The 115,343-nt window shown below is 41.8% G+C and carries 95 protein-coding genes, 1 pseudogene and 2 riboswitches (2 of these 98 only partly in view); of the genes and pseudogenes, 29 read left to right on the top strand and 67 right to left on the bottom strand.

Features of this window, described 5'->3' with window-relative positions:
• Window positions 1-981, top strand: the 3' portion of a protein-coding gene (locus IEV27_RS09135) for a CapA family protein (protein WP_229735038.1). The gene continues 144 nt to the left of window position 1, outside the view; only the last 981 of its 1,125 coding nucleotides appear in the window; its start codon lies beyond the left edge, outside the window; its stop codon occupies window positions 979-981.
• 640 nt (window positions 982-1,621) lie between these two features.
• Here the strand turns inward: IEV27_RS09135 and IEV27_RS09130 are convergent.
• From IEV27_RS09130 to IEV27_RS09110, 5 genes are all read right to left on the bottom strand, one after another.
• Complete coding sequence (locus IEV27_RS09130; protein WP_188377153.1) at window positions 1,622-3,280, bottom strand: b(o/a)3-type cytochrome-c oxidase subunit 1; 1,659 nt, start codon at window positions 3,278-3,280, stop codon at window positions 1,622-1,624.
• Window positions 3,280-3,750, bottom strand: a complete 471-nt coding sequence (locus IEV27_RS09125) for a cytochrome c oxidase subunit II (RefSeq protein WP_188377152.1) — start codon at window positions 3,748-3,750, stop codon at window positions 3,280-3,282. The genes IEV27_RS09130 and IEV27_RS09125 overlap by 1 nt, the downstream gene beginning before the upstream one ends.
• Window positions 3,751-3,763: 13 nt before the next feature.
• Window positions 3,764-3,883: a cytochrome C oxidase subunit II gene (locus IEV27_RS09120; RefSeq protein ID WP_229735036.1), complete on the bottom strand. Its 120-nt coding sequence runs from the start codon at window positions 3,881-3,883 to the stop codon at window positions 3,764-3,766.
• Between the two features lie 135 nt (window positions 3,884-4,018).
• Window positions 4,019-5,350, bottom strand: coding sequence for a PAS domain-containing sensor histidine kinase (locus IEV27_RS09115; protein WP_229735034.1), 1,332 nt, complete (start codon window positions 5,348-5,350; stop codon window positions 4,019-4,021).
• Window positions 5,351-5,374: 24 nt separating this feature from the next.
• A complete protein-coding gene (locus IEV27_RS09110) occupies window positions 5,375-6,028 on the bottom strand; it encodes a response regulator (RefSeq protein ID WP_188377151.1) in 654 nt (217 codons plus the stop codon).
• Window positions 6,029-6,221: 193 nt separating this feature from the next.
• Here IEV27_RS09110 and IEV27_RS09105 point away from each other — a divergent pair, with 193 nt between their 5' ends.
• Window positions 6,222-6,539, top strand: a complete 318-nt coding sequence (locus IEV27_RS09105) for a winged helix-turn-helix transcriptional regulator (RefSeq protein WP_188377150.1) — start codon at window positions 6,222-6,224, stop codon at window positions 6,537-6,539.
• A gap of 850 nt (window positions 6,540-7,389) precedes the next feature.
• Here the strand turns inward: IEV27_RS09105 and IEV27_RS09100 are convergent.
• From IEV27_RS09100 to IEV27_RS09090, 3 genes are all read right to left on the bottom strand, one after another.
• Window positions 7,390-7,980: a hypothetical protein gene (locus IEV27_RS09100; RefSeq protein WP_188377149.1), complete on the bottom strand. Its 591-nt coding sequence runs from the start codon at window positions 7,978-7,980 to the stop codon at window positions 7,390-7,392.
• 9 nt (window positions 7,981-7,989) lie between these two features.
• Window positions 7,990-9,171 (bottom strand): ParM/StbA family protein, encoded by a 1,182-nt coding sequence (locus IEV27_RS09095; protein ID WP_188377148.1) that lies wholly within the window; start codon window positions 9,169-9,171, stop codon window positions 7,990-7,992.
• A gap of 375 nt (window positions 9,172-9,546) precedes the next feature.
• Window positions 9,547-10,734: a class I SAM-dependent rRNA methyltransferase gene (locus IEV27_RS09090; protein ID WP_188377147.1), complete on the bottom strand. Its 1,188-nt coding sequence runs from the start codon at window positions 10,732-10,734 to the stop codon at window positions 9,547-9,549.
• Window positions 10,735-10,898: 164 nt separating this feature from the next.
• Here IEV27_RS09090 and IEV27_RS09085 point away from each other — a divergent pair, with 164 nt between their 5' ends.
• On the top strand, window positions 10,899-11,912 hold the full coding sequence (locus IEV27_RS09085; protein WP_188377146.1) for an LLM class flavin-dependent oxidoreductase: 1,014 nt from the start codon (window positions 10,899-10,901) through the stop codon (window positions 11,910-11,912).
• 274 nt (window positions 11,913-12,186) lie between these two features.
• On the opposite strand, the gene IEV27_RS09080 is transcribed toward IEV27_RS09085, so the two are convergent.
• From IEV27_RS09080 to gltB, 4 genes are all read right to left on the bottom strand, one after another.
• A complete protein-coding gene (locus IEV27_RS09080) occupies window positions 12,187-13,536 on the bottom strand; it encodes a dipeptidase (protein ID WP_188377145.1) in 1,350 nt (449 codons plus the stop codon).
• A 296-nt stretch (window positions 13,537-13,832) separates the two neighbouring features.
• Complete coding sequence (locus IEV27_RS09075) at window positions 13,833-13,991, bottom strand: hypothetical protein (protein ID WP_188377144.1); 159 nt, start codon at window positions 13,989-13,991, stop codon at window positions 13,833-13,835.
• A 420-nt stretch (window positions 13,992-14,411) separates the two neighbouring features.
• Window positions 14,412-15,899: a glutamate synthase subunit beta gene (locus IEV27_RS09070; protein ID WP_188377143.1), complete on the bottom strand. Its 1,488-nt coding sequence runs from the start codon at window positions 15,897-15,899 to the stop codon at window positions 14,412-14,414.
• A gap of 21 nt (window positions 15,900-15,920) precedes the next feature.
• Window positions 15,921-20,498: a glutamate synthase large subunit gene (gene gltB / locus IEV27_RS09065; RefSeq protein WP_188377142.1), complete on the bottom strand. Its 4,578-nt coding sequence runs from the start codon at window positions 20,496-20,498 to the stop codon at window positions 15,921-15,923.
• Window positions 20,499-20,873: 375 nt separating this feature from the next.
• Between gltB and IEV27_RS09060 the strand changes: the two genes are divergently transcribed.
• Entirely contained in the window at window positions 20,874-21,956 is a 1,083-nt protein-coding gene (locus IEV27_RS09060; RefSeq protein WP_188377141.1) for a DmpA family aminopeptidase, read from the top strand.
• A 21-nt stretch (window positions 21,957-21,977) separates the two neighbouring features.
• On the opposite strand, the gene IEV27_RS09055 is transcribed toward IEV27_RS09060, so the two are convergent.
• Complete coding sequence (locus IEV27_RS09055) at window positions 21,978-23,618, bottom strand: high affinity choline transporter 1 (protein WP_373868085.1); 1,641 nt, start codon at window positions 23,616-23,618, stop codon at window positions 21,978-21,980.
• 104 nt (window positions 23,619-23,722) lie between these two features.
• Complete coding sequence (gene cudC / locus IEV27_RS09050) at window positions 23,723-24,283, bottom strand: choline uptake/conversion transcriptional regulator CudC (RefSeq protein WP_188377140.1); 561 nt, start codon at window positions 24,281-24,283, stop codon at window positions 23,723-23,725.
• Between the two features lie 446 nt (window positions 24,284-24,729).
• On the opposite strand from cudC, the gene IEV27_RS20080 reads away from it, so the two are divergent.
• Entirely contained in the window at window positions 24,730-24,867 is a 138-nt protein-coding gene (locus IEV27_RS20080) for an aldehyde dehydrogenase family protein (RefSeq protein WP_188377570.1), read from the top strand.
• Window positions 24,868-25,299: 432 nt separating this feature from the next.
• On the opposite strand, the gene IEV27_RS09040 is transcribed toward IEV27_RS20080, so the two are convergent.
• Genes IEV27_RS09040 through rpoN form a run of 3 tightly spaced genes read right to left on the bottom strand, consistent with a single transcriptional unit; the run spans window position 25,300 to window position 28,392 of the window.
• Window positions 25,300-26,175 (bottom strand): EamA family transporter, encoded by an 876-nt coding sequence (locus IEV27_RS09040; protein ID WP_245345377.1) that lies wholly within the window; start codon window positions 26,173-26,175, stop codon window positions 25,300-25,302.
• 22 nt (window positions 26,176-26,197) lie between these two features.
• Window positions 26,198-27,097, bottom strand: a complete 900-nt coding sequence (gene purU / locus IEV27_RS09035) for a formyltetrahydrofolate deformylase (RefSeq protein WP_188377139.1) — start codon at window positions 27,095-27,097, stop codon at window positions 26,198-26,200.
• Window positions 27,098-27,132: 35 nt separating this feature from the next.
• Window positions 27,133-28,392: an RNA polymerase factor sigma-54 gene (gene rpoN / locus IEV27_RS09030; RefSeq protein ID WP_188377138.1), complete on the bottom strand. Its 1,260-nt coding sequence runs from the start codon at window positions 28,390-28,392 to the stop codon at window positions 27,133-27,135.
• Between the two features lie 191 nt (window positions 28,393-28,583).
• Here rpoN and IEV27_RS09025 point away from each other — a divergent pair, with 191 nt between their 5' ends.
• Window positions 28,584-29,849, top strand: coding sequence for an NAD(P)/FAD-dependent oxidoreductase (locus IEV27_RS09025; RefSeq protein ID WP_188377137.1), 1,266 nt, complete (start codon window positions 28,584-28,586; stop codon window positions 29,847-29,849).
• 166 nt (window positions 29,850-30,015) lie between these two features.
• Here the strand turns inward: IEV27_RS09025 and IEV27_RS09020 are convergent, their stop codons facing one another.
• Window positions 30,016-32,025, bottom strand: a complete 2,010-nt coding sequence (locus tag IEV27_RS09020; RefSeq protein ID WP_188377136.1) for a sigma 54-interacting transcriptional regulator — start codon at window positions 32,023-32,025, stop codon at window positions 30,016-30,018.
• A gap of 148 nt (window positions 32,026-32,173) precedes the next feature.
• Here IEV27_RS09020 and yfcC point away from each other — a divergent pair, with 148 nt between their 5' ends.
• Entirely contained in the window at window positions 32,174-33,664 is a 1,491-nt protein-coding gene (gene yfcC / locus IEV27_RS09015; protein ID WP_188377135.1) for a putative basic amino acid antiporter YfcC, read from the top strand.
• 19 nt (window positions 33,665-33,683) lie between these two features.
• The gene (gene iadA / locus IEV27_RS09010; RefSeq protein WP_188377134.1) at window positions 33,684-34,859 is read left to right on the top strand and encodes a beta-aspartyl-peptidase; all 1,176 of its coding nucleotides are present in this window, start codon (window positions 33,684-33,686) and stop codon (window positions 34,857-34,859) included.
• A gap of 36 nt (window positions 34,860-34,895) precedes the next feature.
• On the opposite strand, the gene IEV27_RS09005 is transcribed toward iadA, so the two are convergent.
• The 15 genes and pseudogenes from IEV27_RS09005 to pgsB all read right to left on the bottom strand — a co-directional run bounded on the left by IEV27_RS09005 (window position 34,896) and on the right by pgsB (window position 55,246).
• On the bottom strand, window positions 34,896-36,806 hold the full coding sequence (locus tag IEV27_RS09005; protein ID WP_229735202.1) for a glycoside hydrolase family 13 protein: 1,911 nt from the start codon (window positions 36,804-36,806) through the stop codon (window positions 34,896-34,898).
• A gap of 30 nt (window positions 36,807-36,836) precedes the next feature.
• Window positions 36,837-39,275 (bottom strand): glycogen/starch/alpha-glucan phosphorylase, encoded by a 2,439-nt coding sequence (locus IEV27_RS09000; protein ID WP_188377132.1) that lies wholly within the window; start codon window positions 39,273-39,275, stop codon window positions 36,837-36,839.
• Window positions 39,276-39,296: 21 nt separating this feature from the next.
• Window positions 39,297-40,727: a glycogen synthase GlgA gene (gene glgA, locus IEV27_RS08995; protein ID WP_188377131.1), complete on the bottom strand. Its 1,431-nt coding sequence runs from the start codon at window positions 40,725-40,727 to the stop codon at window positions 39,297-39,299.
• Window positions 40,728-40,804: 77 nt separating this feature from the next.
• The gene (gene glgD / locus IEV27_RS08990) at window positions 40,805-41,911 is read right to left on the bottom strand and encodes a glucose-1-phosphate adenylyltransferase subunit GlgD (RefSeq protein WP_188377130.1); all 1,107 of its coding nucleotides are present in this window, start codon (window positions 41,909-41,911) and stop codon (window positions 40,805-40,807) included.
• Between the two features lie 11 nt (window positions 41,912-41,922).
• Window positions 41,923-43,086: a glucose-1-phosphate adenylyltransferase gene (locus tag IEV27_RS08985; RefSeq protein ID WP_188377129.1), complete on the bottom strand. Its 1,164-nt coding sequence runs from the start codon at window positions 43,084-43,086 to the stop codon at window positions 41,923-41,925.
• A complete protein-coding gene (gene glgB, locus IEV27_RS08980) occupies window positions 43,083-44,996 on the bottom strand; it encodes a 1,4-alpha-glucan branching protein GlgB (RefSeq protein WP_188377128.1) in 1,914 nt (637 codons plus the stop codon). The genes IEV27_RS08985 and glgB overlap by 4 nt, the downstream gene beginning before the upstream one ends.
• A gap of 216 nt (window positions 44,997-45,212) precedes the next feature.
• Window positions 45,213-46,061: a carbohydrate ABC transporter permease gene (locus IEV27_RS08975; RefSeq protein WP_188377127.1), complete on the bottom strand. Its 849-nt coding sequence runs from the start codon at window positions 46,059-46,061 to the stop codon at window positions 45,213-45,215.
• A 27-nt stretch (window positions 46,062-46,088) separates the two neighbouring features.
• Entirely contained in the window at window positions 46,089-46,982 is an 894-nt protein-coding gene (locus IEV27_RS08970) for a carbohydrate ABC transporter permease (protein WP_188377126.1), read from the bottom strand.
• Window positions 46,983-47,063: 81 nt separating this feature from the next.
• Window positions 47,064-48,407, bottom strand: a complete 1,344-nt coding sequence (locus tag IEV27_RS08965; protein WP_188377125.1) for an ABC transporter substrate-binding protein — start codon at window positions 48,405-48,407, stop codon at window positions 47,064-47,066.
• Between the two features lie 77 nt (window positions 48,408-48,484).
• On the bottom strand, window positions 48,485-49,396 hold the full coding sequence (murQ, locus tag IEV27_RS08960; protein ID WP_188377124.1) for an N-acetylmuramic acid 6-phosphate etherase: 912 nt from the start codon (window positions 49,394-49,396) through the stop codon (window positions 48,485-48,487).
• 540 nt (window positions 49,397-49,936) lie between these two features.
• Window positions 49,937-50,041 (bottom strand): annotated as a pseudogene (locus tag IEV27_RS08955) (transposase); the annotation flags it as partial.
• Window positions 50,042-50,397: 356 nt separating this feature from the next.
• The gene (locus IEV27_RS08950) at window positions 50,398-52,230 is read right to left on the bottom strand and encodes a gamma-glutamyltransferase family protein (RefSeq protein WP_188377123.1); all 1,833 of its coding nucleotides are present in this window, start codon (window positions 52,228-52,230) and stop codon (window positions 50,398-50,400) included.
• Window positions 52,227-53,483: a CapA family protein gene (locus tag IEV27_RS08945; RefSeq protein WP_188377122.1), complete on the bottom strand. Its 1,257-nt coding sequence runs from the start codon at window positions 53,481-53,483 to the stop codon at window positions 52,227-52,229. Before IEV27_RS08945 ends, IEV27_RS08950 begins: the two co-directional genes overlap by 4 nt.
• 12 nt (window positions 53,484-53,495) lie before the next feature.
• A complete protein-coding gene (pgsC, locus tag IEV27_RS08940) occupies window positions 53,496-53,945 on the bottom strand; it encodes a poly-gamma-glutamate biosynthesis protein PgsC (RefSeq protein ID WP_101842105.1) in 450 nt (149 codons plus the stop codon).
• Window positions 53,946-53,983: 38 nt separating this feature from the next.
• Entirely contained in the window at window positions 53,984-55,246 is a 1,263-nt protein-coding gene (gene pgsB, locus IEV27_RS08935) for a poly-gamma-glutamate synthase PgsB (protein ID WP_188377121.1), read from the bottom strand.
• A 192-nt stretch (window positions 55,247-55,438) separates the two neighbouring features.
• Here pgsB and IEV27_RS08930 point away from each other — a divergent pair, with 192 nt between their 5' ends.
• Window positions 55,439-55,798, top strand: a complete 360-nt coding sequence (locus IEV27_RS08930) for a DUF488 domain-containing protein (protein ID WP_188377120.1) — start codon at window positions 55,439-55,441, stop codon at window positions 55,796-55,798.
• A gap of 28 nt (window positions 55,799-55,826) precedes the next feature.
• Here IEV27_RS08930 and IEV27_RS08925 read toward each other — a convergent pair whose 3' ends face one another.
• The 3 genes from IEV27_RS08925 to IEV27_RS08915 all read right to left on the bottom strand — a co-directional run bounded on the left by IEV27_RS08925 (window position 55,827) and on the right by IEV27_RS08915 (window position 59,359).
• The gene (locus tag IEV27_RS08925) at window positions 55,827-57,239 is read right to left on the bottom strand and encodes a hypothetical protein (protein WP_188377119.1); all 1,413 of its coding nucleotides are present in this window, start codon (window positions 57,237-57,239) and stop codon (window positions 55,827-55,829) included.
• On the bottom strand, window positions 57,236-57,937 hold the full coding sequence (locus IEV27_RS08920) for an ABC transporter ATP-binding protein (protein WP_188377118.1): 702 nt from the start codon (window positions 57,935-57,937) through the stop codon (window positions 57,236-57,238). Before IEV27_RS08920 ends, IEV27_RS08925 begins: the two co-directional genes overlap by 4 nt.
• A gap of 120 nt (window positions 57,938-58,057) precedes the next feature.
• The gene (locus tag IEV27_RS08915; protein ID WP_188377117.1) at window positions 58,058-59,359 is read right to left on the bottom strand and encodes a globin-coupled sensor protein; all 1,302 of its coding nucleotides are present in this window, start codon (window positions 59,357-59,359) and stop codon (window positions 58,058-58,060) included.
• A gap of 145 nt (window positions 59,360-59,504) precedes the next feature.
• On the opposite strand from IEV27_RS08915, the gene IEV27_RS08910 reads away from it, so the two are divergent.
• Window positions 59,505-60,047, top strand: coding sequence for a flavodoxin family protein (locus IEV27_RS08910; protein WP_188377116.1), 543 nt, complete (start codon window positions 59,505-59,507; stop codon window positions 60,045-60,047).
• A 792-nt stretch (window positions 60,048-60,839) separates the two neighbouring features.
• Here IEV27_RS08910 and IEV27_RS08905 read toward each other — a convergent pair.
• Window positions 60,840-61,829 (bottom strand): phosphotransferase enzyme family protein, encoded by a 990-nt coding sequence (locus tag IEV27_RS08905; RefSeq protein WP_188377115.1) that lies wholly within the window; start codon window positions 61,827-61,829, stop codon window positions 60,840-60,842.
• Window positions 61,830-61,844: 15 nt separating this feature from the next.
• On the bottom strand, window positions 61,845-63,002 hold the full coding sequence (locus tag IEV27_RS08900) for a YecA family protein (protein WP_188377114.1): 1,158 nt from the start codon (window positions 63,000-63,002) through the stop codon (window positions 61,845-61,847).
• 460 nt (window positions 63,003-63,462) lie between these two features.
• On the opposite strand from IEV27_RS08900, the gene IEV27_RS08895 reads away from it, so the two are divergent.
• From IEV27_RS08895 to IEV27_RS08875, 5 genes are all read left to right on the top strand, one after another.
• Window positions 63,463-64,599, top strand: coding sequence for a S8 family peptidase (locus tag IEV27_RS08895; protein WP_373868084.1), 1,137 nt, complete (start codon window positions 63,463-63,465; stop codon window positions 64,597-64,599).
• A 57-nt stretch (window positions 64,600-64,656) separates the two neighbouring features.
• Window positions 64,657-64,830 carry a hypothetical protein gene (locus IEV27_RS08890; RefSeq protein ID WP_188377112.1) on the top strand — a complete coding sequence of 58 codons (174 nt, stop codon included), beginning with the start codon at window positions 64,657-64,659 and terminating at the stop codon, window positions 64,828-64,830.
• Between the two features lie 215 nt (window positions 64,831-65,045).
• Window positions 65,046-66,092, top strand: coding sequence for a Delta(5) desaturase DesA (desA, locus tag IEV27_RS08885; RefSeq protein WP_188377111.1), 1,047 nt, complete (start codon window positions 65,046-65,048; stop codon window positions 66,090-66,092).
• Window positions 66,093-66,186: 94 nt separating this feature from the next.
• Window positions 66,187-67,323, top strand: a complete 1,137-nt coding sequence (locus tag IEV27_RS08880; protein WP_188377110.1) for a sensor histidine kinase — start codon at window positions 66,187-66,189, stop codon at window positions 67,321-67,323.
• Window positions 67,320-67,919 carry a response regulator transcription factor gene (locus tag IEV27_RS08875; protein ID WP_188377109.1) on the top strand — a complete coding sequence of 200 codons (600 nt, stop codon included), beginning with the start codon at window positions 67,320-67,322 and terminating at the stop codon, window positions 67,917-67,919. The genes IEV27_RS08880 and IEV27_RS08875 overlap by 4 nt, the downstream gene beginning before the upstream one ends.
• A gap of 388 nt (window positions 67,920-68,307) precedes the next feature.
• Here IEV27_RS08875 and IEV27_RS08870 read toward each other — a convergent pair whose 3' ends face one another.
• From IEV27_RS08870 to IEV27_RS08855, 4 genes are all read right to left on the bottom strand, one after another.
• On the bottom strand, window positions 68,308-69,567 hold the full coding sequence (locus IEV27_RS08870) for a M48 family metallopeptidase (RefSeq protein WP_188377108.1): 1,260 nt from the start codon (window positions 69,565-69,567) through the stop codon (window positions 68,308-68,310).
• Window positions 69,568-70,157: 590 nt separating this feature from the next.
• Window positions 70,158-70,994, bottom strand: a complete 837-nt coding sequence (locus IEV27_RS08865; RefSeq protein WP_188377107.1) for a YihY/virulence factor BrkB family protein — start codon at window positions 70,992-70,994, stop codon at window positions 70,158-70,160.
• 106 nt (window positions 70,995-71,100) lie between these two features.
• Window positions 71,101-71,364 (bottom strand): DUF3006 domain-containing protein, encoded by a 264-nt coding sequence (locus IEV27_RS08860; protein WP_188377106.1) that lies wholly within the window; start codon window positions 71,362-71,364, stop codon window positions 71,101-71,103.
• A gap of 3 nt (window positions 71,365-71,367) precedes the next feature.
• Window positions 71,368-72,756: an MBL fold metallo-hydrolase gene (locus IEV27_RS08855; protein ID WP_229735029.1), complete on the bottom strand. Its 1,389-nt coding sequence runs from the start codon at window positions 72,754-72,756 to the stop codon at window positions 71,368-71,370.
• A gap of 476 nt (window positions 72,757-73,232) precedes the next feature.
• Between IEV27_RS08855 and IEV27_RS08850 the strand changes: the two genes are divergently transcribed.
• Window positions 73,233-76,019 (top strand): pullulanase, encoded by a 2,787-nt coding sequence (locus tag IEV27_RS08850; protein ID WP_188377105.1) that lies wholly within the window; start codon window positions 73,233-73,235, stop codon window positions 76,017-76,019.
• Window positions 76,020-76,709: 690 nt separating this feature from the next.
• On the opposite strand, the gene IEV27_RS08845 is transcribed toward IEV27_RS08850, so the two are convergent.
• Window positions 76,710-77,759 (bottom strand): homocysteine S-methyltransferase family protein, encoded by a 1,050-nt coding sequence (locus IEV27_RS08845; protein WP_188377104.1) that lies wholly within the window; start codon window positions 77,757-77,759, stop codon window positions 76,710-76,712.
• 90 nt (window positions 77,760-77,849) lie between these two features.
• A riboswitch (SAM riboswitch) is annotated at window positions 77,850-77,961 on the bottom strand.
• 113 nt (window positions 77,962-78,074) lie between these two features.
• On the opposite strand from IEV27_RS08845, the gene IEV27_RS08840 reads away from it, so the two are divergent.
• A complete protein-coding gene (locus IEV27_RS08840) occupies window positions 78,075-78,443 on the top strand; it encodes a DoxX family protein (protein WP_188377103.1) in 369 nt (122 codons plus the stop codon).
• Window positions 78,444-78,730: 287 nt separating this feature from the next.
• Here IEV27_RS08840 and IEV27_RS08835 read toward each other — a convergent pair whose 3' ends face one another.
• Window positions 78,731-79,903: a TraB/GumN family protein gene (locus IEV27_RS08835; protein WP_188377102.1), complete on the bottom strand. Its 1,173-nt coding sequence runs from the start codon at window positions 79,901-79,903 to the stop codon at window positions 78,731-78,733.
• 277 nt (window positions 79,904-80,180) lie between these two features.
• Between IEV27_RS08835 and IEV27_RS08830 the strand changes: the two genes are divergently transcribed.
• Window positions 80,181-80,456 (top strand): spore morphogenesis/germination protein YwcE, encoded by a 276-nt coding sequence (locus tag IEV27_RS08830; RefSeq protein WP_188377101.1) that lies wholly within the window; start codon window positions 80,181-80,183, stop codon window positions 80,454-80,456.
• Window positions 80,457-80,507: 51 nt separating this feature from the next.
• Here the strand turns inward: IEV27_RS08830 and IEV27_RS08825 are convergent, their stop codons facing one another.
• Genes IEV27_RS08825 through qoxA form a run of 5 tightly spaced genes read right to left on the bottom strand, consistent with a single transcriptional unit; the run spans window position 80,508 to window position 84,728 of the window.
• Window positions 80,508-80,753: a cytochrome C oxidase subunit IV family protein gene (locus IEV27_RS08825; RefSeq protein WP_188377100.1), complete on the bottom strand. Its 246-nt coding sequence runs from the start codon at window positions 80,751-80,753 to the stop codon at window positions 80,508-80,510.
• Between the two features lie 44 nt (window positions 80,754-80,797).
• Complete coding sequence (gene qoxD, locus IEV27_RS08820; RefSeq protein WP_188377099.1) at window positions 80,798-81,187, bottom strand: cytochrome aa3 quinol oxidase subunit IV; 390 nt, start codon at window positions 81,185-81,187, stop codon at window positions 80,798-80,800.
• A 1-nt stretch (window position 81,188) separates the two neighbouring features.
• Window positions 81,189-81,794, bottom strand: coding sequence for a cytochrome aa3 quinol oxidase subunit III (gene qoxC / locus IEV27_RS08815; RefSeq protein WP_188377098.1), 606 nt, complete (start codon window positions 81,792-81,794; stop codon window positions 81,189-81,191).
• 1 nt (window position 81,795) lies between these two features.
• Window positions 81,796-83,733 (bottom strand): cytochrome aa3 quinol oxidase subunit I, encoded by a 1,938-nt coding sequence (gene qoxB, locus IEV27_RS08810; protein WP_188377097.1) that lies wholly within the window; start codon window positions 83,731-83,733, stop codon window positions 81,796-81,798.
• Window positions 83,734-83,753: 20 nt separating this feature from the next.
• A complete protein-coding gene (gene qoxA, locus IEV27_RS08805) occupies window positions 83,754-84,728 on the bottom strand; it encodes a cytochrome aa3 quinol oxidase subunit II (protein ID WP_188377567.1) in 975 nt (324 codons plus the stop codon).
• A 412-nt stretch (window positions 84,729-85,140) separates the two neighbouring features.
• Window positions 85,141-85,319, top strand: a riboswitch (Lysine riboswitch).
• 129 nt (window positions 85,320-85,448) lie between these two features.
• On the opposite strand from qoxA, the gene dapA reads away from it, so the two are divergent.
• The 6 genes from dapA (at window position 85,449) to IEV27_RS08775 (ending at window position 94,032) form a co-directional block, all read left to right on the top strand.
• Window positions 85,449-86,336, top strand: coding sequence for a 4-hydroxy-tetrahydrodipicolinate synthase (dapA, locus tag IEV27_RS08800; protein ID WP_188377096.1), 888 nt, complete (start codon window positions 85,449-85,451; stop codon window positions 86,334-86,336).
• A 1,018-nt stretch (window positions 86,337-87,354) separates the two neighbouring features.
• Window positions 87,355-88,542 carry a M20 metallopeptidase family protein gene (locus IEV27_RS08795; RefSeq protein ID WP_188377095.1) on the top strand — a complete coding sequence of 396 codons (1,188 nt, stop codon included), beginning with the start codon at window positions 87,355-87,357 and terminating at the stop codon, window positions 88,540-88,542.
• 14 nt (window positions 88,543-88,556) lie between these two features.
• Window positions 88,557-89,864 carry an amidohydrolase gene (locus IEV27_RS08790; RefSeq protein WP_229735026.1) on the top strand — a complete coding sequence of 436 codons (1,308 nt, stop codon included), beginning with the start codon at window positions 88,557-88,559 and terminating at the stop codon, window positions 89,862-89,864.
• Window positions 89,851-91,110 (top strand): M20 family metallo-hydrolase, encoded by a 1,260-nt coding sequence (locus IEV27_RS08785; protein WP_188377094.1) that lies wholly within the window; start codon window positions 89,851-89,853, stop codon window positions 91,108-91,110. Before IEV27_RS08790 ends, IEV27_RS08785 begins: the two co-directional genes overlap by 14 nt.
• Window positions 91,107-92,411: a helix-turn-helix domain-containing protein gene (locus tag IEV27_RS08780; protein WP_188377093.1), complete on the top strand. Its 1,305-nt coding sequence runs from the start codon at window positions 91,107-91,109 to the stop codon at window positions 92,409-92,411. Before IEV27_RS08785 ends, IEV27_RS08780 begins: the two co-directional genes overlap by 4 nt.
• Before the next feature lie 97 nt (window positions 92,412-92,508).
• The gene (locus IEV27_RS08775) at window positions 92,509-94,032 is read left to right on the top strand and encodes an AbgT family transporter (protein ID WP_188377092.1); all 1,524 of its coding nucleotides are present in this window, start codon (window positions 92,509-92,511) and stop codon (window positions 94,030-94,032) included.
• 50 nt (window positions 94,033-94,082) lie between these two features.
• Here the strand turns inward: IEV27_RS08775 and IEV27_RS08770 are convergent, their stop codons facing one another.
• The gene (locus IEV27_RS08770; protein ID WP_188377091.1) at window positions 94,083-94,367 is read right to left on the bottom strand and encodes a hypothetical protein; all 285 of its coding nucleotides are present in this window, start codon (window positions 94,365-94,367) and stop codon (window positions 94,083-94,085) included.
• 153 nt (window positions 94,368-94,520) lie between these two features.
• On the opposite strand from IEV27_RS08770, the gene IEV27_RS08765 reads away from it, so the two are divergent.
• Window positions 94,521-94,991, top strand: a complete 471-nt coding sequence (locus IEV27_RS08765; protein ID WP_188377090.1) for a divergent PAP2 family protein — start codon at window positions 94,521-94,523, stop codon at window positions 94,989-94,991.
• A 557-nt stretch (window positions 94,992-95,548) separates the two neighbouring features.
• Here IEV27_RS08765 and IEV27_RS08760 read toward each other — a convergent pair.
• From IEV27_RS08760 to IEV27_RS08700, 13 genes are all read right to left on the bottom strand, one after another.
• Entirely contained in the window at window positions 95,549-96,622 is a 1,074-nt protein-coding gene (locus IEV27_RS08760) for a branched-chain amino acid aminotransferase (RefSeq protein ID WP_188377089.1), read from the bottom strand.
• Between the two features lie 295 nt (window positions 96,623-96,917).
• On the bottom strand, window positions 96,918-98,201 hold the full coding sequence (locus IEV27_RS08755) for a GntP family permease (protein ID WP_188377088.1): 1,284 nt from the start codon (window positions 98,199-98,201) through the stop codon (window positions 96,918-96,920).
• Window positions 98,202-98,228: 27 nt separating this feature from the next.
• Window positions 98,229-99,401, bottom strand: coding sequence for an acetyl-CoA C-acetyltransferase (locus IEV27_RS08750; RefSeq protein WP_188377087.1), 1,173 nt, complete (start codon window positions 99,399-99,401; stop codon window positions 98,229-98,231).
• 15 nt (window positions 99,402-99,416) lie between these two features.
• Entirely contained in the window at window positions 99,417-100,187 is a 771-nt protein-coding gene (locus IEV27_RS08745; RefSeq protein ID WP_188377086.1) for a 3-hydroxybutyrate dehydrogenase, read from the bottom strand.
• Between the two features lie 21 nt (window positions 100,188-100,208).
• Window positions 100,209-100,883: a 3-oxoacid CoA-transferase subunit B gene (locus IEV27_RS08740; protein WP_188377085.1), complete on the bottom strand. Its 675-nt coding sequence runs from the start codon at window positions 100,881-100,883 to the stop codon at window positions 100,209-100,211.
• Between the two features lie 18 nt (window positions 100,884-100,901).
• Window positions 100,902-101,597, bottom strand: a complete 696-nt coding sequence (locus tag IEV27_RS08735; RefSeq protein WP_188377565.1) for a CoA transferase subunit A — start codon at window positions 101,595-101,597, stop codon at window positions 100,902-100,904.
• Window positions 101,598-101,825: 228 nt separating this feature from the next.
• On the bottom strand, window positions 101,826-103,190 hold the full coding sequence (locus tag IEV27_RS08730) for a sigma-54 interaction domain-containing protein (RefSeq protein ID WP_188377084.1): 1,365 nt from the start codon (window positions 103,188-103,190) through the stop codon (window positions 101,826-101,828).
• 642 nt (window positions 103,191-103,832) lie between these two features.
• On the bottom strand, window positions 103,833-104,765 hold the full coding sequence (rbsB, locus tag IEV27_RS08725; protein WP_188377083.1) for a ribose ABC transporter substrate-binding protein RbsB: 933 nt from the start codon (window positions 104,763-104,765) through the stop codon (window positions 103,833-103,835).
• Window positions 104,766-104,789: 24 nt separating this feature from the next.
• A complete protein-coding gene (locus IEV27_RS08720; RefSeq protein ID WP_188377082.1) occupies window positions 104,790-105,725 on the bottom strand; it encodes an ABC transporter permease subunit in 936 nt (311 codons plus the stop codon).
• A 3-nt stretch (window positions 105,726-105,728) separates the two neighbouring features.
• Window positions 105,729-107,204 (bottom strand): sugar ABC transporter ATP-binding protein, encoded by a 1,476-nt coding sequence (locus tag IEV27_RS08715; RefSeq protein ID WP_188377564.1) that lies wholly within the window; start codon window positions 107,202-107,204, stop codon window positions 105,729-105,731.
• Window positions 107,205-107,245: 41 nt separating this feature from the next.
• Entirely contained in the window at window positions 107,246-107,641 is a 396-nt protein-coding gene (gene rbsD / locus IEV27_RS08710; RefSeq protein ID WP_188377081.1) for a D-ribose pyranase, read from the bottom strand.
• Complete coding sequence (gene rbsK, locus IEV27_RS08705) at window positions 107,638-108,534, bottom strand: ribokinase (protein WP_188377080.1); 897 nt, start codon at window positions 108,532-108,534, stop codon at window positions 107,638-107,640. Before rbsK ends, rbsD begins: the two co-directional genes overlap by 4 nt.
• The gene (locus IEV27_RS08700) at window positions 108,534-109,529 is read right to left on the bottom strand and encodes a LacI family DNA-binding transcriptional regulator (protein WP_188377079.1); all 996 of its coding nucleotides are present in this window, start codon (window positions 109,527-109,529) and stop codon (window positions 108,534-108,536) included. The genes rbsK and IEV27_RS08700 overlap by 1 nt, the downstream gene beginning before the upstream one ends.
• A gap of 232 nt (window positions 109,530-109,761) precedes the next feature.
• Between IEV27_RS08700 and IEV27_RS08695 the strand changes: the two genes are divergently transcribed.
• Window positions 109,762-109,971, top strand: coding sequence for a hypothetical protein (locus IEV27_RS08695; RefSeq protein ID WP_188377078.1), 210 nt, complete (start codon window positions 109,762-109,764; stop codon window positions 109,969-109,971).
• A 23-nt stretch (window positions 109,972-109,994) separates the two neighbouring features.
• A complete protein-coding gene (locus IEV27_RS08690) occupies window positions 109,995-110,264 on the top strand; it encodes a hypothetical protein (RefSeq protein WP_209488399.1) in 270 nt (89 codons plus the stop codon).
• Window positions 110,265-110,513: 249 nt separating this feature from the next.
• On the opposite strand, the gene IEV27_RS08685 is transcribed toward IEV27_RS08690, so the two are convergent.
• Window positions 110,514-110,768 (bottom strand): biotin/lipoyl attachment domain-containing protein, encoded by a 255-nt coding sequence (locus IEV27_RS08685; RefSeq protein WP_188377077.1) that lies wholly within the window; start codon window positions 110,766-110,768, stop codon window positions 110,514-110,516.
• A 530-nt stretch (window positions 110,769-111,298) separates the two neighbouring features.
• A complete protein-coding gene (locus tag IEV27_RS08680) occupies window positions 111,299-111,796 on the bottom strand; it encodes a cupin domain-containing protein (protein ID WP_188377076.1) in 498 nt (165 codons plus the stop codon).
• A 182-nt stretch (window positions 111,797-111,978) separates the two neighbouring features.
• On the opposite strand from IEV27_RS08680, the gene IEV27_RS08675 reads away from it, so the two are divergent.
• Window positions 111,979-113,649: an FAD-dependent oxidoreductase gene (locus tag IEV27_RS08675; protein ID WP_188377075.1), complete on the top strand. Its 1,671-nt coding sequence runs from the start codon at window positions 111,979-111,981 to the stop codon at window positions 113,647-113,649.
• 21 nt (window positions 113,650-113,670) lie between these two features.
• On the opposite strand, the gene IEV27_RS08670 is transcribed toward IEV27_RS08675, so the two are convergent.
• A complete protein-coding gene (locus IEV27_RS08670) occupies window positions 113,671-114,057 on the bottom strand; it encodes a nucleoside deaminase (protein WP_308808308.1) in 387 nt (128 codons plus the stop codon).
• Window positions 114,058-114,356: 299 nt separating this feature from the next.
• On the opposite strand from IEV27_RS08670, the gene IEV27_RS08665 reads away from it, so the two are divergent.
• The gene (locus tag IEV27_RS08665) at window positions 114,357-114,668 is read left to right on the top strand and encodes a hypothetical protein (RefSeq protein ID WP_188377074.1); all 312 of its coding nucleotides are present in this window, start codon (window positions 114,357-114,359) and stop codon (window positions 114,666-114,668) included.
• A gap of 407 nt (window positions 114,669-115,075) precedes the next feature.
• Here IEV27_RS08665 and IEV27_RS08660 read toward each other — a convergent pair whose 3' ends face one another.
• Window positions 115,076-115,343, bottom strand: partial view of a VOC family protein gene (locus IEV27_RS08660; RefSeq protein ID WP_188377073.1) — the 3' portion only. The gene runs 143 nt beyond the window's last position; the window shows 268 of its 411 coding nt (coding positions 144-411); the start codon falls outside the window, past its right edge; the stop codon is at window positions 115,076-115,078.

Here is a 115,343-nt window from a genome sequence, read left to right as displayed (position 1 = left end):
GTTTCCGCAGTAGGTGATATGTTGATTCATGACCGCGTTTACAATGACGCTAAATCTTCAGATGGCTTTAACTTTATGCCTATGCTAGAAAAAGTAAAACCATACTTAGAAGATACAACGATTACAATGGCTAACCAAGAAACAATGATAGGCGGAGAAAGCATAGGATTATCTAGCTATCCTTCTTTTAATACACCTCAAGAATTTGGTGATGCTTTAAAACAGCTTGGTGTTGATGTTGTCACCCTTGCTAATAACCACACGTTAGACAGAGGAGAAAAAGCAGTGCTGAGCGCTATTGAACACTGGGACTCACTCGATATGATGTATACTGGTGCTTTTAAAAATAAAGAGGATCAAAAGAAAACAAGGGTTTACGAAACAGAGGAGGGTATTGACGTCTCTTTTTTAAGTTATACATATGGCACAAATGGGATACCAGTGCCTAAAGGCAAATCTCACCTCGTAAACCTGATTAATAAAAAACAAATAAAAAATGAAGTGGAACAGGCAAATCGTGAAAGTGATGCTATTATTCTCAACCTCCATTTTGGAGATGAATATGAGCCGCTTCCTAATAAAGAACAAAAAGACTTAGCACAATTTGCTGCTGACCTTGGAGTAGACGTTGTAATTGGCCATCACCCCCATGTGCTGCAGCCTATTGAATGGGTAGAAGGTAAAGATGATCACAAAATGTTAGCAGTCTATTCCCTGGGAAATTTCTTCTCAGGGCAAAATGCTTTAGAGAAACGAATTGGGGGAGTTGTGAAGTTTGACTTTATTCGAAAAGAAGAAAAGATTTCTGTAGAGAACCCTCGATTTCTATTAACTTATGTAACTTCTGAAGGATCTCACGCTTACGAGGTCCTCCCTATGCACGAGTTAAATAATGATCTGCTGCCTGATTATAAAAATGTAATGGAAGAAAAGAAAGACCACCTTACGCAATGGATGCCAGAGCTTGAATTTGTGAAATAGAAAGAACGCCTTTAGAGGCGCTCCCAGCTTGTAGAGAAACCTCTTTTCTACAAGTTTTTTTCTTGCCTCCAGGAGCTACGGACCCTTCCCTTCCCGCGGACGAGCGCCCGAGCTTCCTCGCAAAACCCACGCTCGGGGATCTCGGCTCACTCGTTCTTCCGCAGGAGTGGAAGGGCCCTTGCTCCTTGGAGGTTCCTTAAGACAGAAAAAGACCCTTCTCCACCCGTCTCACTCTTGCCAGATGAGGGGCAAGCCTCGCTATTATGGAAACATAGCTATCATAAGGGCTTTCATTATACGTTGGTGCCGAAACACACATTATAATAAAAGGAACGGAAAAAGCGACGACTCCTGCGGGATGAGCAGACAGGAGAGGCCCCGGAGATCACAGATCGAGGAGACTTTCCGTCCTGCCCCGCGGAAAGCGGTGCATTTTCCTATTCCTTTTCAGAAGTCTCTAATGGAGGAACCATGATATACCGTGATCATCCAAACTTTATCGACAGCCTGAGAGCGCATTTAGTGGCGCTCTTTTTATTCGTCCGTTTGGAGGTCAACGATTATACTACTAACAATTGTTATTACGATTGCACAAGATACCGTAGCCGCAAAAATGAAAGACATTATGATCTCCTCCTTCCTACCATGTTTTAAACCCAGTGGAGCCATTTGGAGCATGTTGAATCATTTCGGCTAATGGTACGGTATAAGCAACGGCTATCAATACAATGGCTATGCCTATCCAAACTTTCCAATTCTCTAAAATTTTAGGTGTTCGTTCTTTATCACTAATGGCTATAGGGAATTCGACTTTAGAATTTTCATCAGCATATGGAGCAAACCACCAAAGCTGAATGACGATAAAAACGAGAAGGGAAGCTGACAAGAATAAAATTGAACCGCCGATAGCCATCGTAACGTGGTTGCTTACTAAACCTTCGAACCAGCCTTGCGCTTGTTCGTGATTGTAACCTGTGTAAGCCGTTCTTCGTGGAGCACCTAGCAAACCTAATAAGTGCTGAGCTGTACTCATTAACAACATACCTACAGCCCATGTTCCGACTTGAAGAAACGCTAGCTTTTGAAGAGATTTTGTAAACTTTCTACCGGATAAATAAGGAATAAGCCAGAAAGTTAGGCCAAAGAACGTCATCGCCACTGGGGTCCCCACTGTTATATGGAAGTGACCTACCACCCACAATGTATTGTGGATGACCTCATTGAGTTGAAAGCTAGCATTAATAATGCCGCCAGCTCCTCCAGGAATAAAGAAAAACATCGCAACAAATATAGAAGTAAAGCGTACATCTTTCCAAGGAAGTTTGGTCACCCAACCAAATAATCCTTTTCCACCGAGCTCTCTCCCTCTTAGTTCAAAGGTGGCAAATATTGAGAAAGCCGTCATCAAAGAAGGAATAATTACCATAAAAGTAAGTACAGTTTGCAAGAATTTCCAAAAACTAGCGATGCCCGGTTCTGTCAATTGATGGTGGAACCCTACAGGAATGGAGAATAAGATAAATAAGACAAACGACATACGAGCTAAAGAGTCACTGAATACTTTTCCTCCAATAATCTTTGGCACGATCACATACCAAGCGATATACGCCGGAAGCAGCCAAAAGTAGACGAGCGGGTGTCCAAAATACCAAAACAAGGATCGGCTAAGTTCCACGTTAATCCCGTCTACCCATCCTAAAGACCATGGGATAAATTGAAATAAAACCGTAGCCACTACACCCAAACAAGCAATAATCCATAAGATTAATGTCGCAATTGTCATAAAGGCAAAAAGCGGGCTTAACTCTCCTTTATTTGCTTTTCTCCAAACCCGGTAATGCCCGATTAACGCAAAGCTTTGAATCCACGTCCCAACTACAAACAACGCTAAGCCAATATAAAAGATCGGATGGGCCTGCAGAGGCGCATAAAATGTGTATAATACAGAAGCTTTCCCACTTACAATCATGATTACAGCTAAAAAGGTGCCTAAAGTCGTAACCCAAAATCCGATCCAGCTCCAAAGTACTACTTTGGATCCGAAACTTCCTAGAGTCCGACTCATACCTGCTTGAAAAAAGGCGAAGATGAAAAACGTGGTAAACACTAAAGCTAATAAAACTCCGTGCGCTGTTAACACTTGGTAGTAATCAAGCCACGAAGGCAGCTGTAACGCATCGTTTCTTATAAATACTTGTAAAAGACCACAAAGTGTTCCAATAATAAATGCAATATAGGCAAACCCTAAATTGTATTGAGTCACTTTCCGGTCTGGTTTAGGAATCCTGAACTGTTCCATTATTCAACCACCTCTATTTCTGTACTCATAAAATGGTGCCCATTTCCACAATACTCGTTACAGATAACCAGGTATGTGCCGGGTTGATCAAACGTGTAGGTTTTGTGGTTCACTTGTCCTGGTACTACCATCATGTTCACATTCGTATCGACAATCGTGAAGCTGTGAACTACATCTTCACTTGTAACAGTAAATGTCACCTCTTCATTAGCAGGTATCTTAATTTCTCCTGGGTTATAGCCAAAAGCTCGCCCTATCATCACCACTTCATATGAACCATCCTCCCGCTGATGTACCCCTGGATCATCAAATGGAGCGGTTTCATTTAATTTATCTGGATCCACTGTATGCTGGCCTCCAGCCGGAGTGTGTCCTTGCTGAAATGCACTCACACCCACCACTGATAAAAAGATAATAAGAGCAAATACTCCAAATGCAAGCCATATTTTCTCGAATTTATGTAAATGCATGAACCTCTCCCCCTTAGACTCTTGTCATATACAGGACAAAAATACTGACCCACATGACGATAATGACTCCTCCGATAAGCATGACACTTAGAAAAGTCCCCTTTAAATTTGGTTCGTTATCTTTTTTCATCATGATCTCCCCTCTTTTTTTCTTTATTTTTATTTTATATGCGAAGGGCACAAATGATTATTAGGGAATCCCCCCATCTTGATCGTTTTTTATCCCTAACTTCTTAAAATAAAAAAAGCCTGCGCAGATACGCAGACTTCAGCTTGTTGGTATTACAGCTATAATATTCGTTCCTTTACCTGGAGAGGAATCTATTTCAAGCTCTCCTCCGACAGCTCGTATGCGTTCCTCAATACTAAATAACCCCACTCCGTTGCTTCTGGCTTTTTCAGAAAACCCTATACCCTCATCCATAATATGAAGGTGAATGTGCCCTTTTTCTTGATTCATCCTAATAACAGCTTCATTAACCTCAGCATACTTGCGAATGTTTGTAAGGGCCTCTTGTACAATTCGATAGATAGAAGTCTCTATCTCATCTGAAAGCCGTTGTTTGATTGAGGTAGAGAGACTCACTTTAAGACCGCATGATTTTTCTAAACGATGGATAAAAGATCGAATAGCTGGGATAAGCCCTAATTCATCTAAAGCTGAAGGTCTTAACTCCCAAGATATATCCCTGACACTTTGAATAAGGTGGCTCATATCATCAATCATTTGATCCGTAAGAGGATTTTCGCTTTCCTGCTGCAATCGCTGTAAGCTTATGAACAAACTGTACAATTCTTGGCCTACGCCGTCATGTAACTCCCTAGAAAGCCTTCTCCGTTCCTCTTCTTGAATATTCATAAGTTTCGTCATCATCTTTTGAAGTTCATTTTCTATCCTTTTTCTTTCTGTGATCTCATTACGGATGGCTAAATATTGATAGGGTTTCCCTTTTTCATTTAGAAAAGGAACAATCGTTGTATCTACCCAATAATACTTTCCATCTTTTGTACGGTTTTTAATTTCTCCTTTCCACACTTTCCCCGTTCCGATAGTCCTCCATAGTTCCTTAAAAAATTCTTTTGAATGATAACCTGAATTTAAGATTCTATGGTCGGCCCCTACGAGCTCATCTTCCGTGTACTTTGATATCTCACAGAACTTTTTGTTCACATAACGAATGGTTCCTCTTTTATCAGTCACCGCCACAATAGAAGATTCGTCTAAGGCGTATTTAATGTCAATAATCTCTTTCAAATTTAAGTTATGTTGAATTTCATCTTTACTATCTTGATCTTTTAACATGATAAGATAGCCTTCATTCCAATTATGTATCGTCACCCATGTGGCTTTTGACGAATCAGAAGAAGGCGTCATCCATTGTTCAATGGTTTCTCCACTATTTATGTAAGCAAGGACCGACGGTTGTAGATCCGGTAACAGAGACGTCAGTTGGGTAGACTCTAGTTTCTCCGCAGATGCGATTTCACCTTTTAAAGAACCGCTTGCCTTTTCAATGATTCCCTCTTTGTTTACGAGCAATATAAGTTCGTTTGTTTGAAATCGTGCGGGATATGGATCCTTTCTAACAGAATTCCGCATGAGGAGGACCTCCTTCTTCTATCCTTAATTAGAATAACCTATTAATCCTTTTTTCCATGCATACTCAACAAGCTCGGGTCTTGTTTTCAAGTGCAATTTTTCCATTACATTCGCCTTATGAGCTTCTACAGTCTTCACACTAATTACAAGTTTTTCAGCGATATCCTTATTTCCATAGCCTTTGGCAATAAGTGAAAGCACTTCTCTTTCACGATCTGATAGCAGCGAGTAAGAATCTGCGCCTTCTCCTTTAACTTTTTCCATATACTCCTCTATTAAACGTTTTGTTGCCGAAGGATATAAATAAGCGTCCCCTTTGGCCACCTGACGAATAGCTTGAACTAATTCTTGATGAGGTGCGTTTTTAAGTATGCAGCCAGAGGCACCTAATTGAATAGCTCTAAATAGATATTCCTCGTCATCATGCATCGTTAGAATGAGCACTTGGGTAGAAGGGAAACTTTTTTTAATTTCTGATGTAGCAGAAAGTCCATCTTTACCGGGAGGCATTGATAAATCCATTAGCACTAATGTAGGATTGGTTTTCTCCACTACTCGGTAGGCCTCATTTCCCTCAGCCGCTTCTCCTACAACTTCAAAATCGTCATACGCACTTAACAACATACTGAGCCCCGAACGAACAACTGAATGGTCGTCTACTATAACAATTGATATCATAGTTTTTCCTCCTCTACCTCCACGGTGTTGATTATACTTTACATAATTATCATAAATAATAGAATTAGGGGATTCCCTTATCTTTGGAAAAGGAATCCACATAAAAAATCATGGTTACTAATTGTAAGTTAATATGTGTTTTTCATTTAATAACTTCCATATTCATGCTATATTAACCATAGGAGTGATTGCTATGAATAATTCCGTATGCCCTCGATTTGAGAAAGCTATTACTATATTAAGTCAACGGTGGACAGGTTTAATTATATATCAATTATTGGAAGGTAAACAGCGTTTCAAAAATATAGAATCATCTATCGGGATTAGTGGTAAAGTACTTTCGGATCGCCTTAAAGATTTAGAAAAAGAAGGGCTGGTCATTCGTGAAGTGTTTCCTGAAACCCCTGTACGAATTGAGTACTCCTTAACTGAAAAAGGAAAGTCTTTAAAACCAGTTATTGAGAGTATTCAAAACTGGTCGCATGATTGGGTTTCTATTGAAAATAATTAAAGTAAAGTCCTTACAATAAAAGTTTTTTTCATGTGAAAATTTCTTTCATCAGATAGAATAAAGGGTTTTAGGAAACGACTCCCTTTTCATGGGCGAATGGTGTGTCTCCTCAGGCTTATGCCTTGCGGGGTCACACCTTATTCGTATTTCCCAAAGAAGTTTCGCCGTTTCCTAAAACCCTTTAACGATATTGAACACTAGAAAAAACACTTACTAAAGCAGTGCATAGAAAGAGAGTTTATATCAGGGCATCCGTTCTACATTAGTTCACGAAAACCTATTTTGGTTAAAGGAACGGAAAAAGTGACAACTCCTTCAGCACTAGCAAACAGGAGAGGCCCTGCGAAAAGCGGCAGTTTTTCCTTTTTCTTTTTCTCCAGACAAAAATGAAGGTCTTTTTTTTGCATTTCCCGGGAAATACTAACATATTCATTTTTTTTAAGAAATAATTATAAAATTGTGGGAAATTATCCATAATATTAGATACACATAATCTTTTACAAAGGAAGCGAAAAAAGTGAAACCTTATTTATGTCCAAATTGTAAAACTAATCGATCAAGATTCAATAGAATTAAGCAGGTTGCAACATCTATTAAACTTGATCCTCGTTCTGGAGAAGTAATTTCTGAGTGTAACCCTGATCAGCTTGCCGTCTATCATGTTGACTATAGAGGTCCTGAATACAAAGTTCAGTGCGGAGCATGTGGTTCCATTGAAGATGAGCGTGCATTCTTAAGTTACGCTGAAAACAACCCGATGGCTTAGTCCGTCGATTTGGACAAACTCAGTCCGTCTTTTTGTTTTTATTGTTCTCCATTAAGAAACCCCAGTCAAGTGACTGGGGGACTTTTACTTATTCATACTGGACAAGAAATCCCCTAAAGGATCTTCCTCCTCTGGATCTTCCTTTTGAGATTCTTGCGAAGAGTGAATATCATCTTGCAAACTATCTAAACTTAGATCATCCAGGTCAAAATCACTGCTTGTTTCCATGGTTTCTTCGTTTTCTTCTTTTCTTTCAGCCACAGGTGCTGGGGATGATTCTTCAACAGAAGCGGCTGTTTCTTCCTGTAAATAAAGAGCTTCATCAATATTTACAGCATTACTATTAAGAGACGCAAGCAACGTCATCGCTCTAGTAGGATCACTTAGCAACTGATGGATTATGCTGCCCATTAAGGCTTCAGAATGCTCATGTTTTAACCAGTTTCGCTGTTCTTTCGTCAGTTGTCGAGGTAAAGGTATAGTGACTGTTTCTTTTTCTTTTGACAAAGACTGGCTAACTCCATCCATTACAAACTGTGCGATTTTACTTGAGAAATTCCGTCTCTCACGTTCTTTTAATGCAGTTAATTGTTTTAACAAATGATCAGGTGTATCCGAGGGGACACGAAATGTAATGGATTGCCCCCTTTCTACGCCTTTCTTGGAACTACTCATTCAATCACCTTACTTTGATGGTGCTTTTTCTTTTTTATCTTCTTTTTTATTTTGTACAGGTTCTGTTTTGCGAATATAGTCTGAAATTAATTTGTAGTAAGCATTAGCCATCATCCAAATGCTCTCGTTTTCATCTTCAAAGAAATCAATATTAAAGCCATCCAGCTTATTGTTGAGGGTTTTAATATATTCCTTCAGCACGGCTGAACCTCCACCAACAAAGTAGCAGATCTCTGACTGTGAATTCTTTTGCCATACATTTCTTAAGAATCGATATTGCTTTTTAGCCAACTCCAGTAAAATACGATCTGTGATGTCATGTACGCTAGTCCGGCTGCCTCTCACCATAATATGATGACGATCGTTTTTCCTCGTAATAATATCTACTACATCCCGACGGCTGTCTAACTCTACTCCATGCTTTGTTAAGATTTCATCTCTAATTTGTTCTAGTGACTCTGCTACCCCTAGATTAAAGCCCTGCGCTTTATCATCATCTACATTGCGGTTGCGAATGACAGCAATATCCGTAGAAAGCCCGCCAATGTCCTGAATAAGGATCTGTTTATCAATCAGGTCCTTGTTAATGATATTTAAATCATTATCCATAACCAGATTCACGTAAGCCGCGAAACCTTCCGGGTACACTTTAACTTCATCAAACTTAATATTTACTTTCATACCTTGATATTTAGGTGTAACTAGAAATTCTACTTGGTGCACTGATCCTAGAAGTTGTGAACGGTAGCCTACGTCTTTCCCTTCTTTCACTTCACGTAAAGGTAAGCCAGTACCCAGCGTGTAATTCGCTTCTACAACGCTGTTTTTTGAAGACTGAGCATCTTTACCCGCTACAGCATCTAACGCCAGAGAAGTAAATAACATGACTAACGTTTGATCTTCTTCTGATTTACTGCTTCCAGGATCAAGTTCAGTTGAATTATCACTTTTAGCTGCTAGATTACCCACACGATAAATCGCATTATTTTCCTGAAGTGCAGGAGAATGCACGCGAATATGTATGTTATCTAGAGGTTCTTTGTCATCAAGTTCTTCAATTCCTATAACAGGACGGTCTTCTAAATCACGCGCTACAACATTAGGTATATATAATTCAGATTCTAATTTCCCGAAATTTGCTTTCACTGCATCGTTCCCAACATCAACAGCAGCAATTCTTGATTTTGTCATTTAATAGCTCTCCTTTTAATAAAAGAATTTTGCTAGATTACTAGCTTACTATTAAACATATTAGATTGTATTAGAATAGTCAATGTGACTATTTTCGTGTTCGCATTCGTGTACAATAACTACATTTCCGCACACTTGTTTACATTTATGTACACATACCCATATACAAACTTGCGTTCATTTTCGTGTACATGTTTACGTAAATGTACACGAATTAGTTACAAATTGTTTACTTGTAATCGTAAATGTATACATGTATTCATAATTGCACACATAGAGGGCGGGTTATTAGTTGTTAATAATATCCATCGAAAAATCTGATAAAATATGTAAAAATAGCTAATAAAAAAAAGGCTGTTTTAAAAAACAGCCTTTTTAATGTTCCAGTTTAATGAATAAAACCTTTAAATAATTGCCTTCTTTGAACGAGGAAGTGGTTTTAAAATCTTTAGGTAAGGAAAATTCCTCTATAATTTTATATGAACGACGAGAATCTTTACAAGCTTGATCGACGAATGACTTAAATTTACGCATGTTAAACTTCGCGCAGTTCGTGGAAGCCACAATTGTTCCATTATTTTCAGTAATAGATATAGTATCCATTAAAAGAGATGTATAATCTTTCTCTGCTCTAAACGTTCTTTTCTTAGAGCGGGCAAAGCTTGGAGGATCTAATACCACTAAATCAAACAATAACCCTTTCCGATTGGCATACTTAAAGTAATTAAATACATCTTCTACAATAATATCATGAGCTTCGTAATCTATCCCGTTAAGGCTATAGTTTTCAATGGTTTTCGCGTAGCTTCGGTTTGCTAAATCCACACTCGTTGTATGTGCAGCGCCGCCTAAAGCAGAAAAGAGGGAGAAAGCGCCTGTATAAGAGAACGTATTCAATACTCTCTTCCCCTCAGAATATTGATCACGTATGGTCTTTCTCACTTCCCTTTGATCTAAGAAAACGCCAACCATTGCTCCTTCATTTAAATAAATAGCAAAATGAACTCCGTTTTCTTTTACAATAATAGGAAACGATCCCCTCTCCCCTGCTACAAACTCATCCTCTTCAATGTACTGACCCTGCTTGCCAAACCGCTTCTTCTCATAAATGGCTTTATATTGCACAAGATTCTTTAACGCTTCAAGTACGTATTCTTTAAAATGGTAGGCCCCTTCACTATACCAATTGATTAAGTAGTATTCATCAAAGAAGTCTATGGTCAGACCTCCAAAGCCATCTCCTTCTCCATTAAAAATACGAAATGCACTTGTATCTGGGTCATTATATAAAACCTTTCGGTATCCTATCGCTTTCTTTATTAACCGACAGATGAAGGTTTTGTCAATCTGAACAGACTGGTCATTCGTTAGAATCCACCCTACTCCCTTATTCTGAATTCCGTAATAACCTTTACCAATAAAACTGCCTTTCTCGTCGGTTATTTCAATAATTTCTCCCTCTTTAAGACTCTTATTTGCCTCAACCAGGGAAGACTTGTTAAGTAGCGGGTATCCTTTTCTAAATTTCTTTACCTTTTTATTTTTAATTTTAATTGTTTTCATGACGCTCTCCTGCTCTAAAGTAATTGTAGTACTATGTTAAAGTTAATCATTCTCTGTTGCAAGTTGAAGTAAAGATCGTTTTATAAGCAAATTCTTTTGAGTCCCGAAATATAATTGATACGATAAATTCGAATAAAAACCCATTAATAAAGGAAGATGATTAAATGTCTAACAAGCAGTTACATGATATAAACTATTCTGTGCTTGATTTAGCGCCTGTTATAGAGGGAGGCAGCCCCGCTCAATCTTTTAAAAATACGGTGGACCTTGCTCAGCATGTAGAAGAATGGGGATTTACGCGTTATTGGCTGGCTGAACATCATAATATGCCTTTTATCGCAAGCTCTGCCACATCGGTGGCCATAAGTCACGTAGCTCACCACACCTCTACTATAAGAGTCGGCTCAGGCGGAATTATGCTGCCAAATCATGCTCCCTTAGTTATTGCAGAGCAATTTGGAACCCTTGAGACGCTTTTCCCAGGTCGAATCGACTTAGGCCTTGGCCGCGCTCCAGGAACAGACCAGACGACAGCTCACGCCCTTAGACGGCACTTAGATAGTAATGCAGAAAACTTCCCAGCTATGCTCGAAGAACTTCGAGGTTACTTTAACCCTAGCCTGTCTACTGGTATCAGAAGCGTACATGCTATACCTGGGGAAGGTCTTACTATTCCCATCTGGTTGTTAGGATCCAGCGGTTTTAGTGCACAATTAGCCGGACAGCTTGGCTTACCCTTTTCATTTGCCAGTCATTTCTCACCAAATAATACCATGGGAGCTCTAGATCTATACAGAAGACATTTTGAACCTTCAGACACTCTTTCTGAGCCTCACGTCATGGTAGGAGTCAATGTTATTGCCGCAGATACTGATGAGGAAGCTGAACGTCTTGCCACCTCTCTATACCAGCAATTTTTAAACTTAGTACGTAATACGAATATGTTACTGCAGCCACCTGTAGAGAACATGGATGATATTTGGATGGAACATGAAAAACATGCCCTTCAACAGCAATTAGGCGCTTCTATTATAGGAGGACCAGAAAAAGTAAAACGTGAACTACAACAATTTTTAGATCGTACTCAAGCGGACGAAATGATGATTATTTCTCAAATTTACAATCATGAAGCCCGAGTGCGTTCCTATGAAATTGTAGCCGATTGTATGAAGAACTAAAACCAGCCAGTCATTACGGCTGGTTTTTTGTATGGGTTTAACATATAAATAAAGGGAAATTAGATATAAATGAAATAGACTTAAAAATGAACGCTGCTGTACCTCGTACTCATTAACTTAAGGAGGGAACTAATGATCGAGCTTGTTGGCACCTGTGCGAATTGCGGTAAAGCCGTATACTGTAAAGATGGTTTTTTAGACGGAGTGATAGATAAAAATCAACATCTCCTATGTAATCAATGTGCAGAAAAAGAGAGCCAATAGCGGCTCTCTTTTAAAAATCCTGAAGAAATTCACAAACCGTTTCTATCCCTTTCGTAAAGTTCTCAATATGAAAATGCTCATTTGGAGCATGTAAATTCTCTGAAGATAATCCGAACCCCATGAGAACCACAGGGGCCGCTAAGACCCGCGAGAACACTTCTACAATAGGAATTGATCCTCCTTCTTTAGGAAATAGAGGACGGACCTTGTATACACGCTCATAGGCTTCAGCAGCTTTTTGAATCATAAGATCTCTAGAATCCAATGACACAGGCTTAGCTTTGATCAGTTGATTTAATGTCACTTTGGAGCCTGCTGGTTTATAGTTTTGTACGTGCTGCTCTATACGATTATAAACGTCTTGAGGGTTCTGTTCTCCGACAAGTCGACAGCTTATTTTCGCATGGGCTTGACTAGGTACAATCGTTTTAATACCTTCGCCTTGAAAACCACCTTGTATTCCATTGATTTCTAGAGTAGGACGAATTCCGGTTCGCTCTTTAAAACTAAATCCTTCTTCCCCATAAAAGCTATCTAAGCCTAATTCCGCCTTCGTTGCTTCTTCATCAAATGGTATTTCGGATACTTCTTTTCGGAGTTCTTCCGTCACCTCTGGTACACCTTCATAAAAACCCTCAACTGCAATTCGCCCTTTTTCATCATGAAGGGAATCGAGGAGCTTAACTAAGCAATGGACAGCGTTGGGTACCCCTCCTCCATAAGAGCCGGAATGTAAATCTGTATTAGCCGTTTCCAATTCCAATTCTAGTGCTAGAGCTCCTCTTAACGATGTACAAATCGCCGGCTGCCCCTTTTCAATAAAAGAAGTATCTGAAATAAGTACAGCATCGGCTGCTAGCTTCTCTTCATGCTCATGAATAAATGGATCGAGGTTTGGACTAGCTACCTCTTCTTCTCCCTCAATGCAGAATTTTACGTTTACTGGAAGGCTGCCTTTCTCTTTTAATAAAAGCTCTACCGCTTTAATATGAATGTAGAGTTGGCCTTTGTCATCGGTTGCCCCACGCGCGAAAATTTTATCATCCTTAATAACAGGTTCAAAAGGGGGAGTCTCCCACAGCTCCAGGGGATCGGCAGGCTGTACATCATAATGTCCATAAATAAGTACAGTAGGTTTTCCAACCGCGTGCGTCCAATCAGCATAAACAATAGGATGACCTTTTGTTTCGATGATCTCTACGTGCTCCATTCCAGCACTTTTAAGCGCCTCGCCCAGCCACTCGGCACCTTTATTGACCTCACTCTTATACTCAGATAAAGCTGATATGCTTGGAATGCTAAGGAATTCCTTCAATTCATTCAAAAACTGCTCTTTATGTAAATCAACTTTCTCCTTCATGTGTACGCCTCCTGCTCCTTAGTTTCTTTAAGTATAACAAGTTTTTAAAATGGATGTGATTCATCTATGGTGTATCCATGACATACCAGCGATTATAGAACAAAGGCGCAAGCACCCTGGTAGACACGAAACGCATAAGCAAAACGGCCGGAGGAAGGTGACTTTCCCTTCCGCAGGGCGGATTGCTTATGACGCGAGTATCTGGGCGCTGGAGCTTGGAATTTTATCATTTCCTAGACAATAAAAAAGCTCTTTAGACAATGCTAAAGAGCTTTTCTAACCTATTCTATATGGAATCAGCCATGCTGATTTACTTCTAGGACAGGGGTAGCTTGGCTAGTGGGTTGAGCTAGTTTCTTTCTCTTTTTGCGAGCTGATTGAATATTTTCCACCGCTGCCATAACTAAAAACGTAAGTAATACAGTTAACGACAACATATAGAGAGATGTTAGCATTGGCTACACGCCCCTTTCTCGATAAAATCTTTGATAAATTAACAAATCCCTCTATATAATACCAAAAAATCTAATAAAGTAAATATAAATTTTATATTCTTTTAAATCCTATCATTTCCTCTAATATACACTCGTTATATCTTAACTTAAAATAAAAAAACTCATTGTCCTTAAAGGCAATGAGTTTCAAATATTATTATATTTATTATAGCAGTGATAGGATAAATCCAATTACTACAATCGCACCAATAATCATTAGAATCGTTCTAAGCACAAGACAACACCCTTTCTTTATTGTTTACAGTTTACATACCTTATTTATCAGCTATTGAAACGGAAATTATACAAATTCATTCATTTTACTCATATACTTTTTACCAGCCCACTAAAAAACCAGCCCTCACCGGACTGGTTTTTGGTTTATGGAAGTACAGTGGACCCCATTAAATATCGGTCACATTCTCGCGCGGCTTCTCTACCTTCGTTGATAGCCCATACGATCAAGCTCTGACCTCTGCGCATATCTCCGGCAGCAAAAACGCCCTCTACGTTTGTTTCATACTTTCCATATTCAGCATCTACGTTTGATCGTTCAGTTGTTTCTACTCCAAGCTTTTCGATAAGATCTTGCTCTGGACCGCTAAAACCAATAGCTAGTAAGACAAGATCCGCTTTCCAAACTTTTTCAGTGCCTGGAATCTCACGGCGTGAACGATTTCCTTTTTCATCGAAAATCAATTCAACGTTTACCGTATGAACTTCTTTGACACGTCCTTCTTCATCTCCAACAAAGCGTTTTGTCATAACTGCATAGGCACGAGGGTCGCGGCCCAGGTTAGCATCTGCTTCGTTATGACCGTATTCTACGCGGTGAACAATAGGATATTGAGGCCACGGATTCGTTAAGTCATCACGATCAGCGCCTTTTTTATCATAAATATCAAACTGGGTCAGGCTCTTACAGTTATGACGAACAGATGTAGCCAAACAGTCCGTCCCTGTATCTCCACCACCAATTACGATGACGTCACGCCCTTCAGCAGAGATATAATTCCCATCTTCATGACCTGAATCAAGAAGACTTTTTGTGTTGGAATGAAGGAAATCCATCGCATAGTGAATCCCTTTTAAGCTTCTGCCATCCGCTTCTATGTTACGGTGAACAGTTGCCCCTCCACATAAGATAACCGCATCGTATTCTTCACGAAGTCTTGAGACAGGATAGTGACGTCCTACTTCAGTGTTTGTAATGAATTTAATTCCTTCCTGTTCAAGGATATTCACTCTACGTTCGACCACTGAATAAGGTAATTTCATTTCTGGAATACCATACGTAAGCAAACCACCTACTCGGTCATTCCGTTCATATACAGTTACCCAGTGACCAGCTTTGTTTAATTGAGCTGCTGTTGCTAAACCTGCAGGACCAGAGCCTACTACAGCTACTTTTTTGCCTGTGCGAGACTTCGGTGGTTCTGGTTTAACCCAGCCATTTTCGAAGCCTTTTTCAATGATCGAGCGTTCCACTGTACGGATAGCGACAGGAGGCTCGTTAATTCCTAACACACATGCTCCCTCACATGGTGCAGGACATGCGAACCCTGTAAATTCAGGGAAGTTGTTCATCTCATGTTCTTTTTTCAATGCTTCTTTCCACTGACCGCGATAGACTAAGTCGTTCCATTCTGGAATTAAATGATATACAGGACAACCAGTAGTTGATCCGTTGATTTCCATCCCTGATTGACAAGTAGGAACGCCGCAGTCCATGCAGCGCGCCCCTTGTAATTGAGCTTCTTCATCAGTCAACGGAAGAGTATAGTCATCCCAATCTTTAGTACGCTCGGCAGGATCACGTTCTTTTTGTGATTGCCGATCGTATTCCATAAAACCTGTTGGCTTTCCCATTTGATCCCCTCCTGTTGATAATTAGGCTTTAACTGGTTCTTTTGTGCCTTCTTCAAAGGCTGTCATTTCAGCATCAAATTTATCTAAACCGCTCTCTCTAAGCACTTTAATACGTTGTTGCATTGTCAAGTACGTTTCAGGGATGACTCGTTTAAATTTAGGAAGCATCTCTTCCCATTCATTTAAAATACGCTGAGCTTTAGGACTCTTTGTATATTCAACATGCTGTTGAATCATTTCATAAAGCTCTGTAATTTCTCTATCCTCTTCTAACGCGTCAACATGAACAAGTTCTTTATTGATCTTTTGATCGAAGGTATTCGCTTCATCTAAGATATAAGCGACTCCACCAGACATACCAGCTGCAAAGTTACGTCCTGTTTCTCCCAGGACTACTACTTTACCACCTGTCATGTATTCACATCCGTGGTCACCTACACCTTCAACAACTACTTCTGCCCCACTATTACGTACACAGAAGCGTTCGCCTGCTAGTCCGTTCACATAAGCTCTACCATCAGAAGCACCGTAGAATGAAACGTTACCTACGATGGTGTTTTCTTCAGGAATAAACGTAGATTTACGGGATGGATGAACGATGATCTTACCACCTGAAAGTCCTTTTCCAACATAGTCATTGGCGTCTCCGATTAATCGAAGTGTCATTCCTTTCGGGATAAACGCACCAAAGCTCTGACCGGCTGAACCTTTAAAGGTAAGGCTGATTGTATCTTCATCTAATCCTTTCTCTCCGTAACGGCGAGTAACCTCGCTTCCGAGTATCGTGCCCGTAACACGGTGAATGTTTCGAATAGAACCTGTGCCTGTAACCTTTTCACCTTTTTCAAGGGCCTTCTTACACATTGGCAGAAGTTCTTCATTATCGATTGTTTTCTCTAAGCCGTGATCTTGTTTCTTCGTAGCATAACGTCCTACACCTTCTGCTACCTCAGGCTTGTAAAGTAGTGCAGACAAGTCGACCCCTTTTGCTTTCCAATGGTCAATGTCTTCATTCGTCTGCAGTACATCTGTACGGCCAATCATTTCATTGATTGTTCTGAAACCTAATTCAGCCATGATTTCTCTAGCCTCTTGAGCAACAAAACGCATAAAGTTTGCTACATGTTCTGGATCACCGGCATATTTCTTCCTAAGCTCAGGATCTTGAGTAGCAATACCCACAGGACAAGTATTCAAATGACAAACACGCATCATCACACACCCTAATACTACTAAAGGAGCTGTAGAGAATCCGTATTCTTCTGCACCTAATAACGTAGCGACAACAACGTCTCTACCTGTCATCATCTTCCCATCCGTTTCGACAACAATACGGTCACGCAGTCGGTTTAACAGCAGAGTCTGATGAGTTTCAGCAAGGCCGATTTCCCACGGAAGACCTGTGTGCTTCAAACTCGTTCTAGGTGCTGCACCTGTACCGCCATCGTACCCACTAATAAGCACCAGGTCTGCACGACCTTTAGCTACACCAGCAGCAATTGTCCCTACACCTACGGCCGATACAAGTTTCACACTAACTCGAGCACGTGGGTTGGCATTTTTCAAGTTATGAATTAACTCAGCCAAATCCTCGATTGAATAAATATCGTGGTGTGGTGGTGGCGAAATAAGCTCAACACCGGTTGTCGATCCACGCACCTCCGCAATCCATGGATAGACTTTCTTACCAGGAAGGTGTCCACCTTCTCCTGGTTTCGCCCCTTGTGCAATCTTAATCTGAATCTCATCAGCATTGACAAGATAATGACTTGTTACGCCAAAGCGTCCAGATGCTACCTGTTTTATAGAGCTGCGTCTGGAGTCTCCATTTTCGTCTGGAGTAAAACGGTCAGGGTCTTCCCCGCCTTCCCCAGTGTTACTGCGTCCGCCAACACGGTTCATAGCTACAGCAAGCGCCTCATGAGCCTCTTGACTGATCGAACCGTAGGACATAGCTCCTGTCTTGAATCTTTGGCAGATGTCTTCAACAGACTCTACTTCATCAATTGGAATCGAGTGCCGTTTCTTAAATGAGATGAGGCCGCGTAAGGACTGCAAGTTATTTGTTTCATCCGTCAGCATCTTAGAATACGACTGGAATAAGTTATAATCATTTGTCCGGCAAGCGTGCTGAAGTGTATGAATGGTTTTTGGATTATACTGATGATCTTCACCATTTGCTCGATACTGATAGTCGTCGCCGGCATCTAGTGTTTTCTCGCTCTTACGTTCATCTCCATAAGCATTTTCATGTCTCATAAGAACTTCTTTTTCAATCATATCCAGTTTTATGCCGCCTAATCGTGACGCCGTTCTAGTAAAGTAACGATCAATCACTTCTGGATGAATACCTACAGCTTCGAAAATTTGTGCCCCACGATAACTTTGAATCGTTGAAATTCCCATTTTCGAAAGGACTTTGATAACACCATCGGTAACGGCGTTTACAAATCGGTTAACCGCAACATCTAAGGAGTCAACGTCAAGGTCTTCCTTATCAATAAGGTCTTGAAGAGATTCGAAAGCTAAATACGGGTTAATTCCTTCTGCACCGTAACCGAGCAATGTTGCAAAATGGTGAACCTCGCGTGGTTCGCCAGACTCTAGAAGGATACTGACTTTTGTTCTCGTGCCTTGACGAATTAAATGGTGGTGCAAACCAGACACTGCAAGTAAGGCTGGGATTGCAGCATTCTGCTTATTCACTCCACGGTCAGAAAGAATCAACAAAGTGGTGCCTTTATTCACTTCTTCATCTGCTTTAGCAAATAGATCTTCCAAAGCCTGTTCCATTGAATTTTCTTTCGCTTCAAACAAGATCGATAGTGTCTGGGACTGAAAGCCTTCTAAGTTTTGCTGTCTTAATGCTTCTAATTGATCGTCGCGTAATACAGGACTTTTCAGTCGAATTTTTCTACAGCTATTCGGCTGAGGATCAACCAGGTTTCCTTCTGCTCCAATTGTCGTTTCCACCATTGTAATGATTTTTTCACGAATCGCGTCAATTGGCGGGTTCGTCACCTGTGCAAAGAGCTGTTTAAAGTAACTGTACAGCAGCTGCGGCTTCTTAGATAGAACAGCTAGTGGAGAATCATACCCCATTGACCCAACTGGATCTTTGCCGTCTGATACAAGCGGCTTCAAGATCTTGTTCAATTCCTCTGTTGTATAGCCAAATGCCAGCTGATGATCAATCAGGTTTTCTGCAGACTTCTCCTGTTGATTAGCAGGTGTTGGTAAATCCTCAAGATCCATCTTATATTCTTCAAGCCATTTTCCATAAGGCTCTTGATTCGCAATCTCAAGCTTAATGTCCTCATCCGGAATAATTTCTCCCTTTTCCAAGTCCACTAAGAGCATTTTCCCTGGGTGCAGACGATCTTTGTATAAAATGTCATCAGCAAAGATGTCCAAAGCCCCCACTTCTGAACCAAGCACAATCATGCCGTCTTTCGTAACATAATATCGCGCAGGACGCAGTCCATTACGGTCAAGGCATGCGCCAATCTGCTTCCCATCTGTGTAAGCTAGTGCAGCAGGACCATCCCATGGTTCCATTAGGCAGCTATGATATTCATAAAAGTCTTTCTTCTTCGGATGGATGGAAGCATCATTTGCCCAAGGTTCCGGCACCATCATCATGGCTGTGTGTGCTAGAGAACGACCGGATAAGTAGAGGAATTCAAAAGCGTTGTCAAACATAGAGGAGTCACTACCGTTGGAATCGATAACAGGTAAGAGCTTTTGTAAGTCTTCATCACTGAAATATTCAGATTCGCAAAGTTCTTGCCTTGCTCTCATCCAGTTCACATTACCTCTAAGTGTATTGAATTCTCCGTTGTGTATGGTAAATCTATTTGGGTGCGATCGTTTCCAGCTTGGAAATGTGTTTGTACTAAATCGGGAGTGCACTAACGCCAGTGCTGTTTTAAAGTCTGGGTGATTCAAGTCGATATAAAAAGAGTCCAGCTGTTCCGGTATAAGCATTCCTTTATAAACGATCGTGCTTGATGACAAACTGCTGATGTAGAAGTCATCATAGCCTTCCATTTTTGCTATTTCGATTTCTGCACGTTTACGAATGATATATAAACGGCGCTCAAGCTCCATTCGATCATTGATCCCTTGAGCCGGCGCAATAAAAGCCTGACGAATGAACGGTTTCGTTTTCTTTGCATCGTTCCCAACGAAGGAATCATTAATGGGAACTGTACGCCATCCTAGAAAGTTCTGCCCTTCTTCGGCTACAATTCTTTCAAAAACTTCCTTACAATGCATACGAGTTTCGTGGTCCTCTGGCAAGAAAACCATTGCTACACCATATTTACCTTCTGGAGGTAATTCGATGTCTTCTTTTTCACATTGTTTCTCGAAAAAGTAATGTGGGATTTGAGTTAGGATCCCTGCCCCGTCTCCAGTACTAACATCTGCTGCCTGGCCCCCACGGTGCTCGAGGTTACAAAGGATCGTAATGGCATTTTCAACAATGCTATGTGATTTTGTTCCATTAATATTAGCGAGCATTCCGATTCCACAAGCTTCATGTTCATTCTCAGGATGATACAATCCTTGAGGAATTGGATATCCATTTTTTTGCATAGTGGTTCCCCCTCATCTACTCATTCTTGAAGTCTGCAAGCAAAAGTGACAAAATTCTGTTTTTTTCAGTTTGATAACAGTATAGCATGAAGAAAAGCACTTTTCACGCTTAAACAGCGGTATTGTAGGGATTTACGATTTGTTTTCAGATAATTGAAATAATTTAAAATAGGCGGTAAATCCTTGCAATGAATGGAGTTTTCTGAAAGTGCAATTATAATGTAAGCGTAACCATTTTTTCTTGAAAAAAATTTAGATTGAAAGATTTTCTCACAATATTCTTCTTTAATTTTCCATTTTATGCACGGTATTCACCTTTTTTTGTATAACCTTACACTGTTATGCAAGAATGAAGAAAAGGAGGCAATTTACATAATGGAACGTACCGTTCGATTGAGAGACTATAAAATTAAAATTGGTCAAATGCAGACTGGAACCCAGAACTTAATTACCGATGTAAATGGAGTAACTGTAGGGCAAACCACGTTAAGTGAGGGCGATATACAAACTGGTGTCAGTGCGATTCTTCCTCACCGAAGGAACCTATTTAAGGAAAAAGTAATTGGATCCTGCCATGTAATTAATGGATTTGGAAAAACCATGGGGTCTATACAATTAGAGGAGCTAGGAACCATCGAAACTCCCATTATTCTTACAAACACACTTAGTGTGGGCGCAGCAGCCGATGCAGTGATCGACTATACGCTAAGAGCAAATGCAGACATCGGACGATCTACTGGAACAGTAAATCCTATTATTGGGGAATGTAATGACATGGTTTTAAACGATATTCGCAAGCAAGCCGTTAGGAAAGAACATATTTTAGCAGCTATTGAAAATGCATCATCGTCGTTTAAGGAGGGATCAGTCGGAGCGGGTACTGGTATGCTTTGTTACTCTCTTAAAGGAGGGGTTGGCTCATCCTCTCGACTTATTCAATTACCTCATGGAACCTATACAATAGGGGTTTACGTCGTGACGAACTTTGGCCACTTACAAGACCTAACCATCAACGGGAATCCTATTGGTCAAAAGTTAAACCATTTCCTGCAACAAGAGGAGGAAGCAGATAAAGGCTCCATTATGTTAGTGGCAGCTACAGATTTACCTGTTTCAGACCGCCAGTTAAAGCGAATCCTCAAGAGAAGTGTGATCGGTCTGTCTAGAACAGGGAGTATGATTTTAAATGGAAGCGGAGATATCGTAATTGGATTCTCTACCGCGACAACTATACCTCATGAAAAACCCGCTGACTTATTGCGCCTCGCCTATCTACACGAGGAAGAAATGGATGCAGCATTTAGAGCCATCGGAGAATCCGTTGAAGAAGCCATCTTAAATTCTCTGATTACCGCCGACCATATAATAGGAAGAAACCAAAACGAACGACCAACTCTATCCTATCTAATGAAGAAGTACAACATACAGCTTAATACGCAAAAAGATGCCAGCCCTTAAAGAGAGCTGGCATCTTTTATTTTAGTTTGAAGCCTCTTCTTTTTCTGATGGAAGAATTAAAGATTTAGGCTTACATTTGTTTTTTGTCAGTTCGGATACGATGAAAATAAATACAAAGGCGGCAATACAAGCTAATGTCCTAAATGGAAACAGAACAATACCTTCTGGATCGATCATCGGATACGGCAGAAAAGCCGGAAGACCTAATGCAGGCTCTCCGCCGCCTAAGCGAAGGAATAAAGCAACTGCAAATCCTGCAATGGACCCATATAAGTTAGCATTTTTATAAAACAGGGCCATTGTAAGCTGTGGAAATAAAATAGTATAAACTAAATCGGAAGCTAAATACCATAAAGTATAGACACTTTGTACATTCAGTGCAATAATCATCGCACCTACACCTACGATGATAATCGTACGTTTAATGACTTTTTTCAGCTTGTCCTGACTTGCTTTAGGATTAATCAATGGACGATAGATATTCCATGAAGCCATAGAAGATGCTGACAGGATTGATGAGTCCATAGAGGACATAACAGCTGCAGCTAAAGCTCCAAGTCCAATCGCTGATACAATCTCAGGTGTTAAGTAGCGTAAAACATGCGGTAAAACCACGGAAGCATTTTCAGGACTTGGCAGACCCATTCCTGCCCAGTCAATGTTATATCCTACAACACCGATAATGACAGCTGGAATCGCTGCGATAATACAAATGATACCAGCTGTAATGGATAGCCACATAGCCGTTTTCTCATTTTTAGCAGAAAGGACACGCTGGAAGTATACTTGCCATGCGATACCACCAAATATTAAGAGCAATGCATAATCAATCCAGTTCCAGTAATAATCGCCCCAGTCTGGATGATTCCAGCCGTCCAACGGTGGAAATAAATTAGCATAAGACCCCATTTCTACTGAGTAGTTACCCCACGCTGATTCTAATCCGCCTACGTGTCCAAGTGTAAATGGAATAACTAGAATGAGACCTATTAAAAGGACAGCCATTTGGAACACATCTGTATAGGCAACAGCCCACATTCCTCCTGCTACGGTATAAGCAATGGCAATAATACCTGATAAAATAATAGATGTAGTAAAATCAATATTTAATATAGTGCCAAAAGTGGTCCCTAAAGCGGTTAGAATAGCGGCACTCCAAAACATTTCTCCTAATAAAGCAGGGATATATAAAATCCCAGCCATGCGTTTACCAAAACGTTGATGCAGGGGATCAAGAATGGTCATAAATTCATAACGGCGCATTTTTCTGGCATAGAAAATCCCGCCAATTATTAAACTGAGGGCGTAACCCCAAGGGGCTTGAGCCCACACAAGTCCGTCGCTGTAAGTAAATTCTGCGGTTCCATTCACATAACCTCCGCCTACCCAAGTAGCGGCCATCGTGAACATTGCGACACCAAGGGGGATGCTGCGCTTGGCAACCATCATATCTGAGAGGGAATTGGATTTTTTTGTAGCGTAGAAGGCTCCAATATAATAAACGAGAGCGTAGAAAACAATCATTGCAATGAAGCCACCATAATGTATGTTTTCATTCGTAATAAAGATATAAATCATAAACAATGCGACTACTGTTCCTAGTATCAATGCTGTTGCATTCTTTTTAAAGAATGACTGACTTTGATTTGACTGTTCTGTCATCGACTTCACTCCTATTTTTCCTGTTGTTTTCTGAATATTCTGTAATTTATAGAAGGCGGACGTCTCCCTTAAAATAACCATTGGTTATTTTGGGAGAGGCGTATTTAATTTTTTTCTTCGTCTTCTATAGGGATAATCTCAAAAATTTCTCCACTTTCAATAGAGGCTACCATCTTCTGCAGCCAATGATAGTACGACTTAGACGCTTCCATTTGCCTGTAGGTTATAACTGCTTCTTCCCGCAAGTTCTCTTCTACATCAGGATCTTCGATAAGATCATGTAACTCTCTCTGTGCTTTTTGAATGGCATCTAAATTAATTTTTGCTTCCCTTAACCATTTCTTTGAAAAAAAGTTGGCAAAAAACTGAAAGAAGTCCTTCTCTGCCACGAAGGTTTGTCTTCGAGTACCTTTTCGAAAGGTTTGCTTCACTATATCATAGTCCTGCAATTTCTTAACTCCAGTACTCATGCTTGGTTTACTCATTCCGAGCTTTTCACGCATTTCATCCAGCGTCATATCTTTTTCAAAATACATGGTTCCATAAAGGTTCCCTGCACTACGAGTGACCCCGTATAAATCCATGGTTTCAGCAATTGAATCAATGACCAAAGACTTGGCTCTTTCTATTGAAGCTCTCGCCTGGTCTTCATGTTGGTTCGACATTTACGACCTCCTCCAAACCAATCTTATTAATTTCGTTAAATTTTTTCTTTACAAACTTATCTTAACGAATAATCTCAGTATGTCAAAAATCTAAAAAAATTAAAACCGCTCTAAAGCCTATAACGACATAGGCTTAACGTGAATTTATTTTTTTTTAGCTTTGACAATATTTTTTTTAGCTGATATCGTAAATTTTGTTAAAAACGTTAATTAATTTCTTAATAATGTGATCGTAAAAAGAGGTAAACATTTGAACCAGCAACAGAATGGCACACCACAACCACCCGCAGTATTAATAATCCGATTAAATTAAGAAATCACGGCAGAAGCAGCTAAAAAGGATAGCGAGATACTAATAACGCCATCCAATCTGCCCGCAACGTGTTCGGTTAAGGTGATCAGACCAATACCTCTGAATTTTCAGATGAACTAGTTAAGCAAGCCCCATCGAGCTTGGAAATCGGTTTGATGGAGATACACAAAGCGGTCCACTTATTTCTGCCGAGCATTGTGACAAAGTAGTAAATTATGTAGAAATTGGCCAAAAAGAAGGAGCATACAATTCACGTCCGAACGCACCTTAGCTCTGAGCTTTAAGAGGGATTTTTCTATTACCAACATTCTTTAAGGGATTTACTTGTGATATGAGAATCATTCAAGAAGAAGTAATTGACCCTGATCTAACAATAGAGAAGTTTTGGATGTATTAGCTTGTTGAGATTGCGGAAGCACCAAACCTTGCAGACCAAGGTGTACCAACAGATAAAAAAGCTATTGGTCGCTTGGCAGACACAGCTACGGGTGATCCGCAAACAATCTGTAACCCTCGTGGCAACAAGATTGAAGACTACAAGTGGATGTTTAAGCGCTGCTTCAATCAACCTTCTAAAACTTTATAATCTGATGTAAAAAGCCTCCCCCTTTTTATATAAAACAAATGCCCCGAACGATCAGCTCGGGGCATTTTGAACATTTCATATAATAGTAATTAAAACTTGTCGATATTTCCCGGGAAATTATGCAGCTTTTGAACTTATCGTTTTTTGAGGCACTGATAACACGGTTAATCCTCCTAAAATCAGGGCAATCCCCACCCACGATAAAAATGAAAACTCTTCACCTACTAAAAAGACACCTAAAACCGCTGCTGTTAAAGGTTCTGCTAAAGAAAGGGTTACGGCTGTTGACCCTTGTACTTGAACTAGCCCTCTAGAAAATAAGAGGTAAGCAACCCCCGTTGCCAATACGCCTAGATGAAGACTTACGATGATTCCATTCTCATTAAAAATCCAACTGCTGTCAAAAATGAACAATAAAGGAGAAAGCATAATCGCACTAGATAGAAAAACAATGGCCGCTACAGAAATCGAGGAATCAGATTTCACCAGTTTTTCGCTAAGTAATGTGTAGCCGGCAAACGACAGTCCTGCTCCCAGGGCAAACAAAGTGCCCAGAGGATCAATAACTACATCTTCACTATTCATGAATAACATCATACACCCCATAACGGAAAGGGCAGTTGCTACCCACCAGCGTATCGACTTTCTTCGTTTTCTCACAGCCCAGTCTATAGCTCCCGCCATAATCGGTGCGCTTCCTATGCCAACTACGGTTCCTATAGCTACTCCTGTCATACTGACCGCAGAAAAGAAAAATGGCTGATAACAAGCCATACAAATAGCTGCCAACAGCACATCTCTCAAGGATAATTTTTTAAATGAAAATTTTTTTAAGGCGGCAGCTGTTAAAGTTAAAAATGCACCTCCTACAGCTAATCTCATAGCGCCTACCGATATAGGGTGGCTATTCTGCAGAAAAGTCTGCGCAGTTCCTGTTGTCCCCCATAAAACAGCAGCTGATAAAACCATGAAGAAAGGAATATTCTTTATCAAACAACCACCCCGCCTACTTCATTTAAAAAACAATCGTTTTATTTTCATGAACAATTAATCGATCCTCTAAATCCCACTTCACTCCGCGAGCCAGTACAATTCTCTCAACCGAACGCCCCATTTTCTTAAGGTCATTCACACTATCTCTATGATCTACACGAACGATATCTTGTTCAATAATAGGTCCTTCATCTAAATCATTCGTTACATAATGAGACGTGGCCCCGATAAGCTTTACTCCACGATCGTAAGCTCTTTTGTGAGGGTTTGCCCCGATAAACGCAGGTAAAAATGAATGATGAATATTAATTATTTTAAAAGGATGCGCTGCAACAAAATCAGGCGTAAGAATCTGCATATAGCGTGCGAGCACAATCAAATCAATGTCGTAATCCTTTAGTAATTTAAGCTGCTTCTCCTCCACCTGCTTGCGAATATCTTTATTAGATGGAATATGAAAGAATGGTAACCCAAACGATTCTACTAACTCTTTACAATCTTCATGGTTACTAACGACCATTTTAATATCGGCAATTAAATCACCGCTTTGCCATTCAAGCAGTAGTTCACGTAAGCAGTGCAGCTCTTTGGAAACAAAAATAGCTGTTTTCTTAACATCATAGGCCCCTTTTAGTGACCATTCCATATCGAACGTATCAGCGATGGATCCAAAGTCATTTCTTAATTCTTCCTCTGCTTCAGGAAGTTTGGAAGATTCAAATTCAATTCTCATAAAAAACTTTCCATCCTGCGGATCAGTTGTATATTGGTTAGATTCGATAATATTTGCCTCATTCTTATGCAAAAACTGTGTGACAGAAGAGACAATACCCGGTTGATCCGGACACTTAATAAGTAAACGCCCTGTCTGTTTATTTTTTTCTTTATAAGCTTGGATTTGTTCTTTAGGATAAGATTTCATGGTGGTTCTCCTTTTCTCATGTGCCCTCGAAGGGCTTATGTTAATTTTCTTTTTGGTGAAGAAGGGATCTTTAATTCTTCACGGTATTTAGCCACCGTACGGCGAGATACCTCAATTTTATATCCACTTCTCAAGTCATCGGCTAGCCGTTGGTCTGATAACGGTTTGCGTTTATTTTCTTGAGTAATCTGCTGCTCAATAAGCTCTTTCACATACTGAGAGGATACCGTGTCCCCTCCATTTGTCTCAAGACTTGAGGTAAAAAATTGATCTAACCGAAAAAGGCCATAAGAACTTTTTACGTATTTATCAGCCACTGTACGACTGACCGTAGATTCATGCATCTCTACTTCTTCGGCTACCTTTTTTAATGTTAAAGGAGTAAAGGGCCCCTTCTCCTTTGCATCTAAGTATTCGGTTTGCTTATCAATAATAGCTTGGGCAACTTTCAGCATCGTCAGTTTACGTTTTTCTATGCTGCGTATTAGCCAAGTCGCTCGTTGAAAGCATTGCTTTAAAAATTCTTCCCCTTCTTTATCTACTTTTTGATTGTACGAAGTAATATATACACTCGGTTCGCCTTGCCTATTTAAAGATACGGTGTACGAACCATCGTTGTATTCCAAAGTAAAGTCAGGAACGATATAAGATTCACTCGAAGATAAAGGCAGCAACGGCCGCGGCTGAAGCGTCTTTACGTACTGGATAGAGGATTGAACGTCCTCAACCGAAACAGCTAATTTATCGGCGAGCTCTTGTAGATAACCAGCCGCTACTTCCGGCAGATGATGTTGAATAATCTTTTTTGTAACCTCATCGTTATGGTCACTCTCTTGTACCTGAAAAAGTAAAAACTCTTTAAAATCATAGCAGCCTACACCATTTGGTTCTAGTTTTTTCAACTGATGGCGTAATGGCTCAATTTTACTCATTTTTAAGTGAAAACGATCAGCCAGCTGTTCATCGCTATATGGTAAAAAGCCTTGATCATCCAAGGATTCAATCAACTCACTGAGATGACTGTAGTCTGAGGAGGTTAACGACAACATTTTTGCCTGTTCCAGCAAGGATTGTCTCCAATCCTTTGAAGCTTCTGGATAATCTTCAACCGTAAACTCTTGTGGGTCGGAGCCACCCCCTTGCCCCTCGAGCTCTAAGAGAGGATTCTCCATAGCTTGTTCTTTTATAAATTCAATCATGTCTTGATGAGAATATTGGAGCAAAGATATAGCTTGACGAAGCTCCTTAGTCATTTTCAACTGAGTGGTTTGCTTTTGATGTAAGCCAAGCTTCACTTCTTCCCTCCTCCACATAAGAGTTATTTTTATTTTCCTTGATATGACCGTATTTTTCAAGGATGATCCCATCTTTTTGCAAGGAACATCCCGACTCAGTAGAAGAAAACAAGTTTCTTCATAATAGATATGATGACAACATTGTACGCCTACCTTGTTATAATGAGGACATATGAAAATTTCCAACACAGATGCCTCGTGTAAGTATAAATAGAAAAGTTCTAAGGAAAGGTGGATGTCAACAAGTGAGTAATAAACCAAAGATTCTCGTCCTAGGTGCAGGCTATGCAGGGATGATGACAACCAAAAGGCTTTCTCAGCAGCTCAGACCTGATGAGGCTGATATCACGTTAGTGAACAAGCACAATTATCATTATTTAACGACGTGGCTGCATGAGGTGGCTGCAGGAACCGCAACGCCAAACAGTTCGAGAGTAATGATTAGTGATGTCATCAATACGAAGCGAGTACAGCTGCACTTTGATGCAGTTGTGGAGATTAAGAAAGATGAGCAGCGCGTGATTCTAGAGAACGGAGAACTCAGCTATGATTATTTGGTCATTGCTCTAGGTTTTGAAACAGCAACCTTTGGCATACCTGGCATTAAAGAACATGCACTGAAAATTGAGAATATCGATAGCAGCCGGCACATTCGTGACCACATTGAATTTCAATTTGCTCGTTACAGCAGCGGGGCTGAAACGAGTGAAGATGCTTTTAACATCTTAGTAGGCGGAGCTGGTTTTACAGGTATTGAATTTGTCGGAGAACTGGCAAAACGTGTGCCTGAACTATGTAAAGAGTACAATATTGATCGTAAGAAGGTTCGTATTATTAATGTAGAAGCAGCCCCTACTATATTGCCAGGTTTTGACGATGATTTAGTGGAATACGCCCAAAATTCATTAGAAGAGCGAGGCATTGAATTTAGGATCGGCGCGAAGATCCAAGAATGTACAGAGGATGGCTTTATCATTGGAGATGACCACGAGAAAGTTAATGCCGGCACCGTTGTATGGACGGGCGGCGTACAAGCAAATCCTGTTGTCAGCCAATCAGGCTTTGACATTATAAAAGGCAAAGTGACCGTAAATAACGACTTGCGGGTACCTAATCATGACAATATTTTCATCATTGGTGACTGCTCTTGGGTAATGGATAAAGAAAACGACCGTCCCTTCCCTGCCAATGCACAAAGCGCGATTCAAGAAGCAGAGACTTGCGCCACAAATATTAAAGCTCTTTTACGTAAAGAAGCTTTACAAGACTTCTCGTTTGATTATAAAGGAACCGTGGCTTCTCTTGGAGGAAGCGATGCGATGGGTACCATTTTTGATGATAAAAAGCTTTACGGTATGAAAGCCAAAGCTATGAAAAACGTTATCGATGACCGCTATTTATATTTAGTGGGCGGACCTAAGCTTGTTCTTAAAAAAGGGAAAGTGAAATTCTTTTAAATCTTGCAAGGAGGAGATTACCGTATGAAAAATTTCTTTTGGTTGGTGACATTGCTATCTATAAGTGCGACCGTTCTTTACACAGCGGTATGCCGTATATCAGAAGCCAACAGAGACTTTAGATAATCAAACAAAGTCAGCTCTTCTTTAAGCAGAGCTGACTTTGTTATTGCTGTAAAAACTCCTTGCCTGATTCAGTAATTTCAGTGCCCCCTCTCCCCCGCTTCACATGTACATAGCCATGTGATTCTAACTCTTTCAACACCTTCCTTACCTGCTGAACAGATAAAGGATAGTCGGTCGCTCGACTGTACTCGCTTATTTTTTGACGACTCGCACTTTCATAACCTTCATTCAGCTTTAAAAGGATGGTAAGTACACTAGTAAATTTCCGTTGATCAAGTACGCTTGGCTGAGAGGGTTGAAACTGGCTATCGGTAGTTTGAAAAAACGTTTGGCTCGGCAGATCAGCTTCTGTTATTTCTCTTCCCTCCCTTACGGTCATTAAGTAAGCAATCGTGTTCTTAAGTTCTCGAATATTTCCAGGCCATTGATAGTCTTTGAGCACTTTCATTAGACGAAGGTTCACTACTTGTTGACGCTCTCCATTTTCAATAAGAAATTGGTGAACGAGCGTAGGAATATCTTCTTTTCTCTTTCTTAATGACGGCACATGTAAAAAAAGAACTTTAAGGCGATGGTATAAGTCTTCTCTAAATTTTCCTTCCTCAATTAAATGCAAGAGGTCTTTATTCGTAGCCGCAATGACACGAACATCAATAGGGATATTTTTATTTCCTCCGATTTTACGAATTTCCATCTCTTGAATAACCCTAAGCAGCCTTGCCTGCAGTTTTAAACTAATATCACCGATTTCATCAAGAAAAATTGTGCCTCCATTTGCCTGTTCAAACAAACCTTTCTTTCCACCTCTTTTAGCACCTGTAAAGGCGCCTTCTTCGTATCCGAATAATTCACTTTCCAGCAAATCTTCCGGAAGTGCGCTGCAGTTCACTGCTAAAAAGGGCTCAAGCTTTAAACTGGAATGATTGTGAATCGCACTCGCGAATAATTCTTTACCTGTCCCGCTCTCCCCTTGTATGAGAACTGGTAATTCAGAAGCAGCAAGCTTTTTAGCAATCCGCTTTGTTTCTTTTAATTGCATACTTTCCCCAATGATGTCCTGAAAGTGGTATTTCGCAATGTAACCGGTTTTTGTTAGCTGTTGACGAGCCGCTCTTTCCATCGTAATCGTTTCATCCGTGTTTTTAAAAATCATAATGACACTATCGCTATCTTCCCATTGGAACCTGTAAACCATCACGTTATAGGTATTCATTGTAAAGTAGCGTCCTTCTTTTTGAGGCTGTGATAAGAACTGCAAGAGGTCTGGCTGCTTAAATAGTTGAGGAAGTGTTTTCCCTAACGCCTGGGAGGAAGATATACCCGTATACTCTTCCATAAACGGATTAAAAACAGTCACTTTACCACCAAGGTCTACTGCCATAATCCCATCATTCACACCATCTACTACTTGCTTTAGATGCTCATTTAATGTTTGCGTTTTTTGATGCATTTCCGATATTTTTTTACTTAATTCTATAATTTTACTTGTGTACCTGCTAGAAATAATACTTCCGAGTCTTTTTTGTAATTTAAAGTGATCGAGTACTTCGAACAAGGTGGTGATATCAATTAACCTTACTCCGATATCGACTACTTTTTCTATATTGCGAGGAATGAATGATACCTCGCCCGGAGTGACCGCTGTACGAATGTTTTTTCGATTTTCACTCGATTGAGACGAAACATAACGCAGGTGATTCATTCCTATCTTCTCTAGTGTATGAATGGTCTCTTTCGTCATTTCAGGAGTATCATTCACACATAAAACGGTTGTACGATAAGGAAGCTCAAAAAGGCGGTCGATGTGCTGATAATTAACGGTTCTTTGAGCCGTAATCGTCGGACATTTCGCATCCACAGCCTCGCCCGCTTCCTCTTCAACAAGCTTCGATGAATAAATAATCAAGTCATTATGAATGTTGTTGGGCAAAAATTCATCCACAGCAAAGCTTTCAATATCGATGAATTCCCCCAGAATCTCTTCTAATTGTTGATGAAGTGTATGTTTAGTCTCCAGCGTTCCTGCAATTAATGTTAAGCTGTTATGCATATTAGCACCTCTTTGGTTTTAATTATAACACCCAATTAGAACCCATTAAATAACGTAAACGCATAAAGACTTGAAATTTTCAGAAAATATACTTGGCATGGTTTTTGCATGTTATATAGTGAAGGATATGACTAGAGGAGGAGAAGGAATGAACAAGGAGAAAAAGAAATTTCAGATGCCACATACGTATGTCATTATATTTTTCGTCGTGTTGTTTGCTGCATTGCTTACGTATATTGTGCCAGCTGGAGTGTTTGAAACGGAAGACGTGTCGTACGATAATTCCGGAACGGAGGAAACTCGCACTGTTCTAGTTCCCGATAGTTTTAGTCTGGAAGAAGGGGGAAGCAGTGGAACGAGTTTATTTGAAGGCGGAGGCGGAGCCGGTCTCTTAAACTATGTGTTTGAAGGCTTAGTAAGCGGAGATAAATGGGGGTCCGCTGTTGGGGTTGTTGCCTTTATTATCATTATCGGAGGAGCCTTTGGTATTATAATGAAAACCAGAGCCATCGAAGAAGGCATTCTTTCTGTTATTGACCGCACAAAAGGAAAAGAAGTATTAATCATCCCTATTATGTTCTTTTTATTTTCTTTAGGTGGCGCGGTCTTTGGGATGGGAGAAGAAGCCATTGCTTTTGCCATGATTCTTGTTCCTCTCGTCATCGCGTTAGGCTATGACGCCATTACAGGAATTATGATTACGTACGTTGCTACACAAATTGGTTTCGCTACTTCATGGATGAACCCATTTGGTGTCGCCATCGCTCAAGGAGTATCGGATGTACCTGTATTGTCCGGTTCTCCATTCCGAATTATCATGTGGCTTGTGTTTACAGCCGTCGGAACATTCTACACTTGGAGGTACGCATCTCGTGTACGAAAAGACCCAACGCGTTCATTAGCTTATAAATCTGATCAATATTTCCGAGACGATTTTGAACAAAAAGATATAAAAGTAAATTTTAAAACAGGCCATATGCTTGTCATACTCACTGTTTTAGCTGGTGTTTCATGGATCATTTGGGGCGTTATTGAAAATGCTTATTATATTCCCGAAATTGCCAGCCAATTTTTCACGATTGGTTTAGCAGCCGGGATCATCGGGGTTATATTTAAATTAAATAATATGCGGGTGAATGATATTGCTGAAGGATTTGCTCAAGGGGCTAAGGATTTACTGCCTGCTGCGCTAGTCGTGGGAATGGCGAAAGGAATTGTCATTATCTTAGGCGGTGATGATCCGACCACTGCCTCCGTCTTAAACACCATTTTAAATTCTGCTGGTCAACTGTTTTCAGGGGTCCCTGAAATGGTCTCCGCATGGTTTATGTTCTTGTTCCAATCTATTTTTAATTTCTTTGTTGTTTCCGGTTCTGGACAAGCTGCACTCACCATGCCATTAATGGCACCACTTGCTGATATCGCTGGTGTTAGTCGACAAGTCGCCGTACTTGCTTTCCAATTAGGTGATGGATTAACAAATATCATTATTCCTACGTCCGCAGCTTTAATGGGAACGCTGGGTGCTGCCCGATTGGACTGGGGCCTATGGTTTAAATTTATTATTAAATTTCAGCTGATTTTGTTCGGATTAGCTTCCTTATTTGTCATAACAGCCGTACTTATTAATTTCAACTAAACAGAAGGAGGCATCATTCATGCTCACTTTGATAAAGAACACCACCGTTTACAGTCCTCATTACCTTGGAGTGAAGGATGTTCTCTTAACAGATCAACGAATTGCTAAAATTAGTGACCAGATCGACCTGCCTGCTCAGTATGAATGGATTAATATCATTGATGGCACTGATAAAATCTTAACTCCAGGATTTATTGACGGTCATGTGCACATCACGGGTGGAGGTGGAGAAGGAAGCTTTAAAACTCGCACCCCAGAACTCTCCTTAACGGACGCTACGACAAGTGGAGTCACTACAGTCGTTGGAGTCATCGGAACGGATGGCACTACTCGCACCATGACGAATTTAGTAGCGAAAGCGAAAGCTTTAAGGGAAGAAGGAATATCCTGCTATGCACACACAGGTTCCTATCAGATTCCTGTTCGGACATTGACCGGAAAGATCGAAGACGACCTTATGCTCATCGACCTCATCATTGGAGCAGGTGAGATCGCTATTGCCGATCACCGCTCCTCTCAGCCAACAGTTGATGAACTCGCTCGACTTGCTTCTCAAGCGAGAATCGGCGGCATGCTTTCAGGTAAAAAAGGTGTGGTGAATATCCATTTAGGAGACAGTCCCGACCACCTCTCCCTTATCGAAAAAGTGGTGGAACAATCTGATCTTCCAATCAGCCAGTTTTATCCGACTCACATCAACCGCAATCGGCTACTATTTGAAGCTGGAATTCATTACGCGAAGAATGGTGGATACGTTGATTTTACGACGAGTACGATTCCAAAGTTTTTAGAAGATGGGGAAGTGAAAAGCAGTCTAGCCGTTAAAGAAATGCTTGATGCTGGCGTTCCTATTGAGCAAATGACATTTACATCAGATGCTCAAGGTAGTTTACCTGATTTTAATGAAAAAGGAGAACTAATTGGATTAAAAGTAGGGCGTGTCCGTTCTCTTTATGAAGCATTTGTGGAAACGGTAAAGGTACAACGTGTCCCTCTAGAACAAGCCTTACAGGTGATCACCTCTAACCCCGCCCATGTTCTTGGGTTAACGGATAAAGGCGTAGTAGGAGAAGGAAAAGATGCCGACCTGGCACTCCTGGATCCTGATACGTTAGCGATTGATACCGTCATCGCCAACGGGCAAATCATGGTGCAGGAAGGTCATCCCATCGTAAAAGGTACGTTTGAATCATAAGAAAGGTCAGCTCCCTTAACGGGCGCTGACCTTTTATTAATGCATATGACGTAAAAGAAAACATTCAGAAGGCTGAACTTTTAATGTCAGCTGATCATTTTTTGTTTGAAAAATTCTCCGTTTATTATCTAGATGCTGCCACTTCCCTTTACGGGCTGGAATGCTAACTTCCACTTCTTCTTCAATGTTACGATTCATGAGAAAAATGATATGCTCGGCGTTTGCTTCATCTCCGAAATAATCAACTCCATTAGCGGTCCAGCGTTCAAAGGCAAATATATCCTCGTGCAATGCATGAGGCACCCAACTGCCTGTACGTAATGCTTTATGTTCTTTACGCCATGAGCCGATATTTTTATACCATGTCATAAGTTCATCTTCTTCTGCACCCCAAGGGTAAGGCTTACGGTTGTCAGGATCTTCTCCACCTGTCAGACCTGCCTCATCTCCATAATAAAGAGAAGGCACTCCCGGGAAAGCGTAAAGCCACAAACTAAGAGCTTTGACTTGCGCTTGAACAATTCCTGCCCTTTTTGCTGCATCTATATCTTCCGGCAAGAATTCATCAAGCATCGTTTTAATTCTCTCCACATCATGACTTGATAACATATTCATTAAGGCATAAAAGTATGGCTTCGGATAATGTTCACTTAAGGTCATTAAACGGCGGTTAACGTAATAAGCGTCTACTTCACCTTTCATAAAATGAAGCATAAGGTCTCGCAGAGGATAATTCATCACTGAATCAAGAACTCCGCCTAAAAAGTAGTCTCTCCTCTTGCCGTAAGCTGACTTATTTGAAGCATCTTCCCACACTTCTCCTAGTAACACACTCGATGGATCTTCTTTTTTTAATTGCTGATAGATTTGCTTAATGAGATCATCCGTCAGTTCATCAGCTACATCCAGGCGCCAATGGTTTAAACCTGACTTCTGCCACGTTTTAATCACACTGTCCTTATCATGGATCAAGAAATTCTGATAGCTTTTATCTTCTTTATTCAAGGTTGGCAGCGTTCCTACTCCCCACCACGCCTCATATTCATCTGGGTAATTATGAAACTGATACCACGAATAATACGGTGATTCCTTAGATTGATAGGCTCCAAGGGTGTCATATTCATCTCTTTGGTTAAAATATTTACTATTACTTCCCGTGTGACTGAATACTCCATCAAGCATGATTTCAATCCCACGATCCTTCGCTTCCTTAATCAAATATTCAAAATCTTCTTTTGTACCTAAAAGAGGATCAATTTTATGATAATCACCCGTATCATAGCGGTGATTACTTTCCGCTTCAAAAATCGGATTCAAATAGATAACCGTGACTCCAAGAGATTGAATATAATCCAGCTTCTTTGTGATTCCTTCCAGGTTTCCCCCAAAGAAATCCCACCGGACTACACCACCGTCTTCGTCCCTGATATAGTAAGGATCATTCTCCCAGTGAGTGTGCATCAAACTCGATTTCGGCGCTTTCTTTAAGTCGGGTTCGTCCTCCCGGTAGAAACGATCTGGAAAGATTTGATACATCGTCGCATGTTTCCACCATTTTGGTGTATCATAACGCTCATCATATACTGTAATTTGCCAGGAGGGGGGAACTTGCTCGTAAATAACCCCCTCTCCGCTCTCTTCAATGTTAACTCTTCCATAGTAATATGTTGTGTCTGTTGTAATAATTTCAAAGTAATACCAGACAAGCTGAGGCTCCTCCGGCATCTCTACAACCCCTTCAAAAGAATTGTACTGATGTTCCTCACTATATAAATCCATCACCTTCGTGTGCTCTTGATCCGATTTATCTAAGATGTAATGAAGAACAACGCGTGACACATCGAGTCGGCTGTGAACGTCGATCGTTAGTGTAACGTTAGAGCCCCGTGCTACAGCCCCAAAAGGCTCTCTATAATTTGTATCGAAACTGTTATGACAGATATCCATTTGTCTCACAAGAAGTCCTCCTTTTACGTCTTATTTCAGTATGCCAGTAGGTTGAATCTTCCAAATATCAGAGGCATATTCTTGAATGGTACGATCGCTAGAAAACTTACCTGAGCGTGCAATATTGATGAGGCTCTTCTTATTCCAGAGATTAACATCCTTATAATCTTTACCAATCCTAGCTTGCGTATCAATGTAACTGGCAAAATCCTTTAACACAAAATATTCATCATTAAATGTAATTAAATTATCATAGATATCCTGAAACTCCGTTTCCCCTTTTGAGAACGGGCTGTAATGTATGAGTTGATCAAGAGTATGCCTGACCCGATCATCTTGCTCATAAACTTGTCGCGAGGAGTAATGGCCGTTTTTATAGTATTCCAGTACTTCATCAGAGCTTAACCCAAACGTATAAATATGGTCATCTCCGACGAGCTCGTGAATTTCCACGTTTGCTCCATCCATCGTTCCTAAAGTAAGAGCTCCATTCATCATGAATTTCATATTACCTGTACCTGATGCCTCTTTACTAGCCGTAGAAATTTGTTCACTGATATTTGTAGCAGGAATAATCTTTTCAGCGAGAGATACAGAGTAGTTCGGCAGGAAGACCACCTTCATTTGATTATTAACAGCTGGATCATTGTTTACCACATCAGCTACGGTATGAATCAGCTTTATAACCTTTTTGGCAAAATGATAGCTCGGTGCAGCTTTCGCCCCAAAAATAAATGTACGCGGTGTCATTTTATAGCGGCGGTCGGTTTTTAATTGATTATATAAGTGCATAATGTGCAAAGCATTTAACAATTGCCGCTTATACCCATGCAGACGTTTAATTTGAACGTCAAAGATGGAGGCAGGGTCGATTTGTATACCTGCATACCCTTTGATAAAATCAGCTAGTTCTTCCTTCTTTTGCTGTTTAATCCCATTTAATTCTTTAAGAAAGGAACGATCACTTTTAAATTGCATCAGGTCTTCCAGTCGTTCAGGTTCTTGGATCCATTGATCTCCGATTGAATCTGTAATCAGCTTCGACAAAGGTTCGTTAGAATGCAACAGCCAGCGTCTATGTGTAATTCCATTTGTTTTATTATTGAACCGCTCAGGGAATGTATCGTAAAAAATTTTCATTTCCCGTTTCTTTAAAATATCCGTATGAAGCTTCGCAACTCCATTTATGCTATGACTCCCTACAATTGATAGGTGAGCCATTTTTACAAAGCCGTCCGCTACAATGGCAAGACTTGCGATGCGGTCAAAATCTCCTGGGTGTTTCTCCCACAGAGATTGACAAAACCTTTCGTTAATTTCATCTATAATCATATAAATGCGGGGGAGGAGTGATCGAACCAATCCTACCGGCCATGTCTCTAAAGCTTCACTTAGTGTGGTGTGATTCGTGTAGGAAACTGAAGCCTGCGTGATTTCCCATGCCTCTTCCCAGCCCAATCCATGGTCATCCATTAATATACGCATTAACTCAGGTATTACGAGGGCAGGGTGGGTATCGTTGATGTGTAAAGCAGCATGCTCTGGGAACGATGCCAAAGGTAGGTTTAACCGTTCAAAATTACGAACAGCACTCTGTACACCGGCAGAAACAAGAAAGTATTCTTGCTTTAAGCGGAGCCTTTTCCCATCCTCATGGGAGTCATCAGGGTATAGAAATTCTGAGATTTCTTCTAAAGAACGCTTATGCTCAAGAAAATTATTAAAATCATCATCTTTTGAAGCTTTTACTAGCGTATCATGATCTGTAGCTTCAGCTGACCAAAGCCTTAACGTATTGACAGTGTCATTGCCATAACCTACTACAGGCACGTCATATGGAATGGCGCGTACCTGCTCATAATGATCATGATGACATTCGAGGCGGCCGGCTTTGGTCCTTACCATATCTACCTCTCCACCAAACCGAACTTCCACTGCTTCATCCGGGCGGCGCACTTCCCAAACAAATTCTCTCGCCAACCAGCGGTCCGGCAGTTCAACTTGATAACCGTCAATTATTCTTTGATCAAACATCCCATATTTATAGCGAATGCCATACCCATGTCCAGCGTAACCAAGAGACGCCAGTGAATCCAGGAAACAGGCAGCCAAGCGGCCCAGTCCTCCATTTCCTAAACCAGCATCGTTTTCTTCTTCTTCTAACTCTGTTAAAGAAAAGCCAAGTTCCTCCAAACCTTCTTTTACTAGAGATAACAATTGCATGTTTAATAGATTGTTCCCTAGTAAACGTCCAATTAGAAATTCCATGGAGAAGTAATACACTTGCTTTTCTTTACTCTCCTCATACTGTCTCGCGGTTTTCAACCAATTTCGGTTCATTTCATCTTTTACCAGCGAACCAAGGGCACGATAAGCATCAACCTCTGAGGCTGATTCTACTTTCTTACCTAAATCGGTTTGCAGTCTCTCAGAAAACGCCTGCTTAAAATCTTCTTTATTGCTGAACATAGGGTGTCCTCCCCTTCGCGCCTACTCTAATGCTGCTTCATACAATTCACTGTAACGATTGGCGGAATATTTCCACGGATACTGACTTTTAGCCATATTTTTAACAAGCTGTTTCCAACACTCTGTATCTTGATAAAATGATATGGCACGGCGAATTGTGAACAACATATCGTGGGCATTATAGTTAGTAAATGTAAATCCGTTTCCTTCTCCTGTTTTCTCGTCAAATGATTGCACCGTATCGGCTAGACCACCTGTCTCGCGAACGATAGGAGCAGACAAGTAGCGAAGGGCTATAAGCTGACCGATACCACAAGGTTCAAAACGCGACGGCATTAAAAATAGATCGCTTGCTCCATAGATCTGACGAGATAAATCTTCACTAAACATGATATTCGCGGACAACTTATCCGGATACTTGGATTGTGCCCATTGGAGCATGTGTTCATACTCAGCTTCCCCTGTTCCTAGAACAACGATTTGAACATCCTCTTGATCTAGCAAATCCTCTAGGACTCTTCCAACTAGATCGAATCCCTTCTGTTCAACTAGACGGGAAACGATTCCAATCATTGGGACATCTTTACGTACAGGCAAGCCAAGCTTTTCTTGCAGCCACATTTTGTTTTGTGATTTTTTCAAAAGCGAGGTTCTAAAAGGAAAGGGCAAACTCTCATCCTTCATCGGGTTAAACGCTTGATTATCAATCCCGTTTACAATACCTGACAATTTGTCTGATCTTTCCCTAAGTACTCCATCTAGGTTTTCCCCATAATAAGGAGTTTGAATCTCATTTGCATAAGTTTTACTAACTGTTGTAATATGGTCAGCAAAATTAAGGGCACCTTTCATGAAATTGATGTTCCCGAAAAATTCTAACCCTCCTGTAGTCATCATATTCTCGTCGAAGCCAAGTAAATCATATAAAACGTCATCAGGATAAATTCCTTGATACTTTAAATTGTGAATGGTAAAAACAGTCTTCATATCTTGGAATAAAGGATCGTTTCCGTAGTGCGTATGCAGTAAAACCGGAATTAATCCCGCTTGCCAATCGTGGCAGTGAAGAACGTCAGGCTTCCAATCCATTTTTCGTATCATTTCCATAATCGCTTTGTTAAAAAAGACGAAACGCTCAGCTTCATCATCATATCCATACAAATTGGAACGTTTAAAATAATATTCGTTATCAATAAAATAGACATGAATTCCATTGTGTTCAATGTATTGCACACCTGCATATTGATTGCGCCAGCCAAGTTCAACATTAAAGGTATGAATGGTCTCAAGTTGAACTTTCCAATCATCACTCATCGTTTCATACTTTGGAAGAACAACTCGAACATCATGTCCCTCTTCCTTCAAGGCATGCGGCAAAGAACCTAAAACGTCGGCCAGCCCTCCAGTTTTAATAAAAGGTGTACATTCAGATCCAACCATTAATACATTCATCCATTTTCATCTCCTTTTTCACATTAAACAAAAAAGGCTGCCAGAAACGTACGTTCAGACAGCCTCCTTTATCATATTTACATCGTTTTACTTTTCGCAACGACAAAAGGCTTTTCAGGAGCGCCTATAAGTGTGCGCCCGGACGAAATCGTACAATCTTTATCAAGAATCACGTTCTCTAAAACCGCGTTCTCTTCGATTTCACATCTTTGCATAATTATTGAGTTCTTAATGACTGCTCCCTTTCCTACCTTCACCCCTCGAAATAGAATGCTGTCTTCAATGTGACCGCCGACAACGCAGCCGTTGGCTACAAGCGTATTTGTCACATTAGAAGAACGGGCGTATTTTGAAGGTGCCTCATTTTTAATTTTTGTATAGACTGGTGATTGTTCTTTAAACAACTCATCATGAGCTGAACGGTTTAACAATTTCTTGCTGTTGCGGTAATAACTCTCCACGGAGTTAATCAAGGCATGACTTCCTTCATATTCATAGGCATTGATATGAATGTCAGGCAGTCTCCCTTTAATTCCATCAAGGAAAAAGTGAGAACATCCGTGAGCAATACAATTTTCAACTAAATAGTAGAGGTAGTCTTTTTCAACGATATACATATCCATGTACACGTTGGAACTTTGTTGGTCATTATGAATCGAAACCACTCGATTGCTATCGTCAATCGTTAATTTATGAGCTAAGTTATGCTCCGGCTGAAGATCACGTACTTTCTTATAAACGACCGTTACATCTGCCCCTGACTCTTTATGAGACTCTAATACATCACGGTAGTTAATATTACAAATGTTCTGCGATCCTGAGACAACAATGTAATCGGCTAGTGTTCTCTTAATGAAATCGATATTATTATGAAAATGCTGTAAATCTCCTCTAGAAAGATCTGTGGGGTCATTCCAGTCAGGCGGTAAGATAAATAATCCGCCGCGTTTTCTGTCCAAATCCCATGCTTTCCCTTGCTCTAGATGATCCATAAGAGAACGATACTTCCGCCGCGCAAATACAGCAACAGATTCCATGCGGGAGTTGGTCATATTAGATATAGTAAAATCTATCATGCGATAGCGGCCAGCAAAAGGAACGGCTGCTCCGCATCTAAAATAAGTTAGTTCATCTAGCAGATCTTGTTCATGATCAAGGTTTATTATTCCGGCAATACGGTCCATATCGTCACCCCTTACTTAATAATCGTGGCATAACTTGACGCCATTACACTGCCTTCTTCAGCCACTAACGTAATTTGACTATCCGGGCTTGCGTCTCCGATCACAGCATTATCTTCAATAACGCTGCCTTCAGAGATAATGGCGCGATGAATTTTTACATTTTTCCCTATTTTTACGTTTGGCATAATTACTGAATCTTTTACGACCGCACTATCTTCCACATGCACACCGTAGAAAATAACGGACGTATCAACCGTGCCATAAATGCGACAGCCTTCATTAATAAGCGCATTTCTAACTGTGGCGCACGGTGCAATATACTGGGCGGGCTGATTAGGATTTTTCGAATAAATCCGCCATTCATGATCACTTAAATTTAGCCCAGGCTCATCTTTTAGAAGATCCATGTTTGCTTCCCACAAGCTGTCGACTGTGCCGACATCCTTCCAATAGCCTTCAAATTTATAGGCGTGAAGATGTTTTCCATCCTGAAGCATCGTTGGAATAATATCTTTCCCGAAATCATGAGAAGAGCCTTCTTTCTGTTCATCTTCAAGTAAATATCTCTTTAAGACTTCCCATTTAAAAATATAAACCCCCATTGATGCCAGATTACTAAGTGGAAACTCAGGCTTCTCATCAAACTCTATAATTCTTCCATCATCGTCTGTATTCATTATCCCAAAGCGGCTGGCTTCATCCCATGAAACAGGAATAACGGAAATCGTAGCATCAGAATCTTGCTCGATATGCTCCTCAAGCATTGCACCATAGTCCATTTTGTAAATGTGGTCCCCAGACAAAATTAAAACGTGTTCAGGCTCATAACGATCTAAAAATTCAATGTTGCGGTAAATGGCATTAGCCGTTCCTGTGTACCAACCGCCGCCTTCAGACTGCATAAATGGAGGCAGCACAGAAACACCACCATAACTGCGATCAAGATCCCAAGCAGACCCAATACCAATATAGTTATTTAATATTAATGGTTCGTATTGGGTGAGTACGCCCACGGTATCGATCCCAGAATTTGAACAATTACTGAGAGGAAAGTCTATAATTCGATACTTGCCGCCAAAATACACGGCAGGTTTAGCAATTTTCTTCGTTAATGATTTTAGTCTTGTACCTTGCCCCCCTGCTAGGAGCATGGCTACGCATTCTTTACCTTTCATTCATTTTCCTCCTTTGGTGAACAAGTTCTTTTTAAAAAGCTAACGGCAAGAGGGGGGATCGTCATAGCTACATGCTGGTCTTGACCTTGCCACGGTTCATTTACCGTTTCTAAAGCCAATCCGTTTGTCTGTCCCGAACCTCCAAAGTGGGTTGCATCACTATTGAAAATCTCTTTATAATGCCCTTCTTTAGGCACTCCCACCTTATAGCCGTGATAAACCTCTGGAGTGAAATTACAAACAATAATCAGCTGATCCCCATCATTACGGCTATTCCTTGCAAAGGAAACAATACTTTGTTCGTAATTATTAGGGTCTATCCAGAAAAACCCTTGTTCGTCGTGATCCAGCTCCCATAAAGCCGGCATGTCGTTGTACAATTGGTGGAGCTGTTTGACATAATCTAAAGCGGAAGCATGAGCTTCATAATCCAGCAGCTCCCAGTCCAGGTCTTCGAGATCTTTCCATTCATCGAATTGTCCAAACTCTGTCCCCATCATGAGCAGTTTTTTACCGGGATGAGCATACATGTAAGCTAAAAAAGCTCGTAAGTTCGCAAATTTTTGCCAATAGTCGCCCGGCATTTTGTTTAAAAGAGATTTCTTCCCATGAACAACCTCATCATGAGAAATTGGTAAAATAAAGTTCTCAGAAAAAGCGTAGAAAAAAGAAAACGTAATGAGATGATGATAGTGCTTTCGATGAATCGGATCCATTTCGATATACTTCAACATGTCATTCATCCAGCCCATATTCCATTTATAGTTAAAGCCAAGTCCTCCTAAATAAGTTGGGGAACTTACCTGAGGCCATGAAGTCGATTCCTCCGCCATCATAAGGATGTTAGGAACTTCTTCAAAAATGGCTTCATTCAATTTTTTAATAAAAGCAACGGCTTCTAAGTTCTCTCTTCCACCGTATTCATTTAATTCCCACTGGCCATCTTCTTTACCGAAGTCTAAATAAAGCATACTAGCAACGGCATCTACTCTTAGACCGTCCAAGTGGAATTCTTTAAGCCAATAAATTGCATTTGAAATGAGGAAGCTTTGCACTTCATTTCTTCCAAAATCAAAAGTCAGAGTTCCCCATTGAGGCTTTTCTGCCTTTATAGGATCTTGATACTCATATAAAGCTTCTCCATCAAACCTTCGTAATCCATGCTCGTCTTTACAAAAATGAGCAGGAACCCAATCGAGTATGACCCCTATACCATTTTGATGGCATTGATCAACAAAATAACGAAAGTCATCTGGTGTACCGTAACGAGAAGTTGCAGCAAAGTAGCCTGTGGTCTGGTACCCCCAAGAACGATCAAATGGGTGTTCAGTTATGGGCAATAGCTCGATATGTGAGTAACCCAGCTCCTTAACATAAGGAATGACCATATCTGCATATTCCCGATAGTTGTAATAAACTTCGGTTTCGATATTTTTCCAAGAACCTAAATGCAGTTCATAAATAGAGATTGGAGATTCATAGATATTTATATTCTTACGCCTGTCCATCCACTGTTCGTCATTCCATGAATATTGATTGAGAGGATAAGTCACTGAGGCTGTATTTGGGCGCAGCTCACTAGAAAAGCCATAGGGATCGGCTTTTAGCCTCAAATGCCCATGTGGTGTTAAGATTTCGTACTTGTAAACCGTTCCTTCTGTGATCTCTGGTATAAATCCATACCATATGCCATTTTCATTTAGCTTTTTTAACCGATGGCTGGTGCCATCCCAATTGTTAAAATCCCCGACTACGCTTACTTGCTCAGCATTCGGTGCCCAAACAGCAAATCGATAGCCTTCCTCGCCGTTTTCTTCGTGGGGGTGGGCTCCGAGGAGCTGATAGCTATAACGCAAATTTCCTTGATGAAATAAATAGAGATCGTGTTCAACAATTGTCTCGTTTAACACGCCATCACCTCCTTATATCTGTGCTTATTATTAAGCATAAAATGTTACGGAACCGATTACAATTAATTTCTTACAAAAAGTTCTGAAAATTATGTGTTATTTTGTCGAAAAATGCATGTTAGCGCTTACGAATGTGCAATAAGACAAAATATGACAAAAAAAGAAAGCGCGTGTTTCGCGCTTTCTTTTTTAAATGGGTGGTCGAGTCGGAAAACATTATCCTTTTATGGCACCTTCAGTCATTCCCTTAGCTATTCGCTGCTGGAAGATCGCGTAAAGAATGATTACGGGAATAATCGCGATCGTTAGACTGGCAAACAACGTCCCCCAAGCATTTGTATACTGTGCTTCATTACTAATATAATCAATGGCAAGTGCGAGAGTGTAATTGCCCTCGGATTGCAGGAAGATCAATGCCATAAAGTATTCATTCCAAAATTGAATGGCGTTCATGATGGTTACCGTAATGATCCCTGACATGGACAGGGGAGTAATAATTTTTAAAAGCACACCGTATGGCGATAAACCATCCATAGAAGCCGATTCTTCAAGGGATTTAGGGATTGTGCTCATAAAGCTCGTTAAAACAAAAATGGTGAAAGGGAGCTGGCTGACAGCATAAACCATAGTCAGGCCATAAATATTATCTAATAAGTTAAACCGCTGCAAAAGGAAAAACAAAGGGATCCACCCTAGCACCATCGGGATCATCATAGCTGAAATGTATACCGTAAATAAGATATGACTCCCTCTAAACCTTAAACGTTCAATCGCATAGGCTGTTGGAATTGCTAGTACTAACGTCAGAATAGCTCCTAACACCGTTACAATTAAACTGTTAAACACACTTGTATCAATATTAAAATCGGTCCAGGCACTCACAAAATTATCCATGTTAAATTGATCGGGCATTCCCCACGGATTTGCATAAATTTCTCCATTCGATTTGAAAGACCCGATAAACATCCAAATGATCGGGTATAGAACCGCAATAGACCATAAAATGAGAGGAATTCTTATCCCTGCTCTCCCTAACAATTGACCAACACTTTTCTTCTGTCGCACGTTTCTTACCCCCTCGTTGAATCCAACTTAATATTCTACTCTCTCTCGACGCATAAGGAATTGCAGAATCAAGACTGTAATTAAAGATATGATAAGAATCATTACACCAATGGTCGCCCCATATCCGAAGTTATACTGTGTGAAAGCTTGTTGGTATAGGTAAGATCCCATAACATGAGTAGAGTTATTAGGTCCCCCGCCGGTCATAACTTGTACGATGATAAACGAGCCGTTTAAAGTTGTAATGACAATGTATAAGATTGAAATCTTAATTTGCGGCCAAACGAGAGGCAATGTCACTTTCCAAAACTGCTGCCATTCATTAGCCCCATCAATTTCAGCTGCTTCATAATAGCTCTTCGAAACGTTAGCAATCCCACCCATGAGCATCAGCATAAACAAACCAATTCCTGCCCATACAGATGGTAAAACGAGACTCGCTAATGCCCAGTCTTCATTACCAAGCCATGCTCTCGTCCAGCTTTCCAGACCAATCGCTTCTAAACCGGAGTTGACCAAACCCATACTTGGGTTATAAATAAATGACCATAGTATCCCAATTACGACGACAGACATAATATTAGGAAAGAAAAATACGATGCGATAGAAAGGGGCCTCTTTAATTTTTAATTGAGTAAGAGCAACAGCAAAGAATAAGGCAAGCACCATTATTCCTACTATTTTAGTTCCTACCAGAAAATAGTCATGATAAATCGTGCGAGGAATAATAGAGTCATTAAAAAGTTTTATGTAATTTTCAAAACCAATAAATGTTTTATCTTGAGAAGATCCTGACCATTCAAAAAACGAATAATATAATCCACTAAAAAGCGGGTAAAGGGTGAAAATAGAAAACATTATAAAAGTCGGAACAAGACAAAACGCTAAAAACGTGTATTTTTGCTTTTTAGACTGTACCACCCAATCACTCTTTCTATAAGAAAATAAGGGTATGGGATATAAGGATTCACAGCCTCATACCCCATACCGTCAGCATGTCATCTATTCATTGCTCTCACGATATTCGGCCGCAGCTTCCTCTGCTTCCTCCGTGAACTCTTCTGCTGTAATATTGCCAAGCATCAGCGAAACAAGTGAGTTACCAATAGGTTCTTCCAATTCAGAACTCATTGGGTGTGGTTTGTTGTTAATTTGTACTTGCTCTTCATCGTTAATCATTTCATTCGCTTCGATTAAATAATCCGGTACTTCTTCACTCTCAGCCAGGTCTACCCCGTTTAGGTTCATAATCGCTCCTGTATGCTCAGAGAAAGAACGTGCATATTCTTTCTTGAATACAAACTCAACGAATGCTTGTGCAGCTTCAGGATTTTCCGCTTCTTCAGCAATAGCCAGCGGACGCAAGTCAGGAACAATAGAGTATGGCTCTCCAGAATTCTGCATTGGAGATGGAACAAATCCAAAGTCAAAATCTTCTGGGACATCGTTAGCCATTTCATTAGGCAGCCAGAATCCAACTGGAATAAAGGCATTATCCCCTAATAAAAAGTCCATTTGAGACTGTGTATGGTTTAATGCGCCAAAACCGTCATCAATATAGCCGGCTTCCTGCATTTCCTGTACTTTTTCCATAACTTCTACTACAGGTTCGCTCGTCCAAGCACCTTCAGCCCCGGTAATGACATCATTTAGCAACTCATCTCCGCCTGCAGCACCAAACGCCGGGTAAAGCATTCCACGTAAGAAATAGTATGGGTGCTGCCCTGTTGTGACGAACGGAGCAATATCTTCACCTTCTTGAATTTCACCCATCGTATCCATGAAGCCATCAAAATCAGCTGGAACTTCATAACCTTTATCTTCAAACATCGCTTCGTTATACCAAGTACCCCACGTATCAAAAACAAGAGGCAGGGAATAAATATCACCATCATAAGTAGCTGGCTCTACAATGAAGCTATCCATAAGAGGATCGCCATCCACTTCCACGTCCTCTACCCAATCGGATAAGTTCATTAATTGCCCGTCTTCTACCATTTGAGTTTCACTTGAACCCGCACCATCAATGTAAACAACATCAGGCGGATCGCCGGACACCCAACGAGATCTCATTTCATCGTTTATGTTTGGACCTGCATGTTCAACAACTGAGACATCAGGATATTCTTCCTGAAAATCAGCAATGACTTCTTTCCACCAAGAATCCCCGTATCCACCAACAAAGTATTGAAGTTCTAGCTCTCCTGAAACTTCTCCATCACCAGAGCTCTCACCGCCAGCCTCATCTGTCGCAGAATCGTCGTCAGATGAACACCCTGCAGCTAAAGCAAGTGTGAGCAGACCCACCGAAAGTAATGAACCAGGACCTTTTAATAGCTTCTTCAAATTACTTCCCCCTTTGAATTTGTTAAGTATATGAAACGCATTAATAGTTCAAAAAACTAATAATGTTGTTTCCAAACTTACGTCTTTTGCTTCAAAATATAAGATATGGCTTTCCTTACATACCCTTTGTTTCTATGAATCGCTTCTATGGATTGTTGATAATCAGCACCGGTTTCTATCATGACTACTGCAGGCTTAACTTCGTGATTGGTCTTTTTTAAGACACTTTCCGCTTCGTCATAGGATACTTTTGTAATCTCCATAATTGTCTTTTTAGCTCGTTCCATTAGTTTGTAATTGCTGGCGTGTACATCCACCATTAAGTTCTCGTGTACTTTTCCTAGCTGAATCATGGTTGTGGTACTAATCATATTCAGGATCATTTTGTGAGCTGTCGCTGCTTTCATTCTAGTCGAGCCTGTCAAAACTTCCGGTCCTACAACGACCTCAATGTCGCAGTCAGCATGTTGACTGATTTCAGATCGCTCATTGCATGAAAGGGAGACCGTATAAGCGCCAACCTTGCGGGCATATTTCAATGCTCCAATCGGGTAAGGGGTACGACCGCTGGCTGTAATCCCTAATACAACGTCATCTTCTGTTAACTGCTTAGCTTCAATGTCTTTAGCGCCTTGGCTTTCATCGTCTTCGCATCCCTCCGCTGCATTAAAGAACGCTCCGTTTCCACCCGCCATAATGGCTTGCACCATTTCTGAAGAGGTCATAAAGGTTGGCGGACATTCAGAAGCATCTACGACACCTAATCGACCACTTGTGCCGGCACCCACGTAAAAAAGCCTGCCGCCTTTGGCTAAAGAATCGTATATTTTTTCAATCGAAGTCTTCACTTTAGGAAGAACAGATTCTACAGCTTTTGCTACTTTTTTGTCTTCGTTGTTAATGGTATGTAATGCTTCCATGATCGACATTTGATCCAAGGTCATGCTGTTCTCATTTCGTTTTTCAGTGGTTAAACTTGAGAGCTCCATGAATGTGATCGTCTCCTTACCTATATGATCTTGTGACCCTAGAAAAAAGGGAGAAAATGATACTTCTTGGTGGGTTTCTAGTTGAAGCAGGGCGGGATTAGAGAAGAGAATGTAAAATAAATTATGTAAGCGCTGTCTTTTTGTTTTTTTAAAATTGCGACAAGTTTATGATTGACTTCATCATATTCTTTTTGAATTATTTTGTCAATGTTATGTTTTAAAAATAGAAATTTTATTTCATTCATCTAAAAAAAATGCCCTGCTGATTCAGCTTGTGGAGAAACCCCTGTTTTTCCGCAAGCTTTTTTTCTTGCCGCCAGGAGCGAAGGCCCCTTCCCTTTCCGCGGACGAGCGCACGAGCTTCCTCGCGAAACCCACGCTCGGCGATCTCGGCTCACTCGTTCTTCCGCAGGAGTGGAAGGGACCTCGCTCCTTGGAATTTCTTTAAGACAGAAAAAGACTCTCCTTCATCTAGCTCACCCTTACTAGATGGAGGAGAGTCATTTCCATATTCTATCAGTCATCCGTCATCAGCGCCTATTCCTTCACTTTCTCTTTTCCACACAACCGACAATAGCGCAGCCCATGCAGTTCTTTTGAATCTGCAAAGCTACGCTCAACCTTCTCTTTTCTCATGGGGTAAATCCATAAAATGAAAGAAATCAGAAAAAATTCAGCTTGTAGAGAAACCTTGGTTTTCTCTACATTTTCTCATACTGCGCCCTTATGGAAACAGCGTATGCAGCAGGGCATTCATTCTGCGAAGGTGTCAAAAGCCATTTTGATCAAAGGAACAGAAAAAGTGACGACTCCTGCGGGACGAGCAGACAGGAGAGGCCCCCGAAGTCGCAGACTGAGGAGACTTTCCGTCTTGCCCTGCAGAAAGCGGCGCTTTTTCTTGTTCCTTTTCTGCAGACAAAATGGAAGGAGCGCACCCTATTACATCTCGTCTAAGCTTTTTCAACCGCCTGAAAAGCCCTGCTGAATCAGCAGGGCTTTTATTAATCTTCTGTTTGATCTTCTACGAGACCTTCTTGGTCAGCAATTTGCCACGTGCCGAGACGGCGTGAATCTCCACCGCCAAACATTTCTACTACTTCTTCATCTGTACGCATACCTAAACCTTGTATGCCCCCATAATACAACGGAGAATCATGGGTAATAACAGAATAATTCATGTCGCCGCGTAAAGCATCTAATGCCGTGTCTTCCACCATTCTTTCTAAATGCACTACATTATCCTCTGTATAAAAACGAGGCCTCATGATCGCTTCTTGTAGGTTCAAAGGCTCCCCACTATCGTCTCTTCCATATTCATATTGTAAGAACGTTTGAATCAGCATCGCTGGAATCCTTGAACCTCCGGGAGAACCTAAGCCTAAAACAGGCTCCCCATCCTCCGCAAAGATCATTGGGGAAACAAAGGAACGAGGTCGTTTACCAGGTTCATACTCGTTAATAGCACCTTCAACTGTACTGAAGTTATTAAGCTGATTGTTTAAAAAGAAACCATTTGTGTAGCGGCCAGAACCAAAAAATTCACCGAGAGAATTTGTAGTCGAGACCATCATTCCATCTTTATCTCTTACTACAAAGTGAGTCGTATTTCTTGAATCATTCAGCTCTCCAGGACTGTTAAAAAGTTCGGATGAACTGGTAAGTCCGCTTCCCTCTTCTGAGAATTCCTGGTCAAATAGATTGTCCGTGTATTCTTTAGAAGTCAGCTCTTCTTGATCAATATCATCAAATTGAGGGTCTCCCAATGTGCTCACTCTCTCACTATACACTCGATCAGTTATTTTATTAACGAGATGAATATACAAGGCTTGCCACTCGTCATCATTAATGACCGCTTCCATGTCCTCCGGCAGCCCATCGGCTAAGAACTCTGGCAGTTCTCCGTTTTCATTTTCAAATTCTTCACGAATCACTTCATCAAAATTATCCTCTAACCTTTCCATCATTTGTAAGGCTTGAATGACAATGACGCCTGAGGTCGGAGAGGATCCTGCATAGACGGTGTGATCTTTAAAGGTACCTGCCGCTGCTTCTCTCCTCGCTACTTCATAGGAGGCCAAATCCTCTTGCGGAATCTCGAGCTCTGCCGATAACTGTTGACCCAACTCACCTTCGTAAAATCCATCAGCACCCTTGTCTCGAATAACTTTTAAAGTCTCAGCCAAATCTGTTTGAACAAGGTTTTCATTCATTGCGATCGGTTGTCCATCTGGGTAATAATTATTTCGCTCTTCCTCAGGAAGAAGAAGGTAGCGATTCGAACTTTGAATTTGTTCATTAAAGATTCGGCCGACTTCAAAACCTTCTTCTCCGTATTCTATCGATCGAGCTAATAGGTCTGCCCACTCTTTGTTTTCTCCGTAATCTTCGTACAAGGCTTCCATCCCTTTTACAAACCCCGGGATAGCTACACCTCTTTCCGGCCATCCTCCGCTTTCAGGGGCAGCTTCTCTATAATCATAGGTCACTGCTTCTTGGTCAGGTTCTTGAACGACCATTTGACCGCCGCCACCTACTCCAGATCCATAAGGCTCCACTACGCCTAACGTAAAGGATACAGCTATAGCTGCTTCAGCGGCATTTCCACCTTCATTGAGAACTTCCATACCTGCTTCTACAGCTAAAGGGTGAAGGGCACTGACGCCGTATACAAAAGACTCTTCATCATCCGCACTAATTTCAACCGTTTCTGAAGGTTCTTCGTCGCGATAAGGCTCTCGAAAAGCATCAAATTCATCTTCAAAGTAGTAATTCCACCCGACTAATCCTATAAATACGATAACAGCGAGGATATTGGTGATCCTTAAATAATTCATGACTCAGACCCTCCGTAATCCAGCACGCCCGCTTTTTCCATATCAATAATAAGACGGCTATCTTCAACTCTCCATAAATCTTTATCTAATTCCTTTCTTAACGTGCGAAAAATTCTATAATCACGGTATGGCTTCAAGATCCCCTTTGTTTCTCGAGGCTTCGTATCTGTAATTTGCATAGGGATAAACGACAAATCAGCTGAGCCATCTTCTAAAAAGTCCAGCTGAGCCAGCGTGGATTCTTTCGTTCGAGACCACCCTTGATCAAAGACAAAATTCCCTAAACTGTTCATCACTAAGGAGGTATTGTTGTTTGTTTCTACAACCGTCACAGGCTCTAATACGTGAGAATGGTGACCAATAATAATATCAGCCCCAATATCTGTAAGTAACCACGCGAGATTCTCCTGCTCCTGGTTGGAGCCGACTTGATACTCGTCTCCCCAATGAGCATGAACAATAACCACATCGGCCTGTTCCTTCGCTTCTTTAATGCGACGTTGAAGTACGTCAAGCCCATCGTTCGTTAAAACTCCCCCAACGTAGTCTCCTGCACTATATCCTTGTACAAATACATCGGTGAAGCCTAAAACGGCCGCCGAATAGTTTTCATTAATATCAAAATAAGAGATGGACCCAGCATCCATGACCTCTTCCTCTTCATCGCCCGTGTCAATCTGAGCTTCTCCCGAGTCAAGAACATCACCTATACCGATCAAATCAATATCCGCGTCCCTCATATGATTTAAGGTTTCCGTTAATGACAGGTCCCCATAATCCATCGTATGATTATTGGCTAAGTTTACAGAGTCGAACCCAGCGTTAATGAGAGCATCCTCTGCCCCCGCTTCCGCATAAAGGTGGATATCCTTATTATGTAACTCATAATCCTCCATTTGGCTTTCGACTTCCGGATTGTTCGAATCGATGACTGGGTTCTCAAAGTTTCCCGTCGAATAATCAGATTGCTCAAAGTAAGGAGTTACATAGGAAAATACGCGATCAATGGGTTCCCCTTCTCTTTGTGCTGCTTCCTGTACATGTCGCCCCAGCATCATATCCCCTACCATGGAAACCCGATACTCCACGTCATCCGGCCTCGTATTTTCAGGTATGGGCACCTCATCGATTTTTTTATGAGCAAAAAAAGGAATAGATAAAAGTAAAGCTAGAATAATAGAATGAGAAACTGCTTTCTCACGGTGCTTTTTAACCCAAACCTGCATAAATGATTTAAGCTTTGTTTCTTTCATAAAATAACTCCCCTACAGCAAATGATAGACGGTAATAAAAACAAACGTAAAAAACGCAATTACAAAGGTGGAGCTAAATGTAGGAATAACTCCTTGCTTCTGAATCGAGTTAGCAATTAAACCGGGCACAATAACTCCAATACCCCTAAGCTCCATCACTGGAAAGGGAGTGAGCGGATACAAGTAGTCCATTGACATTTTCATTAAGACCCCGACCGTTAACATAGCAGCAAACTTTCTGCGTCCGTACAGTACCGTAAACCTTGAAAGGACTTGAGTAACTAACAGGTATGTAAGCAAGCTGATTAATCCAACGACGAGCACATACATGACTTGATCAAAAATTAAAGCAAGGTAGCCGGGAACCACAAGGCCCGCCGGCATAATGCCTGTTTTTTCTGCATAAAGCAAACTTAATAAAACCCCTATAACTATAGCTATATATAAATCCGTACCAAACACTAATTCTCCAACCCCTTTTTTAGCTCAAAACTACTCTATTATTTGTTCGTCTGATACTTTCTCTCTAGTATGTCAACAGAAAAGGATGACTCTTCCTCTTTACGCTCCTCGTGTAATCGTGTTGGAGAATGTTCTTTCTTTTCAATGGCTTCTGCAAATTCCTCACCGCCGCCATGGATATTTCCAACTCCATAGATCAGCGCATTCTTAGGTAAACCAACGACATAATCGATCGCTTTATCGATCGGCTGTTTTTCCAAATTTACAATATGCTTTGTTCTAATTTTACCTTCATCATAAGCCGTTAAAATAGGATGAGCTTCTTTCCCAATGATCACAAGGCGGTCGATATCCATATGAGGCAATACCTTCTCAGCAAATTCGATGGTGCGTTCCACACGGTCGTGCCGGCAATTCATCACAACCGTAACATCTTCCGTCGGATAACCTTGTTCTTTTATACGCTCCCAAATATTTAATGTTGAGGTTACATCATTCGCCGCAAACCCATTAAAAAAGTATTTAGGGCTTTTCACATTTCCAAATTTATGCACACGCATAGCCCCGGGATCTACTGGAGCTGTAAGCATCCCCTTGAGAGCTACTTCTCGATCAATTTGCAGAATATCTGCCACCGCTAAGGCCAATGCGGCGTTTTGTGGAAAAATCATAAATGGGAATTTTTTTAAATATTCTTCATCAATCGCACTTTCATCGGCAACGATCACTTTCGAATTTCTCTTATAAGCAGCTTTTTCAAAGAAACGCTGGTAAGGTGTTTCAGGTATAATTAAATATCCATTGTGAGGAATGGTGGAGCTAAAGGCCTGAGCGATATCGTCAAGTGTAGGTCCCATAACGTCAAGGTGGTCTTCCATTACATTCGTGATAATCGTAATGTTGGATTTCACAAGCCTCTCTTGAAAGATTTTTTGATATACCGGGTGTACAGCCATGCATTCACTAACAAATGCCTCAGCTTTTCGATCCGTTACTTTATGTACCATTTTTCTTTGCTCACTAATATTAGGACCCTGAAGACCACGAATGATCGGCTCCTCTTCTTCTGAATCCCAATAAAACATTCTGGCTGACGTCCCTGTGGTTTTCCCGATTACTTTATCGCCATTTTCCTTTAAAATACCCATGACTAATCGTGTAACGGTAGATTTACCACGTATCCCATTAATCAAAACTCTAGTAGGAATTTGTTTTAATTTACGATCCAGCGTAATTCTTTCCCGAAGTCCGAGAGCGACAACGATGACTGCAAATATAAGCAAGTAACTTAGTTCGTTCACAAATTCACCCCTTTATACTATCGATTAGTTATTTTTTTCCTTATTAACCAACAAATAAACCAAATTTCACCATCTTTTCGCTATTTTTATCGTAACATAGTTTTATTACCCTGTTTAAACAAAATAGAATCCGGAAAATAAAACCATGAAAAGAAACACTTACTCAAACTATAGGGAAAGGAAGAGGAAATTGTGTCGGTTATTTTAAAAAGAATTTATGATGAAGAAAGAAATCTCGGCGGCCACCGCATTTTAGTAGATGGAATTTGGCCAAGAGGAATATCGAAAGAACAAGCCGAAATTGATCGATGGATGAAAGAAATTTCTCCAAGCTCAGAGCTGCGGAAATGGTTTAACCATGACCCTGAGAAGTTCTCAGAATTTAAAAGACGTTATAAAAAAGAGCTGAGCAGTCAATCTGATAAGAAGTCATCTTTGGACGAATTGAGGAATCTTGCTGATGGGAACCGCGTGATTTTACTCTATGGAGCAAAGGATGAAAAGCATAACCATGCTCTTGTACTAAAGGAACTTCTTGAACAGGATGACTAAATGGACGCAAGAAAACTCCCTTATCGCTTTACGTCATTGGGCGAAGAAAAGGGAGTTTTTCTGCGTACTTTGTTAAGAGGAGCGGAACCAATACCCCTAAAACAGCCGGGGGAAAATACATTCCTACTCCTAAAAATAGATAACCGATCAATCGAAAGGATTCTGAGGCTTTTACATCTTTCCGCTGGAAGGCATTCATTCGTTCTATGAGGCGATGGTTTAAATCAAGCAAACTCCAGCCCACCAGCCCAATCATTTGAAGCATTAAACCAGGATATAGTCCATTTAATGCCACCGTTGCAACAAAATAGAGAAGAAATAGGACACAAGATCCCAGGGCTGCCCACCTAAAATAAGTTTGCCTCCACCCCTTTTCCTCAACTGGAAGAATATTTAACATGGGCTGTTCTCGAAACTGATCGACAAACAAGCTTGCGGCCACCTCGATATACACAAATATAGCAATAGGCAGCGTAATATACATCACCCAATCCGTTTGAATAGGTAAAATCACTATAATAGCAGCGCAGATCATCATCGTCTTCCACACATAACCAAATTGATGATGAAAGTAATAACGCCAAAGACGGTGATAGAGTTGATTAATACTTGTAAAACGCTGCTTCGCACGTCGAGTTCTCAGATAGGTTTGCAAAACCCCATAGCGTTTAGGAGGTTTTATATAGACCTTTGTCATTTGACTGATTAATTGAACGTTCCATACTCGAGCGTCGTTAACGTCCACGACACGTCCCCAATCTACGCCTTTCAAACCACGAGGAATAAGGTAAATATTTAAGCTGAGCAATAACAGACCCACGGTCAGACCTATGAATCCTTCCTGTATTCCAAAATTGATTGTTAGATAACGGAGGATTCCTATCAATAGAAAAAAAGTTCCTATCATAAGCAGATTTTTCCATCGAGAGAGTGAAAAAAGCTTCCACTGAACTAATATTGTTAAACTGAAAAACAAACTAAAAATCGCAGCTATATAAAATGTAAATGCAAACGTAAAAGGCGTCAGCCATCCAATGCCAAAAGCTAATAGAAAAGCACCGAGCGTATGAAAAAAACCTCTCACAATAGCGATATGCCAGAGCAAATGACTTCTCGGGTGAGGCAGCATGCTTATATTCATCTCGCTTGTTGTAAACGCAAGACCAGGGTGAAAGAAAGCCTGCACGCAAGCCCGAAGGACCAAAGCAAATGGCAGCACCCACACCCATTCTGCTACACTTAACTGCCAAGACTCAAGGAGCGGAATAAAGCGGTTAAGCCAGTCAGCCAGAATGAACAAGAACACGCAGCCAAGCACTCCAGCGTAGATAGCCAGCGTAAGATCAAACGTCAGCTGGAACGCTTGCTGATATAGCTTTCGCTTCTTCTTAAAGCGCTGGCTCCGGACCCATCTATATACTTCCCATGTCGAGAAATTCATAATGAACCTCTCCGATCCAGCTGTTCAAATTGTTCAATCGCCCCTGCAGAAGAAACTCTCCCATCTTTTAACATGACGAAATCATCTGCAAGGTCGTGTACTTTATCCAATTGGTGGGTGGTAAGCAATATGCTTGTTCCTTCATCTCTGCGTTGCTTTAAAAGCTGTTGTAAATAAGTACCTGCATATACGTCAAGCCCCATAAACGGTTCGTCAATAAGTAATAATGGAACATCAGGCAAAAGAGCACAGATGGTTTGTGCCTTCTGTCTCATTCCTTTGGATAACTCTTCAGGATAGTCATCAAGCTTATCCATCAGCTCAAAAGCCTCGGCATAGGTGTGAATACGCTCAATAAATAGGGGATCAGGAATGTCATAACTCTTTTGGTACAGTTGGAAGTGCTGGAAAATGGTTAATTCATTAAGAAGAAGCGGCTCTTCAGGGATATAGCTGAACTGATATTTATAATCGGATACGTGTTCATCTTGATCGATTCCGTCAATTATGATCGTTCCTTCTTTTTTCTCTATTGATCCAATGATCGCCTTCATCAAAGAAGACTTCCCAGCACCATTGTGTCCAACTAATGCTGTAATCCGTCCTTGCTTTACCTCAAACGTCACTTCACGTAAAATGGCAGCGTCCCTAATTGTAATGTGGCAATTACTTACTTTTAAAACAGATTGAATGTCCATTCTAATTCCTCCGCCTATCCATTTTCTTTTAATACGTATATGTCCGGGGATTGGTTTCAATCATTAAGGCAAAAGAAAAGAGCGGAAGGTAATAGATCCCTCCACTCTCTTAATTCCCGCTTATGACTGCTCTGTAACCTCAGTCAGCTGCTGAGAAGACGAAGCCACTTGGGCAACGGCATCATTAATTTCTTGGATAACTTGAGTAAATCCTTCCATCTCCTGTTCAATACCAGAATTGTACTGTTTGTTTTGGCCCATTGCCGCCACAATTTCAGTAAAGAAGTTGTTGATTTGATCCATATTTTCAGTACCCTCCACGATAAGCTGATCAATGTCTCCCACGTTATTGGAAACTTTATGAATCTGTCCGTTCGTTGACTGAATCAATTCGGAGACCTCGGATACTGAGCTCTTCGTTTGTTCTGATAGCTTTCGCACTTCATTAGCTACAACTGTAAACCCCGCTCCGTGTGCCCCCGCTCTAGCCGCTTCAATCGATGCATTTAGCGAGAGTAAATTTGTCTGTTCTGCAATAGAAGAAACGATCGTAACGATCTGACTAATCTCCTGAGCCGTACCTTTTAGTCTTTCCATTTCATTTGTAATTTGTTTAATGCTCTCTTGAATATGGTTCATTTGTTCTTGGTGTACCTCAAGCTGCTCTTTTCCTTCGGTGGATTGCCCTTCTACATTCTGAGCAATCTCCGTGCCTTTTTTAGAATCACCGAGGATTTTATCGCTCTGCTGGGTGAGCTGTTCCGTGGAAGCACTTGCTTGCTGTGAAATGGCCGCTAACTCCTCTGACATTTCATCGATCTTACGGTAAGCTTCTGCTTTTTTCACTGCTTCTTCTTCGCGAATCCGTTGATTTTCTTGTTCAAAAAGATCCAATACAATTTGCTGCTCAAGGTTAAATATTTTCGTAGTCGCCTGTATCGCTTTTCGGTACTCACTTCCATCTTTAATTTCCTGGTCATAAATCGAAAGGAGCGAGTTCAGCAAATCCTGAAAAGCGCACATATACCACTTAGGCTCCAGCCCGATTCTTACGTGCACTTCAGCGATGATTTTTCTTTTATTAATAAACTCTTTATCAATCACCCCATTAAACATTTCTTGAATGTGGGTCGTGAGCGTTTTTTTCAGCCGGTCCACTGAGCTGTTATTCGAAATGATTTTCATCAGCGATCCTTCGTGCTCTAAGTTCTTGTAAAACTGGGTCACAATAGTAGTTATGTGGTTCTTTACGATCGGCTGCAAAGATTTTAACACGGATAAGTCAGCCTCAGTTAATTCGATCATTTGAAGCTGTTTATGTAAATCAGACCCTCGTTCCATATGAATTCTGCCGCGTGAATCTGGGTCTAGTACCAGGATCGTTGCTTTAGTTTTCGTTTTAGTTGCGAATAACGGGAACATCTAATACCTCCATTACCTCTTCTCATTTCTTTATATATCGGTTGTAAAACTTGGAATCTTTAGGAATCCCTCCTAAATCTAAAACGTGTAAAAATTTATGAGTTCGTGTATGCTGAACGTGAAAAAAGTTTAAGGGGGAATGGGTGTGAGTACAATTGTTATTCATGGCTCTACGAGAGAAAATGGAAATACGGAATACTTAGCTAATCAGGCGGTTCATGATGATGCAGTTCATATATACTTAAGAAACCATCAAATCGACGGAATCATAGATGAACGTCACTCTGAACATGGGTTTAAGCCCATCGACGATGATCATCATCTTATTATCGATCAGATGCTGGCGCATAATGTGATCATTTTTGCTACCCCTATCTACTGGTACAGCATGTCCAGCATCATGAAAACCTTTGTGGACCGCTTCTCGCAACTTGTAAGAGAACCGGGCTATGAATCTTTTAAAGAGGACCTGCAACAAAAAGAGGTGTACGTCATCGCAGTGGGCGGTGATAACCCCAAAATTAAGGGACTTCCTCTTATCCAGCAATTTGAATACATTCTTCAATTCTTCGGCAGTTCACTTGCTGGATATTTATTAGGGGAAGCAGGTAAACCCGGAGAAATAAAAAACAATTCCCATGCTTTATCTGAAGCTCATTTACTAAAGAAAAAACTAAAGCGTCCTTAATTAAGGTTTACTAAAATATTGCTTGCTCAAGAAGGAGGAGGCTGGGACAAAACTGAATAAGGCATAATATAATCCGAACGATTTTATTGAAATCAGTTCGGATTATTTATGTGCCAAGAAAGGACTTTACCATCGCTCCGTCAAAATACTTCGCCGCGTGCGCACCGGGTACCAGGTACCGAAATTCACACTTGGCACTTCGCTCTTTTACAGCTTTTCGGTACCTGGTACCCTTATGGTCCCTCGCTGCAATAGAGCTGCTCCACTGTTGCGGTACGATTCAGCTTTATCGTTAGTTGTTTGACATCAAAGCTTTACTTATGTTCCAGCCTCCTCAGGCTGTCGAAAAAGCTTAGACGGATTTAATATGAGTTTATAGAAGGGTTCCTTCCTATTGGTATGGAGAAAAGGAACACGGGGAGCTCAGAACCGTCGTAGAGTGACTGCCCTGTTGCAAATGCTGCTTTCATAAGGGCCCAGCTTTAGTAAAAGATTTTTCCAGTGATCAATTTCGATAAAGGGTTGTAGGAAACGGCGACACTCCTAGGGGAGAGACGAATAAGGTGTGACCCCGGAAGGCTGATAAAGCCTGCGGAGGTCTTTTAGAGAGGAAGTTCGATTAAGTTCGGCACATCGTGTGCCAACATCGAACGACCCCACGTCGTGTGGGGCCTGGAAAGGGAGTCGTTTCCTACAACCCTTTTTTCTTCCTCATGCAACAAACGTTTACACTCTTGAGGCTAAGGTTTCTCTACAAGCTGAGAGGATCTTTTTTTAGAGATCCTCTCCTTCTTATAGATGACGCCATATGTTGTTAGGTGATATTTCTACGATCGGCCTTTTGTCTATCAGCCGCTCCCGAATCGGGTCAAGGATCTGCTTCTGCTTTTGGGTTAATGCTGTGACGTCCCACTTTTTATGTAAGACAGAATAAAGGGTGTAGTCCCGCAGCCTAAGAAAAAGCGTTACATGTTCTAACGTCTGTTTAGAAATAGTATTTTCCTTTCGATAACCCTTTATAAAATAAGTGAGCAGCGTTTCCATTTCAGAATGGCTGGCATTCGGATTTGCCCACTTTGTATAGTAAACGGGAATAGCTACATCATGAGCAAAATAACTATAACAGCTGTCATCAAAATCAAAAGGGTAAATGGTGTCCGCTTTCACAAAAAAATTACCAAAATGCAAATCCGAGTGAATTAACCCAAAGGTATCCCGACTCTCCGGCAGAGCCTGGATCGTCTGCTTCAGTTTTTGCCCTTCCTCTAAAATAGTAGAATGCTTTCCCTCTTTGATAAGGTAAGAAAAGTCGAGAAGATCGTCCTCCTCCCACCTCTTTCTTCGAACGGTTGGTGTAAAACTTTTGGCCAGGGCGTGCATGCTCCCTGTCATCTGCCCCCAGTTTTCAATCAGCTGAGGACGAATTTCAGAAGGATTCACTTGAACTGGCTGACCGGGCGCTTTTATAAAGAGACAGGCAAAAAAGGCAGAGTCCTCCACCTGAATGTCTTCTACCAGGTTTCCTTTAACAGAAGGTTTTGGAGAAGAAACAGCGATTCTATTCGATTCTAAATAGGTTAAGAATTCAAGTTCAGCTTCGACTTCTTTTTGCGTTCGATGGGAAGAATGAGTGAGCCGTAAAATAAAGGATTCATCATTTTTATTCACTTCAAGAACATAATTCTCAAAACTTCCTAATGTCTCTTTCACTTCAACGTTATATCGTCGGGCCGCTTCTTCTACCACCTCTTTAGTAAAAAGCCGTTCTACCCATTGCTCCATACATGAACCTCCCTCTTAAGCACCGCAGCACTTCTTGTATTTCTTTCCGCTTCCGCAAGGACACGGATCATTTTGTCCTGCTTTTTCAACCTTTTCAAAAGGTTTGCGGAGTGGAGGCTGACTCATCATGTCAAAGAATTGTTCTTCTCGGTCCTCCGCTTCACTTTTCCATAACATCAGGTCAGGATGCTCACGGTTAATGACTTTAAAATAGGCATAGGCTGTCTCGTCCATATCCACCATCCCAGAGAATACCCCTTCTTCCATGAAGGCTTCAACCTCTTGAATGGCTTCTTCTGAAAAATGAAGGCACATTCCTTCAACGATAAGCTCACGCAGTTCTAAGTCGTCTGCTGATTCTTCATATAAATTTCGTAAAGCGGCTAATGCATAATCGGTTTTAGTTTCACTAAGAAGTCCGATAGGATAAACGGAATCGTCTCCCTTACATAGAGGGTAAAGCTCATCCACCACAGCGTCTGATTGAAAATAATTGAGCGTATTGCCTGTTTCATCTACTATCAAATCCTCATCCACTGTAAGCAGCTTTGCTAATGTAGATACGTAACGATCATCAGGGAAGTAACGCAGCGCATAGATGTTTAATAAACCATTGTAGTCCAAGTACGGCGCCGACATGGACTCTTCCACGGCTCCGATGGCTTCTTCCTCTGTTAACCATTCACGCTTGATTAACTCGTCCATTGCACGTTTGGCAAAATCGTGGACCCTGGAGCTGTATTCCGCGGATAAGTCCTGAAGCAGATCAGCATAGATCATATAAAGCTCTTCTTCTTCAGACACGTTTCGAATCTTCTCATAAGACGTCCAATCTTTTTCAGGAATAAACGGCTCAAGCTCGCTCCTATGTTCAAACAATTTTTCCAATTCTACATTGGAAACAAGATTTAAATAATTCTTTCGCTCTTTCGTGTCAGCATCCTTAAGGCACTTGATCCATTCTCCGATTGAAGCTTCGCCAAAGGCTGCCTTTTCAATATTCGATAATACAGCCATTCGCCTTTCTTGCGACTGCCTGCTGTATTTTAGAAGCTCAGCTGTTATATCGTCCGGAACATAAGGGTAATTGCTGATCGAATACATCAAAACACGAAATACCGTGTCATCTTTTGTATGGATGTGATCTTTGATTCGCTGCAAAAATGAATGCATGGATGATCCTCCTACTCTAAAAACGTTCTTTTATTGATCATACCATTTCTATAGAATTTTTATTAATTCAGAAAAGAGAAAAGAGCCAGAGGACCAATCAAAAATTCCTCCGACTCTTTACACTTAACGTGGACCTCTTCGGCGATCTCTACCACGTGGCGGATTTTCGCCCCTGTTCTTCTTCCGTTAGATTGTTACCTTCCTCTGTTGAGGCAAACCCACATTGGGGCTTAAATGAAGCGGGTCTTTCGAAAAAGAATGTACTGCTTCCTCGAGTTGATTCTTAATCCGTTCCATTCTTCAAGCTCTGGACTTGCCCAAGTTGATCCTTGAACACCACCTTAAGCAAGCATTTTAACGTCCATATTTCCCAAACATCTAACACACCATTGGTGGTATCATAATATTATGACTATTCAGAATTCTAATGAATCTCTGAGTAACAAATTAAAGGAGGACTTTGATGCGTAAACACATGTGGAAAGTAGCCGGGTTTATTTTTATCTTTGCTTTAGCTTTTACATTCAGTAACATAGCCCAAGCTTCAGCTGAAAAAGCGGCTGAGCAAAAGGCAGTAGTAGAAGAATACTTAATAGGTTTTAAATCAGAAGTGAACCAAAATGCCGTAAAAGGAGCGGGAGGCAAAGTACTTCATGAATATGAGTATATGAATGTCGTACATGCCAAGCTGCCGGAACAAGCAGTAAAAGCCTTATCCAATAACCCTAATGTGGCGTATGTAGAGAAAGATCATGTTGCACAAGCGACTAGTCAAACGACTCCCTATGGGATCTCACATATTAATGCAGATGATGTACAAGCTCAAGGAACGACTGGGAATGGTGTAAAAGTAGCTGTACTGGACTCTGGAATTGATGGAACCCATGAAGATTTAAATGTAGCTGGCGGAGAGAGTTTTGTCAGCGGCGAACCTAATCCATTAGTGGATGGAAACGGTCATGGTACACACGTGGCTGGGACTGTCGCAGGTGTAGATAATTCACTAGGTGTGCTAGGTGTAGCACCATCTGCTGAACTGTACGCCGTTAAAGTATTAAGCAGTGAAGGCAGTGGCTCATACAGCGGAATCGCTCAAGGGATTGAGTGGGCGATTAGCAACGACATTGACATTATTAACATGAGCCTGGGTGGAAGCCGCGGATCAGCCACTTTAGAACAAGCGGTTAACAATGCTGATAACCAAGGTGTATTAGTAGTTGCTGCTGCAGGAAATGAAGGATCTAAAGGGAAGAAAAACACCATCGGTTACCCCGCTAAATATGACGCTGCGATGGCTGTTGGTGCCGTAGACGATGCAGATAATAGAGCTTCCTTTTCCAGTGTTGGGGATGAACTTGAAGTAATGGCTCCTGGAGTAGATATTTTAAGTTCTGTACCAGGAAATGATTATGAGCGCTTTAACGGTACTTCCATGGCAAGCCCGCATGTCGCAGGTGCAGCTGCTTTACTATTAGCAGATGATTCTGGATTGACTAATGATGAGATCAGACAAACATTAATAGACACAGCTGTTCCTCTTGGTGATTCCTTCTTATATGGAAGCGGAGTAATCGATGTGCAAGCTGCTGTTCAATAATATTCAAAAAGCTCTGCCTATCATAGGCCGAGCTTTTTTTCTTGCCGCCAGGAGCGAATGCCCCTTGAGGCCACTGAAAAAGTCTTCTTTAATTTAAATGAACTGTTAAAGTTTGTTGTTGATTTCTCACAAATCGCTTATCGGTGGATGCTTGCCGCGGGCACGGCCTCAGCTTCCTCTCACGGGGTACCAGGTACCGAAATTCAAACTTGGGACTTCGCTCTTTTATAGCTTTTCGGTACCTGGTACCCTTATGCTCCCTCGCTGCAATAGAGTTGCTTTAAAATTCCTTTTCCATAACCGCAAATGATAATCTTTTCCTTTTTTAAATTAAATATATGACAAATGTCATACTCGTAACCTGACGTTTATGTCTTACAACTCTTATACATTTCTTCTAACATATGAAGTACGAATTAATCGAACGTATAAGAGGAGTAATTATAATGAGCCAACATAAACAAAAAGAGTTGAAAAAGAATGTAGCATCTTTTGCGAAACCTGATAATTCAGTTGGGATTCGCCAGTTAATCAATACACTTGTTCCTTTTTTCTTACTTTGGTTTGCTGCCTATCAAAGCCTGGCTGTATCCGTCTGGCTCGCTGTTCCTTTAGCTATGCTAGCTGGAGGATTCGTGATTCGGATCTTTATTATTTTCCATGATTGTACCCATATGTCTTTCTTTAATAACCAAAAAGCGAACCGGATTGTTGGGACGATCACTGGAATTATTACTCTTTTCCCTTTTGAAAAATGGAAACGGGATCACTCGATTCACCATGCAACCAGTAGTAATTTAGATAAACGAGGCACGGGTGATGTATGGGTAATGACGGTCGATGAGTATATAGAGGCTTCATTCTGGGGTCGCCTGGCTTATCGCCTCTACCGTAATCCGATCGTCATGTTTGGATTAGGTCCCCTTTATCTATTTTGTATTTCCAACCGTTTTAACCGAAAAGGGGCAAAGCGTAAGGAAAGGTTAAATACACATGTAACAAATGTTTCAATTACGGCGATTTACGCTCTCCTCATATGGGCAATCGGCTGGCAAGCATTCCTAATTATTCAGCTTCCGATTCTTTACGTTTCCGGGGCGCTTGGAATATGGTTATTTTACGTCCAGCATCAGTTTGAAGATTCTTATTTTGAGGATGAATCAGAGTGGGATTTTGTTAAAGCAGCAGTTGATGGAAGTTCTTACTACAAGCTTCCAAAAATTCTGCAGTGGGTATCGGGAAGTATTGGCTTCCACCATGTCCACCATTTAAGTCCAAGGGTGCCGAATTATAAACTAGAGGAAGCTCATGAATCTACGCCTCCTCTACAAAAAGCAACAACCATCACCCTTCTTTCGAGCTTAAAGTCCATTCGCTTCCGTCTATATGATACGACGAACAAGACCTTTGTCAGCTTTAAAGAGGTAAAGCCGCTTCTTCAAAGGTCAGATCTACAAATGAATCATAAACGTCCAAGCTTCCAAGATAAATAATAATGCACAGAAACCCTATTCTCATTGCATCGAATAGGGTTTCTTTTGTTAGAATAGGATTAACGAAGCAAATGGCGATGTAAAGGAGAAGTATATGCAGAATTGGTATCAAATCATTCCGAAAAACACAGGTTTAAGCTCTTACATATGGATTATCTTTTGTTTATTGCCCTTCTTCTTTATATTTAGATCTTCCTCGGTCATTGAAATCATTTTCGGGATTTTTATGATCATACTTTTTTTCCTAGCCTATCGCCTTTCTTTTATTTCCCACAACCGAATGGTTTATGTGTGGGTCAGTATTGAGATGGCGATCAGCATTATATTGACGCTCTTATTCGGATATATTTATTTCGCTTTATTTCTAGCGTTTTTTATAGGAAACATTCAAAAATTGAGTGGATTTCTAACGTTATACATTGTCCACCTGGTGACGACAGTGGGGGCGATTACTCTTTTATTCTTCATGCAAAATGAAGCGCTGTTTCCTCAACTTCCTTTTATCATCATCTGCCTGATTGGTGTCATACTGCTGCCATTTACGATGTATTATCGCATTAAGCGTGAGAAGCTTGAAGACCAGTTAGAAGATGCAAACGAAAAGATTTCACAGCTGATGGTCATTGAAGAGAGAGAACGGATTGCTCGTGACCTTCATGACACACTTGGTCAAAAACTTTCTCTTATCGGATTAAAAAGTGATCTAGCCGGGAAGTTAATGGATAAAAATCCAACGGCAGCTCAAAATGAAATTCAAGACATTCGACAAACGGCTCGCACGGCGTTAAAAGAAGTTCGTGAAATGGTCTCTAACATGAGAGGGTCGAAGTTACAGGATGAACTCATTCGTGTACAACAGATCTTAGAAGCTGCGGAAATTGAATTTAGTACAGAAGGAAATCCCGATCTTAAGAACACCCCCCTTCTCGTCGAAAATGTTCTCAGCATGTGTTTAAAAGAAGCCGTTACAAATGTAGTAAAACACAGCCAAGCTTCCTCCTGTCACATCTTCATCAACCAATCACCAAATGAAGTACTTTTACAAATTAGTGATGATGGGGTAGGAGTTTCTGATAAAGTGCATACGGTAGAAGGACACGGTCTCCAGGGGATGCGAGAACGACTGGAGTTCGTTAATGGCAACTTAGAAATCATATCATCTAACGGCACAAAACTAACGATTCGAGTACCGAATGTAATCCAACAACCAAAACAGGAGGGTATGGCGTGATACGTATCGTTATCGCTGAAGATCAGCGCATGCTGCTTGGGGCACTTGGCTCCCTGCTTGATTTAGAGGAAGATATGGAAGTCGTCGGAACAGCTCATAACGGAGAGGAAGCCTGTGATCTCGTGAAACAGCTTCAGCCCGACATTTGTATAATGGATATTGAAATGCCCGTAAAAAGTGGGCTAGACGCTGCGGAAGAACTAAAAAATGAGCCTTGTAAAATTATTATTTTAACAACGTTTGCTAGAGCCGGATACTTTGAACGTGCGCAAAAAGCCAGTGTAAGCGGCTATTTATTAAAAGACAGCCCGAGCGAAGATCTCGCCAACTCCATCCGAACGATCATGGACGGCAAGAGAATTTTCGCCCCTGAGTTAGTCGATATGGCCTTTGGCAACGAAAACCCTTTAACCGAGAGAGAAAAACAAGTGGTCCAGCTTATTGCAGACGGGAAGAATACAAAAGAAATATCTAAGCAGCTATTCATCACAACAGGAACCGTCCGAAATTACATTTCTGTCATTTTAGATAAGCTCGAAGTAAGCAACCGTATTGAAGCCGTATCCCGCATGAAGGAAAAGGGATGGTTTAAATAATAAAGCAGCCGATTTGGTGCTCAGCTTGCAGAAAAATCCCTGGTTTTCCGCAAGCTTTTTTCTTGCCGCCATGAGCGAAGGGCCCCTTCCCTTTACGCGGACGAGCGCCCAAGCTTCCTCGCGACACTCACGCTCGGTGATCTCGGCTCACTCGTTCTTCCGCAGGAGTGGAAGGGGCCCTTCGCTCCTTGGTCATTCTTTAAGACAGAAAAAGACTCTTCTTCACTTCGCTTACCTTGATTATAATCTCCATTTTTTTAATGGCACAAAACTAGCACCGTCTCTATCGATTCTATCTCCAGGATAACAAATGAAAAAGACAAAAAAGAAAACTGGAAAGACAGACTGTCGAGAACTTACTCAACAGCCTGCCGATTTGGATGCTTTTTTATTCTTTTTCATATTCTTCAAGCATAATAATCCGCTCCATCATCGTTGGGTGACCGTAGCGGAAAAATTTCACGAGTGCTGGAGGATTCACTTCACTGCGACCATTGATCGTCAACTGCTGAAAAGAACCGATGGCCGCTTCCCGATCAGGCATCATTTCAATGGCATATTCATCTGCCGCTCGCTCTGCCTGACGAGAAATGGCTGACTCAGCAGGAGTAGAAATGATCGATAAAACCGTCAATAGTAAAAATAAAACAGGAAGAGAAGAAATATCGGAAACACTTTTCACACCAAACTCGTCTCCCCACTTGCGAATGACGACATGTAACAGGCGATACGTTAGATATAAGCCCGCTAGACTGGAAAGAATCACACCTCCTAAATTCATGTACAAGTGGTTCATTACGTAATGCCCAATCTCATGAGCCATGATAAACAAGGTCTCGCCCTCATCGAGTTGATTAAGTGTCGTGTCCCACAGCACAATGCGTAAATTAGAACCAATGCCATTAACGTATGCATTCATAGCATTCGTTTTCTCTGACATATTCACCTCAAATACACGATCGGCTGGTATATCAGCCTGGTGAGCTAAGGCTAAGATTTTTTCTTCTAACACTGGGTCCTTAAGCTCGGTAAACTCATTGTATAAAGGATCGATCCATACAGGCTGAATATACATCATGAAGGTGAAAAACGGAATGAGCAGGAGCCAGGCGTAAAGCCACCATCTTTTTTGGGCCTTTTTCATAAGAATATAAAGCACAGTAATTAAAAGCCCCATGATGATGAACCCGACCCAAAAACTAATGAGCTCATCTCTCATCCAGCTAGAAAAATTCTGGGTCGAGATCCCATACTGTGAGGATAAGCGATAACCTATATAATCAAGTGGGAAACTAATTAACCATACAACCGTTGAAAGCAGCAATACGTAAATGGGAATCTTTATAAAAGATAATTTGGAGACCCGTTCCCCAAACCGCTTAAAAATGGGAGACCAGCCAAATACGAGCACAGCTATGTATATAAGGATTTCAAAGGGCAATCCAATAAAATAAAGCAGGTTACGGTATTGCGAATATTCTTGACTCAGCGCCATTTCTTGAGCTGTCATAAATGTAAGCGGATCTGCCGCAGATCCTTTGTAGGCTTGTGGAACGTCTGGACTCGTCCAATGAAACAAATACAGATAGACTAAAAGCACATATACCGGAAACAATACGAGCGTACTTAAGACTAAGCGCTTTTTCATTCTTTTTCCTCCACCCATTTTTCTACTCTTTACTACTTGTACGATTTCTTCTTTTATTTATACCACTCTTTCCAAATTAAAATGAGTGATTTCAATAAAAAAAGAAAAGACGGGCGCCTTTCCTCAGCTTGTAAAAACCCCCATGTTTCTCTGAGGCCACTGAAAAAGTCTTTTCTAATTTGAATTTCACGAATCGCTTTTCGGTGGATGCTTGCCGCGGGCACGGCCTCAGCTAACTGGTCAAGAAGTTCACTTGACCAAATGGATCTTCGGCTCGCGCTGTTCCCGCGACGCACCGGACGTGCTAGTGTCGATGTTGGCCATAGGACGTAGCCGGTTTTAATTGACCAGGCGTCACCACCGAACGCTTATCGTGGCATCAACAGAGATCAATTTAAAAACCCATTCGTATGTCACAAGGCATCCGTCATCCCCCTGTTCGTCACCATTCCAAGTTTATTACGTCGATCTCCCTATTATTGAATTAAGCATAGAACAAATAAGAAGAACAAATTTCAGAAAAAAATCAAAAAATAAAGCTGCCGAGATCAATCTCGGCAGCCTGAGAAAAGGGAGTGCCCTTCCTCTTTTTATGCTACTTCACGAGCCTCACGCTTCTTCCTGCGGTGACGGACAACATTAATCTCTGCCCCAATCATTAAGATCATACCCGTGATAAAGAACCAAAGCATGAGGATGATGATCCCCCCAAGGCTTCCATACGTTGCCGAGTAGTTCGCAAAATTACTCACGTAAAAGGAGAAGATAAGCGAAACAACCTGCCACAACACCGCCGTGATGATGGCTCCTGGTAAGATTTCTTTGAATGGAAATGTTTTGTCCGGCGCAAAGTGATAAAGGGCCATTAGCGTTCCAGCCATAACGATGATACTGACTGCCCAGCGCAAGACTTGGAAAAGGATGACTGTTTGTTCTGGTAAGTTCAGAACTTCTCTTAAAGTAGAAATGATGACATCCCCGAAAATAGGTAAAGCCAGCGCGACAGCAATAGATACAATCATTCCGATCGTAAGTATGATCGATAGAAGTCTTACTTTAATAAACGAACGTGACTCCTCTACATTATAAGCAATGTTAGAAGCCTGGATGAAAGCATTCACCCCGCTGGATGCTGACCACAATGTACCTAGAATACCCACCGTCAACAAGCCGCCGTTCGGCTGTTCTACGAGTTCTACAATATTTTCTTCAAAAATATCAGATGCCTGGCCTGGTACAACATTTTGTACAAATCCCATGGCATCTTCAGCGCTTATGTTCAGATAAGGTAAAATAGATAAAAGCAAAATAACTAAAGGAAAAATCGCTAACAAATAATAAAATGCTTGTGCTGCCCCCAGCAACGGCACATTATCCTTCTGAAATTCAGCGAATACTTCCTTTCCATAGTTGATTATTTTTTTCATAGATAGGGGACCTCCTAAAATCCTGTTGTATAGGACTATCCCCGTTCAGTATCTTTTTCTAACCTATCATTGTAAAATAATGGCCCATTCACGGAATTGTAATATATTACTTCCGCTTAAAACGGCTGCCTTTGCTTCTTTTCTTAAGCTGGTTTCGCTTGTCTTTCACCTTTTTTTCCTGAGCAGCCGCTGCTTCAGGATCTTGCTTAATCGAAGTCACCTGATCCCCTTCTATCGTCACTTCAAACCAATCATTCGGCTTACTTCCTTTAGGAAGGTCGTCTTTATTTAAAACAAATTCCTTATGATGATCTTCCACAAGAAGAACAGCATATTTCCCTTCTTCTAATCGATCAAACACAGCTTTCATACATTACCCTCCTACACAAGCAACACCTTGTGCTTTGATTTCATCTATTCTAGCTGGGCCAATTCCATTAATTTTAGTGAGATCATCAACCGATTGGTAAGGTCTTAACTCAATCAAGTCTTCGGCACGCGCAGGACCAATTTGCGTAATTTCCTGTACCTCTTCTATTGAAGCACTATTAATATCCACACAGTTCCCAGTCGGCTCTGCTGCCTCTTGCTCTTCTTCCGCTTCTCCTTCTGAAGATTCTACATCACTTTCTGATTCTTCTTCACTAGCAGATGTAACGTTCCCTTCTTTTTCCGTCGTTATGTCATAGTTTTCTCCATCTGTTGTAACTTCGACCGTCCCGTGCACGTCTGTTCCATACAGCTCTATTCCTGCCTCTTGTACTCTTTGAACAACCTCTGCACTTGGATGACCGTATTGATTGCTTTCTCCTGCGCTGTAAATCGCTGCCTCGGGGTCTACGGCTTGTAAAAATGCTGCACTAGTAGAAGTGGAGGATCCGTGATGACCCAATTGTAAAATTTCCGCCTCCACATTTGCCGCTCCATTCAACATTCGCGACTCCTCTTCCGCTTCAGCATCCCCTGTGAAAAGAAAATCGACTTCTCCATACGACATTTTAAATGAAAGAGATTCTCTATTTGTGTTTCCAGTTACAGTCTCTGGATAAAGAGTTTCTATAGTTAACGGGCCAATATCAAACGTGTCCCCTGCTCTCGGTTCATCGTATTCTGTACCAGAGCTTTCAATGCTATCAAGCACCCGCTCATACGTCTCAGATGTACTCTCATTTCCTGACATCCACACTTCACCCACGTTAAACCGGCTGATGACTTGATCCATCTGACCAATGTGATCGGCATCTGGATGTGTGCCTACAGCGATATCGATTTGCTCAATATTCCGGCTATGTAAATAGTTAATGACATTGTCACTATTCCAGTTTCCGGCGTCGATCAGAATACGAACCGGCTGTCCGTTATCTTCAAACTCAAGTAACGTAGAATCCGCCTGGCCGGCATCAATAAAGTGAGCTGTCAGTTCTGAAGAAATTTCTTCTTTTTCCGGCTGTTCTTCCTCTGTCTCTTGAACCTGCTCTTCTTCTGGTTCTTCCGTTTTTTCCGATACTTCTTCTAAATCTTCATCAGGTGACTGGGATTCCTCTTCCTCAGCTTCTTTCTCTGCTTCACTCTCTTCTTCTGATTCATTCTCGTCTGTCTCCTCAGACTCTTGAATGTCTTCTGCCTGTTTCTCTTCCTCGTGCTCAGTCTGCTCTTCCTGCGCCTCTTGCTCGTCGACCGAGCCTGTTGATTCTTCGCCACATCCTCCAGCCATGAACAATGTGAGGGCGCTAAAAAAGATAAAAAATGAATTTTTGAACATACCGCACCTCCTATTTTCCTTATTTTATCATAGGAAAAATTAAATTTTTCCATATAAAGGAGATGGATTTTTTAGAATTAACATCTTAAATGTACAAACCCCTCTCTATCTCACTGAATAGAATAGTAAGGAAAGGAGGAGTCATCATGGAGTGGGAAAGCAAGAATAAAAGAAGGTCCGCACAGGACAAACTTGATTCTTTCTCTCAACGCTGCTGTGTCAAATTGAAACCGAAGCGCAAATGCTGTTGCTGCTGTCACTGCAAACATCATCACCATAGAGAGGAATAACCTCTAGTGTACCTGGTACACAAATGCACCCTTGCTGTACCTGGTACGCATTATATGCAAGCGAGTGCACAATTTCACAAGGCAAGTTTGCACAACTTTATATCTAATTTTTACAATATTCTGGATATACAGTTGTTTTTTAACGAACATTAATTATATAATTAGTGCAAGCGGTTTCATAAAAATGTGAAAAGAAAATCTAAGTACATTTCAGTTTTTGCAGTAGCCATTGGTTTAAGTTTCATTCCTTTTGTTTCTGGAGATTTAAAAGCTGAAGAAGGAGAAGATACAGTACGCATCCATTATGATCGGGCGGATCAAAGCTACAACGATTGGGGGCTTTGGCTATTTGAAGATGTTGCTACGCCTTCTGACCAAGCGGGCGCTTGGCCCACAGGAGCCACTAATTTCTCAGACGAGCAGATTGGTGAAAGTGGAGCTTATATGGACGTGGAACTAACGGAGGATGCTGAAGATATTGGGTTTGTAGTCGTGAATACAGAAAATGAGGACAAGGACGGCAATGATAAAATCTTTGGCAGCATTGATGAGTATGATGACCTTTATATTCGTGAAGGAGATGACACGGTCTATACAAATCCTGAATATTTACCTGAGATCGGTCTTAACTCAGCGGAGCTTATAAACGAGAATACCTTAGAAATACTTTTCTCTTCGACAGAAGGATTAACAAAGGAAGCTCTTCAAGAAGGGTTAACCATCAAGGATCAGAATGGCGAGGAAATTGCATTTGAAAAAGTGACGATTCATGAAGATGGCAAAGTAGAAATTAGCGGTACATTTGATGTGGAAGCCGCTCCTTACGAAATTACATTTAACGAGAAGTCGACGAAAGCCAATGTAAGCTGGCGCTACATCGATGATACATATGCCTATGATGGAGACCTAGGTATGGATCTTCAAGAAGACGGCAGTGCCAACCTTAAATTTTGGTCACCTGGAGCTGACCACGTCTCTGTAAAACTTTATGACAAGGATAATCAAGATGAAGTCGTAGAGAATGTTGACATGAACTTAGAAGATCGCGGTGTTTGGAACGTGACGCTTGATGAGAGCAATACCGGGGTCGATGACTTAACAGGATATTACTATCACTTAGAAATTGAACGTGAGGGCGAAACGAAAACCGGTTTAGACCCTTACGCTAAATCCATGGCCAAATGGAATAATGAAGGCGATGACCCGATTGGAAAAGCAGCGATTGTCGATCCATCCTCCATTGGTCCAGCATTAGATTATGCTGAGATTGATGGGTATGATAAACGCGAGGATGCTATTATTTATGAAGTCCACGTACGTGACTTTACTTCTGATCCGAGCATTGAAGACGAATTGGATGCTCAATTTGGAACGTTTGAAGCTTTTATTGATAAGCTTGATTACATTGAAGATTTAGGAGTCACTCATATTCAACTGCTTCCCGTGATGAGCTATTTCTTTGGTGATGAAGGGGCTAGCGCAGAGCGTATGCTCGACTACGATTCTGATGACAACAATTATAACTGGGGTTACGATCCACAGAGCTATTTCTCCCCTACAGGCATGTATTCTGAGAATCCTGATGATGCGGAACTTAGAATCCAAGAGCTTAAGCATTTAATTGATGAAATTCATAAGCGCGATATGGGTGTAGTATTAGACGTCGTCTACAACCATACGGCTGATGTTGGTATTTTTGAAGACTTAGTTCCAAACTACTATCACTTTATGGATGCAGACGGTACCCCACGAACAAGCTTTGGGGGCGGCCGCTTAGGTACGACCCATGAAATGTCTCGTAAAGTTTTAGTCGATTCCATTAACTATTGGGTCGATGAATTTAAAGTAGACGGATTCCGCTTTGATATGATGGGCGATCACGATGCCGAAAGCATTCAAACCGCTTATGATGAAGCAAAAGAATTAAACCCGAACATTTTAATGATCGGGGAAGGCTGGAGAACTTACGCTGGCGATGAAAATGGCGGTAATGTCCAGGCAGCTGACCAGGACTGGATGAAGGATACGGAGAGTGTCGGCGTTTTCTCTGATGATTATCGTAATGAGTTGAAATCCGGATTTGGCAGTGAAGGCGAAGCACGCTTTTTAACTGGAGGTCCACGTAACGTGCAGCAGATTTTTGATAACGTCACAGCAAAACCTCACAACTTTGAAGCGTCAGATCCTGGAGATGTGGTTCCTTATATCGCAGCTCACGATAATTTGACCCTTCATGACGTAATTGCCCAATCCATTAAAAAGGACCCTGACGAGCACGAAGAAGAAATACACGAACGAATTCGTCTCGGCAACTCTATGGTGTTAATGTCTCAAGGTACAGCTTTCCTTCATGCAGGTCAAGAATTTGGCCGCACGAAGCAATTTAGAGCAGAAACAGATGAAGCGCCTTACAAATCAACATACATGGAAGACGAAGAGGGCGAACCTTTCAACTACCCTTATTTCATTCATGATTCTTATGATTCAACGGATGCGATTAATATGATTGATTGGGAAAAAGCGACGAATTCCGATGAATACCCGATCCACAATTTAACTCGTGAATATACGACTGGTTTAATTGAGCTGCGCCGCTCTACAGATGCCTTCCGGTTAGGTACGATGGACGAGGTGGATGAGAATGTGACGAAGATTGATGTTCCTGAGATTGAGGAAAACGATTTGGCTCTTGCTTATAAAGCCAAATCTACAGACGATACAGGTAACTATTTTGTATTCGTAAATGCGGATGAAGAAGAGCGCACCTTTACGATGGAAGATTACAATTTAGCTCCTGGCAAAGTCATTGTAGATGACGATGAAGCAGGAACCGACAAAGTAAATGAACCGACTGGATTTAGTAAAAATGCGAACGAAATTACGATTGATCCTTTAACAACGGTGGTCGTAAAATGTGAGCCACAAGGAAACGGAAACGATCCATGTGAAAAGCCTGGTAAAGGGAAAAACTAAAAGATAACAAAAGAAAGCTCCGCATTAGCGGAGCTTTTCAGCTTGTAGAGAATCACCATATTTTCTGCAAACTTTTTTCTTGCCGCCAGGAGCGCAGGCCCTTCCCTTTCCGCGGACGAGTGCCCGAGCTTCCTCGCAAAACCCACGCTCGGCGATCTCGGATCACTCGTTCTTCCGCAGGAGTGGAAGGGTCCAGGCTCCTTTGAATTTCCTTAAGTCAGGAAAAGACACTTAATAGTCTTTTTCCTATCTTGACAGGCATGTCATCAGCGCCTGTTTCTGGCTTTTTCTTTTCCATGAAAGCTACAATAGAGCAGCTCGCACTGTTCTTTTGTAGGCAACAAGCCCTGAAAGCTTCATCGAATTCTCACTTTTCCAAAAGTCCCTCAGGTTGGAAAGAACGGAAAAAGTGATGACCGAACAGACAGGAGAAGGTCCTTACAGTTTCAGTATGAAACCTCTTTAAAAAGTAAAGCCTAGCTGCCCATTGGGGATAATGATCGCTTATTGAAAAAGGGTTTAGGAAACGGTGACACTCCTATGGGAGATACGAATAAGGTGTGACCCCGGAAGGCGTTAGCCTGAGGAGGCACACCATTCGCCCATGGAAAGGGAGCAGTTTCCTAAACCCTTTCCTCTTGCCAGGAGTGTTTACCCTGTCAATACTTAGAATTAATGTCTTTGCTAATACTATGCTTTCGTACGGTAGGACGTCATGTGCGACTGCAGTGTATCATCAGAGCCAAATAAGAAGTGCTTCTTCATATTTGGAGAATAAGTTGAATTAACTGCCTCGCGACCCACGGTTTCAGCAACTTCACGAAGCATACTAGGTGAAGCCCCACAGCATAATCCAAAATAATTCACGCCGATATCGTGTGCTTCCTTCGCCCATTGAGCCAGCTCATAACGGTTGCAATACAACGGATCAAGTGACGTAGGGAACGTTGTTTCTGTCGGCAGGCTGCAAGAACAACCTCCATCAGGCAAGTTAAAGAATGTAGGATGCTCTTCAGACGTTCGATAAGGAATAGGCAATGCTCCTACATAGCCTTCAACCTCTTCACGAATTTTTTCAATATACGGCTGCATCGTGGCTGGTCCACGGAAACAGTTCATTCCTACAACTAAGGCTCCATGCTCTTTTAACAGGCGGCAGCCTTCTTCCACACTATATCCGTCGCGAAGAACATTTTCTCCCATCAATCCGAATGTAATGACAGCAGGTAAGCCTTGCTTTTGAATTTCTTCTAATGCAATTTTCGCTTCCTCATAATAGTAGAAGGTTTCCCCATTAACAAAATCGACTTCTTCTTCTTTACACCATTTCACCATCTCCGCAAACATTTCGCGGACGGCTTCTTTTGAGGCAGGATCTTCAGGATTGAATAAATTCGTATTCGAAATGTTTCCTGCCACAAGCGCTTCCTCTTCTGGATGTTCTTTTGCTACTTCTTTAGCTAGACGAATGGCCTGACGATTTAAAGGTTCAAGCAAATCTTCTTTTTCAATAATACGCATTTTTTCACGGTGTGCATTGTACGTAAAAGCAAGAACCACATCTGACCCTGCTAGCATGTAGTCACGGTACGTCTGTTTTAAAGCTTGAGGGTTATCAAGTGCCACCTCTGGAACGAAGGAGCCCGCCTGTAAATAACCTCTACGTTCTAGTTCAAATAAATAACCTTCGCCGCAAATAACCGGACCATCCTCTAACCTTTGCTGCAAGCTTCTCTTCATTTCCATCATCCTTTCTCTACTTTAATTAAAAATTACATAGAAAAAATCCCTCTTCATAAGAAGAGGGATTTTGTAAGTAACGTTCGCCTCCTCTTATCTTTCAGACGCCTAACGTCTGTAGGAATTGGCACCTTTTTCAAGCCGCGCTTGAAAGGTTGCCGGGCATCACAGGGCCTAGTCCCTCTGCCACTCTCAATAAGAGTTTTATATGTAATTATTCTCGTATTATATAGACTCAACCCTTCACGCGTCAACCTAATTTTTGAATATTTTTAACATAAACGATCATACAATTGTAAAAAAAGGAGGACATGTATGGAACGTTCATTTCATATTCTTAAATTTTTAAAATTCACAGTGGCGTTTGTTTTTATTACATCTGGTTTAATGAAAGTGGTCAATACCGAACTCGCAGATTATTTCGCCAGTTTAGCCCTCCCCTATCCATTAGAGACGATGTATACCGTGGCCTGGATCGAAATTGCAGCCGGCTTACTATTACTATTTAATAAGTACATGAAGACCGCTTTACTCGCTTTGATGGTTATTATGATTGGAGCGCTCGTATTGACCAAGATTCCAGCACTGCATGCAGGATTCATCCACGCCCTTTTCAGCGCAAGACTCGATATCGTTATGCTCGTGCTGCTTATTATTCTTTACCGCTTCCGTGTAACTACCTAAAAATAGGCTGAGACATAAGTAAAGCAATGGTGTTAAGAAACGAACATTCGTATAAACGCAGATCTTTAGCGTAGTCAAAATACGTAGACTCCTGTGGGAACAGCGCGAGCCGAAGATCCCGCAGGAAAGCGCTCTTTGCTTTCTGAGGAAGCTGAGGCCGTGCCCACCGAAAGTTAAGTATTTTGACGGAGCAGCGTACATTCGATTTAAAATAAATAACCCGAACGGATTTCAATAGAATCGTTCGAATTATTATGCTTTATTCAGTTTTGTACAAACCTGTTCTATCATAGGTTTTCTAAAAAGACGCGAATGACATCTGCCCCGCCGATGGCCGTGCCAAGCGAGCTTCCGATATTCGCCAATACAATAATGAGCAGGATTCTTGTTACTTTATTGTCCCAAAACCCTTTCACACTCGACACATCTTCGGATAAATTTTCAAAATCTTTAACATTAGGACGTCTAAAATAAGCTTGAACAAACCCGGCAAACCAGCCAGCCGCAATCAGTGGGTTCAACGAAGTGATCGGTGCTGCGATAAACGCTGTCAGTACGGCAAACGGGTGACCTAAAGCGATCGCCGCTCCAATGGCAGAAAACGATCCGTTCCATAGAATCCAGCTAATCGTTTGCTGAGTCCCGGCAGCTGGGTTAGACATAAATGTATAAACAATGATGGAGATAATGAACAAGGGAATTGCCCAGCCAATCAGCTTAGGCACCTTTGATTTAGGCGGACGCTGCGTTAAACGATCTAAATTATGATCTTTATGAATTTGCTCTTTAATTCCAGGCACGTGAGCAGCACCGAGCACGGCCACAATTTTCTTCCCAGGTGCCTCTTTAATTTTTTGAGATAAATACTGATCCCGCTCATCAATTAACGGCTTCTTAAGGCGGGGAAAATTTTCCGTGAAATCTTGAAGCATGGCATCAAGCATGTCTTTCGATTTTAACTTCTCAAGCTCTTCTTCAGAGATTTTTTCATTGCTGAATATACTCAATACGATTTGCATAAGAAGCTTGGCTTTGCCCCATGCACCTAAGTTCCCCCAAATCCGTGCAAACGTAATTTGGATGTTACGATCAGCAAGCACAAGGGTTGCCCCTGTTTCATCTGCGGATTCAATTCCTTGAATCATTTCCTGACCAGGCTTAATGCCCATCTGTTTAGCCATCCGTTTTTGAAAAGAAGAAATAACCATATTTACTAACAGTAATGTGGCCTTCTTTTGTTTAATCACATGAAAGATATCTGTATCCTGCCACTTGTTTCCGTCTTTAATGGATTGATAACGCTGCTGATCGAGCTCTACACAAACCGAATCAGGCTGTTCATATTCAATCACTTCTTTGACTTGTTCCGCACTTTTTTTGGACACGTGAGCCGTACCTATGAGAATGAATTCTTTATCATCTAAATAAATTCTTGTAATGTTTTCTTCACTTATCGACATTCGTACCTTCCTTTGTTGTGCAATCTATGCGTTACATTAATGTTTACTACCACTTACCATATTAAACTACATTGAAGCAAATGAGAATGAAAAAAGAACCTGCACTTTTCAGCGAATGCCCCATTTATAGGTTATGTTCACTTTCAAAATGGGTAAAATAAAAATAATCCAGCAAAACTTGTGAACATTATGTGTCATTTTCGAGAACTTTTTGTTACAATAGAGATAAATAAGAATGCGCTTACATTTTAAGTCCTTAAAAAGGAGTTGTTTTTACATGGATGTTGTAATGATTTTCTTGATGCTTTCAACGATTACACCTTTCTTGTTTATTAAACTGAAAAAAATGCCGTTAGCGATTGTACAGTCTGTTCTATTAGTCGGAATGTGGATGTACTATCTCCAAGCTGTATTTAATACAGCACCAGCCACATTTTCACCTCTATGGATCATTTTTTACGCTGGATTATTCCTCTCGCAGATTGCCTGGATTATGTTCATCATTTACGTCGTGAGCACGCAAGAGAGCAAATTACAAAAGAGTTATCAATAATAATGAAAAAATCCCACTCCCTGCGAACAGGAAGTGGGATTTTTTATGGTTCTATTTATAAACGGTTTGTTTCTCTTCGGATCGTTTTTGCGTATTGAACAATTGAACGATCGCCTGAGAGAAGGCAACAGCTGCCAGAACGTAAAGTAACAGTTTCGGTGTATAGCTTGTATACATAGCTCCCCATAAAGAGAAGGAAGTGATTAGAATGCATAGCATAAAACCAATGACGTGTTTGATCGAAATCTCCGAAGTCACATCATTCTCTTGATTGTACACTTTCTCATTGATTTGCAATAATCTCACCTACCATACATAGTTAAAACATTCCGAAGCAGCAATTAGTGCCCTTCATGTTCACCCTCATCTTGCTGTTCTTGATCATCATTTTCCTGTTGTTCATACTGATGCTCTTCTTCATCGTGATCGTGTGTAAAGCCAAACGACATTGTAAAGAGTGATCCTGCTACTACAATCGCCGCTAATACAGCGCCGTGGAACATCATGTTCCATGGAACGTGTCCATTTTTACTTTCAAACTCCACCACGTGCATGAACATAAACAATTGAATACCTGCCTGGATCACTGCAAGAATCATAATTCCTGAAATAATCCACATGGTCGACAGATTTGATCCAAGAGCTGCCCAAGTTGCCAGGAGAGTTAAAGCAATTGATAATACAAAGCCGACGACGTGCTGGGTTGGAATACGTTTATTATGATCTGTCATACTAAACCACCATCCCTATTAAATAAACACTCGTGAAAATGAAGATCCACACGACGTCCAAGAAGTGCCAGTACAGTCCTATGATAAAGAACTTTCTGCTGGTTCTTGGTGTCAATCCTCGCTTCGTTACTTGAATTAACAAGAGAATAACCCAGCCAATACCAAGCGTTACGTGCAATCCGTGCGTGCCGGCCAGTGTAAAGAATGCAGACCAGAAAGCACTGGACTGAAGAGTGGCTCCTTCATGGGCATAATGGATGAATTCATAGATCTCAAAACCGAGAAAGGATAGACCTAAAATTAAAGTCACAATCATCCAATTACGCAAGCCTTTGACTGAGCCTCTGCGCATTTCATGGATAGCTAATCCACACGTAAAACTACTCGTTAACAACAGGAACGTCATAATGAGTACAATCCCTGGCTCAAATAATTCCGCTGGAGGGGTAGAATCAGCCGTTCTCCCAAATAACACAGCGTAAGTGGCAAAGAGAGTCGCAAACAAAACAATTTCTGCTGCCAAGAAGATCCAGAATCCAAGAATCGTCATCTGACCTTCTTGGGTCCTATATTCCAATGGGCCTGTTTTCAGCTCGTGAGAACTCATATTATAACCCCCTTGCCGAGCGTTCTGTACGCTTAATTTCATCTACTTCAACGTGGTAACCTTCGTCGTAATCAAAGGAACGTATAACCATCATGACAATACCAGCAAGTAAGCCGGCAATGGCCATCCACATCCATTCAAACACAAGACCGAAACTTGCAATCGCTAAGAATGCCATGAATATGATCGGCTGACCTGTGTTACTAGGCATATGAATCGGTTCTAATTCGTCTTCTTCAAATGTCGTTTTTCCTTCTTCCTTCAGCTTCACATAGGCATCCTGGCTATCGACATGTGGAACTGTAGCGAAGTTGTAGAAAGGAATCGGTGTTGGCGTCGCCCATTCAAGCGTACGTCCGTCATCCCAGCTGTCTCCTGATGTTTCTCGTTCACTATAACGATAGCTATAAACGATCGTGTAGCAGAAGATGGCAAAACCTACTCCCATTCCAAATGCCCCTACTGTAGAGATGATGTTAAGCGGCATCCACTCTGGAATGATCGTAAAGACACGACGCGGCATTCCGTCTAACCCTGCAAAATACTGCGGGAAGAAACAAACGTGGAAGCCGATGACGAAAAACCAGAAACTCCATCTGCCGAGTCTTTCGTTGAGCTTGTGCCCAAACATTTTCGGATACCAGAAAACAAGACCTGCGAAACAAGCAAAAACTGTACCTGCAATTAATACATAGTGGAAGTGTGCCACTAAGAAATAAGAGTTGTGGAACTGATAGTCCGCAGATGCCATACCGAGCATAACACCGGTCACACCACCGATAACGAAACTCGGAATAAAGGCAAGCGACCACATCATTGCTACGGTATTGTTAATTCGCGATTTATACAGCGTCCCTAACCAGTTGAATATTTTCACCCCGGTTGGTACGGCAATCAACATCGTTGAAATTGAGAATACAGAGTTTACAAAAGCACCGGCACCCATCGTAAAGAAGTGGTGGACCCATACTAAGAAACTTAACCCAGCGATTAAAATAATCGCCCATACCATTGCTTTATAACCAAACAGCTGCTTACGAGCAAAGGTTGAAATAACCTCTGAGAAGATACCAAATGCAGGAAGTATAACAATGTATACTTCAGGGTGTCCCCACATCCAGAACAAGTTAGCCCACATCATCGGCATTCCTTCACCTGTTAAGGTAAAGAACTGAGCTCCGAAAATACGGTCAAGCGTCATAAGCGCTAACGCAACAGTTAAGATCGGGAATGCAAAAACGATAATAAATGAAGTGATCAACGTAGACCACGTAAAGATTGGCATTTGGAACATTTTCATGCCCGGCGCACGCATCTTAAGAATCGTTACCATAAAGTTAATCCCTGATGCGAGCGTTCCTATACCTGATAATTGAAGCCCCATTAGATAGAAGTTCTGTCCAGGTCCAGGGCTCATAGCTGCTCCCGCTAACGGCGTGTAGCTTGTCCAGCCGGCGTCTGGTGATCCGCCAATAACAAAGGAAATGTTAAACAGCATGGCACCAAATAGAAATGACCAAAAGCTCAACGCGTTCAAATAAGGAAAAGCGACGTCACGTGCCCCAATTTGAAGCGGTACGACAACGTTCATTAACCCAATTAGAAACGGCATCGCCATAAATATAATCATCACTGTACCGTGGGTTGTAAATATCTCATCATAGTGCTGTGCATTTAAGAAGTTCATATTTGGAAAGGCAAGCTGTGTACGCATCATAAGCGCATCGGCTCCACCTCGGAACAACATCGCTAAAGCACTAAGAATATACATAATTCCTATTTTTTTATGATCAACGGTCGTTAACCACTCACGCCATAACCAGCCCCATTTTTTAAAATACGTCAATATAAATAGGATAGCGGCAGATACAAGGACAATCGAAACCATCCCTGCATATATAAGCGGTTCGCCCGTAACGAAAAATTCGTCAAGCTGCATAGTTGCTCACCTGCTTTCTTTTAATGACTTTCATGATCATCATCATTCTCTTCATCCATGAAATCTTCGGCTTCTTGATCGCTATATAAATGCATGAGCTCGCCATATAAATCATAGTGGCGGTTTACAGCATAATCACGGCCATCGTTTGTCCCGTGATCGACCCACTCTAAGTGAGTGGAAGAGAATTCTGCTTCAGTTGTAAGGCCAGGTTCAAGTAATTCATCATACTCTTCCTGAGTCAATTCGGGAGCTTCATTCTGAGTTTGTTCCACCCAGTCATTGTAGTCCTCTTCACTTTCGGCATAGACTTCGAAGGTATGCTTCGTAAATCCTTCACCGTTAAAGTTTGAGTTCCTGCCATCGTAAACCCCTTCTTCATCCGCTTGAAGATAAAGGGTATTTTCCATTCCAGCCATGGCATATTTTTGACCGCCTAATCTAGGAATCCACAGGGCTGCCATTGAATCAGCCGACGATAACCTGAATTCTATAGGACGATCTGTTGGAATGTGTAAATAATTTACGGTTTCGATGTCTTCCTCCGGATAACTGAAGAACCATTTCCAATCAGCTGCTGTTGCATAAACGACAAGTGGCTCTTTTGTATCTTCAGTTGCTGCTTCTTCAGATTCAGGCGGTTTTTCTAATTCATACAGCGTTTCTACCGTCGGAATACTTAATGCAACCACTATAATAAAAGGAATCACAGTCCACACGATCTCAATCATCGTATTTCCGTGCATATGTGGGTCATAGTCGCTCTCTTTTCGCTTCGGGTTCGTGTCCCGGTACTTGTATACAAAATAGGCGAAAGGCGCAAACACGACCACCACGATAAATAACATGAGTATAATGGAATAAATAATGAGATCGCTTTGAGTTTGAGCTACCGGCCCTTTGGGATCAAAAACAGCCATTTGGCTGCACCCGCTCAAAAACAAGACAAGACTGAGTGGAAGTAAAATCAGTCCTCTTTTGAAGAATTGCTTCATGCTTTTCACTCGGTTACACTCCTTTTTTTTCTTTATTTAAAGGCTCTGCCGCATAATAAGTTAATAGATTGCACTTTAACTGAAAGTAGTATAGCAAAAATATGACGAATTGAAATAAAGTTAATAAAATTGTCATTGATCGCTCACAACTTTTTAAAATTTTGACGAAAAATCGTCACTAATTTGGAAAAAATTAATCATAATGGCGGGAATATACGGCGAATGACTTGAAGGATGTTGAAATTTATCATTACATCTGTAAATATCCTTAAATGTTTTGGATCAAACCTATTAGGGAATCTCTTCACAAATGTCACATTTGAAAATATAAAAACGGATATTCCCCTTGTATTCAATCACCAATTCTGTTATAGTTCAGGCAACTAAATACTTTCTTCCTTCAATTTATTGAAGAGAGGATAGAGGTGCGAAGACCATCAGTACACAATGTGAGGACTATGAGGTCCCTGGATCATTGTGAAAAGGGGTATTTGCCGAAGCGGAAAGAAACTCATATTCTTGATGCTGGTTCTGCTATTGAACAAATACAGGACTGTCATATAGGAAACTATATGGAGGGCTATCTTTGCAGAAACGATGCAACAATCAATCGATTTCTACAGCAACAACGATACCCTTCGTTGTTGCTTTTTTGTGCTTACACTTGAACAGCCCGTCCCGCCTCTATTATTTAAAATCTTAAGAAAAGGGTGTGAAGTTATGAATTATGGCCAAGTCTTAACGGCAATGGTCACTCCGTTTGATCAAAAGGGCGAAATTGACTTTAATGCAACTCGAACACTAGTTAATCATTTAATTGGAAATGGTTCGGACGGATTAGTAATCGGAGGAACAACCGGGGAATCACCTACACTAACTTCTGATGAAAAAATTGAATTTTACCGCTACGTTGTAAAAATCGTCGATGGCCGCGTTCCTGTTATTGCAGGCACTGGCTCAAACAATACGCATGCTTCAATCAGCTTAACGCAAAAGGTTGAAGAAACAGGTGTCGATGCTGTGATGCTCGTTGCTCCATATTACAATAAACCATCTCAAGAAGGGTTATATCAACACTTTAAAGCGATCGCCCAATCCACTAACCTGCCTGTGATGTTGTATAACATCCCTGGAAGAAGTGTTGTGAATATGCTTCCAGAAACGATTGTTCGTCTGTCCGAAATAGACAATATCGTTTCCGTTAAAGAATCAAGCGGTGATTTAGATGCGGTTACGGAGATCATCAGCCGAACAGCGGATGAATTCACTGTGTATAGCGGAGACGATGGGATGACTCTGCCAATCCTATCTATTGGTGGTACAGGCGTCGTATCTGTTGCTTCCCACGTGATAGGAAATGAAATGCAGCAAATGGTTCATAGTTTCAATGATGGAGATGTGCAATATGCAGGTGCCATGCACCGTAAATTGTTACCTATTATGAAAGCATTGTTTGCCGCTCCAAGTCCTTCTCCTGTCAAAGCCGCTTTAAATATGAAAGGGATTTACGTAGGCGATGTTCGTTTACCGATGCTCCCTCTTACGGCAGAAGAGAAAAACGAATTGCAAAAGATGCTGCCTGATCAAAATATCGAAGCCGTCGGCTAAGGATCAGAGACAATAACGAAATTAAAAAATGACCCTCACTGTTGAGGGTCATTTTTTATTAGGAAGTTTAGACTGGAGTTGATTATTCAAACACACTCGCTTGCCGCGGGCAAGGCTTCAGCTAATCGGGGAAGACCACCCCGATGGATCTTCAGCTCTTGCTTTCCCGCAGGCGTCTCGTGATTTTTGAATAATCGTTTAAGATTGATAGGGAACCTAACGGCTAAATAGCCTGAGGAGATCATAACAAGGAGTCGATTACATTCTGCACGTCCTGTGCCAAGATCGAACGACCCCACGTCGAAAGGAACGCTTTCCTAAAACTCTTTACTACCTAACACAAGACATTTTCACGCTTTAAGTAAAATGTAGACGGAAAGTCTCCTCGACCTACGATCTCCGGGGTCTCTCCTGTCTGCTCGTCTCGCAGGAGTCGTCACTTGTTTTAGTGATCGTTTATCGAAAAAGGGTTTTAGGAAACGGCGACACTCCTATGGGAGATACGAATAAGGTGTGACCCGGAGGGCTTATAAAGCCCGAGGAGGCACACCATTCGCCCATGGAAAGGGAGTCGTTTCCTAAAAACCTTTCCTCTTGATCATGGACGGAATGTTTACACTTACAAGGTAAAAGAGAATTCTCTACAAGCTGAGCCCTACTTAACGTTAGGGGCTATTTTTGGGTTTAGATCACTTTTTTAATAATAGCTTCACACTATTACACCTGGCTCCCCCATTAAATCTTCTAAAGCTTTTTCGAGCAGATGCTCACGATATTCCGGCAATCCTCTATCTCTTTTCTCGTGTCTACTTACAAATCCCACCTTTTTTCACTCCTTACAAAAACATTTCCATCCTTATATTTCCTTTCTGTTTTAATAATTCCTGCAATTCTATGCATAATTATAATTTTTCTAAAAATTTTGTCGAATAAGGGTGCAATTTAAATTCAATCTGTTATAATACATTAATAACGGAACATTAAAGGAAATTGTCCTTAAATAGAAGGAGGTTCTTTTTTGAATACCATCAAAGAATTCATTACATCAATAGAAAGCGAAATCATAGACATTCGCAGAACCTTACACAAGAACCCTGAACTAGCCAATGAAGAATATGAAACCTCTTCTTTAGTGAAAGAAAAGTTAACGGACTATGGTGTGAAGTGGGAGGCTGGATTCGCTGAAACGGGTGTTCTCGGAATTATTGAAGGGGAAAGACCGGGAGGAACGGTCGCCCTTCGAGCAGATATGGACGCGCTCCCCATTCAGGAAGCCAATGATCATGACTTCACTTCCGAAAATAACGGAAAGATGCATGCGTGCGGACATGACGCACACACGGCTATGCTTCTAGGCGCCGGCTATGCGTTAGAAAAAATAAAGGATCAGATTAACGGAACAATCCTGCTTGTTTTCCAGCCAGCTGAAGAAAATTCTCCACATGGAGGATCGAAACAAATGATGGAGGACGGAGTTTTTAATAAATATACGCCAGATGTCATTTACGGTCAGCACGTGTGGCCAAGTCTTCCTGTAGGTAAAGTTGGCATTCGAGATAAAGAAATGATGGGGGCTTCCGATCGTTTCAAAGTAACCATTAAAGGAAAAGGCGGCCATGCGAGCATGCCTCACGACGGAAATGATGCGCTTATTATTACAAATCAAATCATTGCCAGTCTTCAGACGATCGTGAGCCGCAACGTAAATCCGCTCGACTCTGCAGTCGTTACAATCGGAAGAATTGAAGGTGGATACAGCTATAATGTTATCCCTGATCAAGTCACATTTGAAGGAACGGTCCGTACCTTTAAACCTGAAGTCAAAGAAAAAGTGAAGCAGCGATTCCACACCATCATTGAGCAAACGGTGTCAGCCTTTGAAGCAGAGTCAGACATTCAATACCTTGACGGCTATCCCGCCACCATTAATACACCTAAATGGGCTGAGCAAGCCAGGAGCTCCTCCCGGAAGCTTCTTGGTGAAGACGCTGCTCCCGCCCTTGACCCTGCTTTAGCTGGTGAAGATTTTTCTAGATTTCTACTTGAGTACGAAGGAGCCTTCATATGGCTTGGAACTCAAATCGAAGATGCCGAAAATCAGAAACCCCTTCACGATCCTGGGTTTAAGCTAAATGAAAAAGCATTGCCGATAGGAAGTGAATTTTTAGCAGCTGTAGCCCTTGATACACTGAAGACTCTTACGTAGGGGAGATAAGGAAATTGACGATAAATTTAAAACACTATTCCAAAACGATCGAACCCTCACTCCTGCAGTGGCGGCGTCATTTGCACCAATATCCTGAGTTAGGATTTATGGAATACTACACGACCTATGTCATTGGGGAAGAACTTAAGAAGCTTGGATTTACCGTGTATTGCGGCAAAGAAGCTCTAAAAAGCGACGCACGTTACGGCGTTCCTCCTGAAAGTGAACGTGCCGAGAACGAGAAACGGGCAAAAGCGATGGGTGTTCCTGAGGACTGGATGACTGCCATGCACGGTGGTCACACGGGGATTGTCGCTGTTTACGATACAGAACGAAGCGGAGACCATCTCGCCTTCCGTTTTGACATTGACGCGTTACCCATAGAAGAAGCTGAGCAGGACAAGCACGTGCCTTTTAAAGAATCTTTTATTTCTAAAAACAAAGGCGTCATGCACGCGTGCGCTCATGATGGTCATACAAGCATCGGTATCGGCCTCGCTCAATTTATAGCGCAGCATCAAAACACACTCAATGGGAAGTTTACGCTGCTCTTTCAACCAGCTGAAGAAGGCGGCCGCGGAGCCAGGGCCATGACGGAAAAAGGATGGCTCACCGGGGTTGATGCCTTTTACTCCGGGCATATCGGTATCCAGTCCCTCCCCGTCGGTACAATTGCTGCGACGACTAAAGGCTTTCTAGCCTCATCCAAACTCAATGTTCACTTTAAAGGTCAATCTTCACACTCCGGCATGAAGCCTGAAGCGGGCCGCAATGCATTATTAGCAGCAGCGACCGCAGCTACTCAATTACACTCGATATCACGTCATAGTGAAGGAGTAAGCAGAATTAACGTCGGTAAACTGATCGCCGGAAACGGAAGAAATATCATTTCAGACCGCGGCTATTTGGAATTGGAGACTAGAGGAGAAACACAGAACATTAATGAATACATGCAAATGGAAGCGCGACGGATCCTTGAAGCAGCTGCTGCCATGCATCACGTGGATGTTGAAATTGATTTCGTCGGGGAAACCGAAGAGTTACGCTGTGACGAGTTGCTCATTCCATCGATCACGAACGCGTGCCAAACAAGTGACCTCATTCAAAACGTTGAGCCTTATGCTCTCGTCTCAGGTTCTGAAGACGCAAGCTTTATGATGAATGAAGTACAAAAGCAGGGCGGTAAAGCGACGTACATGTTATTTGGAACTCACTTACCAGACAACCATCACTCTCCCCATTTTGATTTTGAAGAAGAAGTGTTAGCTGTCGCGTTAGATGCGTACATCCACATTGTGAAAGGAGGAAATGAGATTGCCTGACCTTCAGAACTGGCTTGAAACAAACTTATTAAAACTCAACTTAGCCGAAGAAATGGACTACGAACAAGGATTTTCAAGACTTAGCTATACAAAAGAAGAAAAACAATCTCATCACGTTTTCCAATCGATCGCTCAAGACCTTGGATTAGAGGTCAAAGCCGATCAAGCAGGAAACCAATGGGCTACATGGCACGTTGATGATCAAGCCCCTACAGTTGCCGTAGGTTCACACGTTGATACGGTAAAAAACGGCGGAGGCTACGATGGGGTAGCTGGCGTCCTCACTGGATTAGCTGCCATTAAAGCACTAAAGGACCAAAACATAAAGCCAGTTAAAAATATTAGCATCATTTGTTTTGCTTCCGAAGAATCCGCTCGCTTTGGTGTTTCCACTATTGGAAGTAAAGCCATTTCTGGATTACTGGATAAAGAGGATATCGCTTCTGTTAAAGATACTGACGGCATTACCATTAAAGAAGCGATCGAAGACTTCGGTCTCTCCTGGGAAACGATTGATCAAGCCGAGGTGCCTGAAAGCAAGCTGGAGAGTTTTCTTGAGCTTCATATTGAACAAGGTACTCAAATCGAAACCAACGACGCTGATATCGGGATCGTTCGAGGTGTAGCGTGTCCAATCCGGCTGCAGGTTACAGCTACAGGGATGGCGAATCATACAGGTACGACCCCGATGACCCGTCGATCAGACGCCTTTACGGCTATCGCTCCCCTTATCACATTTGTTGAGGAGCAAGCGAACCTATTAAACAGCGAACAGGACATCCCGCTCGTTGCTACAGTCAGTACCGTCAGCCTTGAACCAAACGTCATGAATGTGATTCCAGGTGAGGTCACATTAGGAATAGACATCCGAAGTGTAGCCGATTCATTAAAAAAAGAATTAGCGGATCGCATCCAAGCGTATTGCCACAAAATTGAGGAAAAACGCTCAGTGGACATTCATATCCACACCCTGGTCGATAATCCGTCCGTGTTCCTTGACCCTAAAGTGGTGGAAAAGCTTACGAAAGTCACTGAGAAAATCAACTACAAACCTTTTCACATGGATAGCGGTGCAGGCCATGATGTCATGAACATGGCGAATAAGTGGTCAACCGGCTTACTCTTTATCCCTTGTGAACAGGGAATTAGTCATCACCCTAAAGAATTCGCTTCGATTAATGATTTAGCGAAAGGCACTCAAGTGATCGCTGAATATTTAAAAGAGGAAACGGGTGAGGACTTGTGAAAACGAAAATAGGCGTGATCGCCCCACATGATTCCTTGCAACGAATCATGTACGTGGCCAAAGAATTTAAAGATATTTCTTTTGTCCCCTACCCTTATGAGCAATTAGAAGAAGTCTCCACCTTATTACAGGACCACCGGCGCGAAGTAGACCAATGGTTTTTCTCAGGGGTGTTAAATTACACCTACGCCATGGACCACGAACTGATTACAGCAGAGGAAGGGGCTTTCCCTCCTCTACACGGAGCAAGTTTCTTCGGTATTTTACTAGAAGCACAACTTAATTCGAATCAAGTTTTTCGACAAGTAAGCATCGATACGATTACCAATGAAGAATTCGATAAAATCCTATCTTACTACCAACTAGAAGATTTAACCTACTATACCCATCCCTTTGAAAGCGGCAAAAGCGCAGATGAACTCGTTCATTTTCACACAGACTTATACGAACAAGGGAAAGCGGAAGTTGTCATCACGTCCATCCAGGACGTATATCTCCAATTAAAAGAGAAGAACATTCCAGTTTACCGTGTTACCCCTTCGTATTTATCGATTAAAATGATCATTCAGTTTTTGGAAGAACGGGCTCAGTCCAACCTTTACAGAAACTCACAAGTTTCAGTCATTGGCTGCCGGATTGAAATGAATCCAGAAAACCTCGAAGAACTTTATTATTCTTTTAAAACAAAATACCAGGAGTTAGACGTAAGACGGCAGCTTTTTGAGATTGCTGAAAAGACAAACGGCTCTGTGATGCAAATGGGAGATGGACTTTTCTTTATCTTTACTACACGCGGAGAATTAAGTACAGAAACAGAGGGGGATTTATTTTCCTTAATCGATGACATTCGTTTGCAGAGCAACTTACAGCTTAAGGTCGCTATTGGATTTGGAGAAACCGTATTACAGGCGGAGCAGCACGTGAGACTAGGCTTCCGTCACATCAAAGATTACGAGAAACCGATCCTCCTTATTGTTGACGATGATCAATCCATCTCAGCAAGACAGCAGGAAGATCAAATCAACTACAGTACGACTGAGGTCGGACCATCGTGGAAAGAAAAAATGAAAGACGTCAATCTTAACCCGGGGGTGGTATCAAAAGTAGTATCTTACGCCAATCACTACCGACGCGAACAGTTTTCCTCGCAGGATCTAGCCCGCTGGCTGAAAAGTACAGAGAGAAACGGCAGGCGGATTCTTACAGAAATGGAACGAGTCGGCATCATCGAACAGGCTGGAGAGTCACAGTCCGGCGAAAGAGGCCGGCCAAGAAAAGTGTATCAATTTACAGGGAATTAACCGACAGGGAATGATCAGCACCACAGGATCAGTTTTATTTTCTATATAAACGGAAGAGCAAAGGAAATCTTCCTAAAATAAAGGAGAGGTGAAAGACATGAGTAAGACGACTGGAGAGAAATCAAATAAAGGAATGACCAGATTCCTTAATGGTATAGAAAAAGTAGGGAATAAATTACCCGAACCATTTATGTTGTTCGTATATCTTGCCGCATTCACCATTGTATTTTCATGGTTAATCTCACTGTTTGGTGTAACGGTTGAAGAGCCAGGTACAGGTGAAGAAGTAGCCATTAAAAGTCTTATGTCCGGTGAAGGACTGGAGTACATTCTCACGTCCATGCTCGATAACTTTACCGGATTTGCGCCGCTCGGCCTCGTACTCGCTATGATGTTAGGTATTGGACTTGCCGATAAAGTAGGCCTTCTTGAAACAGCGATTAAAAGCACCATTTTAAAAGCACCTAAGTCATTAGTTACCTATGCGGTTATCTTTGTTGGAATCATGGGTAACATTGCATCAGATGCTGCGTTCGTAATTGTGCCGCCGCTGGCTGCTATGGTCTTTTACACCATTGGCCGTCACCCGCTGGCTGGTTTAGCGGCAGGTTTCGCCGGTGTAGGATCTGGTTTCACAGCAAACTTCATGATTACCGGAACGGATGCATTACTCGCCGGGATCTCTACAGAAGTGATGGAAAGCATGGATGCAGGAATTGTGGTAACACCTGTCGATAACTGGTACTTTATGATCGCTTCCGTTATTCTATTATCTGTCACAGGTGCCTTTATTACTGAGAAAATTATTGAACCACGTCTTGGAAAGTATGAAGGCGAAGCTGGTAACGCTCTTGAAGAAAGTACAGGTCAAGAGTTAAAAGGCTTTCGTAATGCTGCCATCGCAGGACTTGTCTATATTGTCATTTTAGTAGTAGCCATTGCTTGGCCTAATTCCGCTCTAAGAAGCGAAGAAGGCGGACTTGTACCTTCTCCATTTTTAGATGGAATTGTGCCAATTATCTTATTTTTCTTCATTATCATCGGTATCGCGTACGGGGTAACTGTTAAGAAAATTACTTCCAGCCGTGACATTTCAGGATTCATGGGAGAAGCGATGAAAGACATGTCCGGGTTTATCGTCTTGATCTTTGCTGCTGCCCAGTTTATTGCGTACTTTGATTGGACAAATATCGGAACATGGGTGGCTGTCAGCGGAGCGAACTTCCTGCAATCTATGGATATGACCGGGCTTCCGATTGTCGTTGGATTCTCCATTTTAACAGCGTTTATGAACCTGTTAATCTTTAGTGGATCAGCACAGTGGGCATTAGAAGCTCCCATCTTCTTACAAATGTTCTACTATTTAGACTATCACCCGGCGTTTATTCAAATGGCCTATCGTATTGCTGACTCCTCTACAAACATCATTACACCGATGAACCCGTATATCATCGTAGTGCTGGCGTTTATGAGGGAATACAATAAGAAGGCAGGGCTAGGAACATTAATTTCATTAATGCTCCCATACAGTATTATTTTCTTCGCCATCTGGATTGTACTATTGCTTGTCTTTGCAATCTTCGGCATTCCATTTGGACCGGGAATTGGTGTGAACCTTTAATAGAATTTCAAAAGAGCTGCGGACCTTTACGGGTTCGCAGTTTTTATCTTTTACACGGTCTTCATTACTTTCTTCGTCCTCCCACACCGTTCGCATTGATAGATGGCGACGGATTTCATTTCATCGTCCCACCCGATATGTTTGTTTTTGTGAAAACCAATGCGGCATAGAAAACTTCCATGACGCTGCGTACGACTGCGCGCTATGACAAGTAGTGTTAATCCAATCGCTGCTAAAATGCTGAATGGAACGAAACTGAAACGGCTGCTTGAAACCCATAATAAAAAACCTATGAAAATCAAAGCGATCGCTATCGCCTCTATTTTTCGAAACATTAATCAACCTGCCTCCTTGCTTTTCTTATCCCTTATTTTCCCTCAAGTAAACCTGAACAAAATCTATCTAGAAAAACACAGTAACCTGAATAAATTGCTGAGAGAAGGGTATGAATCATAGATAAGATAATTTGTATGTAACGGAGGGATCTTGTGAACCGAGGCATTATTACTTCAATTTCGGCGATTGTGATCGCACAAGGATTAAAAATAGTGACACATAAAAGAGTAAGCGGCAAATGGGATTGGAAGCCGATTCTTCAAACAGGCGGAATGCCCAGTTCCCACTCTGCAGGCGTGGCTTCACTGGCGACTTATGTGGCAGCTAATCGCGGCACAAGACACATTGAAACGTCACTTGCTGTCGTGTTTGGTACCATTGTCATGTATGACGCACAAGGAATAAGACGCCATACCGGTGAAATTGCAAGGCTGGTCAATGACCTGGAAGATAATATAGAAGAGATTTCTAGTGATTTTCCAAGCTTAGAATTTGTTAAAAGAGAAAAGGAACTGAAGGAGCTTCTCGGTCACCAGCCTGCGGAAGTGGCTGTCGGGGCTCTCTTCGGATTTTTATACGGCCTGGCTGCAGCTAAACTTGAAGACCGAAAACATGTTGAATAAGTTCCAATAGTCTGGGTACCAGGTACCGAAATTCACACTTGGCACTTTGTTCTTTTACAGCATTTCGGTAGGCCGGGTACCAGGTACCGAAATTCACAGTTGGCACTTTGTTCTTTTACAGCATTTCGGTACCTGGTACCCTTATGAAAGGTAGAATTTAAAAAAGCGTTCTGTGTGGAAATTAATTTCCACACAGAACGCTTTTCGGTTTTTCTAAGCCGATCAATGACGGCATCTTCTGGAGCCATTTCAAGGAAATAATTGAACATACGAATGGATTTTTAGATTGATCCCTGTTGATTCCACGATGAGCGATCGGTGGTGACGCCTGGTCGATTAAAACCGGCCACGTCCTGTGGCCAACATCGACACTAGCACGTCCGGTGCGTCGCGGGAACAGCACGAGCCGAAGATCCACTTGGTCAAGTGAATTTCTTGACAAGTTAGCTGAGGCCGTGCCCGCGGCAAGCACCCACCGACAAGCGATTCGTGAGATTTAACAACAGAAACTTTCTCTATTGTGATGTGATCCACCTTAATGTTTACTAAGGAAGCTGTTATTTTACTTCTACAACCCAATCGTATGGATCTTCCACGTTACCTCTTTGAATTCCAGTAATCGTATCATACAGCTTTTGTGAGAGCTCTCCGATCTCGTGATTATTGATCGTCATCTTCTTCCCTTGCCAATTCAATTCGCCTACAGGCGAGATAACAGCCGCTGTTCCTGTACCGAACGCTTCTTCTACTTCGCCGCGCTCGTAAGCCTCATATAGCTCGTCAATGGAGATCTTACGTTCCACAACAGGAACGTCCCAATCTCTTAGCAGCTCCAGGATCGACATACGGGTAATCCCTTTTAGAATACTGCCGCTTAGAGCCGGAGTAACGACTTCCCCATTAATCTTGAAGAAGATGTTCATACTCCCAACTTCCTCTATGTAGCGCTTCTCGATGCCGTCAAGCCATAACACATCAGCACTACCTTCCTTGTACGCATTTGACTGCGCCTGATAAGCGGATGAATAGTTTCCAGCCGTCTTCGCCATCCCGGTTCCACCTTTGACCGCACGAGTGAACTCGTTTTCTACTTTAATTTTCACTGGGTGGATGCCGCCTGAGAAATAGGAACCAACAGGTGAAAGAATAATCATAAATTTATAGGTTTTCGAGGGAGCTACCGCTAAATTTGGATCTGTTGCAATAATAAACGGGCGAATGTAAAGAGAAGTTCCATCTGTCGCAGGAACCCAGTCTTTTTCAATTCGAATCAGTTCCTCCAGGTGGTTCATCACCTCGTCTTCATCAATGGGAGGAATGCTCAAACGATCGCTTGAACGATTAAGACGCTCGAGGTTTTTTTCCGGTCTGAACATCAAAATACGGTCACCGTCCGCACGGTACGCTTTTAACCCTTCAAATACAGTTTGTCCATAGTGAAAAATCATGGCTGCCGGATCAAGCGTGACAGGCTCATAAGGCACAATTCGCGGCTCGTGCCACCCTTTGTCTTCCGCGTAATCCATGACAAACATGTGATCCGTAAACGTTGAGCCAAATGGGATCTGATCTTTTTCCGGCTTTGGTTTAAGATTTGTACTTTTTACGATGGTCAATTCATTAGCAGTCATCAGCAATGCTCCTTTTGTCGTTATGATTAAAAAGGTCCACAGTTTAGTAAAGAGCGGACGTTTATATTAGTATCCATTGTACGCTGAACAGCACTGATTTTAAAGTCTTTAGCTCTGTCATTCTTTAATGCAGTACAGAAAGTGGTTCCATGGGGAGACAGGGTGTGTTTGTGGGGATTATCATTGTACCCACGGCGATTATTGAATACTGCAGGTCATCTATGGGTAAATCCATCCCATTTATCGGCGAAACGGCAAAAAAATCACCTCCATCCGCGGACAGAGGTGACGTATGTTATAGAATGCCAATCGAAGCTAGTAAAATGACAACAGCAACTGAAATCACAGGAATAAGTACGGCAACGATGAAAATATCTTTATAGCTGTCTTTGTGTGTCATCCCGGTGATCGTTAACAGCGTTAGGACGGCTCCGTTGTGAGGGAGGGCATCGAGTCCTCCTGACGAAAGCGAAGCAATCCGGTGAAAGGCTTCTGGACTAATCCCCGTATCCATCGCAATTTCATAGTATTTCGAACCTAACGCTTCAAGGGCAATTCCCATCCCGCCTGAAGCTGAGCCGGTGGCTCCAGCCAGAACGTTAACCGCGACAGCTTCAGAAATCAGCGGATTTCCTCGTACGCCCATAAGCACTTCGGTTAACTTATCAAATCCTGGAACCGCTCGGACAACTGTACCGAATCCTACGGCAGCACTTGTGTTAATGATCGCAATAACCGAACCGCCGGCTCCGCTGTTAATCGATTTTACGAACTTCTTAAATTTAGTAAAGTTTAAAACCATAATAAGTAGAATACCAGAAATCAACGCCACCACAATGTCCCAATTAAATAAATTTAATGTGATCAGTACAGTAAGCAGCGGCAGAATCGATAAGAGGAAGTGAGGAACTTTTTCACCTTCGTCTACAAGGTTATTATCTTTTGGTTCTGTAAAATATTCCCCTTTTTGCGTAAGCTGCTTTTCACGCCAGCGCAAGTAAAAATAACCCCCAACTGCCATGACCAGCGCTGCAATAACCCCCATGACAGGAGCCGCCGTCGCATTTGTTCCAAAGTACTCCATTGGAATCAAGTTTTGAATTTGCGGAGTGCCGGGAATGGCCGTCATCGTAAATGTAAAGGCACCAAGAGCCACCGTGGCCGGGATCAATCGGCGTGTAATATTGGCTTCCCGGAAAAGTGAAATGGCTAACGGGTAGACAGCAAATACAACAACGAACAAGCTCACACCACCATACGTTAAGACAGCAGCAGAGACGAGCACGCCAAGGATCGCGCGTTTAGTTCCTATTACTTTTGTTAAAGCAACAGCAACTGACCGTGCCATCCCGGTATCCTCCATTAATTTTCCAAAAACCGCTCCAAGCATAAAGACAGGAAACCAGTCTTTAGCGAAGCCGACAAATCCTTCCATATACGTATCTTTATAGGCATCCAGCAGGTCGAGGCCGCCTGTTAAAGCGACAACTCCCGCTGCGATAGGCGCCACCCAGATGATCGACCAGCCTAAATAGGCGAGCGCCATCAGGACGACGAGACCTAATAATATTCCGAGCATAGCTATTCCTCCTTTAAAAGTAGATGACTAGAGTGCTTCTACGACCATCGCAATGCCCTGGCCTCCGCCAATACATAACGATGCCACACCATATTTCTCATTGCGCCGCTTCAATTCTTTGACCAGCGAATAAAGAACTCTCGTGCCGCTTGCTCCAATGGGATGGCCAAGCGCGATCGCCCCGCCATTGACGTTTACTTTCTCACGATCAAGACCTAACTCTTTTTCTACGGCTAAATATTGAGCAGCAAAAGCTTCATTCACTTCCACTAACGCCATATCGTCTAGCGTCAGGCTTGTTTTAGCTAGAGCGTTCTTAATAGCTGAAACGGGACCAATGCCCATGTAAGCAGGATCCACCCCTGCGAGGCCATAACTTACCACTTTTGCAATTGGAGCTAAGCTCTTCTCCTCCACAAAATCTTCACCAGCTACCACCACAGCACCTGCACCGTCGTTAATGCCGCTCGCATTGCCGCCAGTCACTGATCCGCCCTTCTTAAAAGCTGGCTTCAGTTTAGCGAGTACGTCAGGGGTGGTATCTTCTCGAATATGTTCATCTTCATTTACAAACGACGATCCTTTCCTTGACTTCACTTCCACTGCAACAATTTCTTCAGACAGACGCTCCCTCGCTGCAGCGGCTCTCTTATGACTTAATGAGGCGTACTCATCTTGGGCTTCGCGAGAGATTTCATATTGCTCAGCTAAATTCTCAGCTGTCACACCCATGCCATCCCCAATGTATTCATCAGTTAAAGCCGCCCATAGCATATCGTCGACTTGAGGGGCAGCTAACTTTGTTCCAAAGCGGCTGCCTCTTAACGCATGAGGAGCAAGACTCATACTTTCCACTCCACCGGCTAGAGCAACTTCCCCATCACCAAGCTGGATGGACTGAACAGCCGAAACGACCGACTGCAGACCGGAACCACACAGCCGGTTCACAGCTAATGCGGGACTCGACATGGGTACGCCCGTTTTAAGTACAATGTGACGTGCTAAGTACGGCGCATTTTTAGCGGAGTGAATGACATTTCCCATAATCGAAAATTCAATATCCTCGGCTTGAATGCCGCTTCGACGGATTGCTTCTTTGCTTGCGGTTACTCCTAACGTCGTCGGGTTTACATCCTTTAACGTGCCTCCAAAACTGCCAAAAGGTGTGCGGGCTCCTTCTAAAATATAAACGTTCTTCATAAAAAGCCTCCTCTGTTATTGAGCTGTATACCCGCCATCAATGACGACGGCTTGTCCGGTAATTCCTTTTGCTTTTTCGCTCGCTAAGTACAATGTGTAATCCGCAATTTCCTGAACAGCTAATAAACGTCTTTGCGGCACTAACGGATAAATAACTTCTTCCAGCACTTTTTCCAATGATACGCTGCGGTTCTCAGCTAAATCTTCGAGCTGGTTACGCACAAGCGGAGTATCCACATATCCCGGGCAGACAGCATTAACTGTAATGCCATGCTCAGCTCCTTCAAGCGCGGTTACTTTGGTCAAGCCAATGACGCCGTGCTTTGAACTGTTGTAAGCGGCTTTACCTGCAAAACCGATCAAACCATTGATGGATGCCATATTAATGATTCGCCCAAACCCTTGTTTTTTCATAATCGGAAATACATGCTTCGTAGCCATAAATGGAGCGACAAGCATGACATTTGTGATGAATTGGAATTTCTCGGTTGGAAATTCTTCTACAGAAGCGACATGCTGAAGGCCTGCGTTATTGATTAATACGTCAAGGCGGCCATAATGCTGAACGGTTTGATCAATCGCTGCTTTTAACTCCTCCTCATTCGTTACGTCACACTTTACGCCCATGCAGTCAAACCCTTGATTTTGAAGGTCTTCCGCCACTTCATTCACTTTCTCTTCATTAATATCGCTGAATGCGACCCTTGCTCCTTCCTTCGCAAAAGCTAAACCAATTTCATAACCAATCCCGCTAGCTGCCCCTGTAATGAAAACTGTTTTCTCCATCTCTAACCCCTCCTCGTTTTTTTAAAAAGATGCCTCCCATACGTTTGGATGAACGTGTAGTTCAGCTTCTGTTGACTGCTTAATTTCCTCGACGGTCCACCCTTCAGAGACCTCGATTAATTCAAGTCCCGTCTCAGTAACATCAATGACCGCACGATCGGTAATGATTCGATCGACAACCCCCTGGCCTGTTAATGGCAGCTGACATTGCTTTAAAATTTTTGGCTCCCCATGTTTGTTCACGTGATCCATAATAATGACAATTTTCTTCGCCCCGTGAACAATGTCCATCGCACCGCCCATACCTTTAATCATCTTACCGGGAATCATCCAGTTGGCTAAGTCGCCCTGTTCTGATACTTCCATGCCTCCAAGAATCGCAAGGTCAAGATGCTCGCCCCGTATCATGGCAAACGACTCCGCGCTGCTGCAGTAAGCCGCTCCTACGGAAGCTGTCACGGTTTCTTTTCCTGCATTAATTAAATCTGGATCCACTTCTTCCTCGTATGGTGACCGGCCGATCCCTAATAGACCATTTTCAGATTGAAGCACAACCTGCTTGTCCTCCTGGATATAGTTCGCCACCATCGTGGGCATACCAATCCCTAAATTCACATAGTAACCGCTTTCAATTTCCTGCTCAGCTCTTCTTGCAATCTTTTCTCGAACGACTGCTTTGTCCAATTCTACTGCCATTTGAATTCCCTCCTCTTGTTATGCCTCTGCTCTAACAGTAAGTCGTTCAATCCGTTTTTCCTGCAGTCCTTCAATTAATCCCTGGACATAAATGCCTGGTGTATGGATGTGATCTGGATTTAGTTTACCAGGATCCACGAGCTGTTCCACCTCTGCTATCGTTACCTTACCTGCCGCTGCAATCATCGGGTTAAAGTTTTGTGCGGTTTTGTTGTAAATCAAATTACCGTAATGGTCTCCTTTCGCAGCTCGAACCAAACTGAAATCAGCACGTAAACCCGTCTGAAGAAGGTAATCCTTCCCATCAAAAGTTCGTACTTCCTGCCCTTCTGCCAACGGTGTACCTACGCCGGCAGGGGTATAAAAAGCCGGTATGCCTGCTCCTCCTGCACGAATACGCTCGGCCAGTGTCCCTTGCGGAGTGAGTTCGACTTCAAGCTCTCCTGCCAGTACTTGTCGCTCGAATTCTTTATTTTCACCTACATAAGACCCGATCATCTTGTCGATTTGTTTATTTTTTAACAGCAGGCCGAGTCCCCAATCGTCGACGCCGCAATTGTTTGAAATGACGGTTAAATGCTTCACTTTCGAATCCACTAAGGCTAAAATTAAATTTTCAGGTATACCTACAAGACCGAAACCTCCCACCATAATGGTTGAATAATCTTTGATTTCACTTACAGCTCGTTCAAATGATGGATAAATGGTTTTCATCATCTATGCACTCCCTTCACCTTTATATATGCAAGAATCATGCCAACTTAAAAATTAGCCGAAAACAGTGATAGACAAGGATTCTCATCATTCGACAAGTACAACCCTCTTTCCGAAATCATGGAAAGTAAGATTATTTTTACAGCCCCAACAATGAAAACCCTTACAAATCCAGCAAAAAAGAAACCATTCCAGCATAGCGGAACAGTTTCCGTTTTTCTGGAATGGCTATAATTGATACTTCTTCACTTTTTCATAAAGACTGGATTTCCCAATTTGAAGAGCTTTAGCAGCTTCTGCCTTATCACCTTCCACTCTCTTTAAAGTTCGCTCGATCGCCTGCTTCTCCGCTTTCTCGATCATTTCCTTAAGACTGTCTCCCTCTTCAAACGTGTAGGTTTTCTTTTGAATATGGTCAGGTAAGTCATCGACTTGAATCGTTTCTGTATTCGTTAAATGAACGGCCGCTTCAATCACATTTTCAAGTTCTCTGACGTTGCCGGGCCACTCGTATTGTTGGAAGCACTGGTACACCTCTCGATGAAAATCAATAACGCGCTTACCCATTCGTTCTGTCACTTTTTGCAATAAGTATTTAGACAGCACGCGTAAATCCTCTGGCCGCTCCCTAAGAGGCGGTATTTTTACTTGCACGACATTTACACGATAAAATAAATCCTCTCTAAACTGCTGGGATTGAATCAACTCTTCCAGCGACTGGTTGGTCGCCGCAATAATCCTTACATCAATTTGTTCTGGCTTTACGGCACCGACGGCTTCAACTTCCCCTTCCTGAAGGACACGCAAGATTTTCACTTGCGCATGAAGAGGCATGTCTCCGATTTCATCTAAAAATAACGTACCCCCATTCGCGAGCTGAAACTTACCAGGCTTTCCTCCCTTTTTCGCCCCAGTAAAAGCTCCCTCTCGATAGCCAAACAGTTCAGATTCTAGTAAATGCTCAGGAATCGCGGCACAGTTCACCTTAATAAAAGGCTTGGTGTGACGTTCGCTCAGCTGATGAATGCTATGAGCAAACAACTCTTTTCCGGTCCCACTCTCACCTCTTAGCAAAATGGACACATCACCAGGGGCGAGTTTCATCATTTTATTTTTCAACTGATCCATTTCAGGGGAGCTGCTGACAATATCGTGCAAGGTATACGTGGCTCCATTTTGATCATTCATTTGCTTGCGATACGTTTCAAGTTCAAGCAGCAGCGCTTTAATATGACTGTTCATTTTCAGCCATTCTTCCGTGTCACGAAAAAGCACCATGCCAAGCGCCCCCACCACTTTTCCATCCGAACGAAGAGGCACACGGTTTGCTACCATATATTTGCCGCGAATCTCCTGCAAGTCCGCCATTTCCTCTAATCCTGTCTCTGCCACGATGTGCATCCTTGTGTTATCAATGACCTCTGTGACATGTTTACCCTTCACTTCTGATCGATCTAACTCGAGAAAACGACAATAGCCCTCATTCATATAGGAGATATATCCTCCACGGTCCACAATGACAATGCAGTGATTGGCGTTACCGAAAAAAGTCTCAAAAATATCATCTTTGTAATCATCTAGTATCGATAACATATAGGCCACACTCCTGTGTTAACGTTTTCATTTTTTCTTCTATTAAGAAGTCTATCACTTTTCGGGAGCTTCTTCTATATAATGAAAGATTTCGACAGCTGTCGTTGTTATTTTTCAACAGTGAAAGGATGCTTCGTAAGCCATCAAAAAAGGGCACCCGTTTGGGATGCCCTTCAGATTGTAGATAAACTCCACCTTTTCTTTCAAAAATACAGCAAAAGGCTGCGGGAATTGGCTCGCTTTCCATGAGCGTACGGTGAGCTTCCTCGGGCTTTGCCCTCGGTGATCTCAACTGTACGTTCCTACCATAGGAGTCTAGCAATTGCCTTCGCCTTCTCCCCTGTTCTGTACTCTTTCAGGGTATAAAGGTTAAACTCTAATTAAGAAAGACCTGACAACTATTCGAATTGGATTGCGTCTTTCTGTATTTAGCAGTCAACGCTTCGTCAACATACTTCGCTTTCCGCGGGCACGGCCTCAGCCTCCTTGGAAAGCAAAGAACGCTTTCCTGTGGGGTCTTCAGACTCGTGCTGTTACCGCAGGAATCTTCGTATGTTGACTACGCTGCAAAATATACATTTTGAATGAACGTTAATTATACGTCTATTCAGATGCCAATTATAAGCCCAACCTTTACACGTGCTATTCTGTAATCAACTCAAGCTCAACTGGTACAAATTCCTCTACTTCTTCCCCATCCACTACTTGGGCAGCTGTCGTAATCGCTTCTTCACCTATTAATTCAGGCTGCTGAGCAACCGTTGCATCCATTCGTCCTTCTGAAACGGCATCACGTGCGTCATCCGTTGCATCAAACCCTACAACAACGACTTCATCAGCTAAATCATTCGATTCAATCGCTTCAATAGCACCTAATGCCATTTCGTCATTATGAGCAAAAACAGCATCAATTTCACTGTTGCTTTGAAGAATATTCTCCATTACATTAAGACCGTTCGAACGATCAAAGTCAGCAGATTGCTGCGCCACTACTTCTATACCATCCATCTCGTCCACGATATTATGGAAACCTTCTCCCCGCTCACGTGTAGCGGAAGCTCCGGAGATCCCTTCAAGTTCAACAACGTCCCCTTCTTCCTCAAGTTGTTCTGCAATAAACTCTCCTGCCATTTCTCCACCTTCCACATTGTCTGAGGCAATATGGGTAGCTACTTCTCCCTCATCGGCTGTACGGTCCACAGTAATCACCGGAATATCTGCGCTATTCGCAGATTCAATCGCTGATGAGATCGCTGATGAATCAGTTGGATTGACTAATAAAACATCAATATCCTGTTGCAGAAGGTCTTCAATATCACTCACTTGCGAAGCTGAATCATCCTGAGCATCTGCCGTAGTAATCTCATAACCTGCTTCTTCTGCAGCAGCTTCAGCGCCGTCACGTAATGATACAAAGAATGGGTTGTTTAACGTTGAAATTGACATCCCTATTTTGATCGATTCATCTCCATCGCCGGAATCTTCGTCTGAAGAACTCCCCGGGCTTTCTGTAGAACAAGCTGTCATCACCATTACTAAGCTTACAACGCCAATCGTTTTCAACCATTTTTTCATGTTTCTTTTCCTCCCTATAATAAATTATTTGGATCTGCGATCAAGCACAACAGCCAGCAGAATAACTCCACCTTTTACAATCTGCTGATAGAATGAGGAAACGTTTAATAGATTTAACCCGTTATCGAGGACGCCTATAATCAACGCCCCTATTAACGTACCGGTAAGCCACCCTCGTCCTCCGGTAAGACTTGTCCCTCCTAGAACTACAGCAGCAATGGCATCTAGTTCATACATCGTTCCAGCTGTGGGCTGGGCTGAATTTAATCGGCTTGTCAGGATAATACCAGCCAATACCGATAGCATTCCGGTAATCGAATAAACCCAGATTTTCACACGGTCGGCTCGTATACCGGATAAAATAGATGCTTCTTCATTACCCCCAACTGAATAAACCTGTCGTCCAAACACTGTATTTCTTAAAATGAAAAACAATACCCCAAAAGCGATCAGCATTAAAATGACGGGAAAAGGAATTCCAAACACATAGCCTTTACCAATCATTTCAAATGAGAAGCTATCAGAAAGACCTGTAATGGGACGGCCTTCGGTATAAACTAGAGTAGCTCCGCGGAAAATCGTCATGGTCGCTAACGTTGCTATGAAAGGAGCCACCTTTCCTTTGGTAATAATCAGTCCATTCATAGCCCCCATGAGTAAGCCAGCCAGTAAGCCGATAAAAACAGCTAACATTGGGTCCATCCCACTTGAGAGCATTCCAGCGGTAAGTGCACTGCCAAAGGCAAGGATAGAGCCTACTGATAAGTCAATTCCTCCAGTCAATATGACGAACGTCATTCCAAAAGCGATAAGAGCATTAATCGATATCTGCCTTAATAAATTTAATATATTGTTAAGCGTAAAAAAGCTGTCGCTCGTAAAACCGAGGATAATGACAATGATGATTAACCCTATTAAGGGACCCAGCTGTGATAAATTATTTACTATTTTTTTCTTCATCCGTTACTCACCCCCTGTGGCAGCATGCATAATTTTTTCTTGATCTGCTTCATCCCTATTCAAGATCTTGGTCACTGTTCCTTCATGCACCACCATGATCCGATCGCTGACACCGAGTACTTCCGGTAATTCAGAGGAAACCATAATAATGGCAACGCCCTGTTCAGTTAATTGGTTCATAATGTTATAGATTTCCTTTTTAGCTCCTACATCGACGCCTCGAGTTGGTTCATCTAATATAAGCAAGCGCGGTTGAATCCCGAGCCATTTAGCAATGACAACTTTTTGTTGATTTCCTCCACTTAACGATTTAACCTCCTGTTCACGCCCCGTTGTACGGACATGCAGCTTCTTAATTAAATCATCAACTAACTCACTTTCTTTTGAATTCGAAATCCACCCGTTTTTAGAAACCGTTTTCAAATTTGTTAATGCAACATTCTCTCGAATGGATAAATTAAGTACGAGTCCTTCATCCTTTCGATCCTCCGTTATGAAGCCTATTCCAGCTCTTATAGCGTCCCGGGGGTGTGTTACATTTAACGGTTTGCCATCGAGCAGCACTTGTCCTTTGGATTTTTTAGCTGCACCAAAGATCGTCTCCATAATCTCTGTACGTCCAGCACCCATCAGCCCTGCTACACCCAGAACTTCTCCTTCTTTGACTTGAAAGTTTATCCCTTCAAACCATTCTTCCCTCGATAAATCTTTAACCTCTAGTAATGTTTTACCAATCACACTAGACCTCTCAGGGAAACGCTCGCCTAGTTCTCTGCCAACCATCATTTTTACAATCGCATCAAAGGAAGTTTCTTTAATTTGTTCTGTGCCAATGGATCTGCCATCTCGCAACACCGTGATTCGATCACATATTTGAAAAATCTCTTCCATACGATGCGAAATGTAGACAATGCTCACTCCTTGTTTTCGAAGCGACTCAATGACTTTAAATAAACTTGTAATTTCTCGATCCGTTAAAGCGGCCGTTGGTTCATCCATAATAATCATTTCCGCATTGGTTGAAATGGCCCTGGCAATCTCAATCATTTGCTGCTTCCCAACTGATAAGCTTCCAGCGGTTTCATTTGGTGGAATATTGTCTACACCAAGGCGTTTTAAGTTTTCAAGCGTTTGTTTATGCATATCTTTTTTTCGCAGAATGCCTGTTTTTCCGATCGATAGTTCTTTTCCTAAAAACATATTCTCAGTCACGGTTAAGTGAGGGATGATATTTAATTCTTGATGAATGACTACAATGCCTTGCTTTTCAGCTTGTTTCGGGTGGGAGAAATCAACCTCCTTCCCCTTTACAGTAATCGTGCCGCTGTCTCGAGGATGAATCCCTGTTAATACTTTTACCAGCGTCGACTTTCCCGCTCCATTCTCCCCCATCAAAGCATGGACTTCTCCCGGTTGAACGGAAAAATTCACTTTCTGTAAGACATGGTTTCCTGAAAAAGATTTATCAATTTCACTCATTTCTACAAGCGCCTGTTCATTCACATCACTCACCCCATTTCTTAAAAAATGACTCCTGAATGTAAAATAAAGTTGGAATAAGGTGTCGCTTCTCCCGTCCTAATAATAGCCTTTGCCTCTTTTGTTGCTTTTTTCAACTCATCATGGGAGACACTGCGAACATCTTTAGAAGCAAAATCTTTGTGCAGTTCCGTGAACATTTGCTTATTGTGACTTTCCATTTCCTCAGCTACAGTTACGGCTTCAACTTCCATGTCTTCCATTAGTGTTCTCACCACTTGCAGCACTCCAGGTGTCCCCAGGGAAAGCGAAACGTCAATACATTTCGTTTGGTCTGGGACTGGTAAGCCGCAATCTGCAATGACAATCGTGTCTGTATGTCCTAATCGCGCTAAAACACCAGCGATCTCTCTATTTAATACACCGTGTTTTTTCATATTTCGTCTGACCTTTCTTTTAAGAAGTTCTCTACCTCACCTAACGTCGGCATTCCTCCTTGGGCCCCTTTCTCAGTTACAGACAAAGCGGCCGCTGCATTCGCAAAGGAGACTGCTTTCTTAATGGAAATGCCCTGGGCAAGCTGAGTCGCTAATGCTCCATTAAACGTATCTCCAGCACCCGTGGTATCTTTAACAGGTACAGGATAACCAGGAATGTGCACCTCTTTTCCATTTACATAAAGGGAGGAGCCTTGCTCGCCTTTTGTTGTAATCCACTTCTCAAGCAAATCGTCATCTATAAGATCATTTTTAAAAAGTTCAGCTTCTAACGCGTTTGGAGTCATATAATCAACTTGATTTAAAATCGCAGCTGGTAAAGGCTGATAGGGAGCAGGATTTAATATAACCGAGATATTTAACTCCTTAGCAATGGTAACAACATAGGAAATTGTTTCGATCGGTATTTCCATCTGCAGCAGTATAATGTCGCTTTCTTCAATGGCTGCTCTGTGCTTTTCCACGTAAGAAGGCGTGACCGATCGATTCGCTCCTGGAGCAACGATAATTCGGTTATCGTTGTTAGATAATATAATCGTAGCCGTTCCAGTAGATTGTTCAGGGATGAGTTCCGTTGATGAAGTATCAATTCCTTCTTTCTGAAGATGCTCCTTTAAGCTGATGCCGAACACATCATGGCCGACAGCTCCCACCATCTTAACGTGGCTTCCTAACCTTGCTGCTGCGACAGCCTGATTTGCTCCTTTTCCACCTGGGTAGGTAGCAAAGCTTTCGCCCAATACCGTTTCTCCCTGGTTAGGAATAACAGACGTTGAAACGGTTAAATCCATATTGATGCTGCCGACTACACATACCGTTGATTTTTCGTTCATTACTGATTCTCCCCCTTTTTCCGAGTCGAATCTCGTTCAATAAGCTTCACGGAAAATTCTTCGACTAACGTTTTAGATTCATTTTGTTCCACCTGGTGGATAAGTATTTCTGCAGCACGTGCCCCAATTTTATAAATAGGCTGAGCCATGGTCGTTAATGCGGGTGAAGTGGTCTCACCAAGCTTGATTCCATCAAACGAAATAATCGAAAGCTGGTCAGGAACGGAGATCCCTAAAGACTCTGCACCCTTGATTGCTCCTACTCCCATTAAGTCATTGGCCACAAATAACCCATCAATTTCAGGGAATTTTGTTAAAAGGGCTTCCGTCGCTTTTTTTGCACCTTCGAAATGATACTCTCCCTGTTCAATAAACGCAGAGGAAAACCATTCTTCCTTTTCCACTACATCTAAGTAACCTTTTAAGCGCTGCTTTGCGTTACTTACATGCTCGGGCCCCGCCACATGAGCGATCCTTTGACAGCCGATGTCCTTTAAATACTGAACGGCTTCTTTGGCTCCTTCCCGATTATTTACGGTTACTGATGAAATATTTGAATGTATAATACGGTCCAACGCCACAGCAGGAATATCAAAGCTTTCAATGTATTCTGCCGTCATCGTACTTGAAACAATAATGATCCCATCAACAGATTTTTGTTTTAATGCGTCTAAATAAGCCATTTCTTTCGTAAGGTCATCATCTGTATTACATAAAACAAAGGTAAACCCTTGTTGTTTCGTCATGTCTTCTACTGCACGTGCCAGCTCCGGGAAGAAAGGGTTCATAATATCCGGCACAAACAAAGCAATCATCTTCGAGCGGCCTTTAAACAAACTGCGCGCTACATCATTGGGGCGATAGTTCAGTTGCTTAATTGCCGCTGCAACTCTTTCTTTTGTATCACTCCGCACATAACCATTTCCATTAAGTACACGGGAAACCGTCGCGACTGAAACTTCAGCTAACTTTGCTACATCTCTAATCGTGGACATTTCGGCCAATCACTTCCCTGTTTTCATACATGTGTAACCCGTTACATACTGATCAAAAAAATATAAGTTCTTGCTATGTGTAACCCGTTACACATATAGTAAAGCGCTTTCATTATGTTGTCAACCTTTAATTTTCAATCATTTTTAGGTAAACCTCTTACCAATTGGGCTCAACAACTAAAGAAAACACCCATACACTACTCAAGGAAACACATCCAAGGAGTGTGATTTTATGTATAATCCTTACTGGTGGAACGGCCACCCCAGTTACTATAATCATCAGCCAACTCCTCCATTCTATAGCCAGAATTCAGCCGGCACCCCATCTTTTCAGCCTTATTACCAGGATCTGCAGTCCTGTAAAGACCGGTGCTTTCGATTAGGGTATAGACCCGGCACCATTCAATGGAGAAATTGCATCCATGGCTGCATGGGGAACTAATGAAACAGAAAGGATGAACCACAGTGAACCATTACCAATCGTTTCATCCATCTATGTTCAGACAGCAAGAAAGTCTGCCTGATCAATGGGTTGCTTATATTCAACCGTTAGTTGACCGCGCGCTGGACGAAGTAGAAGAAGGGATTAACTTAACTCATTTATTTCAAGAATTCATTTTATCGGGGGTTTTAGTGGGGCAGGGCTTTTTACCTGATGAAGCCATTGAACAGGTGGAAGAGTGGGAAAAGGGAGAATCTAAGCTCTTACAACAAAGCAAAGCCATGAGTGAATAACATGACCCAAAAGAACAAAGGCTTAAAGCGCCCTGATAGACACGAAACGCATAAGCAAAACGGCCGGAGGAAGGCGTCCTTCCCTTCCGCAGGGCGGATTGCTTATGACGCGAGTGTCTGGGGCGCTGGAGCTGGATGTCGCTATCTTAAACATATATCCACAGCTTGGTATTTTATAATTTCTTAGACAATAAAAAGCCTTAATTTTAGACAAACACGTCCAAAATTAAGGCTTATATTATCTATAAATCAATCACTGCCTGTGATTAGCAGATCGTCCTTTAAAACAGTTAGCACAGATTCAGGTGTGACTTCTTGTCCAGGCGTCATATCGACGTGAGTAATCGTGCCGCTTACGCCCACACATACTTCCACGACTTTCTTATCTTCTGTTTCGATTAAAAACAACGGTTCCCATTCATAAACATAGGCTTCGTCATTAACAAAAACTTCCTTAATCGATCCGTAGCAAGGACTGTACACCGTTTCGAGTACTTCTTTCATGGTTTCGCTCCTTTTTATAGTCTTCCCTTCCTGCATGATGCAGAGGGTCCTCTAACTATTCCGGCTGATCTTTGTACCATTTGATGGATTAATCTACTATATTCACCTCATAGCCAAGCCATTACATAAGTAGAAATTTATTTTAAAAAATACCGGATTGTTCTAGGCCACGGACCATTTTAAACCGATTCCTATTCTAAAATCAAGACCCAATCCTTCACAATTTTAGAGGATGATAGCATATGGAGATGAAAGGGTTTTAATGAAGATAAGCAGAATAATTTCAAGAGAGTGAGAACATGGAAAAAGGATTTATTTTTGTAGTTTTATAGAATGGTGGAAAACATGGAGGAACATCTTTTTAAAAATGCAAAAATGTTTTAGAAGGAGCGGCAATGGCTTAAAGCTGTTCAGTTTTATCACAAAGATACCCTATTATATGAATTCACAGATAGGAGCAATACGAAAGGAGAACTTTTACAAAAAAGTGCGCAGGGATTTTCCGCAGTTTCCTCAATAGCGGGCAGCCTCTAGGGCTGCCCTTTTTCCTTATACGCAAGTTTTATTATGACTTCTTCATGCTGAGGATAGCTGTCTAGAAGTTCATCCTGCGAAAACAATTCAAAGTCTGCAAAATCAAATCCTGGCGATACCATACACCCTACTAACGCAAATGTATCTTGATCTTTCACTGAGGATCCAAAGATCGTATGCTTGGGAACAACCAACTGAGGAACTTCGCCTTGATCCACTTGTAACCCTAACGTTACCTCCTCATACTCCCCGCTCGGGGTAATCATGTGAACGGTTAATGAGCTTCCGGCGTGAAAATACCAAAGCTCGTCCGACTGCAATCGATGAAAGTGTGAAACATCCTCCGACCGCAATAAAAAATAGATACTCGTGTAAAGCTGACGTTTACCGTGCTCAAATGATGCCGACAGCTCCAACGCATAAGTTGGTTTATAAAAACCTCCTTCTGGATGAGGTTCAAGTTGCAGTTGTTTAATATACTCTTCTGCTCTCATCTTTAATCCTCCTTATGAAATGATGTTTGTTTATTTTATCATGCCATTCTTCTGCTTCATTTAAATTGTCACAAAATATACACCATAGGGTATATTGCATTTGAAAGAAATAAAGCATATACTAAACGTATCAACAACTTGTGAAACACTGAACAATACTATTTTTGAAGTGAGGGATAATAATGAACAAAAAAATTGTTATTATAGGCGGCGTTGCAGGAGGAGCAACCGCTGCTGCGAGACTTCGTCGACTAAGTGAAAGCAATGATATCATTCTTATTGAAAAAGGAGAGCATGTCTCTTTTGCGAATTGCGGTCTTCCTTATTACATCGGCGGGATTATTACAAATCGTGAGTCTCTGTTTGTCCAGACGGTTGAAGGAATGTCTAAAAAATTCAATTTAGATATTCGCAACTTCAGCGAAGCCCTATCGATCAATCGTGATCGTAAGACCGTTACGATTAAGGAGGTTAAAACAGGCCAAACCTATGAACAGGATTACGACACGCTGATCCTATCTCCTGGCGCACGTCCCATCGTTCCGCCAATACCTGGAATTAATGAAGCTGAAAATCTTTTCACCTTACGATCTGTTCCGGATACCGATCGTATCAAAGATTGGGTCGATCACAATCACCCGTCACGAGCTGTCATCGTCGGAGGAGGATTTATTGGGTTAGAAATGGCTGAGAACCTGGCCCATCGAGGGATTAGCGTTCAGCTTGTTGAGCTTGGAGAACAAGTGATGGCTCCTTTAGATCCAGAAATGGCTGCCATGGTTCATAAAGAATTAAAAACGGAAGGTGTAGACCTCATCTTAAATGATGGTGTGACAGCTTTTAAAAATAAAGGAAGAGAAATTGTTCTTCAAAGTGGGAAAGAGCTTCAAAGTGATGTAACGATTTTATCCATTGGTGTGCGTCCAGAGAATGAATTAGCAAGCGAAGCCGGTCTATCCGTTGGAGAACGAGGCGGCATTATCGTTAATGAGCATTTACAAACCAATGATGAATCGATTTATGCAATTGGAGATGCGATTGAAGTAAAAGACTACATTCAACAAACGCCAACGATGGTACCTCTTGCCTGGCCAGCAAACCGCCAGGGCAGACTCGTCGCTGACCACATCCATGGGAAACCGGCTGCTTATCGAGGAACCCTTGGAACATCTGTAGCCAAAGTGTTTAAGTTAACCGTTGCTGCGACCGGAAATAATGAAAAGTTATTAAAAAGACTTGGAAAATCGTATGAAACCATTCACGTGCACCCAGCTTCAAATGCCGCTTACTACCCTGGAGGAAGCGCATTAGCGTTGAAACTGCTTTTTGACCCTCAAACCGGTGAGATATTAGGAGCTCAAGCTATAGGCTATAAAGGGGTAGAAAAACGTATAGACGTCATAGCGACAGCGATTAAAGGCCAGTTAAAAGTTTGGGATCTCGCTGACCTGGAATTGGCATATGCTCCTCCTTATTCTTCAGCTAAAGATCCAGTGAATATGGCTGGCTATGTCGCATCGAATGTGGCAAGTGGGGAATTACGTATCGTTCATCACGATGAGATTGATGAAATTGTAGAGAATGGAGGCTATTTAATTGACGTTAGGGAACCTGAAGAAAGAGAAATAGGGAAAATCGAAGGCTCTGTTCCTATCCCACTCGGTGAACTAAGAGATCGTTTAGACGAAATTCCAAAGGACAAAACGATTTATATTAACTGCCAGGTCGGCTTACGAGGGTACCTGGCCACCCAGATTCTGACTCATCATGGATTTGAAGCCGCCAACTTATCAGGGGGATTTAAAACGTACCAATTTGGCAAAGACGTAGCAAAAACAATTCAGTACCAATAACAAAAAAAGAAGGGGAAGAGACTATTGAGACTGCTCTTCCCCTTCTTTCCACAGTTTCATCACAGAGCGCTGGGATATCTCAAGAGGAACTTGCTTCATTACCAGAGAGCGCTGCTCATTTGGTTTCTTCAAATCTTCATACACCTGCTTCGATAACCCTAAACCAACGGCTTCTGCATCGTCGATCGACTCGGCAAAATAGACATTGTGAATACCAGAAAAATACATGGCGGTTAAGCACATAGGACACGGCTGTCCGCTTGCATACATGTGACATCCCGATAGATCGTGCGTTTGCAGTTGAGTTTGTGCATTTCGAATGGCTATTAATTCAGCATGGCCGCTGATATCATACGTTTTATGAAGTTCATTGACTCCCTCCGAAATGACTTCCCCATTTTTAACCAAAACGGCACCAAATGGGTGGCCGCACCAAATGGGTGGCCCCCTTCTTTTACATTCTTCATGGCTAAGTCAACGGCCCGTTTCATGTAATGATTCATCGACATACCTCCTCCCTATCCTTCTCCCCTATAAACCGAAAACAAAACCTTCCCCGACACCTTTCTGAAGCATCATAATTTTGAGCGATGACGAATAGAATTTGTATATTGACATGACTACTTTTTAAGGAGGTAAAATAACCGCAGACGCTGAAATTGCGTTTTTCTGAACGTGCTTTAAAAACAACAGCAAGGGGGAATCAAATGTCAGCAGCACGAATCTTAAAGTGGGTAACCGGCGGACTTGAAGCTATACTAGGCATCCCCATACTTGGAGGTGCCATTATTATCTCGCTTTTATGGATACCATTAGCTGTTATGCTCGCTTTACACATTGTCACTCTGATTCTAACCCTGCAATCAAAGGGACCCACGAGAGGAAGCATTCTTGGGATTATTGCTTCCTCCATCGGCTGGATTCCAGGAGTCGGCATGGTCATGCACATCCTTGCCGCTACTTTTCTCATGATCGATGCAGCAAAAGGGGACCCTGAGCCTGAGGTGGAAGCGGCATAAAAGGAATAAGAGACTGGTACAAAACTGAAGGCATAATATAATCCGAACGATTCTATTGAAATCAGTTCGGATTATTTATGTGCCAAGAAATGGTTTTACCATCGCTCCGTCAAAACACTGGAAGCCACTGAAGATTCTTTTCTAATCTATAAGGACTGTTAACGTTTGTTGTTGGATCTCATGAATCGCTTGTCTGTGGATGCTTGCCGCGGGCACGGCCTCAGCTAACCTGGTTGTGTGTGAACTCATTCGTTTGTTCACATCTCTACTTCTAAAAACCCTCTATACGTAACTTCCTCGGAAAGCAAAGAGCGCTTTCCTGCGGGACGCTAATGAGCTGCGATTACACGATTCAGTTTTTTAACATTAAGGCTTTACTTATGTCCCCGGCTCTTTTACAGCTTTTATTACATTCTTTCTCCCTGGTTATACTTTTTTATATCGATACAAAAGACAACACGCCAGCCTTCAGGGTCTTCAAACGTATAGCCCTTGTCCTTCCAATAGGGGTTAATGGGTGCGACGGGAAATATATGATGGCTCTCAAACTGTTGGCGCATCGCTTCAATTTGTTCAATCGAGTTTAAATAAAAAACGAGCAAGTGATCTTCTGACGGAGCTTCTGCTGTAATTTTATGTTCACTTTGCAGAAGCTCAAGATGGACGTTTTGGTCA

Origin of the sequence: Halobacillus andaensis (assembly GCF_014636475.1) — a bacterium.
Lineage (GTDB): Bacteria > Bacillota > Bacilli > Bacillales > Halobacillaceae > Halobacillus_A > Halobacillus_A andaensis.
The sequence above is the reverse complement of the archived record's forward strand: the minus strand, read 5'-3'. Positions and strand labels throughout refer to the sequence as shown.

What these genes read in the sequence shown, in the direction of transcription:
- IEV27_RS08900 (WP_188377114.1), bottom strand. Translation starts at nt 63,002, where the DNA reads ATGCATTCATTTTTGCAGCGAATCAAAGATCACATCCATACAAAAGAT.
- glgD (WP_188377130.1), bottom strand. Translation starts at nt 41,911, where the DNA reads ATGGACCGTATTGCCGGAATAATAAACCTTGATCATGAACAAGATCTG.
- IEV27_RS08870 (WP_188377108.1), bottom strand. Translation starts at nt 69,567, where the DNA reads ATGAAAAAGCGCTTAGTCTTAAGTACGCTCGTATTGTTTCCGGTATAT.
- IEV27_RS08985 (WP_188377129.1), bottom strand. Translation starts at nt 43,086, where the DNA reads ATGAAAGGTAAAGAATGCGTAGCCATGCTCCTAGCAGGGGGGCAAGGT.
- IEV27_RS09000 (WP_188377132.1), bottom strand. Translation starts at nt 39,275, where the DNA reads ATGTTCAGCAATAAAGAAGATTTTAAGCAGGCGTTTTCTGAGAGACTG.
- IEV27_RS08840 (WP_188377103.1), top strand. Translation starts at nt 78,075, where the DNA reads ATGGAACGTTCATTTCATATTCTTAAATTTTTAAAATTCACAGTGGCG.
- IEV27_RS08775 (WP_188377092.1), top strand. Translation starts at nt 92,509, where the DNA reads ATGAGTAAGACGACTGGAGAGAAATCAAATAAAGGAATGACCAGATTC.
- IEV27_RS09060 (WP_188377141.1), top strand. Translation starts at nt 20,874, where the DNA reads ATGGAACGTACCGTTCGATTGAGAGACTATAAAATTAAAATTGGTCAA.
- IEV27_RS09130 (WP_188377153.1), bottom strand. Translation starts at nt 3,280, where the DNA reads ATGGAACAGTTCAGGATTCCTAAACCAGACCGGAAAGTGACTCAATAC.
- IEV27_RS08915 (WP_188377117.1), bottom strand. Translation starts at nt 59,359, where the DNA reads ATGTTCCCGTTATTCGCAACTAAAACGAAAACTAAAGCAACGATCCTG.
- qoxA (WP_188377567.1), bottom strand. Translation starts at nt 84,728, where the DNA reads ATGAAGCAATTCTTCAAAAGAGGACTGATTTTACTTCCACTCAGTCTT.
- IEV27_RS08905 (WP_188377115.1), bottom strand. Translation starts at nt 61,829, where the DNA reads ATGGAGCAATGGGTAGAACGGCTTTTTACTAAAGAGGTGGTAGAAGAA.
- IEV27_RS08785 (WP_188377094.1), top strand. Translation starts at nt 89,851, where the DNA reads ATGAGATTGCCTGACCTTCAGAACTGGCTTGAAACAAACTTATTAAAA.
- IEV27_RS08675 (WP_188377075.1), top strand. Translation starts at nt 111,979, where the DNA reads ATGAACAAAAAAATTGTTATTATAGGCGGCGTTGCAGGAGGAGCAACC.
- qoxC (WP_188377098.1), bottom strand. Translation starts at nt 81,794, where the DNA reads ATGAGTTCTCACGAGCTGAAAACAGGCCCATTGGAATATAGGACCCAA.
- IEV27_RS08770 (WP_188377091.1), bottom strand. Translation starts at nt 94,367, where the DNA reads ATGTTTCGAAAAATAGAGGCGATAGCGATCGCTTTGATTTTCATAGGT.
- IEV27_RS08855 (WP_229735029.1), bottom strand. Translation starts at nt 72,756, where the DNA reads ATGTTCAAAAATTCATTTTTTATCTTTTTTAGCGCCCTCACATTGTTC.
- glgA (WP_188377131.1), bottom strand. Translation starts at nt 40,727, where the DNA reads ATGAATGTATTAATGGTTGGATCTGAATGTACACCTTTTATTAAAACT.
- IEV27_RS09080 (WP_188377145.1), bottom strand. Translation starts at nt 13,536, where the DNA reads ATGAAGGAGAAAGTTGATTTACATAAAGAGCAGTTTTTGAATGAATTG.
- qoxD (WP_188377099.1), bottom strand. Translation starts at nt 81,187, where the DNA reads ATGACAGATCATAATAAACGTATTCCAACCCAGCACGTCGTCGGCTTT.
- IEV27_RS08735 (WP_188377565.1), bottom strand. Translation starts at nt 101,597, where the DNA reads ATGAAAACCATTTATCCATCATTTGAACGAGCTGTAAGTGAAATCAAA.
- desA (WP_188377111.1), top strand. Translation starts at nt 65,046, where the DNA reads ATGAGCCAACATAAACAAAAAGAGTTGAAAAAGAATGTAGCATCTTTT.
- IEV27_RS08760 (WP_188377089.1), bottom strand. Translation starts at nt 96,622, where the DNA reads ATGACTGCTAATGAATTGACCATCGTAAAAAGTACAAATCTTAAACCA.
- dapA (WP_188377096.1), top strand. Translation starts at nt 85,449, where the DNA reads ATGAATTATGGCCAAGTCTTAACGGCAATGGTCACTCCGTTTGATCAA.
- IEV27_RS08860 (WP_188377106.1), bottom strand. Translation starts at nt 71,364, where the DNA reads ATGAAAGCTGTGTTTGATCGATTAGAAGAAGGGAAATATGCTGTTCTT.
- IEV27_RS08715 (WP_188377564.1), bottom strand. Translation starts at nt 107,204, where the DNA reads ATGAGTGAAATTGATAAATCTTTTTCAGGAAACCATGTCTTACAGAAA.
- IEV27_RS08920 (WP_188377118.1), bottom strand. Translation starts at nt 57,937, where the DNA reads ATGGACATTCAATCTGTTTTAAAAGTAAGTAATTGCCACATTACAATT.
- IEV27_RS09100 (WP_188377149.1), bottom strand. Translation starts at nt 7,980, where the DNA reads ATGAGTAGTTCCAAGAAAGGCGTAGAAAGGGGGCAATCCATTACATTT.
- IEV27_RS08845 (WP_188377104.1), bottom strand. Translation starts at nt 77,759, where the DNA reads ATGAAGAGAAGCTTGCAGCAAAGGTTAGAGGATGGTCCGGTTATTTGC.
- cudC (WP_188377140.1), bottom strand. Translation starts at nt 24,283, where the DNA reads ATGTCGAACCAACATGAAGACCAGGCGAGAGCTTCAATAGAAAGAGCC.
- IEV27_RS08925 (WP_188377119.1), bottom strand. Translation starts at nt 57,239, where the DNA reads ATGAATTTCTCGACATGGGAAGTATATAGATGGGTCCGGAGCCAGCGC.
- IEV27_RS09085 (WP_188377146.1), top strand. Translation starts at nt 10,899, where the DNA reads ATGTCTAACAAGCAGTTACATGATATAAACTATTCTGTGCTTGATTTA.
- IEV27_RS08730 (WP_188377084.1), bottom strand. Translation starts at nt 103,190, where the DNA reads ATGTTATCGATACTAGATGATTACAAAGATGATATTTTTGAGACTTTT.
- IEV27_RS08745 (WP_188377086.1), bottom strand. Translation starts at nt 100,187, where the DNA reads ATGGAGAAAACAGTTTTCATTACAGGGGCAGCTAGCGGGATTGGTTAT.
- IEV27_RS09055 (WP_373868085.1), bottom strand. Translation starts at nt 23,618, where the DNA reads ATGACAGAACAGTCAAATCAAAGTCAGTCATTCTTTAAAAAGAATGCA.
- iadA (WP_188377134.1), top strand. Translation starts at nt 33,684, where the DNA reads ATGCTCACTTTGATAAAGAACACCACCGTTTACAGTCCTCATTACCTT.
- IEV27_RS09075 (WP_188377144.1), bottom strand. Translation starts at nt 13,991, where the DNA reads ATGCTAACATCTCTCTATATGTTGTCGTTAACTGTATTACTTACGTTT.
- IEV27_RS09125 (WP_188377152.1), bottom strand. Translation starts at nt 3,750, where the DNA reads ATGCATTTACATAAATTCGAGAAAATATGGCTTGCATTTGGAGTATTT.
- qoxB (WP_188377097.1), bottom strand. Translation starts at nt 83,733, where the DNA reads ATGCAGCTTGACGAATTTTTCGTTACGGGCGAACCGCTTATATATGCA.
- IEV27_RS08880 (WP_188377110.1), top strand. Translation starts at nt 66,187, where the DNA reads ATGCAGAATTGGTATCAAATCATTCCGAAAAACACAGGTTTAAGCTCT.
- IEV27_RS08750 (WP_188377087.1), bottom strand. Translation starts at nt 99,401, where the DNA reads ATGAAGAACGTTTATATTTTAGAAGGAGCCCGCACACCTTTTGGCAGT.
- IEV27_RS08830 (WP_188377101.1), top strand. Translation starts at nt 80,181, where the DNA reads ATGGATGTTGTAATGATTTTCTTGATGCTTTCAACGATTACACCTTTC.
- IEV27_RS08835 (WP_188377102.1), bottom strand. Translation starts at nt 79,903, where the DNA reads ATGTCGATAAGTGAAGAAAACATTACAAGAATTTATTTAGATGATAAA.
- rbsD (WP_188377081.1), bottom strand. Translation starts at nt 107,641, where the DNA reads ATGAAAAAACACGGTGTATTAAATAGAGAGATCGCTGGTGTTTTAGCG.
- yfcC (WP_188377135.1), top strand. Translation starts at nt 32,174, where the DNA reads ATGAACAAGGAGAAAAAGAAATTTCAGATGCCACATACGTATGTCATT.
- IEV27_RS08950 (WP_188377123.1), bottom strand. Translation starts at nt 52,230, where the DNA reads ATGAATTATTTAAGGATCACCAATATCCTCGCTGTTATCGTATTTATA.
- IEV27_RS08890 (WP_188377112.1), top strand. Translation starts at nt 64,657, where the DNA reads ATGCCCCTTGAGGCCACTGAAAAAGTCTTCTTTAATTTAAATGAACTG.
- IEV27_RS08700 (WP_188377079.1), bottom strand. Translation starts at nt 109,529, where the DNA reads ATGTCCACGATTAGAGATGTAGCAAAGTTAGCTGAAGTTTCAGTCGCG.
- IEV27_RS08665 (WP_188377074.1), top strand. Translation starts at nt 114,357, where the DNA reads ATGTCAGCAGCACGAATCTTAAAGTGGGTAACCGGCGGACTTGAAGCT.
- IEV27_RS08695 (WP_188377078.1), top strand. Translation starts at nt 109,762, where the DNA reads ATGTATAATCCTTACTGGTGGAACGGCCACCCCAGTTACTATAATCAT.
- IEV27_RS09120 (WP_229735036.1), bottom strand. Translation starts at nt 3,883, where the DNA reads ATGATGAAAAAAGATAACGAACCAAATTTAAAGGGGACTTTTCTAAGT.
- rbsB (WP_188377083.1), bottom strand. Translation starts at nt 104,765, where the DNA reads ATGAAAAAATGGTTGAAAACGATTGGCGTTGTAAGCTTAGTAATGGTG.
- IEV27_RS09005 (WP_229735202.1), bottom strand. Translation starts at nt 36,806, where the DNA reads ATGGATATCTGTCATAACAGTTTCGATACAAATTATAGAGAGCCTTTT.
- murQ (WP_188377124.1), bottom strand. Translation starts at nt 49,396, where the DNA reads ATGGAGCTCTCAAGTTTAACCACTGAAAAACGAAATGAGAACAGCATG.
- IEV27_RS08740 (WP_188377085.1), bottom strand. Translation starts at nt 100,883, where the DNA reads ATGGCAGTAGAATTGGACAAAGCAGTCGTTCGAGAAAAGATTGCAAGA.
- gltB (WP_188377142.1), bottom strand. Translation starts at nt 20,498, where the DNA reads ATGCAAAAAAATGGATATCCAATTCCTCAAGGATTGTATCATCCTGAG.
- IEV27_RS09105 (WP_188377150.1), top strand. Translation starts at nt 6,222, where the DNA reads ATGAATAATTCCGTATGCCCTCGATTTGAGAAAGCTATTACTATATTA.
- IEV27_RS09090 (WP_188377147.1), bottom strand. Translation starts at nt 10,734, where the DNA reads ATGAAAACAATTAAAATTAAAAATAAAAAGGTAAAGAAATTTAGAAAA.
- IEV27_RS09115 (WP_229735034.1), bottom strand. Translation starts at nt 5,350, where the DNA reads ATGCGGAATTCTGTTAGAAAGGATCCATATCCCGCACGATTTCAAACA.
- IEV27_RS08685 (WP_188377077.1), bottom strand. Translation starts at nt 110,768, where the DNA reads ATGAAAGAAGTACTCGAAACGGTGTACAGTCCTTGCTACGGATCGATT.
- purU (WP_188377139.1), bottom strand. Translation starts at nt 27,097, where the DNA reads ATGAAATCTTATCCTAAAGAACAAATCCAAGCTTATAAAGAAAAAAAT.
- IEV27_RS09020 (WP_188377136.1), bottom strand. Translation starts at nt 32,025, where the DNA reads ATGCATAACAGCTTAACATTAATTGCAGGAACGCTGGAGACTAAACAT.
- IEV27_RS08865 (WP_188377107.1), bottom strand. Translation starts at nt 70,994, where the DNA reads ATGAAAAAAATAATCAACTATGGAAAGGAAGTATTCGCTGAATTTCAG.
- rbsK (WP_188377080.1), bottom strand. Translation starts at nt 108,534, where the DNA reads ATGAACGAAAAATCAACGGTATGTGTAGTCGGCAGCATCAATATGGAT.
- IEV27_RS08680 (WP_188377076.1), bottom strand. Translation starts at nt 111,796, where the DNA reads ATGAGAGCAGAAGAGTATATTAAACAACTGCAACTTGAACCTCATCCA.
- IEV27_RS09070 (WP_188377143.1), bottom strand. Translation starts at nt 15,899, where the DNA reads ATGGGAAAGCCAACAGGTTTTATGGAATACGATCGGCAATCACAAAAA.
- IEV27_RS09025 (WP_188377137.1), top strand. Translation starts at nt 28,584, where the DNA reads ATGCCTCGTGTAAGTATAAATAGAAAAGTTCTAAGGAAAGGTGGATGT.
- IEV27_RS09095 (WP_188377148.1), bottom strand. Translation starts at nt 9,171, where the DNA reads ATGACAAAATCAAGAATTGCTGCTGTTGATGTTGGGAACGATGCAGTG.
- IEV27_RS08945 (WP_188377122.1), bottom strand. Translation starts at nt 53,483, where the DNA reads ATGAAAGAAACAAAGCTTAAATCATTTATGCAGGTTTGGGTTAAAAAG.
- IEV27_RS08755 (WP_188377088.1), bottom strand. Translation starts at nt 98,201, where the DNA reads ATGCTCGGAATATTATTAGGTCTCGTCGTCCTGATGGCGCTCGCCTAT.
- IEV27_RS08720 (WP_188377082.1), bottom strand. Translation starts at nt 105,725, where the DNA reads ATGAAGAAAAAAATAGTAAATAATTTATCACAGCTGGGTCCCTTAATA.
- IEV27_RS09110 (WP_188377151.1), bottom strand. Translation starts at nt 6,028, where the DNA reads ATGATATCAATTGTTATAGTAGACGACCATTCAGTTGTTCGTTCGGGG.